This is a genomic window from Pseudomonas sp. ArH3a, assembly GCF_022648765.1.
In the GTDB taxonomy this organism is placed as follows: domain Bacteria; phylum Pseudomonadota; class Gammaproteobacteria; order Pseudomonadales; family Pseudomonadaceae; genus Aquipseudomonas.
The window spans coordinates 5,375,223-5,487,935 of the sequence record NZ_CP080330.1 but is presented as its reverse complement, the minus strand read 5'-3'; the positions used below and the strand labels follow the sequence as shown (position 1 = coordinate 5,487,935).

The window sequence follows — 112,713 nt, the reverse complement described above, 5'->3', positions numbered from 1 at the left end:
TCTGCGACCTCACTACCGAAGAAATCGCCCGCGCCTTTCTCGTCACACCCACCACCATCGCCCAGCGCATCGTGCGCGCGAAGGGCAAGATCCGTGAGGCAAACATTCCTTATCAAGTGCCGTCCCTCGACGCGCTGCCCGAGCGCTTAGAGAGTGTGTTGCGCGTGGTTTACCTGGTGTTCAACGAGGGCTATTCGGCGTCCATGGGCGCGGACCTTACCCGTGAGGATTTGACTCGCGAAGCGATTCGGCTAGGGCGCCTGCTGATGGAGTTGCTGCCGGAGCCGGAAGTCATGGGCCTGCTGGCGTTGATGCTGCTCCACGAGTCGCGCCGATCCGCACGCACCTCGGCCAGCGGCGAGTTGGTGCTGCTGGATGAACAGGACCGTAAGTTGTGGGACGCGTCCTTGATTGCTGAAGGCTGCGCGCTGGTGGAACAGGCGTTGAGAACACGGCGTTTTGGACCGTATTGCCTGCAGGCGGCGATTGCGGCGGTGCATGCCGAAGCGCCGAGCGCCGGGAAGACGGACTGGCTGCAGATTGTCGGGCTTTATGATGTGTTGCTCAGGGAAGTGCCGTCGCCAGTGATCGAGTTAAACCGCGCCGTGGCGGTGGCGATGCGTGATGGGCCGTTAGCGGGGTTGCAGGTAGTGGAAGGTATTTTGCAGCGAGGTGAGTTGCAGGATTACCACCTGGCTCACTCGGCGCGCGGGGAGTTTTGTCGGCAGTTGGGGCGTATCGAAGAGGCCAGGGCGGCCTACGAAAAAGCCCTGTCACTCACGCAGCAAGCCCCCGAAAAACGCTTCATAGAGCGCCGCCTGGCCGAACTCAAATCCCCCAAACCGTGAAGATCAACTGTGGGAGCTGGCTTGCCTGCGATAGCGGTGCGTCAGTTAGCAGAGATGCAAGCTGAACCACCGCCATCGCAGGCAAGCCTGCTCCCACAGGTTTGTGTCTCTATTGCCAAATTGGCAGAAAGGGCGTGTTTATCACTCCAACATCTGCCCCAACATCCAACTCCCCGCTGGCCCCGGCGGGTGCTGGCGTGACCACAGCGCATCCACCGCCACCGAGCGTGGCCAGCTGCGTACGTTGAGTTCAACCAGCTCGGCATTGCCAAAGCGCTCCACCAACCAGCGCGGCAGCGCCGCCCAGCCGAAACCGAGTTGGGCCATCTCCATCAGCATCAGAAAACTCGGCGCCGACCACACGCGGCCGGTGGGGCGCGTTTCATTCGGGCTGATGATGCTCGCCAGACGTAATTCGCGGTGCTGCTGCAAGGTGGGCTGGTCGATGTGTTGCAGGCTGGCCAATGGATGCGTGGGGGCCACGAACAGGGCCATCTCCGCGCGTTCCGCCACGGGCGCGCGGGTCAGGTCGGGCGGATACACCTCCTGGGCTTCAATCAAGGCAATCTGCGTCCGGCCACTTTGCACCAAGGCGATCAGGTCTTCGCACTCGGCGATCAACCACTCCAGTTCCAGGTCCGGGTAGCGTTGTTCAAAGGCTTTGAGCACGAGTTCGAAACGTTCAGATTGGTAAGTATCGGACATGGCGATACTCAGCTTGGGTTCCAACCCTTGGGCCAACTGGTTCGCCGCCAACTCCAGTCGGCTGCTGGCTTCCAGCACCTGTTCGGCGCGTTGCAGCAATACGTGGCCAGCCGGGGTGAGCGTCGGCTTGCGGCTGCTGCGGTCAAACAGCACCACATCCAAGTCAATCTCAAGGCTGGCCACCGCCGCGCTGACGGTGGACTGGCTCTTGCCCAGCTTGCGCGCCGCTGCGGAAAACGAGCCCTGTGTGGCCGCCTGGACAAATGCCTGCAGCACTTCGTTAGAGGCCATGAGTATCGCCCTTGTCGATGGTTATTGGTTATGAAGTATCGATCAAGGGGGTAATGATGGCAACCATCGTCACTCACGGAGCTGTGTTATGAACCCTACCAAGTCGATTACTGAACGTGTTTGCCAGGCCATTGGTTTTGAGGTGCTGGCGTTGTTGATCTGCACCCCGTTGCTGGCGTGGATCATGGATAAGCCCGCCCTGGAAATGGGCATGGTCGCCCTGGCGATCAGCCTGATGGCGTTGACCTGGAACGTGATCTTCAACGGCTTGTTCGACCGCCTGAAGGCGCGCTGGAAACTGGCCAACAATGGCTGGACCCGAGTGCTGCACGCGCTGATGTTCGAAAGCGGCCTGATTCTGGTGTGCGTACCGTTGATCGCGGCGTGGCTGAATATCAGCCTGATGCAGGCGTTCATCCTCGACATCGGCGTGCTGCTGTTCTTCCTGCCGTACACCTATGTGTATCACTGGGGCTACGACGTGCTGCGGGACAAGTTCGTACAACGTCGCCTGGTCAGCCAAGCTTGAGGGACGCGACAAAATCCAGAAACGCCCGCACCTTGGCGGCGGGCAAAACTGCCGCTGTCGACCACGGCGGCTAACACTCCCATGCCGCCGGCCACACCGGGATCAACACTCATCGGTGATTGCCTGTCAGTAGTCTGTAGGCATTGATGCCAGCGCAGAATGCCTACAGAAACATGCCGCCCGAGGCTTCGATGCGCTGCCCGGTGATCCAGTGACTGCCATCGGCCAGCAAGGTCGAAATCGCCCCGCCAATATCGTCCGGCAGGCCGGCACGGCCCAAGGCGGTGTTGTGTGCGACCATCGCATTCACATCCGGGTTGTCGCGCACCGCGCCGCCGCTGAAGTCGGTGGCAATCGCGCCGGGTGCCAGTGTGTTTACGGTAATCCCGCGCGGGCCCAGCTCTTTGGCCTGGTAGCGCGACAGCACTTCTACTGCGCCTTTCATCGAGGCATACGCCGAATAGCCCGGCAGGCTGAACCGCGCCAGGCCGCTGGAAATATTGATGATGCGCCCGCCATCGCTGATCAACGGCAGCAGCTTCTGGGTCAGGAAAAACGGCGCCTTGAAGTGGATGGCCACCAGGCGGTCGAACTGTTCTTCGGTGGTGTCGGCAAAGCTGGCGTGGGTACCGATACCGGCGTTGTTGATCAGAAAGTTGAAGTGATCCTGTGCGAAAACACCCTTGAGCAGCGTGGCGACTTGGCCGACGAAAGCATTGAAGCTGCCGCTCTGACTGACATCCAGTTGCAGCATGGTGGCGCGGCCACCCAAGGCTTCAACCTGTTCCACCACCGCTTGGGCTTCGCCCGCAGCGCTGTGGTAAGTGCCGATGATGTCGACGCCTTGTGCGGCCAGGTGCAGCGCGGCGCTTTTGCCCAGGCCGCGGCTGGCGCCAGTGATCAGTGCGATTTTACGGGTCATGGTGCAGTCCTCGGCGTTGATGTGGGACTGAGTGTATTTGTCCGGCTGTTACGTGATAAACAGGGTGATATCGGAATCACTGGCCGGATAAGGCGAACAATCCCATGAACAAGCTGGAGCTGTTGCGCACCTTCGTGCGGGTCACTGAACTGTCGAGTTTCACCCAGGCGGGCGAGAGCCTGGGCCTGCCGCGCTCCACCGTGTCCGAGCATGTGCAGGCGCTGGAAGAACTGCTCGGCGCGCGCCTGCTGCAACGCACCACGCGCAAGGTGCAAGCCACTCAGGACGGGCGCGTGCTGTATGAGCGCAGCAAGGATGTGCTCGCGCACATGGAGGAACTTGAAGGCTTGTTTCGCCAGGATGAAGCGCAACTCAGCGGGCGCATTCGCGTGGACATGCCCAACGTGATGGCGCGGGACTTGATCCTGCCGCGCCTGCCCGAATTTATGCATGCACACCCGTTGATCGAGCTGGAAATCAGCACCACCGACCGCCAGGTCGACCTGCTTGCCGAAGGGTTCGACTGCGTGTTGCGCGTCGGCGCGCAGCCCGACCAGTCGGTGGTGGCGCGGTTGCTGTGCAGCATGCCGATGATCAACTGTGTCAGCGCCGAATACGTTCAGCGGTATGGCATGCCCGAGACCTTGGCCGACCTGGCGCATCACCAATTGGTGCACTACGTGCGGCCATTGGGTTCACGTTCAGCGGGGTTCGAATACCAGCAGGGCAACAAGGTGCACCGCGTGCCGATGGCCGGGCGCGTCACGGTCAACAGCACCGATGCCTACAAGTCGGCGTGCCTGGGTGGCTTCGGCATCACTCAAGTGCCGGTCCTGGGGATTCGCGATTTGCTCGACAGTGGTGTGCTGGTGTCCGTGTTGCCCGACTACCCCGCGCCGGCGTTGGACGTGTCGTTGCTCTATGCCGGGCAACGGCATCTGCCACAACGGGTGCGAGTGTTTATGGCGTGGCTGGCCGCCACGTTGCAATCCCAGCTCTAACGCCGCGCCGACAACTGCTGCGGCGCCAGGAACGCGTCGTGGAAGTAATCCCGAAACGCCTGCATCGCCGGGGTAAATGCACGCTCGCGGTGCCAGGCCAGGCCCACGCTCATGGGCGTTACCGGGTCGGTCACGGTCAGGGTTTCGATGCGCTTGCCTTCCAGTGACCAGGGCCGATGCACCAGGTCTGACAGAATCGCTACGCCGCTGCCATTGGCGACCATGCTGCGCACCGCCTCCACTGAGCTGGTGCGCAGCCGCACCTCTGGCGTTTGCCCGGCCTGTTCCCAGTAACGCATGGCGCTGTGTTCGGCTTCATCGACGGTGAGCAGGATGTAGGGTTCCTGCGCCACATCGGCCAGGCTCACCGCGCCGCGTTCGCACAACGGGTGATGGCTGGGCAGCCACAGGCGCCGCTCCGAATTGAACAGGATTTCTGAGACGATATCCGCGTGAGTGAGGTTGGCGGTGAGCACCACGGCCATGTCGAACTGGCCGTCGAGCAGGCCCTGTTCGATGGCCTGGCGCTCCTGTTCGAAGACCTCGATGGTCACGTCCGGATGCCAGTGTTCCATGCGCTGTAGGTGATGAGGCAGGAAGTAGCCGAGCACCGTGTAACTGGCCGCCACCCGCAGCACGCCGCTGGCGCGGTAGTCCGGCAGCGGGCTGTTCAGCGCGTCGTCCACGCTGCGCACAATCACATAGGCACGGTTGAGAAAATGCCGCCCGGCGTCGGTCAGGTTCATGCCTTGGGCCGAGCGCACGAACAACTGCACGCCGAGCATCGCTTCCAGCTCCTTGATTGCCGTGGTCACCGCCGACTGGGAGATGTTCAGGTGAATCGCCGCCTGGGAAATCTGGCCGATCTCGGCGGTGGCGACGAAGTAGCGGACTTGGCGCAGGGTCAATGACATTCAACACTCCGATAACAGATCGTTCCCACGCTCTGCGTGGAAATGCAGCCCAGGGACGTTCTGCGTCCCAATGCGTGACGCAGAGCGTCACAAGAGGCATTCCCACGCGGAGCATAGGAACAATCTGTGTGTATCTGATTTTCAGAAGATGGCCCATCTGATAATAGATCTTCCCAAGGGGTCAAGCGTCAGCCTACTTTCAGCCATCACCCTTTGGCGGAGCAGCCCCAATGCAGGCAGTGGATTTCAATTCAGACATGGGCGAAGGCTTCGGCCCTTGGACCATCGGCGATGGCGTCGACGCGGAACTGATGGCCTACATCAGCTCAGCCAACATCGCTACCGGCTTCCACGCCGGCGACCCCGGCACCATGCGCCGCACCGTCGCGCGTGCCAAGCAACTGGGCGTGGCTATCGGCGCGCATCCGGGCTTTCGCGACCTGGTGGGTTTTGGCCGTCGGCATATCAACGCTCCGGCCCAGGAACTGGTGGACGACATGCTCTACCAGCTCGGCGCCCTGCGCGAAATCGCCCGCGCTCAAGGCGTGGCCCTGCAACACATCAAACCCCACGGCGCGCTCTACATGCACCTGGCCCGTGACGAAGAAGCCGCGCGATTGCTGGTGCAAAATCTGCAACTCATCGAGCCGACGCTGTTGCTGTATTGCATGCCCAACTCGGTGATCTGGCGCGTTGCCAAAGAACTCGGGCAACCGGTGGTGCGCGAGTTTTACGCCGACCGTGAGTACGACCTGAGCGGCTCCATCGTGTTTACCCGCACTGTGCGCGCGCTGGACCCGGCAACGGTTGCGGCACGTGTCCTGCGTGCTTGTCAGACGGGGTTGGTGCGAACCGTGGAAGGCGAAGACCTGATGATCGAATTCGATTCCATCTGCCTGCACAGTGACACCCCCGGCGCCCTGGAACTGGTGGAAGCCACTCGCGAAGCCTTGGACCAGGCGGGCATTGAAGTCAGAGCTCTTCAATAAGAGAGCTCTCCAATAAGATTGAAACAGCCCTTTTTGCCTGCCTTTCTACAATGATTCCAAGAGGAACAGACATGGCTCAAACGACCCCCATCCGCTATAGCTTCGGCGCTGATGAACACCTGTTTGCCGAGGTCAGCGACAGCATGTCCCTGGAGGCTTTTTTCAAAGGCATGGCCGTGACCCGCGCCGTGGAGCGACTGGCGCTGGACGGTGTGCTGGACGTGTGCCTGGCCAATGCATCGTTCCAGATCCGCTTCGACCCCGACCGCATCGCGCCGCATGTGCTGCTCGACGCCGTGCAAAGCGCCGAAGCCCAGGCCGTTGCCGAACGCACCTTGCACACGCGCATCATCGAAATCCCGGTGCTCTACAACGACCCCTGGACCCATGAAACGCTGATGCGTTTTCGCGACCGCCATCAAGACCCCAGCGCCACTGACTTGGAGTACGCCGCGCGCATCAACGGTTTGGCCGATGTGGACGCGTTTATCGCCGCTCACAGTGGTGCGCCGTGGTTTGTGTCGATGGTCGGTTTTGTCGCGGGCCTGCCGTTCATGTTCCAGATGGTCGAGCGCGAGCGGCAATTGCAGGTGCCCAAGTACCTGCGCCCGCGCACCGACACGCCCAAACTGACCCTCGGCCATGGCGGCTGTTTTGGTTGTATCTACTCGGTACGCGGCGCCGGTGGTTACCAGATGTTCGGCGTGACCCCTGCGCCGATCTACGACCCGGCGCAGCAGTTGGCGTACCTCAAGGAGCACATGGTGTTCTTCCGCCCCGGCGACATTGTGCAGTTCAAACCCATGGACCGTGACGCCTATGACCTGGCGGTTGCCGAGGTGGACGCCGGGCGTTTCGACCTGCGCATCCGCCCGGTGGAATTTTCCCTCGATGCCTTTCTCGCCGACCCCATCGGCTATCCGAAAACCCTGCAGGAGGCGCTGGCATGATCAAGGTGCTCAAACCCGGCCTCGCCACGTCCGTGCAGGACCTTGGCCGTGAAGGCTATTACCACCTGGGCATTCCGCCATCGGGTGCGCTGGACCAATACGCATTGAGCGCGGCCAACCATCTGGTGGGCAATCCGCTCGGCGCGGCGGGTTTGGAATGCACGTTGATTGGCCCCGAGTTGCAGTTTCAGCAGGACGCGTTGGTGGCACTCAGCGGTGCACTGATGTCGCCGCGCCTGGACGGCGAAGTGGTGCACCAAGACACCGCCTTCCAAGTGCGCGCCGGGCAGGTGTTGCGCTTTGAGTTTCCCAAGGCGGGCGCGCGCACGTACCTGGCGGTGGCGGGTGGCATTGATGTGCCGCTGGTGCTCGGCAGCCGCTCGACCTACACCCTTGGCGCACTCGGCGGGTTTCAGGGGCGGCGCTTGCAGGAAGGCGATGAACTGCCGATTGGCGAGGCCAGCGGGCAGGCGTGCGCAGGCAATAGTTTGCCGATGGCGTTGCGTCGCTCAGTCGGCGGCGACGTGACGTTGCGCGTGGTACCGGGGCTATATTACGACCGGCTGACGGATGGCGCGAAAACCAGCTTTTTTGCCGAGCCGTGGACGGTGGGATCGGAGGCGGACCGTATCGGCTATCGCTTCAAGGGCGGCAGTGCGTTGAGCTTTCAGCCACGCGAGCAACCGTTTGGCGCGGGGTCGGATCCGTCGAACATCGTCGACAGTTGCTACCCGATTGGCTCGATTCAGGTGCCGGCGGGGTTGGAGCCGATTGTGTTGCACAGGGATGCGGTGTCGGGCGGCGGTTACGCGATGATTGGCACGGTGATCAGTGCGGACCTGGATTTGATCGGGCAGATGCAGCCGAATCAAAGGGCGGGGTTTGTGGCGGTCAGCCTGGAGGAGGCGTTGGAGGCGCGGCGGGTGTACAAGAAGCGGCTGAAGGCCATGGCTGGCCTCTTTACTTCCTGACACACCCTAAAACCCCTGTGGGAGCAGGCAAGCCAGCTCCCACAGTTTGATCTGTGTTGTGTCAGAACAGTTTGGTGAACAGCCAGTACAAACTGCCCGACAACAGAATCGCCGCCGGCAACGTCAGCACCCAGGCCATCAGCAGATTGCGGATGGTCTTCATCTGCAACCCACCGCCATTCGCCACCATGGTCCCGGCCACACCCGACGACAGCACATGGGTGGTCGACACCGGTAACCCGAACATATCCGCTGCGCCAATCGTCAGCATCGCCACCGTCTCGGCCGAGGCGCCTTGGGCATACGTCAGGTGTGTCTTGCCAATCTTCTCGCCCACCGTCACCACGATGCGCTTCCAGCCGACCATGGTGCCCAGCCCGAGGGCGATGGCCACGGCGATCTTCACCCACAGTGGAATAAAGCGGGTGGAATTGTCGATCTGTTGCTTGAACAATTGCAGCTTGCCTTGGGTGTCGGCATCGAAGTTGCCGACCTTGCCCTTGTCCATCAGGCGAATGGTTTCGCTGCTCAGGTACATGTCGTTACGCACGTTGCCGACCGCTTCGGCGGGGACTTTGGCCAGGGAGCCGTAGCCTTTGACTTCATCACCGATCTGGCCGGCGAGGGCGGCGAGGGCTGGCACCAGTTCCGGGGTGGCTTCCTTGGTGCGCACGTAGGTCGAAAGAATCGGCCGCGGGTCGCCGGGCAAGGCTTGCGGCGCGCTTTTCATCAACGCCACCTGGGTCACTTCAGCCACCGCCGCGAACTGCAAGGACTGCTCGGCGGGCATGGTGCGGTTCAGTGCGTAGGCCATCGGCAGGGTGCCGACCAGGATCAGCATGATCAGGCCCATGCCTTTCTGGCCATCGTTGGAGCCGTGGGCGAACGACACGCCGGTGCAGGTGACGATCAACATGCCGCGAATCCACCAAGGCGGCGGGGTATCGCCCTTCGGTGCTTTGTACAGCGAGCGGTTTTTCACAAAGGCGCGCAGGGCCAGCAACAGCAAGGCGGCAAAGGCAAAGCCGATCAGCGGCGAGAGCAGCAAGGCATACCCAATCTTGATCGCCTGGCTCCAATCCACGCCGCTGGTGCCGTCACGCCCATGCATCAAGGCATTCGCCACGCCCACGCCGATGATCGAGCCGATCAGGGTGTGCGACGACGAGGCCGGCAAGCCCAGCCACCAGGTGCCGAGGTTCCAGAGGATCGCCGCGATCAGCAGGGCAAAGATCATCGCAAAACCGGCTGAGGAACCCACCTGCAAAATCAGCTCGACTGGCAGCAAGGCAATGATGCCGAACGCTACTGCACCGCTGGACAGCAGCACGCCGAGGAAGTTGAAAAAGCCCGACCACACCACCGCAAAATGCGGCGGCAGCGAGTTGGTGTAGATCACCGTTGCCACTGCGTTGGCGGTGTCGTGGAAGCCGTTGACGAACTCGAAACCCAGGGCGATCAACAGCGCCACGCCGAGCAGCAGGAACGGCGTCCAGGTGGTCACCACCGTGCCCAGTTCGTGCATGTCGTGCATCAGGCTGTAGGCGGTGAACAACAGGCCCATGGCAAGTACGGCGAAGAAAATGATCACCGTCACCAGGCCGGGTTTCTTGTCCAGCTGGGGTTTGGGGTCTGCGTATGAGGCGGTGGTGGAGGCAGTCAGGGAAGGGGTGGCCATGCCGGAGCATCCAGTGTGAGGAGGATGTTGTTGATGATCATTGCAGAATGTTACAGAGATGCTGCGGTAAGTCAGTGTTTAGGGAATTGGGTGTGCCACTGGTCTACAAACCCCCGCAAAACTAATGTCAGAGTGCAATCAATGTGGGAGCGGGCTTGCCTGCGATGGCCACGGGTATCTACGCAACTTTTTGTGTTGCGCTAAGTTTTTGGCGGGGTTTTTAGGTAGATGTGAGTACATATCCGTTGCTGCGGTAACGGCTGCTTAGGGTTCCGCTCTTACAGCGGCTCACTTTTGGAAAGACCCAAAAGTAAGCAAAAGGTCTTCGCCCCACCACTCGGTGCCTCGCCTAGGCTCGGCATGCCCTTGTAAGATGATTTTCATCTGCTTCAGACCGTTATGCCCTCGGATTTCGAGATCGTGAGTGAGCGTGGGTCGAAGCAGATTCCTTCCTAAACTAGTCCGAACGGTTGCCAGGGCGCGAAGCCCGATTCTGCAAGGTTGGACGTGAGGAAAACACCATGGACCATGACTCTGCGTTTGTCGGAATTGATGTTTCCAAAAACAAGCTCGACTCATTTGTCAGCACCACTGGCCAAGTCGAACAGTTTTTCAATACTCAAGAAGATATCCAGCGTTTAGCTAAACATCTCAAGGCTCAGGAGCCGGTTTTGGTGGTGTTGGAAGCAACTGGGGGATATGAGCGGCTTGCGGCTGCGGAGCTTTGCGCTGCGGGACTGCCAGTCGTTGTCGTCAACCCCCGCCAGGTGCGTGATTTCGCCAAAGCTACCGGTCGGTTGGCTAAAACCGATGCTCTGGATGCCCAGGTGATTGCGGAGTTTGCCCAGGCGGTCAAACCCGAGATTCGAGAGATGCCAGATGAACACACTCGTGAGCTGGCAGATCTACTCACTCGACGCCGCCAACTCATCGACATGATCGTGGCGGAGGAGTCTCGGTTGAAGCAGGCGGTATTCAAGGCACTTCGAAGAGACATCAAGGCACATATCACCTGGCTTCAAAAGCGGCTTAAAAGCACAGACGATGACTTGCACGAAGCCATCAAGGCTTCCCCGGTCTGGAAGGCCAATTATGATTTGCTACGCGAGGTCGCTGGTGTTGGCAACGTGCTCGCACTTTCGCTGCTGGCGATGGTTCCGGAGCTGGGCAAGGTTAATCGCAAACAAGTGGCTGCCTTGGTTGGTGTGGCGCCTTTTAACTGCGATAGCGGCCTCTACAAAGGGCGTAGACGGATATGGGGTGGTCGAGCTGAGGTTCGAAGTGTGCTTTACATGGCCGTCTTGTCCTCGAAGAGCCATAACCCGGTGATCGAGAGGTTCTACAACCATCTGCTTGCTGCAGGAAAGACGAAGAAAGTAGCGCTGGTTGCATGCATGAGAAAGCTGCTGACGATCTTGAATGCGATGGTGCGCGATCAAAAGCATTTCGCTGAAATGGCTTGAATTTCGACACGGTTGCTTCGGCTTGAATCCGTGGGCCGCCGCGATGGGCCATCCTTGGCCCAGCGCGGCTAACCCGGCGTCCTGCCGGGTTACCCACGGATTCAAGCCTGCGTTCGGCCATCGTGGTTTAACGGGGCGCCTAAGATCAAGATCAAAAGCAAGAGCACGGCGGCCTAGTAGCCGACCTGAGTGGTAGAAGCAAAAGCAGGGCAGAAGCACAGCAAAAGCAAGGCAGTGCACTCTCTGCCAGATGTACTGAGATCCCAATGTGGGAGCGGGCTTGCTCGCGAAGGCGGTGAGTCAGTTACACATGAGCTGGCTGACCCACCGCCTTCGCGAGCAAGCCCGCTCCCACAGTTTTGACCGAGTCGGCTGCCAGCCCCGCAGTGCTCTGCTTTTCTGTGGGAGCTGGCTTGCCTGCGATGGCATCAACTCGGTGTACTTGATAGACCGAGGTGTCTGCATCGCAGGCAAGCCAGCTCCCACATTAGATTGAGTTCAGTTTCAAGTATCAGGTCGGCTGTCAGGCCGCCTTGGCTTCGCTTTTGATCTAACCACTCAGGTCGGCTACTAGGCCGCCGTGCTCTTGCTTTTGATCTTGATCTTGATCTTAGGCGCCCCGTTAAACCACGCTGGCCGAACGCAGGCTTTGGAGCGGGGGTAAACCGGCAGGACGCCGGTTTAGCCGCGATGGGCCAAGGATGGCCCATGGCGGCGGCCCCCGGTCCAAAGCCGGAGTGAGGGCACACCGAGCCTAGGCGAGGTGCCGAGTGGTGGGGCAAGAGCCCTTTTGGTTACTTTTGGGGCTCTTTTCCAAAAGTGACCCGCCGTAAGGGCGGAACCCATAGCAGCCGTTACCCAAATAACGGATATGTACCCAGCGCCCCCCACGACAACCAAAGAACTCAACCCATAAAAAAATGTGTAGATACCTATGCTGCGATAGCATCACCGCGGCGTCTCTGAAAGACCGAGGTGCCTGCATCGCGGGCAAGCTCGGCGGCTCCCACACAAGCCAGCTCCCACAGTTTGATTGCATTCCAAGGTCAGTAATCTTTGCGTTTGCGAAACGCCCAGCGCCCGGCAATCAAGGTAAACGTCGCCACCAACGCCACCAGAATCCAAAACCCCTCCGGGTCAGTCGAGAGCGGCACACCCCCCACGTTCATGCCGAAAAAACCGGCAATGATATTGATCGGCAATGCCAGTACCGTCACCACCGTGAGGGTGAACAGCGTGCGGTTGCTTTGCTCGTTGAGGTTGGCGGCGATCTCTTCCTGCAACAACTTGATGCGCTCACCCAGGGCCGTCAGGTCGTTGATGATCAGCGCAAACTCCTCGGTGGATTTGCGCAACTCCTTCACGTCTTCTTTTTGCAGCCACTGCGGCGGGCGATTGAGCAGGCGCAGCAACGAGCCCGGTTCGAGCGCCAGCAGGCGTTGCAGACGCACCAGCACTCGGCGCGCGGCACCCAGTTCGGCGCGGTTGGTGGACAGGCGCGAAGACAGCAACTGGTCTTCGATATGGTCGACGCTGAGGCTGGTCTTACGCACGATCTGCGTCAGCACTTCGCCTTGGTCGCGCAACAAATGCACCAGCAGTTCCAGTGGCGAGCGAAAGCGTTCACCGGCCTTCACCGACGAGCGCAATTTGTCCACCGAGTGCAACGGTTGCAGGCGCGCACTCACCAGCAAGCGGCTGCGGGCGCACACCCACAGCGTGGAAATATCCGAGGAGACCATGCTGCTGAAGTTGAACACCACGTCGTTGACCACCGCCAGCAAGGCCGAGTCGACGTGTTCGATACGCGTGGAGCGTGAGCCTTCGTGCAGCGCTTCAAAAAACTCATCCGGCAACGACAGGTGCGTCTGCATCCAGCGCTCGCACGCGGCGTGAGCCAGGTTCAGGTGCAGCCAAAGGAATTCTTCCGGGTCTTGTGGTGCCTGCAAAGCCGCCAGCGCGGTGGCTGAATCAATCTGCTCGCCTTTTTCTCCAGGGCGAAAACGGAAACCGTAAAGCAGGCCAAACAGATCGGGATCCTGGTGGCCGTGGTCGATGCTGTGGTTCATGGAGGCTCGCAGAGAAAGCGCCTGTAGGACGTTTCACAGGTTCGCGTGGGCGAATCATTGCAAGGTAATTTGACAATTTTGTGACGGGTTATGATGTATTTCCTGGAGATGACATTTTATTGACCGTCGGTCTGGAATCCTTAAAGAAGCCTCTAGCACGGCCGACTCCAAGCACAAGGCCCGCTGCGAATGGGCTGAGCCTTGATGACAGGGATGTTATGGCGTGCTTGCACCTTTTTCCTTGTTTTGAGGCTTTCCCCATGAACATTTTGCGTACTTCCTTGAGAGCACAAATTTTGTCGCTGCTCGGTGGCAGTCTGCTTGCGATCTTGTTGATCGCCCTGGCCTGTTTCAACTTCCTCTCTAACGGCGTGCAAAGTTATCGCAGTTTGATCGAAGGGCCCTTGCTCACGTCTCAACTGATTGATGAAGCCAACCTGCAATTCAAGGTACAAGTGCAGGAGTGGAAAAACGTCCTGCTACGCGGCAAACAGCCCCAGGACATGGAGAAATACTGGGGCCAGTTCCAGGACCGGCAACGCGATGTGCAGGGCATCCTCACTCGGCTGGTCACCCAGACCCAGGACGACCCAAGCCTGAGCCGGCGCATTGATAGCCTGCGCCAGGAACACCTGCAGTTGGGTATGGCTTACCAAAAGGGGCGCGATGCCTACGTAGCGGCGGGTGGCGACCCGACTGTCGGCGACACCGCCGTCAAAGGTGTGGACCGCGCCACCAGCGACCAGATGAGCGCGCTGGTCAGTGACTTGCGCGCGCAGGGCAGCCAGCAATCCCAAGCCATCAGCGCCTATGCCGAGCGCACGGTCATGGTGGGGTTGGCAATCATGTTGCTGTCGGGTGTGTTGATCGGCCTGTTCAGCTTGTGGCTGATCAACCGCAACCTGATCCTGCCGATTCGTGGCTTGATCGACTACGTGACGCAACTGAGTCACGGCCGGTTTGCCGAACGCGTCGCCAGTCGCCGCCAGGATGAACTGGGCCACTTGGCGGCCGCCGCCAATACCTTGCGTGACTTCCTCGCCGAAACCTTCAGCCGCTTGCAGCGCAGCGCCACCGAACTGGTCAGCGCCAGCGGCGAGTTGAGTTCGATTGCCGGGCAGATGGCAAACGGCACCCACGAACAATTCAACCGCACCGACCAAGTGGCCACGGCCATGACCGAGATGTCCGCCACTGCCCAAGAAGTTGCCCGCCACGCCGCCAGTGCCTCGCGCGCCGCCGACGAGGCGGATCATTCGGCCCGCGAAGGCGGGGAAGTGATGAAGGTCACCATCGCCACCATCGGCCAGATGCGCAATGAAATCCTCAACACCGGCACCATCATCCGCCGCCTGGAAACCGACAGCGTGCGCATCGGCAAGGTGCTCGAGGTGATCCGTGGGATCGCCGAACAGACCAACCTGCTCGCGCTCAACGCCGCGATTGAAGCGGCGCGGGCGGGTGAGGCGGGCCGTGGTTTTGCGGTGGTGGCCGATGAAGTGCGCAGCCTGGCGCAACGCACGGCGGCGTCGATCATCGAGATCAACCAGATTATTCACGCGGTGCAAACCGGTGCGGTGGATGCGGCCGAGGCGATTGTCAGCGGCCAGTCCTGCAGTGATGACAGCGTGGAAAAAGTTTCCCAGGCCGGTGCCATGCTTAATCACATCACCCAGGCCGTGGAGGCGATCCGTGACATGAATCGCCAGATCGCCACGGCCGCGGAAGAGCAGACCTCGGTGGCCGAGGATATCTCGCGCAATATTACCCAGATCACCACGGTGGCCACGGCGAACATGGACAACGTGCAGCGCACTGAAGCGGCGAGCCAGAACCTGCGTGGTTTGTCGGCTGAGCTGAATGAAGTGACGGCGCGTTTGGGCGCCTGATCAGCCTATCGGCAGGCTGAAGCTGAACACGGTGCCGTGCTGCTCATCAGTGGACACGCTCAGTTCACCCCCGTGAGCCTGGGCGATCTGCTTGACGATATACAACCCCAGGCCAAGGCCGGCCTGGGGCGTGTTGGTCACCGGGCGTGAGTAGGGTTGGAATAACCGGGGCAAGGCTTGTTCGCTGATCTGCCCGGTGTTTTTCACCGTCAGTTTGAGGTGGCCGTGCTCAATCAGCGCCGTGACTTCCACCGGGCCATCCTTGCTGCCGTGGTGGACAGCGTTGGCCACCAGATTGGACAGCAACTGTGCCAGTCGATCGCGATCGCCTTTTACCCCTTGAAGGTTGCCGATCTGGGCATGAATCACGCGCTGCGGGTGCACGCTTTGCACCTCCGACACCACATGCAGCAACGCATCCTGCAGGCCCTGGCAATCGCTGATATTCAGCGGAATGCCGTTACCCATGCGCCCGCGGGCGAAATCCAAGACATCCTCGACCAGTTGCGAAGCGCGCTGACCGCTGGCAAGGATATGCCGCACGAGCGGGTCGGTCGCCGGGTTGGGGTATTTGCGCAGCAACCGCTCGGCACCGAAGTTGATGGCGAACAGTGGGTTGCGCAAGTCATGCCCAAGCACCGCAATGAACTGCTCGCGCAGCTCGGCCGTGCCGCGCTCTTCCTGCAATTGCGCCTGGGTGGTTTGCAGGGCTTCTTCGGCTTCGATCTGCAAGGACAGCACCCGGGAAAACGACTCCATGGTCGACTGGATCGTGCTGCTGCGCAGCTCTGCGGGGTTAGGGTCTAGGGCGCAGATGGTGCCAAACAAGCGCCCGTCGGTGCGGAACACCGGCACCGAGATGTAGCTTTCAAACTGGTACATACGCGGGGTGTGATGGTCGTGGTAGAGCGGGTCTTCACTGGCCTTGTCGATCACGACCGACACGTGGGAGCCGCGAACTTCGTGGCAGATCGTGGTGGTCAGGTCCAGCTCGCCACCGACATCGAGGCCGAACTCCAGTTGGTCGAACACGGCGCAGGCGGTCCAAGTGTCCTCGGTCACCCGGGCCACGGCGGCAAAGCGCAGGCCGGTCATGTCGCTGATGACTTTGAGCATCGCGGGTACGGCACTGATGCGGCCAATGGTGGCGATGTCGACGGCTTTCTGCGCCATGCAGCGATCTCGTTACGCAAGGAGGTGAGCGGAGCGCCCAGGCCAATGAGTGGGATTCTAGCGACCTTGCGCGTTGTAAGTGTAATTTCATTAACTAGCTGGGTACTTTTCCAGCGCTTGGTTTCGAGCAGGCATAAAAAAACCGCGCCACTTAAACAGTGGCGCGGTTTTTTTGGCGCTGGAACTCAGGTGTCTTGCTTGTTTTCCAGCACGGCGCCGGTCTTGGCGTCGAGCTTCACTTCAAAGCGTTTGCCAGCGGTGTCGGTGACGTCAACTTCGTAAACCAGTACACCGTTTTTGTGGTCCAGCTCGGTGTCGGTGATGGTGGCGCCGGGGTGCGTGGCGACGGCTTTGGTGTTGAGTTGCTCAAAAGGCATCACGGCGCCGGACTTGAGCAGGCCTTCAATGTGATCCGGACGAACATCCGCCTGGGCCAGGCCGGCGGTCAGGGTCAGGGCGGTAGCGGCGAACAGAGCAGTCAGGGTTTTCATGGTGTGTCCTTCTTCGGTGAGCTGTTTAAGTGGGCTCAGGTTAACCAGCGCAACTTAACTCACCCTTAATTATTTCAACTAGTTGCGCCATTTGTTCAATCCGCTGTGCCTGGCGGCTTTCATGCTGGGGGCTCACTTAAAGGGAGACTCGGATGAAACGTTTAGTGGCTTGGCTTTACGCGCCTGTATTCCTGCTGGGATTTGTGGGATGGGGGCTGTGGCAACCCGATGCGCTGGTGTGGGTGTTTGCGACAGCGCTGGCCGTGTCATTTTTGACCGAACATTGGCTGCCCTATGAGCCGCAATGGAATCGCAGCCTCGGCGACCGACGCCGCGATACGTTCCACGCGCTGGTCAACGAAAGCCTGAACGCCCTGGGCCTGTTGATACTGCCGTGGCTCACCGGCCTGCTGGCGTTCGAAGGCATTTGGCCGAGTGGCTGGCCGATGTGGGCGCAATTGCTGCTGGCCATCGTCCTTGCCGATGCCGGCATCACCCTGATGCATTACGCCAGCCACCGGGTTGCGCCACTCTGGCGTTTGCATGCGGTGCACCACAGCGTGCAGCGGCTCTATGGTTTTAATGGGCTGATGAAGCATCCCTTGCATCAGATACTGGAGGCCACGGCAGGCTTGCTGCCGCTGATCCTCTTGGGGATTTCGGTGGAGGTTGCGCAGCTACTGGCGTTGGCCATCGCGATTCAACTGTTGTTGCAGCACGCCAACGTCGACATGCGCCTGGGGCCGTTGCGCTGGGTGTTCGCCTGGGCGCCGGTGCATCGGTTCCATCACATGAAGTATGGCCGGGCTGGGGATGTGAACTTCGGGCTGTTCTTCAACCTGTGGGACTGGCTGCTGGGCACGGCGTTTTACCGCGAGGCCTATCGCATGGGCCCAGGCGACCTGGGGATTGGCAGCAGGCCGGATTTCCCGCTGGCGTATGCGGCGCAGTTGCGCGAGCCGTTTATGCCGGTGCGCGATAGCCAAGAACCGCCGTTGCCGGACGCACTACGCTAACAGGCGCACGTCCAACTGGCGCAGCGACGCGCCCGCCGTCACGCCAAACATCTGCTTCATGGTCCGCGAAAAATGCGCGGAGTCGGCGAAGCCCGCAGTGTGCGCGGCCTCGGTCAAGCTGCTGCCGGCCAGCGCCAGGCGCAGGGCTGCGCGCACTCTTCGCCACAGCACCAGGCGGCGCACGGGCAAGCCCAATTGGTGAGTGAACAGGCGTTCCAATTGGCTCAATGACAGGTGTGCGGCGTGTGCCAGTGCCTGGGCAGAAACCTTGCCGCTAAGGTGTTGATCCAGGGCTGACAGTGCCCGCTCCACGCGCGGGTCGATGAGGGGGCGTCGGGGTAATTGGCGCAGGTGCACGTCCAGCGTTTCGAGGCACGGTTGCGCATCGATCAACAGGCGTTCCAAGGCTTGGGCCGCAAAGCGGGCAGGCTCGGCATACAGCATCAACACCTCACCCTCGCTCGCGAGAATGGCGTGGCTGTGTCGCGAAGGGATAAACAGGCGATGGGCCGTGCTGACACGGCCATCAAGGCTGACCGTGACCGGCTTGCCGGGGCAGAACAACAACTGATGGGCATAGTGCGCGTGGGGCGCGGTGCGCCCCAGCTCGCCGAGGATCAGGCCGTAATCACGCCCCAACCACAGGCGACCTGACCATTCGGGTTTCACTCAGTAGCCGTTGTCCTTGAGCAGGTCCTGCACACTCGACGACGGCCAGCGCTTGTAGAACTTCAGCAGCTCGGCGGCGCGGTTGGTGAAGATGCCATCGACGCCGGCTTTCATCACTTTCTCGAAGTCCACCGGCTCATCGACGGTATAGACGTGCACCAGCAGGCCTTTGTCGTGGGTCAGCTTGTTCATCTCAGGCTTCACCAGGTCGGTGTAGCTCTGGTCGCCATGGTTGGTCAGCTCGGCCGATGGGCCAGTGCCGATGGCGCCGAGGCTCTTGGCTTCGTCGACCCATTTTTCGAACTCGGCGGCGTCTTTCGGCTCTTGCTTGGCGTAGTAGGCGGCCTTGGTCGGCTCGCCGGACTCGGCGAAGGTCTGCGCGGACTTCGGTTCGATGCTGCCTGGGCCGACCCACAACAGCAGAATTTTCGGGGTGTTGGGCATTTCTTTTTGCAGCTCTCTCAAGCTGTCTTTCTCAAACGTTTGCAGCACGACGCGGCCCTTGCCCTGGCCAACGCCGGTGTTGCTCTTGCCCAGCTTGGAACCGGCGGAGCTCAACCAGCCTTTGTCCAGCAGCTTGTTTTTCAGGTCGGCTTCGATGCCCGGAAACTGCTTGGGCTCTTTAGTCTCGATGTACAGGCCGGGTTTGTGCTGCGGGTTGCCTTCGGCGATCTTGATGATTTCGTCCAGGCTCTGGATTTTCAGGCCGACGAAAGCAGGGCGCGCGCGGTCTGGGTAGGCAGTGTTGAACCAGCTGCCGGCGTCCAGGGTGCGCAATTCAGCCCAGGTGAATTCGTTGGCCGGGGCGTCTTTGCGCTCCGGGAACTTGGTGGCAACGTCGGTGGTGCGCTGCAGGTTGTTGTCGTGCAGGGCGAACAGCACGCCGTCCTTGCTGCGCTGCAGGTCCATTTCCAGGTAGTCGGCACCCAGGTCGCGTGCGAGCTTGTAGGAAGCGGCGGTGGATTCGGGGGCGTCGTAGGACGCGCCGCGGTGGGCGATGACGGCCGGGTACGGAATGCCTTCGTTTGTCGACAATTCAGCCGGGCTGATCGGGTCGCCAGCCTGCGCTTGGCCAAGGCCGAGCATCAGCGCGAGCAGCAGGGCGCTCTTGGAAAACGTGACAGGCATAAGCGAAGTCCTTTCGTGGAGGTAACTTTGAGAAGGCATCCTTTTTAACAATTGATTGCGAAAGGCGCTATCACCAAACCGACATTAACGTGCGCGCGGGCCATTTTTCTGGGTTTTTTTGTGCTGCATTGCAGTATTCTTGGCCGAATTGCCCCGTTAGAGGGCAGTGATTTCTGCCACGCGTGTAAACCATCTTTCCAGTCCCTGTGGGACTTTTCAGTGAGGTTTACCATGCGCATCACGTCCGAGCTTATCTGCCAGGCCGCCGACCAACTCCACGGGTTTGTCGGCCTGAACCGCAAAACTGGCCAGTACATCGTACGTTTCAGCGAAGATTCCTTCGGCATGGACGTGGCCGATGACGGCATCATCCCCACCGCCGAATTTGTCTGGCTGCCGGCCGCCGACCACGCGATGACCTTATCGCGCGAACGCCTGCAATTGCTGCTGGACCAGAACATCGACGATCGCATCAACATCACCGAGCCGTTGCGCGTGTATATGCGCCGAGTGGAGATCCCGCAGATCAGTGCGCTGCGCAGTTTGGTCAGCTAAGCGAATGTCGTTTTTGCAGACAATAAAGATCAAAGGTGGGAGCTGGCTCCCACAGGGGTAAGCATTTCAGTTTTGGAAGGCGTACGCCCGCTCCACCTTGCACACGCGCGTGTGGAACGCCGAGTACCAGCTGGCGCGACCTTGCTCGCGCACCTCGCGATGCTCGGCCTGCTGTTTCCAGGCCAGTATCGCGGCCTCGCTCTGCCAATAGGACACGGTGATCCCCAAGCCGTCTTCGCGGGCCGATTCCACCCCAAGAAACCCCGGTTGTTCGCGCGCAAGCTCCAGCATGCGCGCGGCGGCCTGGCCGTAGCCTTGATCGCCCTCGGTGCGCAGTGAGCTGAAAATAACCGCGTAGTAGGGCGGGGCGGGTGTGTTGGCGATCATCGTGCCAGCGCCTGGCAGGCCTGGAGCAGGGCAGTCGCCAACGGCGGGGTAGTGCCTTTGAGCGCGGCGCGTTCAGGCTGGAACAGGGTGGCGACGAAAAACGGGTGGTCCAGCAGCTCCATGGCGCGCAGATCACCCGCCGAATCGTGGCCGCTGGCAATCAAGTCGCCTTCAAGCAGTGCGTTGGCGAACTCGGGGTTGATGCCGTAGCGGCAGCGGTAACCTTCATGGATATCCAGGCTGGCGTAGGCCTCGGCGATGCGGGTGTACGGCACCAGGCGCACGGTATCGGTCGCCTCCACCAATGCGCAGTTGAGTGGCGTGATCACCGCGCGTTTGGCCTGTGGGGCCAGTTCGCCGTGTTCGGCATCCGCCCAGCCCAGCACGTTGCGAGCATATTCCAGCACCGCGTGTTGAAAACCACCGCAGGTGCCGAGGAAAGGGCGCTTGTGCTCGCGGGCAAAACGGATCGCCCGCAGTGCGCCGTCGGTGTCGCGGTAGGGGCTGGCGGGCACGCACCAGAAGCCATCGAAGCGGTGCAGTTGGGTGTTGGGTGTGAGCGAATCTGTGTCGAGCCATTGCACGTGGACGTTCAGGCCCAGGGCTTCGGCCGCCTGTTGCAGCGCCACGGGAATGGCTTGGTGCGCAATCACGTCAGGGTTGTAGTCGCCGATCAGGGCGAGGTGCAGGGTGCTGGCTTTCATCGTGTAGGCCCCATGGCTTGTTGTGTCTTGGTACGCACTATAGATTGGCGCTCACGCAATAAAAATTGGCGTTTGCCCACATGCTCAATGCAGCCACGCACTATCAAATTGACTACCCAGACTTGTCGCTGATCCTCGCCTTGGTGCGCGGCGGCACCCTGGCGCGGGCGGCGGCGTTATTGCGGGTGGATGTATCCACGGTGTTCCGTGCGGTGCGGCGGCTGGAGGCGGCCCTGGGCCAGACCCTGTTTGAAAAAAGCCGCGCCGGTTACCTGCCCACCAGCTTAGCCAGTCACCTGGCGCAGCAGGCCGAAAACGCCGAACAGGCCCTGGAAGCGGCGCGCATTGGCGTGGAGCAGGGCGGTGAAGTGATCAGCGGCACCGTGCGCCTGACCTGCACCGACTCAGTATTGCAAGGCTTGCTGCTGCCGGCGTTGGCGCAGTTCATGCCCGAGTACCCGGCGTTGACCCTGGAGTTGAGCACCTCGAATGATTTCGCCAACCTCAGCCGCCGCGATGCGGACATCGCTCTGCGCCTGACCAAGACGCCGCCGGAGCACCTTGTGGGGCGTTGCCTGGGCACGGTGGCCTATCAGGTGTGCGCCAGTGCCGGTTTTGTGCGCCAGCATGCAGGCCGCGAGTTGGCCGACCTGCCCTGGATCGCGCCGGACGACTTCCTGCCCGATCACCCCACGGTCGCCTGGCGCCGCGAGCACTTGCCGGGCGTGCGCCCCAGTTATCGCTGCAACAGCATGTTGTCGGTCACCGAACTGGTGCGTGCGGGGTTGGGCGTGGCGGCGTTACCGGATTTTCTCTTGGGCGATGGCTTGCAACCGTTGGGGCCTGCGTTGGCCGGGCGGGATAGCGCACTGTGGCTGCTGACGCGCCCGGACTGCCGGGCGCTGCGTTCGGTGGTCACGTTGTTTGATGAGCTGGGGCGGCATGTGCGGTTGCCCAGTGGCTAGCTGTGGCGAGCGGCTTACTGTGGCAAGCCCGCTCGCCACAAGAAGCCCGTTCGCACGGGAAACTTTCAGGTTTTGCGCACAAACTGATCATGCATTTCGCAGGTCAGGCTTTCGATGCGTTCGGTCAGTTGCTTGGTCATTTCCGTCAGGCGGGTGTTTTGCTCCAGCAGTTCCAGCAGCTGTTTGGTGGTCTGCGCCGCTTGGGCTTGGCGCTCGGTGTTTGCAATGGCGATATCTTCGCGGTGCTGGGCATCGGCGTCGGACTGGGCTTTGTCGCGGGCGGCCTGGCGTGTCTGGGCCAGCAGGATCAGCGGCGCGGCATACGCTGCTTGCAGGCTGAAGGCGAGGTTGAGCAGGATGAACGGGTACACGTCGAAGTGGGTGATGCCGGTGATATTCAGCACTATCCACACCAACACGATCACAGTTTGCGCGCCGAGGAAGGTCGGCGTCCCGAAGAACCGTGCGAACGCCTCAGCCTTGAGGGCAAAAGTGTCGTTGCCGAAGGTCGACATCAGGTGCGCGTGGCTTCGGTGGAAACGCAGGTGATCGACGGGGGCGGCGTCTGGCTTGTCTGGGGTCATGGCGGGCTCGAATCCTTAGCGTAAGACTAGTCAGCACTATAGACCGAGCCCCCGGGCCAAACACATGAAGATCGGGTCAGTTGGTGCCCCGCTCATTGGCAAACGCGCTCACCGCCTGTACGGCCTCGCCAGTGCCTTCGCGAATCTGCAGGATCACCGTCCCGGCCTGGTTGGCCAGCTCCACACCCTGTGCGGCACGGTCGCGAGTGCCTTCCATGCTGTCGATGGCCTGACGGGTTTCCTCTTGGATCATCGCGATCATGCTGGAGATTTCCGCCGTCGAGCCGCTGGTGCGTGCCGCCAGTTGGCGCACTTCATCAGCGACCACGGCAAAGCCGCGACCTTGCTCGCCAGCGCGCGCCGCTTCGATAGCGGCGTTGAGGGCCAGCAGGTTGGTCTGGTCGGCGATGCCGCGGATGGTGTTGACGATGGCGGTGATCTGCTGCGAACGCTCGCCCAGCTTGGCGATCAGTTGTGAAGAGCCGTCAATGTCAGCGGCAATTTCGCGCATGCCGCTGGCGGTTTGCTGGATCACATTGGCGCCTTTTTCGGCGATGTCCCGGGTGTTCAAGGAGATGTGATAAGCCTGGGCGGCGCTGGCGGCATCGGCGGTGTGTTGCTGCACCTTGGCGGTAATGTCGGAGGCGAACTTCACCACTTTGCACAGGCGCCCACTGGCGTCGTACACCGGGTTGTAGTTGGCTTCGAGCCAGACCGTCTGGCCGTTTTTGTCGATGCGTTCGAACTGGCCGCTGAACAGTTCGCCCTGGTTCAAGCGTTTCCAGAAATCGTCGTATGTCGCGCTGTTGGCCAGCTCCGGCTTGCAGAACAGGCGGTGATGCTTGCCCTGGATCTGCGTCAGGCTGTAGCCCATGCGCTGCAGGAAATTGTCGTTGGCGGTGATGATGGTGCCGTCGAGATTGAACTCGATCACCGCCATGGCGCGGTCGATGGCGCCCAGCTTGGCATTGGCTTCGCTTTCGGCCTGCAGGCGTGGGGTGACGTCCATGGCGTACTTCACCACCTTGATGACCTGGCCTGTGTCATCGCGCACCGGGTTATAGCTGGCTTCCAGCCACACCGACTGGCCATCGCCGGCCACCCGTTCAAAGGTGCCTGACTGGAATTGGCCATTGCGCAATTGCGTCCACAACTGGTTGTACTCGGCGCTGCGGCTGAAGGCGGGCGTGCAGAACATCCGGTGAGGCTGGCCCACGATCTGTTCGGCGCGGTAGCTCATGGTTTTGAGGAAGTTGTCATTGGCGCGCAACACCGTGCCTTGCAGGTCGAATTCGATCACTGCCATGGAGCGCTCGATGGCCTCCAGCAGGCTGGCGTGTTGGGCGTTGGTGTGTTGCAGGGTACTGATGGTTTTTTTATGGGCGTTGAATAGCATGTTCGAAGGCTCGGGGAACCACGCGTCTGAGGTATCCATGAATATGCGCCTGCCCCCGTAGGGCACCAGGCCTTACGGTTGACTTGCTCATTGTCAGCTTCCTTGTGCTGACAGAGTGGGGTGGAACAACGGGGTCAGAGTGATCGGTCGGTCAAGAAGTTCGCCGCCGGAACGGGCATTTTCAGGGGAAGCGACCAATGGAGGCATTATGCTATTGCGGCAGGCTGGCGTAAGAGAATTCAGACGAGATGTTGTAGGACGACTTAGGCGGAATGGGCCATTACATAGTCGCTGACATTCACTCGGTTGCGACCGGTGTCCTTGGCCGCGTACAGCGCGCGATCCGCGGCGTTGAGCCACATCGCGGCATCGCTGAAGGTGGGCTGGAAGTCCGCCAGGCCAATGCTCAGGCTCACGCGCAGCTCGGGTATCTGCGGGTTGCGGTAGTTACTGAATGTTTCGCGCATGTGCTCCATGACCTTCGCGGCTGCTTGCAAAGGCATTTGCGGAAGAATCACACAGAATTCATCGCCACCGTAACGACCGGCCAAGTCGTTTTCTCGCAGGACTTTGCGCAGTTCCAGGCTCAGTTGCCTCAGTACGGCATCCCCCACGATATGGCCGTGGGCGTCATTGATCTGCTTGAAGTGGTCGATATCAATCAGGGCAATGGTGGCGTGGCTTTGTTGCAGTTGGCATTTGTGGAATTTCAAGTGCAGCAGGTCTTTCCAGGAGCCGTGGTTGAGCAACCCGGTCAAGCTGTCCGTGCGGCTCAGGGCGCTCAGGGCGCGTTTGTGTTCGGACAGTTTGATTGCCAACTGATAGCAGACCATACCGATGGCCATCGGATAGAGTGTCAACATCGGCAGGCAGGTGTAGACCTGGGTGAGGCTGACGTTGGGGTTGAACTTGATCCCGAACAGCCCCCACGCCAACCCGATGCCGGCGGCCTGTGCCAGCAGCCCGCGCAGGAACAAACGCTTGCCGCCCGCAGCGACGTTATTCATGGTCATCATTGACAGGATGGTCACCGTCGTCAGCGGCGTGAGCTGGATAGCCGCGGCCCAGAAACCGCCGAACAGTGAGTCGTAGAGCAGGTTGCGTTGTTCGGCCTGGAAGGGAAACTGCGAACGCGTTGAAAGCTGGTAGGCCACGTGGGCCCAGATATAACCGTTAAATAGCAGAAACGCCCAGACCCAGCCGGGCATTGCCAGAGGGTAAAGCGCGCCAGCGACACTGATACAACCGATGCCCAGGCCGATGATCCTTGGCTTGTAGATACGCCTGGCAAATGAAAGCCCTTTGCCTCGTCTGTTTTCCATAATGTTCCAGGTCAGCTCTTTTTTGCAGATACGACAGCATGCGTCAGCGGTTGGAACCGTTGATCGGATAATAGTTGTGAATATTGTCAGTTATTCGCGTAGCAATAATCAGTGTCCTTCCAGGCCATTTGCGCAGCACTGCGTGCAAATCGGCTAAAAACGACCTGGAATGTCGCGCCTGCAACAGGCTTTTACTGCGGGCAGGGCGCGCTGACTTCGTAGCCGGCCAGGAACAGGTCGATAGCCGATTCGATAACGCTGGCCTGACTGGCGTCGTCAAGGACCGGCTGGCCCAGGGTGATCTGGGGCCAGAAGGCGAAGGCCTTGAGCAGGCTTTGTATCTGGTGGGCTGCGAAGGCCGCGTCGGTGCAGCGCAGCCGCCCATCGTCCTGGGCGGCGCGTACCCATTGGGTGAAACCTTCTTCGCGCTTGCTCAGGCGGTTGACCATATCTTGCGCGCGCTCCGGCGAATGGATGGTGGCGGCAATCGCGACGCGGGCCAGGTCGAGGAAGTTGGCGTCTGCCATCATCTTCATCTTCGCTTGCAGCAAGCCGCGCAATTGCTCGCGCAGGGGGCGGTCACTGGTGTAGCTCACGTCCAGTTGTGCAACGCTGCTGGCCCACAATTGGTGGAGGATTTCGGCAAACAACTCTTCCTTGCTGGGGAAGTGGTTGTACACCGTGCGTTTGGAAACGCCGGCGGTGGCCGCAATTTTGTCCATGCTGGTGACCTCGAACCCGTTAACCCGAAACTCGGCGATGGCCGCAGCCACGATGGCTTCGCGTTTACGGTCGGTGAGGCGCAGGGGAGCAGTCATGGAGGGCGTTCGACTCTAAAAGGAAAATTACACTCGGTAGTTTACTTGCTCCGGGATTTGTTGCAATCTAGAAACTACACTGTGCAGTGTAATTATAGAGCGGAATGTAGGAGTCACTCAGTTATGGCCACGATTTCAAGCCGACTCGACCCAGCGCCAACGGCACTCAAGCCTGCCGAACAGGAGCAAGGGCACTTCAGCAACGACGCCCCGGTGCAACACGGTGGCTTTGGCAAAACGTTGCGGATTTTCTGGAACATGCTTTTCAACAAGCCACGCAGCACGCGGCCGGTAGGCAAGATTCCGGTGCAACCACTGACGCGCGAGCAACTGCTGGCCGCCCCTGACCACAGCGTGTTTCGCCTGGGGCATTCCACTGTGCTGCTGAAAATGCGCGGTAAATTCTGGGTCACCGACCCGGTGTTTGCCGAGCGCGCCTCGCCTTTCAGTTGGGCCGGGCCCAAGCGCTTTCATCAGCCGCCTATCAGCCTTGAAGACTTGCCGCCGCTGGAGGCGGTGATTCTTTCCCACAACCATTACGACCATCTCGACCACAAGGCTGTCGTCCAACTGGCCGACAAAACCCGATACTTTCTCGCCCCGCTGGGCGTGGGCGACATCCTGGTGAAGTGGGGTGTGGACGCCAGCAAAGTGCGGCAACTGGATTGGTGGGAAGGCACCGAGGTGGACGGCATTCGCTTTGTCGCCACGCCGGCCCAGCATTTTTCCGGGCGTGGCCTGTTTGATAGCAACCAGACCCTGTGGTGTTCCTGGGTGATGATCGACGGCGCGCGGCGGATCTTTTTCAGTGGCGACACGGGCTATTTCGACGGCTTCAAACGTATCGGTGAACACTACGGCCCGTTCGATCTGACGCTGATGGAAACAGGTGCTTACAACGTCGACTGGCCTCATGTGCATATGCAGCCGGAACAAACCCTGCAAGCGCATATCGACCTGAAAGGGCGTTGGCTGCTACCGATTCACAACGGCACCTTCGACTTGGCGTTCCACGCCTGGCACGAACCCTTCGACCGGATCATGGCCCTGGCCTGGGAGCGCAACGTGTCGATTACCACCCCGGCGATGGGGCAGGCGTTCAGTTTGAACCAGCCTGAACGCGGGCATGCGTGGTGGCTGGACGTGGAAACTCAGGGTGTAAAAGAGCACGCTGCGGGGTAAGGCCAAACGTTCTGGAAAAAGGGTTTTTCAGGGTGTTTCAGCTCTGCGACAAACGTCAGATGGGAGTGCGATGATCCCGGGCAGACTATTCTCGGGGGTGTAGGTTTTGATGGATAACTATTGTAGGGTGCATTGGTGCATGAGGTTGCCTTGCCCGATAGGGCATTCATTGCCCTTGACCGAGGAACCGGTCGGTTCGCCGCTCGCATCAACCCATTCTCAAACGGATAAGCCAAACTCGGGCGGTATTGTCTTCGGCGCCGGGCACCGTGATGGCGTCGCGCTAATTCCCGGCTATAACACCTTGGCTCCGCATCTGAGGTCGCTGCGAGATCCTTCGTTATCACTCATTGCCTTAAGTGGTATCGATCCCACAGGGCCGGTGATGGAAGAAGTCCCCTTTGTGCTGAATAACACCACCTTCACCGCCTCCGAGCTGCTTTCGGGTTGGCGTATTGGGTTCGCTTACCGTTACGTGCTTGATGAGCCCATGGAACACAGCGCGGCGCTGCGTGGAGCCTTCGACATCCTGCGCCAGGCCGGGGCGCAGTTGGTGCCGGTGAACGCACGACGTAAGGATCACACCCTCCAATTCACTCTGCAACGTAATGAAATCGACGAACTTGTTTCCGGGCATCGTCTTGATGCGTTGATGTCTGAAGATCAAAGTGTCGCGTTTCATGACGCTTGCGTAAGCGGATATCCCTCGTTCAGCGTGCCTTTGGCCGGTGGGACGAAGCTCTGGTTTTATGGCGCTCAGTGGTCGCGTGATGCGTTACCCACGTTGCTGCGTGCGTATCGACAGCTCAGCGCTAACGTGTGAGGGGGCGAGGATCAACTACGTGGCGTGCTAACCCCTCTTACGCTGTAAGTGGCTAGGGTTCTAACGTCTGGAAGGGGCTGGGGTTCTTAGAGTGGTCAACGGTCAACCTTGATCCTTGATGACTTCTGAACCCTGGAGAGGCCTTATGGTTGGCGTTGCTTATGGCATGTACTCGATCACCCGACAGGGTGCGCAATCGCTCGCAGTGGACCCGCCACCCGCCGATAAGTGCTGCCGTCGAAATCTTCGACAATTTCCAATACCGCGTTACCACCAAATCCGTTCAATGCCTTGGTTTGTGAGTGCCTGCCACCTTCTTTAGCGAGGTGCAGTGCAAAACCAAACACGTCCTGAACAGAACCGGGCATCAACTGAAGATCTTTTTTACTGCCGCCCACCCATAGGAGTGGCTTCCATGGACTCATGAGACGACATACCTAAATAGGGATAAGCGTGAGTGCGAGTAAATAATTTACTCTGCCGCCTCATAAGCCACAGGCGCTGATGGTTTGAGTGACGCTCCGCGCACACTCATCCCCCACCCCGGCGCAAACCCCGGGAAAAACACCAGCCCTTCAGCCTCCAGCCGAAAGGCCAATGCCAGGCGAGTGTCATCATCCACATCACCCTGACTTTCAAAGCGTTGTACCGCTTCCACCGTCAACCCGGCTTGTCGGGCCAGTTCTTCGCGGCTCCAACCGAGCATCGCGCGGGCCTGCACGCTGTGTTTGGTGGTGAATTGATGCAGGACGATCTGCTGTTCTACGAAAGAGCTCATTGCCAGAGAGGACATGGGGTTTCTCCAGGTTCGACGGGGGAGGGCAAACTATACTGTGTTTTTGTACAGTTGTTTTGACCGCTCATCAACTGGATTTTTCATCATGACTACCCCTGCGGCCTCCATGATGAGCTCAGGAGGTTGCAGCGCTCATGTATCAATAGGAAAATCCGGGTGCGATTGGGCGTACCAGAGGAAGGCGCGATGTCCATTTTTGAAAGCGATTGGAAGAAATTCAAAGGTTAAGGGCGTTGGCCCTCGACCGCTTTGCCAGGGCGTATTGGCCGACGCCAAGACCATCAGCATGCACGGTGCTCTGCCCGCTCATGCTCGCTAAGGAATGTTGTACGGCGTGATTTACGACCGCAACAGGGACATGGCCGATATGTTTGACCATTACAGTCGCTCGTGGGCCTGTTCGTGTCTGGCGTTGATGGTGCGTCAAGACCTTCTGACCGATGCCGAGCTGGCGATGCTCAGCGAAGAAACGCCTTCAGGCCATCATCCAGCCCTATGAGCTTGAGTGGGTTGAAGAGCGACCACCCCTCGATTAATGGGCACACTCAATGCTGACTAATTTATACAGGAGCACAGAGTGCTGACATTCAATTGCTCGCAGGCCGCCTGCGACTTCTTCAGCCGCATTCACAAAGGGAAAAAAATAACCCCAGTTGAAAAGCCGCCGATTCCAAGTGCCGAGGATGAAGGGCTACACGCAGACCCTAACCAGTGGCTGGTCCACGCCGCGACTGTTAAGCGTAAGCATGTGCTGGTGGCGATCCACTTGAAAACGCGCTACAGCATGCTGTTCTTCGATATGAAGAAGGCCGACCACGCGGGCTTTGTGCATGCATTTACCCATCGCTGGATCGATGGCGTCATGGAACTGGCCTTGAAGTGTGATGTGCTGGATATGATCGAACCACAGGCGTATGACCGGCTATTGAGCGACTTGGGGAACACCTATCGCCTGGTCCAGCGCGGCGACCGCAGCAGTCAAGGGCAAATCAACGAAATCCTGCGTATTTTCAAATGGGATGCCGAAGACTTCGACTTTGTGACGCAACCCTGGAGCACCCGCCGGTATGACGCGACCATTAACCGGACGCCCAGAACCATTACAGGATTAAAGGGTTATGGCTGGCCCGAGGAAGAAATGCTGATTTTCTGGTTGATGGCAGTGGGTGGTGTGGACGCGGCGATGGCTCAACAGGCACGTGAAAAATATCGGCAAAGCCAGCGGTCACGCTCTATCCCCTAATGCCCTTGCAGCCCCGGCGCCTCCCGAATGATCAGGTGGTCCAGGTTTTCGATATTCGCGCTGAACACCCCGAAGGTCTGCTCGGGGTTTTTCTTGCTCGGCACCTGTTGCAACGCTGGCGTCACACCATAGAAGAAGCAATACAACGCCCGTTCACTGTCCACCGCCGCCTTGATCTGTTCCAGGAACGCCTTGCGCTTGCGGTAGTTCTCGATGAGTTTTTTGCTCAGGTAGACGTTGACCGAATAGGGTTTCTTGTCGAGCCACACCTTCTTTTCGAAGTCGATGCGAAAGCTGCTGGTGTAGTCCTTGATCGCTTTGATCTTGCCCCAGTAGATCAGGCCTTTGTTGTCTTGCAGGTATTCGACCTTCTTGAAAAACGTCCAGTAGGTCGCGGTGTGCTCGCCGATCTTCAACGGCATGGCCTTGAGCTTGTCTTTGTCGTCGATATTCGACACGTAACATTCCACCGGGTGGGCGAACACGCTGGTTTTGTCCGGGGTGGTGTCGCTGGCGCTGTGGGATGTGGCGGTGCGGGGCGAAGGCGCTTTCGTTGGATCCTGCGGGACGTGTCCCTCGGTGCCCGCGAGTGGTGTTTTGCGTGGGTACTGACGCCGCGTCAGTACAAATTCTGATGGGAAATTGTCCTCGCGCTCGTCGTCACTTTCACCGGGCGCGCTCTTGTGCGTACTGGCATAGCGGCAGCCATCAATGTGTTGGGTGCTGGCCTTGTTCTTGAAGTGCGGCGTGCGCTGGTAGTTGACGTTTTTCGCGTTGAAGGTGCTCAACGCATTGCCCGCATCGAACGCTGCGCGGCATTCGTCGTTGGGGCACAGGAAACTGTCCTTGTCGGAGTCGAAAGGGCTGGTTTCGTCGAAATTCAGATCTCGTACGTCGTAGATCGACAGTTTTTCGTCGAGACTCAGGCTGTAGGCCGTGTCGAATTTCATGGGGCTCGGATCCGTGAGATGAGTTGCTGGATATTACGCAAATATCCTTTATTACGGAGATCAAAAATGTGGGAGCTGGCTTGCCTGCGATAGCGGAGTATCAAGTCAGGTATAGGCAAGCTGACCCACCGCAATCGCAGGCAAGCCTGATGTGCTGCGTCAATACCAAGTGGTCAACCACCGGTACGCGATCCACCGCGACAAGGCCAACTTCGTCACCTACGACAGCCAGTCCGCCTCGGCCTCACAAGTGGAAGCCGTCGCCATCCTGATCCTCACCGGCCGCTTCCAACACTACGCCGCGCCACTGGTAAGGGAAGGGCGCCTGCGCGCACTGTGCCCGGAACAGGTTCACCTGAGCACCGCATTCAACCTGATCCTGCGCCACAACGCGCCAAGAAGCGCGATGCTAAAAGCCTTCGCCACAGCCCTGGGCGTAGACCTCAAAGCCCCGATCTAAACCCCCGCCGAACACTGATCAATGAGCCTACAAAGCTCAAATAATGAGATGGCTACCCCCGCCGCCCCCTGTGAACGCCCACTAAGCTTTCACAGGGGGATCTATCGGAGACCGCAGCCATGAGCAAAGTAGACATCACCGCCGTTGACCTTGGTAAGCACAGCTATCACGCTCACGAACAAGATGAGCGTGGCCATGTACTGCTGCGCAAAAAGTTTAATCGAGCAGGATTGCTCCAGCATTTAGCTTCCATCGAGCCTTGTACTGTTGTGATGGAAGCCTGCGGCGGCGCCCACTTCATGGCGCAACAAGTCGCCATGCTGGGACACACCCCCAAACTTATTGCTCCTCATCTCGTGCGCCCTTACGTAAAAAGCAATAAAAACGACTTCGCTGATGCCGAAGCGATTTGTGAGGCAGCTAGTCGCCCAACGATGCGTTTCGTACCAGTAAAAACCCAAGCTCAGCAAGCGTTGGCCATGCTCAACTCGGTCCGCGACTCGCTTATCAAGGAACGCACAGCCGCCGTTAATCGAATTCATGCAGGGCTTTTGGAGGTGGGTGTCAGCTTGGCACCGGGCTTTAAATCAGTCAAAGAGGTGCCCGCGTTACTCGAAACAGCCTCATTTCATGGGCTGATCAAAAAGCTGCTGCAAGGGCTGTATGACCACTACGTCTACCTGGATCGTCAGGTTAAGGTTCTCGACAAAGAAGTTGAGAGCCAAGTCGCTGAAGATGATCTGGCTTCTCGTTTGATGACAATTCCCTGCGTTGGCCCGATCACCTCCAGCGTCTTGGCTGCGGAGTTGGGCGATGGCAAGCAGTTCAAATGTGGTCGAGGCTATTCAGCCTCGATAGGACTTGTGCCAAAGCAGCATTCTACTGGCGGTAAAACCGTACTTTTGGGCATCAGCAAGCGCGGAGATCGAAACCAGCGACGCTTGTTTGTTCAATGTGCCCGTATCTACTTGATGCACTTGGATAAGCAAAAAGGGAGTTTGGCCGATTGGGTTCGCAAGCTGCTGGCAGGCCATCGGCACTCCAATTTAGTGGTCTGCGCGCTAGCCAACAAGCTGGCAAGAATCGCTTGGTCGATCGCGGCAAACCACACTGAATTTGATGCAGGGCCAAGCGCGATGAACGCTTGACCCTGCTGTCACCCAAGCACCACCCACCTGGTTTTGCGATGCTGGATAACAGATGACGTGAACGGCCAACCGGCCTGACGACAACCCTGAGCTCCCACACGGCTGAAAGGCCGTCCAAATAATTAGGGTCGTTGGGCATCAATTCTCATCGAGGCGCGGGGCCAATACCCCACTCAGACGCCGAATAGATGAAAGCAAGCCATACACGCCATCAAAGACAGTATTGCAGAAAAGGGGGTAACCATAGATGTGGGAGCTCTCGAGCCCCAGCGAGGCAGCGAAGGGATCGACTCGGTCTACCTGCCGACCCCATCCATCTGCATCGACCCCCATCACCTCATGCGAGTGCGCTACCCAGCCCTGCACCGATCAAAATGTGGGAGCTCTCGAGCCCCAGCGAGGCAGCGATGGGGTCGCCTCGGTTTACCTGCCCACTCCATCCATCTGCATCGACCCCCAAGCACCTCATGCGAGTGCGCCACCCAGCCCTGCACCGATCAAAATGTGGGAGCTCTCGAGCCCCAGCGAGGCAGCGATGGGATCGCCTCGGTCCACCCGCCGCCCCCATCCACCTGCATCACCGCTGCAACCGAGCCCGCTTCTTTTTCGCATGAAAATGCCGAAAATGCGCATCCTGTGCTGCCGCCAACAACTCCCGATCCCCACGAGTATCGCCCCAAGCCCGCAGCCGATACTCGCCCAAATCCCCATACACCGCCTCAAGCCGCAGCACCTTATTCTCACAGCGGCAATTATTCCCCGTGAGCTTGCCCGTCAACACCCCGTCGACCACCTCAAGCTCAGTGCCAATCAACTTGATCCCCAACCGATTCGCAAACGGCTGCAGTACCAACGCAGGCGACGCCGAACACAAGGTCACCACCGCCCCGGACTTCACCTCATCCGCCACCGACTGCAACCCGGTGGGGCGCATCAACTTGCTCCAATAGCGCTGGCAATACGCCTCAGCCTGCTGCTGCACCCACGCCTTCTCCACCCCAGTCATAAAGGTGCGGATCAACTGCGCCTTCAACTCATCCCGGCTGATCTGCCGCAGCAAAAAGCACAGCCCAGGCACCGCCAGCTTGACCATCCGGCCATAAAACTCGCCGGGGCCAAAGGCAAACTTGAGGAACGGCACGAAACTATCGTGATGGGTCAGGGTGCCGTCGAAGTCAAAGACGGAGAGTACTTTGGCGTCTACTGGGCCGGCTTCGAGCATGTCTGGGTTCACGGGTTGGCCTCGGTCCTATCTAATATTTTTTAAGCGTGCATCAGGTGTGACAGCAGGATTTTACTCCTGTATCAATCGACTGATTTTCGAGTACAGCCCAGCGGTGAATTCATCCCGGTCGCTCGACCGGTGACAACGCTGATGGCAATTGGGGCACAAGGCTACAGCATTGGTGGTGCGATCCGAACCCTTCTGGGCGAGGTGCTTGACGTGATGTACTTCAAGAAATGGCTGGCCATCAATTCCAGCGAACGGCGCTGGGAAGTCGCAACCTTCGCAGACCCCATTCGCAAATTGTCGAACCAGCTTTCGCACATGCTCTGCGCGTGCGTAAGAAATACTGAAAGTAAACAACTGCCGCGGATTCAGAATGCCTTGTGGCTCGATTACAAGAAAAGGCTTCGAAAAGGTGTGGCGCTTGCCAGACAGTGGCTTGTCGGCGGTTGCTACGCCAAGCTCAGCGCACAAGCCAGGTTTTGCTGCTAGCACCTTGCGAATACGTTCACTCACTCCGGCGCCGATGTTTTTCGCAGGCATATAGCCAGTGATACGTTGTAAGCCCAACTGTTCAAATACCGCAGAGATATTCTGCATGCGGTATTCAATTGACGAAGCGCTCCGCAGGTTGAGTGGCCCCTCTCGCAGTAACCGGTTCTCGACTGATTTTTTGAAGGCTTGTCCGCTTCGTTCAAGCGCCCACATTTTCAAATAGCCGTCGACGGAAGCTTCAAGCTCTTCATCGCTCCATCCGAGATTACTTTTTTGCGTATCCATACAGCCGCCGAGGGTAGAAAACCCTCGGACGATACTGAGTAGCCATTATGGCGTCTACGAAATTTCCTACGAATCGGTCAGATTTGGCTGTCGTCGAATTTAGTGAAATCGCTGCTTCATTCGGAAAGGTTGAATGAGCTTGCGCCACCACAGAGTCTTTGTTGATTCTCCCCGATAGGACCGATTCACTAACAAATACGGCATATCCCGAAGTCGTATCCAACCTTCATCCTGCCAATGCAGCAGGTTCAACGACATCTCAGGCCAATCCAACATGCTCAACAACGGTCGCTCCATCGTCCGAGGCTGACGCTCGTCCCGCAACGTCGGAACTACTTCATGAGTCAGCCAGCTACGCAGTAGGCGATTCCCCGGTGTGTAGTGATAAACCAGCAATGCGTAAGCCCCGGATTCACTGATCATCAGCATTTCTTGCGGCTGACCGTGAAACAGTAGTTTTAGAGTTCTTCGCTGGTCTTCATCGAGCTTGCGCGTCGTTCGCTCATCTAGATACCAGCCCATCAAGCGCCCAAGGTCGCGCGCGCAGAACCAGGGTTGGTTTTCTAAAAGGAGGGTGTGAAGTTGAAGGTTTTGGCGGGTGAAAACGACGGCAACAAAGGGCTCAGCCGTGGCAACCTTCTTGGCTGTCGGCAAGTCGAGCAGATATTGGCTAGGCATTTCCTATGATCTCTACGTGATTGTCGCGAGGGCAGGAGCCCAACGTAGAGAGCGGATTTAAGAAACTCCAACTGGCTAAGCCTCAGCGCAGCATTATTCCGCCTTTAGGTCTGGCAGTGTTCTGCTGTGTGAGTGAGACGTTGCTTCCACATTGGGCGTTTCTTAGGCACCGAAGCCCAGAGTAGAGCCGTTGGCTTATAAAAACAATGACGACAGTTTCTTGTTTTACTGTCGGAGATTTCTACAATAGGAAAAGTGTGCGAGTATGTAAAGGCTTTTTGCTAGCAGTGGTTTTATATTGAAGTGTAGCGGTGTGATTGTAATGCATCGATAAATTGCTGTTTTAAATGGAAAATGGAGATTTCAGGGATGTCTAGCACTTCTTTGGTAGTTGATAATATTTATGAGGATGCGAAAGATTTTCTGATTATAGGTATGACTGGGCGTACCGGGTCTGGGTGTACTACAGCGGCAAAGATACTCTGTGAAGATCGGCTCGACATACCTAGTGAGGGATATGAAGGGTTGACCCGTAACGAGTTCAAAAAACATAAGATAATAAAAAAATATATTGATGGTGGGAGTTGGGCGCCATTTTATAGAATTGAAGCCAGTAGTCTTATTACATATCATCTACTTTTGTTGTCGGATTGTGGGTTTTGCGACTACATAAACCGATTTTCTTTCACTACTCCACTGTCAGATGTTGAAGTAGCTAGTTTTTCTTCTACATTGAATGAGGTTCGAACTAGAGTTTTGGGTGTTGATGAGGCGCGTGACTCTACGGAAGATAAAGATGTGAAGGCTAACTTTGAACTCTACTTCGTAGAAATGCCGAAGGTAACCAAGCTTTTTATGGGGTTTTTAGGGAGGGCAAGATTTACACAGGTTTATCAACAAGCTGGTGATAACGTTCGCTCTTCAGGAGCGGCAAATAGCGCTGATTTCGTAGCGGCCGAGATTTTTAATTTTCCAAAACATTTGAATGTTTTGATTAAGTTGGCTCATAAGAAAGCACGCTTAGATAAAGTGCCTTGCCGGATCGTTATAGATGCAATCAGAAATCCCTATGAGGCATTTTTTCTTAAGCGACGATATGCAAATTTTTATTTGGTATTCAATCAATACGTCAAATTTAGAAAGATTGAATAGCCTTAGAGGATATAGAAAGCTATCTGATCACGAAATAAAAATTCTGGATGATAAGGAATATCCCGAGAAAATTTCAGGCATGAAAAAGTTTGTTGCGCAGAACGTACAGGAGTGTATTGAGCTTTCTGATATACATATTTATAACTCGAAAAGTAGTGAGTTTACTCATAATGATTTGGTCAGTCAGTTAGCTTGGTATGTCACCTTGATGATGCATCCAGGTTTAGTCATGCCAACCTCAATCGAAAGTTGCATGCAGATCGCATACACGGCAAAGCAGAGTTCAGGATGCATTTCTCGGCAGGTTGGGGCAGTTGTTACTGATGAGAGTTATAGTGTTAAGGCAATTGGTTGGAATAATACACCGCAGGGACAAACTCCTTGCATGTTGAGAAGCGCTGAAGATCTTCTGGAGGGGAGAAATAAGACTGATTATAGTGAGTATGAGTTGAAGTCTCCCGTTTTTAGAGAGGCTGTCTCTGCAAAATACGCTCAGTTGATTGCGACAAATAAAGAGTCTAATAGGAATTTTTCTTTCTGCTTCAAAAGCGTTCAAAATGAAATAGAGGGCGAGAAAAATCAAGTTCATACCCGAGCGCTGCATGCTGAAGAAAATGCTTTTATGCAGATAGCGAAGCATGGAGGGCAGAAGTTGTCTGGTGGTGTGCTGTTCACCACGGCAAGCCCTTGTGAACTCTGTGCAAAAAAAGCGTATCAGTTAGGTTTGAAGAAGATAGTTTATATAGATCCGTATCCAGGTATCGCAACGCAGCATATTTTGTCGTCGGGACAAAATAAGCCTGAGTTGGAGCTTTTTAAAGGTGCTGTTGGAAGGGCATTTTATCAGCTGTATCAGCCATTGATGCCTTATAAAGATGAGCTGGAGTTGGCTTTTGATATACCCAGCTATCATAATGCAGATAAGCCGTCTAAGGCGGTATTAAAGGAAAAAAATATTGAGTTGGAGCGTATGAATAAACTATTAGTGGCGGAGTTGGAGGCCCTAAGGTTGGCCGCCGCTGAGGCTAAGGCGTAGTTATTGAATGATGATGTTTGTGGTTAATAAAAACCCTGAGCTAGCTCAGGGTTTTTATTAACTATTAACTTTCTTAGTCCCAGCTCAACGCCCCACCAGTCTGATACTCAATAACCCGAGTCTCAAAGAAATTCTTCTCTTTCTTCAAGTCCATAATCTCGCTCATCCAAGGGAACGGATTCGTCGTCCCTGGGTATTCTTCTTTCAAGCCGATCTGCGACAGACGACGGTTGGCGATGAACTTGAGGTAGTCCTCCATCATTGCCGCATTCATGCCGAGAACACCGCGCGGCATGGTATCGCGCGCATATTCAATCTCCAGCTGAGTCCCTTGCAGGATCATCTGGGTCGCTTCTTCCTTCATTTCAGCATCCCACAAATGTGGGTTTTCGATTTTGATCTGGTTGATCACATCGATACCGAAGTTCAGGTGCATCGACTCGTCGCGCAGGATGTACTGGAACTGCTCGGCCACGCCGGTCATTTTGTTGCGACGGCCCATGGACAGGATCTGGGTGAAGCCACAGTAGAAGAAGATGCCTTCCAGGACGCAGTAGTAAGCGACCAAGTTGCGCAGCAGCTCTTTATCAGTCTCAACGGTGCCGGTTTCGAACTTCGGATCGGAGATCGAACGGGTGTACTTCAGGCCCCAGGCGGCTTTTTTAGCCACCGATGGGATCTCGTGGTACATGTTGAAGATCTCGCCTTCATCCATGGCCAGCGATTCGATGCAGTACTGGTAGGCGTGGGTGTGGATCGCTTCTTCGAAGGCCTGACGCAGGATGTACTGGCGGCACTCCGGGTTGGTGATCAGGCGGTACACGGCCAGCACCAGGTTGTTCGCGACCAACGAATCCGCAGTGGAGAAGAAGCCGAGGTTGCGCATGACGATGCGGCGTTCGTCGTCGGTCAGGCCTTCGGGGTTTTTCCACAGGGCGATGTCGGCGGTCATGTTGACCTCTTGCGGCATCCAGTGGTTGGCGCAGCCGTCGAGGTACTTCTGCCAGGCCCAGTCGTACTTGAAGGGCACGAGTTGGTTGAGGTCGGCGCGGCAGTTGATCATGCGCTTTTCGTCAACGGCGACGCGGGCGGCGGAGCCTTCGAGCTCAGCGAGGCCTTCGGCGACGTCGAGTTTGTCCAGGGCGGCCTTGGCGCGCACGATGGCGGCGGAGTCACTGGCGGTGACGGCGCGGGCTTCGATGGCGGCGGCAGCGCCGGCACCGTCGAGGCGGTCCATGTTGGCTTCGGTGGCGTGGCCGGCGTTGGCGCCTTTGGCAACTACTTCGCCGTCTTCTTCTTTGTCGAATTCGTCCCAGCTCAGCATGACGTGTCGTCTCCTGCGTGAGGGCTCAAAGGTGCCCGTGTGAAACCGGATGGTTGGGTGTTCACACGGCCCTCGGGCCGCGGTGGATCTTAAGGAATCGTTTGTTGCAACAGCTAGCGCAGGCATTAAACGGAATAGGGTAACGGGTGCTCTGCGTGAGGCTTGAGGGGCGGAGCGACAGGTGCATGCTCCAGCGGGGGCCTCAGGTCTGGCTCTTCATCCCCGTGTAAAGGGATATTGCAGGCCCGATTTACCCGCGCATTATAAGGAAAAATTTGTCTTTGTGTTGCGGCGGATGGTCACGATGGAGGGCCAAAATGCCGTGGTTTTCGGCCAAGGCGTGTGTTTGCAAGGCTTTGCCAGGGTAGGAATTTTTTGACGGGCGGTGGGATAGTTTTTGTGGGACTGGAGGAGGCGGGGATGTGGAGGGCTTTGGGAGGTGTGTAAGGCCGAAATCGCCATCGCAGGCAAGCCAGCTACCACATTTGTTTGGTGGTGGGCTCTGGATCGGCTCTTTGCCGCAAGAACGATTTCTTGCGGCGAATAAGATCTGGGTTTAACTCCACGGCGGGAAGTTGTTATCCGTTAGAGCAACCATTGCCCATCACTTGGTAATTAAGAATATGGCGCTGGCCGTGTGAGTCTTCATATTCCATCTTCACCGGTACAACTTGGCAGACTTCTGGAACAGCGCTCATGGATAATACTTTGGCCACATCCAAGTGTGTGCTGTAGGTGTAATCTTCAACAATCGGGGCGTTCTGGCCGGCCAGCTCGGTCGGGGCCTCATCGGCCAGGGCGGCGGTGGCGCACAAGCTGCTGAGGGCCATAACTACGAGAGCTTTCATTACTGTATTTACCTTCTTCAGGGCGAAAGGGGTCACGGGGCCCTTATGAGGCCGCGTGTGTAACTTAAGAGTTGGGAAGTTCGGATTAACGTTGCCTTCGTGGGGGCTGTTACGGTGTTAATCACATTGCCTTGGTTGGCGGAGTTGATTCTAGGCTCGCGGGTTATATTCATATACCCGTGCTTTTGATAAAGACTATTGGCGGTTTTTGTAACAATCCTGTGGTAAAGGTTTTTTCACCCAGCGTGAAAGCCACGCAGGGCGCGGGCCAGAGCCGCATACGGGCATAGCAGGGCAATGTGTAGGGGCTTGTTACTACCATCGTCGAATGGTTCTATGGGGCAGCCCCGGCTACAACAGGGGCCATACAACAACAACTATGTCACCGAGGTAAGAAAGATGAGTGCGGCTTCCCTGTACCCCGTTCGCCCCGAAGTAGCAGCCAACACGCTGACCGACGAGGCGACCTACAAGGCCATGTACCAGCAGTCGGTGGTCAACCCCGATGGTTTCTGGCGTGAGCAAGCCAAGCGCCTTGACTGGGTCAAGCCTTTCACCGCGGTCAAGCAGACCTCTTTCGACGACCACCATGTCGACATCAAATGGTTCGCCGATGGCACCCTGAACGTTTCCTACAACTGCCTGGACCGTCACCTCGCCGAGCGTGGCGATCAGGCGGCGATTATCTGGGAAGGCGATGACCCTTCCGAAAGCCGCACCATCACCTACCGCGAACTGCATGAAGAAGTCTGCAAGTTCGCCAACGCCCTGCGCGGCCAGGATGTGCACCGCGGCGACGTGGTGACTATCTATATGCCGATGATCCCCGAAGCCGTGGTCGCCATGTTGGCGTGTACCCGCATCGGTGCGATTCACTCCGTGGTGTTTGGCGGCTTTTCGCCGGAAGCCCTGGCCGGTCGCATCATCGACTGTAAGTCGAAGGTGGTAATCACCGCTGACGAAGGCATCCGCGCGGGTAAGAAAATTCCGCTGAAAGCCAACGTCGACGACGCGCTGACCAACCCGGAAACCAGCAGCATCCAGAAAGTCATCGTGTGCAAGCGCACCAATGGCAACATCAAGTGGAACCAGCACCGCGACATCTGGTACGAAGACCTGATGAAAGTGGCGGGCACCGTGTGTGCACCCAAAGAGATGGGCGCCGAAGAGGCGCTGTTCATCCTGTATACCTCCGGCTCAACCGGCAAGCCTAAAGGTGTGCAGCACACCACCGGCGGCTACCTGCTCTACGCAGCCCTGACCCACGAGCGTGTGTTCGACTACCGCCCGGGCGAAATCTACTGGTGCACCGCCGACGTCGGCTGGGTCACCGGCCACACCTATATTGTCTACGGCCCACTGGCCAATGGCGCGACCACGCTGCTGTTCGAAGGCGTGCCGAACTACCCGGACATCACCCGTGTCGGCAAGATCGTCGACAAGCACAAGGTCAATATCCTCTACACCGCGCCCACTGCGATCCGCGCGATGATGGCTTCGGGCACCGCTGCTTGCGAAGGCGTGGATGGCAGCAGCTTGCGCTTGCTCGGTTCTGTCGGTGAGCCGATTAACCCGGAAGCGTGGGACTGGTACTACAAGAACGTCGGCCAATCCCGTTGCCCGATCGTCGACACCTGGTGGCAGACCGAAACCGGCGCCACCCTGATGAGCCCGCTGCCGGGTGCTCATGCACTCAAGCCGGGTTCGGCGGCGCGGCCATTCTTCGGTGTGGTGCCGGCGTTGGTGGACAACCTCGGTAACATCATCGAGGGCGCTGCCGAAGGCAACTTGGTGATCCTCGATTCGTGGCCAGGCCAGGCGCGTACGCTGTACGGCGACCATGACCGTTTCGTCGATACCTACTTCAAGACCTTCCGTGGCATGTATTTCACCGGTGACGGTGCTCGTCGCGATGAAGATGGTTACTGGTGGATCACCGGCCGTGTGGATGACGTGCTTAACGTGTCCGGCCACCGCATGGGCACCGCCGAGATTGAAAGCGCCATGGTTGCCCACCCGAAAGTCGCCGAAGCGGCGGTGGTGGGTGTGCCGCATGACATCAAGGGCCAGGGCATCTATGTGTATGTCACGCTCAAAAATGGCGAAGAGCCGAATGAAGCGCTGCGCCTGGAGCTGAAAAACTGGGTGCGCAAAGAGATCGGGCCGATTGCTTCGCCGGATGTGATCCAGTGGGCGCCGGGCTTGCCGAAGACGCGTTCGGGGAAAATCATGCGCCGTATCTTGCGCAAGATCGCTACGGCTGAGTATGACGGGTTGGGGGATATCTCCACGCTGGCGGACCCAGGTGTGGTGGCGCATTTGATTGAGACGCACAAGACCATGAACGTCGCGTAAGGCGAGGTTGATGGGACAGGGCCCCATTCGGCGTGAGCTGGATGGGGCTTTTTTGTGGGATTCAGAATACGAAGCGGGCTAGCGTGGGAGCTGGCTTGCCTGCGATAAGGGTGGGGCAGGCAACAATGGGCTAGCTGACAGCCCGCTATCGCAGGCAAGCCAGCTCCCACAGTTGGAATGTATTTGCAGGCTGGCTGAAGCCGTGGTCTGACAGGCCCGCATAACCCTCAAGCCAATAAATATCGACTTACCTGGTTGGATATTTCTGAATGTTACCGAGCACACTAAATGTGTAACCCCACGCCCAAACATGAGGCAAAGTGCTACGCCCATGCCCCGAAAACCCACGGTTTAGACACCCTCAGAAATAAGATTAAACGCCAGACTTGCCGTGCTAGAAGGGTTTGCGAATAATAGGCCCGCAATTTGCAGCATCAATAGGTTTAATGTCTTTTGTCTCTGCATAAAAAGCAGCGGCTGTCAATGTGCTGGAACCGCTTTCTCGGTGCTTCTGTAAATTGTTGTCGCATTGAGGAAATATCGGCTTCCGGCCTGTCGTTAGAATGCCGATCACTCGCTCGTCGTCTCCTGTATCAATTCGGGGTAGGACGCAGCACCGCTATTCGGTTTCACTTAAGTCGCATCGTGGGCCACGGCTCATTCTGCTTTTTGCCCTACCGATGGAGTCCCAAGATGAAGAAACTTGTGCTGTTGGGCGCCCTGGCGCTGTCCGTGTTGTCCATGCAGGCCTTCGCTGATGAAAAGCCCCTGAAGATTGGTATCGAAGCGGCTTACCCTCCGTTTGCCTCGAAGGCGCCGGATGGCAGCATCGTCGGTTTTGACTACGACATCGGCAACGCCTTGTGCGCAGAGATGAAGGTCAAGTGCGTCTGGGTTGAGCAAGAGTTCGACGGCCTGATCCCTGCGCTTAAAGTGCGCAAGATCGATGCGATCCTGTCGTCCATGTCCATCACTGACGACCGCAAGAAGTCCGTGGACTTCACTTCCCGCTACTACCTGTCCCCAGCGCGCCTGGTGATGAAGGAAGGCACCACCGTCAGCGACAGCCTGGATGAACTCAAAGGCAAGAAGATCGGTGTGCAGCGCGGTTCGATCCACGATCGTTTCGCCAAGGAAGTTCTGGCCCCTAAAGGCGCCACCGTGGTTCCTTACAGCTCGCAGAACGAAATTTACCTGGATGTGGAAGCCGGTCGCCTCGACGGCACCGTGGCTGACGCTACCTTGCTGCAAGACGGTTTCCTGAAGACCGACGCAGGCAAAGGCTACGCGTTTGTGGGCCCACAGTTCACCGACGTCAAATACTTCGGTGAAGGCATCGGTATCGCGGTACGTAAAGGCGACAAGGCCGACCTGGACAAGATCAACGCTGCTATTGCTGCGATCCGTGCCAACGGCGAATACAAGAAAATCCAGGACAAATACTTCGACTTCGATATTTACGGCGCTGACCTTAAGTAACTCGTCCTAGCTGTCTGTCCAGAATGGCGCAAGCAACAGAATTCCTGCGGTTTGCGCCATTTTTTCATCCCCCTTTTCGAGGACCTGAATCATGTTGAAAGGCTACGGGGCCGTCATCCTCGATGGCGCATGGTTGACGCTTCAGCTCGCCTTGTCGTCCATGGCCTTGGCGATCGTTCTGGGTCTGATCGGGGTCGCGTTACGCCTGTCGCCGGTGCGTTGGTTGGCCTGGCTGGGTGACTTGTACTCCACGGTGATCCGCGGGATCCCTGACTTGGTGCTGATCCTGCTGATTTTCTACGGCGGTCAGGACTTGCTGAACCGCGTCGCGCCGCTGCTTGGCTATGACGACTATATTGACTTGAACCCCTTGGCCGCCGGTATCGGCACCCTGGGTTTCATCTTTGGCGCCTACCTCTCGGAAACCTTCCGTGGCGCCTTCATGGCCATTCCCAAGGGCCAGGCCGAGGCCGGCCTTGCGTATGGCATGAGCAGTTTTCAGGTGTTCTTCCGGGTGATGGTGCCGCAGATGATTCGGCTGGCGATCCCTGGGTTTACCAACAACTGGCTGGTACTCACCAAGGCCACCGCGCTGATTTCAGTGGTGGGCCTGCAAGACATGATGTTCAAGGCCAAGCAGGCGGCAGATGCCACCCGCGAGCCTTTTACCTTCTTCCTCGCAGTGGCGGCGATGTACCTGGTGATCACCAGCGTGTCGTTGCTGGCCCTGCGCTATCTTGAGAAGCGCTACTCCGTAGGCGTAAGGGCGGCTGATCTATGATCTTCGACTACAACGTCATCTGGGACGCCATGCCGCTGTACCTCGGCGGCTTGGCAACCACCCTGAAATTGCTCGCCATTTCGCTGTTCTTCGGCCTGCTCGCCGCCTTGCCTCTGGGCTTGATGCGTGTGTCCAAGCAGCCGATCGTCAACGGCTCGGCCTGGCTCTACACCTATGTGATTCGCGGCACGCCGATGCTGGTGCAGCTGTTTTTGATCTACTACGGCCTGGCCCAATTCGAAGCCGTGCGCGAAAGCATCCTCTGGCCGCTGCTGTCCAGCGCCACGTTCTGCGCGTGCCTGGCCTTTGCGATCAACACCAGCGCCTACACCGCCGAGATCATTGCCGGTAGCCTCAAGGCCACCCCTAATGGCGAGATCGAAGCGGCCAAGGCCATGGGCATGTCGCGCTACAAGCTGTACCGCCGCATCCTGCTGCCGTCGGCCCTGCGCCGCGCGCTGCCGCAGTACAGCAACGAAGTGATCATGATGTTGCAGACCACCAGTCTGGCGTCCATCGTCACCTTGATCGACATCACCGGTGCCGCGCGCACGGTGAACGCCCAGTTCTACCTGCCGTTCGAAGCCTATATCACGGCCGGTGTGTTCTACCTGTGCCTGACCTTTATCCTGGTACGCCTGTTCAAGTTGGCCGAGCGCCGCTGGCTGAGCTACCTGGCGCCACGGAAGCACTGATATGGAACGTATCGATCACCGGTTGCCCTGGGGCCACCTGGGCTGCGAGCGCCAGCTGAGCGTGTTTCGTTTCGGCAAGGGCGAGCGCAAGGCCTACATCCAGGCCAGCCTGCACGCCGACGAGTTGCCCGGCATGCGCGCGGCCTGGGAGCTGAAAAAACGCCTGAGTGAACTGGAACAGCAAGGCGCCCTCAACGGGGTGATCGAGCTGGTGCCGGTGGCCAACCCAATGGGCTTGGGCCAGCTGTTGCAAGGCAGCCACCAGGGGCGTTTCGAGGTCGGCAGCGGCAAGAATTTCAACCGTGATTTCGTTGAGCTAAGCGAGCCGGTTGCCGCGCTGCTCCAAGGCAAGCTGGGCGATGATCCGCATGCGAATGTGCGCATGATCCGCCAGGCGATGAGCGATGCGCTCAGTGCATTGCCCGAGCCGAGCAGCCAGTTGCAAGGCATGCAGCGCGTTCTGCTGAGCCACGCCTGCAGCGCCGATATCGTTCTGGACCTGCATTGCGACGCCGAAGCCGCGCTGCATATGTACGCGCTGCCCCAGCATTGGCCGCAGTGGCGCTCGCTGTCGGCGCATTTGAATGTGAAAGTCGGCCTGCTGGCCGAAGACTCCGGCGGCAGCTCGTTTGATGAGGCGTGCTCGCTGCCGTGGTTGCGTCTGTCTCGGGCGTTCCCCGAGGCGCAGATTCCGCTGGCGTGCCTGGCGACGACCCTGGAACTGGGTGGCCAGGCCGACACCGGCCGCGATGAGGCGATCTTCCACGCTGAAGGCATCTTGGCGTTCCTGGCCGAGCAAGGCTTGATCAAAGGTGAATGGCCCGCGCCGCAGCACGAACCTTGCGAAGGCTTGCCCTTTGAAGGCACCGAATTGTTGTTCGCCCCCCATGCCGGCGTAATCAGTTACCTGCGTAAAGCCGGTGACTGGGTGGAGGCGGGCGAGCCGATTTTTGAAGTGATTGACCCTCTGGAAGACCGCGTGAGCATCATCCGCGCGGGCACCTCGGGGGTGTTGTTTGCCGTTGAACGGCTACGTTATGCCCAAGCGGGTTTCTGGCTGGCCAAGGTGGCGGGGCGCGAAGCGCTGCGTCACGGGCGCTTGCTCAACGACTGACCACCTGTTTTTGTGAGAACCGACCGCATGTACAAACTTGAAGTCCAAGACCTGCATAAACGCTATGGCAGTCATGAAGTGCTCAAAGGTGTGTCCCTGGCCGCCGCGGCCGGTGATGTGATCAGCATCATCGGTTCCAGTGGTTCGGGCAAAAGTACCTTTTTGCGCTGCATCAACCTGCTCGAGCAACCCCACGCCGGCAAGATTTTGCTCAACAACGAAGAGCTGAAACTGGTGGCCAACAAGGACGGCGCCATGAAGGCCGCCGACCCCAAGCAACTGCAACGCATGCGTTCGCGCCTGTCGATGGTGTTCCAGCATTTCAACCTGTGGTCGCACATGACTGCGTTGGAAAACGTGATGGAAGCGCCGGTGCACGTGTTGGGCATGTCGAAGAAAGACGCGCGAGAGAAGGCCGAGCACTACTTGGCCAAAGTCGGCGTGGGCCATCGTAAGGATGCGTTCCCCGGCCACATGTCCGGCGGCGAGCAGCAGCGCGTGGCGATTGCCCGTGCGCTTGCGATGGAGCCTGAGGTAATGCTGTTCGACGAACCGACCTCGGCGCTCGACCCGGAGCTGGTTGGCGAAGTGCTCAAGGTCATGCAGGACCTGGCCCAGGAAGGCCGCACCATGGTGGTGGTGACCCACGAAATGGGCTTTGCTCGTGAAGTGTCCAACCAACTGGTGTTCTTGCACAAAGGCATCGTCGAAGAACGTGGCAACCCGCGCGAAGTGCTGGTGAACCCGCAATCGGAGCGGTTGCAGCAGTTTCTGTCCGGCAGCCTGAAATAATCAAGACTGCTTTTGTGCACCGAGTTAGTGCATGCTTGGCAGCTCGGAAGTTGACTTCGGTCCCTGTGGGAGCTGGCTTGCCTGCGATAGCGGTGTATCAGTAACCGATGTGCCAACTGCCCCACCGCCATCGCAGGCAAGCCAGCTCGCACATTTTGATCTTCATTAGCTTTAGAGATTTGTGTTGGTTTCCGGGCTAGCATTGGCCTTTGTCTTCATTACCGTTCTTCGCTTCGGATAGCATTCCATGACCGCCCACAAAATTGGTTTCCTGATTTGGCCCAGCACAAAAGCCCTGACGCTTGCGCTGGCTGAGGAGGCCTTGCGCGTTGCTCAGCGGGTGCATCCGGACGTGGTCTACGAGTTGTCGTTTCTGCTCGCAGAGCCTGCCATTGAAGGCGCCTGGCAATTGCCGGGCGAGCCGTGGGCCGGCAAGCTTGAAGGCTTCCAGAAACTCTTCCTGCTCGCGGACGAACCGCCCACCGTCATCGCCTCCCAGCTAAGCACTGCGCTCAAGCAGCTTGTGCGGGCAGGTTGCGTGATCGGCGGCTTGTCGGCCGGGGTGTATCCGCTGGCTCAGTTGGGCTTGCTCGACGGCTACCGCGCCGCCGTGCACTGGCGCTGGCAGGATGACTTTGCCGAGCGTTTCCCCAAGGTTATCGCCACCAGCCATCTGTTCGACTGGGACCGTGATCGCCTGACCGCCTGTGGCGGCATGTCGGTACTTGACCTGTTGCTGGCGGTATTGGCCCGTGACCACGGTGCTGAGCTGGCCGGCGCGGTGTCCGAAGAGCTGGTGGTGGAGCGCATCCGCGAAGGCGGCGAACGCCAGCGTATCCCGCTGCAAAATCGCCTGGGTTCCAGCCATCCAAAGCTGACCCAGGCGGTTCTGTTGATGGAAGCCAACATCGAAGAGCCGCTGACCACCGACGAAATCGCCCAGCACGTGTGCGTGTCGCGACGACAGCTTGAACGGATCTTCAAGCAATACCTCAACCGCGTTCCCAGCCAGTATTACCTGGAACTGCGCCTGAACAAGGCGCGCCAGATGCTCATGCAAACCAGCAAGTCGATCATCCAGATCGGCCTGTCGTGTGGCTTCTCTTCGGGGCCGCACTTCTCCAGCGCCTACCGCAACTTCTTCGGCGCCACCCCACGTGAAGACCGCAACCAGCGACGCAGCAGCAGCCCCTTCGAGCTGTCGTCAGTGCCTTCCGAGCGCGGCTGATTACTCCTCCATCGGCGTCGGGCCCACGAACACCAAGGGCACGCCTTGATCATCCACTGTGGCGGCCTCTACCTGAAAATCGATGCCGGTGCGCAGGTAGTGTTGCCTCAGATACTGCAGGCTTTGCGGTGACAGCGGGTTGCCGCTGAAATCGCTGTCCTCGCCATAGGCCGCTGTCGATTCCAGCAGGTCGGCCGGAATGTCGCTGATCAAATTGTCGCTCAGGTCCACCGTTTCCAGTTCCTGAAGACTGAACAGGCCGTGAGGTACCGCGCTGATCCCGCTATTGCGTAGATGAAGCGCCTTCAATTCATGCAGTTTGCTGACGTCAGGTGCCATGCCCAGTGGGTTATTGCTCAGGCTGATGTACTCAAGCTGGGTCATGTCGCTGAGCATATTGATGTCTGGCGCGGTCAACGTGACCCGGCTGTCTTCAAGGTTCAGGATGGACAGCCTCGGCAGGTGCGCGAGTGTTTGCGGCAGCTTGCCGAGCATGCATTGGTTGAGGGTCAGTGTTTCCAGGTGAGGGAAGCATCTGAGCGTGCCATCAACCCCGTTGGTGACGCCGCTGCCGTTGATTTCGAGGTTGGTGACATGCTCGAACCTTGCGCTCAGTTCAGGCAGCGGGCCCAGGGTCGATGTTTCAATGGCCACTGAATGGGTGAATTCACTGTCCAGGCTTTCTTGGTCCTCCTCACTTTCGCGACGCCAAGCGTCTTCAAGCAAGGTCTTGAAGTTCTGGCGTGCCAGTTGCTCCAGCGCGGCAGTCTGTTCGTCAAGCGGGATGCCTAGGGTGGGATGGCGCGCGGGGATGTTCAGGGCCCATTGCTGAAGGTCGGTGCCCAGTTGCGCGTATTCGGCTTCAAGGCGCGTGAGTGTCGGGGCGACGGCGTCCATGTCGCCGGGCATACGAAAGATGAACCGGTCCGCTTCAGTCTCCAGAAAGGTCGGGTACAGGTTCATGACCCTGGCACGCTCCGCGCTGGGCGCCTGGGCGGCGAAAAACGCGCCCTGGTTTTGGCAGTAGGCCTTGACCCGCTGCAGGGTGGTCCGAGTGAGTGGGTTACCGGACAGGTCGAACTTTTGGGCGGTCTCGGGCGTCACGCTGAACAGGCTCTGGGGTAGCTCGGCGATTTGGTTGTCGCTCAGCAAGATGGCCTGCAACTGCGGGTGATCCAATACGCCATTGGGCAGGCGGTCGATGTCGGTGGACGACAGGTCCAACAGGCTCAGGTTGGGCATGGCCTGCACATCGGGTACCAGGCCCAGCGGATTGTTGTGCAGGTCCAGCGCGTGCAGGCCGGTCATGGCGTTCAATCGGGCCTGGCTTTGCCCGGTGAGGGTAATGTTGCAGTCGCTCAGGATCAGGCTGTTCAGATCGGGCCGCGTGCTGATGTAGGGCGGCAAGTCTTCCAGCGCAATCGAGCGCAGTTCCAAGTGGCGAAGCCAGGGAAAACGCTGCAAAAACCCTTCGATTCCTTGCAGGTGGGGGCCGCCGATCACGGACAACAGTGACACATGCTTCAAGGTTGAGCCGGGGTCCGGCAGGTCGGTTAAGCCCGGGGCATTGAGCCTCAGGGTATAACCATTGGGCGAGCCATCCGTAAAGTACTGGTCGCGCGGGGTTTCCTGACGCCAGCACTCTTCCAGTTGTGCGGCTATCAGGTGGCGGGTCCTTTGCTCGTAATCCCGTCGCTGAGGCGTCATTGCAAGCTGGGTTTCGGGGTCGATAGCGGGGATGGCTTGCTGCCAGGTTTGCAGGTTTTGGCGCAATACCTGGCGCTCCGCGCGTAGGAGGGCGAGCTCATTGCTGGCGCCGCCTGGTTGCGCTTGCATGTGTTCGAGTGCGTTCTGTATTTGCGCATCGTCAAGCGTGGGAAACAGATCGCGTACCTGCGCAAGCAGCGGCGGCGGTCCATCACCGTGCTCAGCCAGGGCCGGGTAGCCCTCCATGCCGCCCAGCAGCTTCATGATGCCCGGGTCGTAAGTCGGTTTGCGAAGGGGGGCTGCACTGAGCAGTTCGCGCAATTGATTGCGTGCCAGGGCGTGTTCTCGAATACGCCGGCGCAGGCGTACGCCTTGATCAATGCCCAGTTGAAGGGTTTGGCGTTGCGCCTCGGGCAGTGCGCCGAGGATCGCCGAGTAAAGATCGGTGGGCTTGGTGAGTGCGCCGTTGTCGTCAGGCCATGTGTATTCGCCGGTTTCGCTGCGTACCAACGTGCGCACGATCGGCGCCTGGGCAGTGCCGACCTGATCGCGCAGCAGGCCGTTGGCCGAATAGTCCCTGACCTGAAGGCGCACCTGCGCAGGCCATCCCGGCAGTTGGGGCAGCGAATGCAGGGCCAGGCGCTCGGTGTCCCAGGTGGCCGCGCCAAAGTGCAAGCCTTCGTAGGCGCGGCAAACGCGTACTTCGGCCCACGCATCGCGTGCCGACTGGTTCAGGCGTTGGGGCGTGCGTTGGTTGTCCAGTTCTGCCAGCTCCTCGGCTGTGGCGTGGTCCAGCAGTTTTTCCGCGACGCTGGCCGGCAGCCCAGGGGCGGCATCCATCAGGCGCTGTGCCCTTGGATTACGGGTGGCTTGCAGGGGCGCGTAGTGTGATTCGAACAACGACATGCGCTTTTCTTGGGCAATCGCCGCAAGTTTTTTTCGCAAGTGGGTGGCGCGTGTGTCCAGGCTCAGGCGCGAATCACCCACGTCTGCGCCAAACGCTTGAGCGGCATCTTGCGGGGGCAGTTGGGTGAGTATCGCCTTGAGCAGATCGCCATTGTTCAAATGGCTTTCGAGGATCCGGATGGCGGGCAGTTGGTTGTCGCCAAACGTCCAGGCGGTTTGCCCTTGGGCGTCGATAAATTGCAAGCTGCGGGTTTGCGGCCAATAGCCCTGGCCGGTCAATAACTGCAGGTTGGCCTGTGGGTCGACCTTGCCGTACACCTGCGGGTCATCGCTGTTGAGCTGGTCGATCTGGGTTTGAAGCGCGCGGTCGACGCGCAAGCGGTCCAGGGTATCAATCAGCAGGGCCGGGGGATTTTCACTGTTGACGTGCATCTTGCGTAGCGCCGCTTCGTCGACACCGCTGATGTTCAGCGCCAACGTCTGGTCAGCCTCGCTGATGCCTTCCACGCTGTGCCCCAAGCGCCGCAAAAGGGTTTGTCGGCCCCATTGCAGCGGTTGTTCCAGCTCCGTGTGCCAGGCGCCATGGCCGTTGTGACGCACGAGCGGGCGGTAGGCGTGAGGGCGCGAAGGATGCGCGATGCGCTGGGTGTTGGACGCCGGGTCTGTTTCCACGTTGTAGACCTTGTTGTCCAGCTTCAGCAGGTTTGCGCGCGGGTGTTGGAACAGCCCCGATGGGTCGCGGTAGCTGCCCTGCGGCACGCTGATCGGTTGTTCGTAAGCGCTGAGGTCGGGTTTCCAGTAGAGGGTGCGGCCGTTGGCAAGTTTTACCGGCTTGAAGCGGTCGATGAAGTCGATGACGCTCTGGGGCAGGACCTTGCGAAACTCGGCGATGGCAATCGTACCGCCCACGGCGAAACCACCCAGTTGCACCAAGGCGTCGACCGCCCCCAGCAGGTGCCCGACGGCCTCACTGTGCACGCCTTCGCTCCAGTCGATGATCCCTTCGAACACCTCATCCAGCAATTGGTAGGCCATATAGCCGAGCATCAATTCGCCGGCAAACGGCACGAAGGGCGCAATGATCAAGGCAGCGGCTTGCAGGATTGAGGAGGCGACGTTGACGAATGAATCCCAGAGTACCCAACGGGCATTGCGGTCCACGGTTGCCGTGGCGACGGCGGTGGTGCGGCCGTCGTTGAGGATCTGATTGAGTGTGCGCTGGTATTGATGTCGCTCCAGCCCGCCGCTGCGGGGTGTGGCGACAAAGCGCACGCGTGGGTTGTCTGTGGGCGCTTCATACCAGGTCGGCAAGCTGCTGCCGTGTACATGGGGGTGCCAGGTGACTTTGGCCAGCAGTTGGCCCAGGTTGGCGAAAAAATGCCCGCGTTGGTCATGGGCGACAAACCGGCTGAAAAACCGTTGGTAGCCTTCATCGCGCAACTGGCGCACCAGCTCTTTTTGCATCGCCTGGGAGGAGGCATATTCCTTGATCGGGTGCTTGGGGTCGCCGGGCACATAGGCGACCACCCGCGCCGCCGAACGGCTGGTCTCAAGGTCAGGCGCAAACACGATGATGCCGGGCAGGTCGGCGCCCATCAGGCTCAGGTCGTGATAGCGCAGTGCCTGGCCGTCGAGGCGCATGCCGGCCAGGCCGTCGAGCAGGCCTTGGATCAAGCGAAAATAGTCCAGCTGGATGTCGCCGGTGATCAAGGCCCAGTGCAGTGCGGCTTGCAGCTCGGCCTTGTGGCTGTTCTCAACCTTCAGGCGCAAGGCGGCTTCGGCGACCGGTTCGTTCAAGCCCAGTTGCTCTCGCAGGTAGCTCGCATACAGCGCGCCGATGTCGAGGTCGCGGCACAGCTGGGTAAAGGCGTGGATCGACAGCCCCTTTTTGATGGCTGGCAAGGTGTCGAAGTGGCCCCTGGCGTCGGGGCGGGTGATGAAGGTCGACACCGCTTCATAGGCGTCTGCCTGGGTTTCCTTGGCTTCAAAGTTGTGCAGCACGGCCTCCAGCAGTGACACGGTCCAGGTGCGCGCGGCTCCCGAGTGGATCGGCAGACCAGGCAGTGTTTGCGGGACATAGAGGCGCAAGAAGGTATTTTTGACGTCCAGGTCCAGGCCGAACTGCGTCTTGAGGGCCAGGGTGAGGATCGGTTCGGCAAAGTCTTGGGCATTGAGCACGTTGGCCAGGGCGTGTTCGACGGTGTTTTGGGCGCTCCAGTGGGCGGTGGCCAAGCGCTTGAGTTCGCCCAGGTTGTCGGGGCTGGCGCTGCGCACCGATTGAGGCAGGCGCACAACACTGTTGCCCAAGGCTTGGCGGCGGCGCAGGGAGGTTTCGCCGAGCCAGCGCGGTAGCGCGTTTTTCAGCGGGGCGTAGTGGTTGTCGGGCTGGTTCGGGGGCGCGGCTTGCAGCGTTTGTTCAGTAGCGTCGGGCATGGTGCCAATCCTTGAGCGTGATGAAAGGGCTCCAGTTAATCGGCGCACGACCCTTTCGGGGCGCTACAGGTTTATCGCAATCGACAGGGGTTGATCTGATCCCGGCGCGTTGTGCCGAAACATCCGCCGCTGGTTTACACTGCGCCATTGCGACGCAATATGTCGCATTGCCGTAAACCCGCGTAAAACCGGGGTTGGCGCTATAAGAAGTTGTCGCTTGGCGACAAGGTGGCGCTGAAAACTGTCCTTACAATCCCTGCATCGCCCGCCAGTTCCAGGCAGGCGTTCCTCTTCAGGAGACTCCGATGTCCGTTGAGCAAGCCCCGGTGCAACGTGCCGATTTCGACCAGGTCATGGTTCCCAACTATGCACCTGCCGCCTTTATCCCCGTGCGTGGCGCAGGTTCGCGCGTCTGGGACCAGGCCGGCCGCGAGCTGATCGACTTTGCCGGCGGCATCGCGGTTAACGTATTGGGCCACGCGCACCCGGCGCTGGTCGGTGCGCTGACCGAGCAGGCCAACAAGCTGTGGCACGTTTCCAACGTCTTCACCAATGAGCCGGCCCTGCGCCTGGCACATAAGCTGATCGACGCCACCTTTGCCGAGCGCGTGTTCTTCTGCAACTCCGGCGCCGAAGCCAACGAGGCCGCGTTCAAGCTGGCTCGTCGTGTGGCGTTCGACCGTTTCGGTACTGAGAAGTACGAGATCATCGCCGCGCTGAACAGTTTCCACGGCCGTACCCTGTTCACCGTCAACGTCGGTGGCCAGTCGAAGTACTCCGACGGTTTCGGGCCTAAAATCACCGGCATTACGCACGTTCCTTACAACGACCTGGACGCGCTGAAAGCCGCCGTGTCGGACAAGACCTGCGCCGTGGTGCTGGAACCGATTCAGGGCGAAGGCGGCGTGTTGCCGGCCGAGCTGGCTTACCTGCAAGGTGCCCGCGAGCTGTGCGACGCCAACAACGCGCTGCTGGTGTTCGACGAAGTGCAAACCGGCATGGGCCGCAGCGGCCACCTGTTCGCTTACCAGCACTACGGCGTGGTGCCGGACATACTCACCAGCGCCAAGAGCCTGGGCGGCGGTTTCCCGATTGCCGCCATGCTCACCCGTGAAGACCTGGCCAAGCACTTGGTGGTCGGCACCCACGGCACCACCTACGGCGGTAACCCGCTGGCGTGCGCGGTGGCAGAAGCGGTGATCGACGTGATCAATACCCCAGAAGTGCTGGCCGGCGTGAATGCCAAGCACGACCTGTTCAAGGCGCGCCTGGAACAGATCGGCGAGAAGTACGGCATCTTCACCCAAGTGCGCGGCATGGGCCTGCTGATTGGTTGCGTGCTCAGCGATGCGTTCAAAGGCAAGGCCAAGGACGTGTTCAACGCGGCCGAGAAAGAAAACCTGATGATCCTGCAAGCCGGCCCCGACGTGGTGCGTTTCGCCCCGAGCCTGGTGGTGGAAGAGGCGGACATCCAGGAAGGCCTGGACCGTTTTGAACGTGCTGTGAAGACGTTGACGCAAGCCTGATTGACCGTTCGGCGCCTGAGTGATCGGGCGTCGAGCAAAAATTCTATATGCCGGACCGAATCAAATGTGGGCGCCAATTTCTGTGGAAGCTGGCTTGCCTGCGATGCAGACAACTCGGTGCATTTGTTAAACCGAGTTGATGCTATCGCAGGCAAGCCAGCGCCCACAAAAGACTCCCCACATTGGATCTGTGTGAGCCCAGATCCTGTGTCCGGCATTTTTCCCTCTGTGAGTTTTTCGAGTTAAGGAGTGACACCATGCTGGTGATGCGCCCCGCGCAAATGGCTGATCTGGGCGAGGTACAGCGTCTGGCTGCGGACAGCCCGATTGGTGTCACCTCCTTGCCGGATGATGTGGAACGCCTAAGCGACAAGATCGCCGCCAGCGAAGCGTCCTTCGCGGCCGAGGTCAGTTTCAACGGTGAAGAAAGTTATTTCTTCGTGCTCGAAGACACCTCAACCGGCAAGCTCGTCGGCTGCTCGGCCATTGTGGCCTCGGCCGGTTACTCGGAGCCGTTCTACAGCTTTCGTAACGAAACCTTCGTGCACGCCTCCCGCGAGCTGAAGATCCACAACAAGATCCACGTGCTTTCCCAGTGCCACGACCTCACCGGCAACAGCCTGCTCACCAGCTTCTATGTGGAGCCTGCGCTGGTCGGTTCGCCGTGGTCGGAACTCAACTCCCGTGGCCGCCTGTTGTTCGTCGCCAGCCACCCCGAGCGCTTTGCCGACTCGGTGGTGACCGAGATTGTCGGCTACAGCGACGAGAACGGTGATTCGCCGTTCTGGGACGCCATCGGCCGCAATTTCTTCGACCTCAACTACGCCGCCGCCGAACGGCTGTGCGGGCTGAAAAGCCGCACGTTCCTCGCCGAACTGATGCCGCATTACCCGATCTACGTGCCGCTGCTGCCGGACGAAGCCCAGGAAGCCATGGGCCAGGTACACCCGCGTGCGCAGATCACCTTCGACATCCTGATGCGTGAAGGTTTTGAAACTGATCATTACATCGACATCTTCGACGGCGGCCCAACGCTGCATGCACGGGTCTCGGGCATTCGCTCGATTGCCCAGAGCCGCGTGGTGCCGGTGAAGATCGGCGAGATGGTCAAGGGTGCCGGCCGTCAGTACCTGGTAAGCAATGCGCAGTTGCAGGATTACCGCGCGGTGATGCTGGACCTGGACTACGCACCCGGCAAACCGGTGACGTTGGACCTGGAAACGGCCGAAGCCCTGGGTGTTGGCGAAGGTGCCAGTGTGCGCCTGGTTGCTGTTTAAAAAAGAGTTTCGCGGGTGGCTGCAAAGCGGCCCGTTTGAGGAGATAGCATGATCGTTCGTCCCGTACGCAGCAGCGATTTACCGGCCCTGATTGATCTGGCGCGCAGCACCGGCACCGGCCTCACCACCTTGCCGGCCAACGAAGAGCGCCTGACCCACCGAGTGGGCTGGGCCGAGAAAACCTTTCGCGGCGAAGCCGGGCGCGGCGATGCCGACTACCTGTTCGTGCTGGAGAACGACGAAGGCAGTGTGGTGGGTATTTCTGCCATTGCCGGTGCCGTCGGCCTGCGCGAGCCTTGGTACAACTTTCGGGTCGGGCTGACCGTCAGCGCCTCCCAGGAGCTGAATATCTACCGCGAGATTCCGACGCTGTTTTTGGCCAACGACCTCACCGGTAATTCCGAGCTGTGCTCGCTGTTCCTGCACGCCGATTACCGCAACGGCCTCAATGGCCGCATGCTGGCCAAGGCGCGCATGTTGTTTATCGCGGAATTCCCGCAGCTGTTCGGCAACAAGATCATTGCCGAGATGCGCGGCGTGTCCAACGAGGCCGGGCGTTCGCCGTTCTGGGAAAGCCTGGGCCGGCACTTCTTCAAGATGGAATTCAGCCAGGCCGACTACCTCACCGGTGTGGGCAACAAGGCCTTTATCGCCGAGCTGATGCCCAAGTTTCCGCTGTACAGCTGCTTCCTGTCTGAAGACGCGCGCAATGTGATCGGCAAGGTGCACCCGGATACCGAGCCGGCGCTGAGCATGCTCAAGAGCGAAGGGTTCAGCTATCAAGGCTATGTCGATATTTTCGATGCTGGCCCGGCGGTGGAGTGTGAGACCAGTAAAATCCGTGCGGTGCGCGACAGCCAGTCGCTGGTGTTGGCCATCGGCACGCCGGGGGACGACGCCACGCCGTTCCTGATTCATAACCGCAAGCGCGAGGAGTGCCGCATCACGGCCGCTCCGGCCCGGCTGGCGGCAGGCACCTTGGTGGTCGATCAGCAGACCGCCAAACGCCTGCAACTGGTGGTGGGTGATCAAGTGCGTGCTGTTGCGTTGTCTGCTGCTCGGGAGTCGAAATAATGAATTCGCTGTATATCGCAGGTAGCTGGCTGGCTGGCCAGGGTGAACTGTTTGAATCGCGCAACCCCGTCACCCAGCACGTGCTGTGGGCCGGCAATGGCGCCACTGCCGAACAGGTCGAGTCGGCGGTGCAGGCCGCGCGCCAAGCGTTCCCCGGCTGGGCCCGGCGCCCGCTGGAAGAGCGCATCAGCGTGTTGGAAACCTTCGCCGCCACGCTGAAAAGCCGCGCCGATGAAATCGCCCGCTGCATCGGTGAAGAAACCGGCAAGCCGCAGTGGGAGTCGGCCACCGAAGTCACCAGCATGGCCAACAAGATCGCGATCTCGGTGCAAAGCTACCGCGAACGTACCGGCGAGAAGAGCGGCCCGCTGGGCGACGCCACTGCCGTGTTGCGCCACAAGCCCCACGGTGTGGTGGCGGTGTTCGGCCCTTACAACTTCCCGGGCCACTTGCCGAACGGGCATATTGTCCCGGCATTGCTGGCGGGCAATACCGTGCTGTTCAAGCCGAGCGAGCTGACCCCTAAAGTCGCCGAGCTGACCGTGCAGTGCTGGATCGAAGCCGGTTTGCCGGCGGGCGTGTTGAACCTGCTGCAAGGCGCGCGCGAAACCGGTATTGCCCTGGCGGCCAACCCAGGTATCGACGGGTTGTTCTTCACTGGTTCCAGCCGCACCGGCAATCACTTGCACCAGCAATTCTCCGGGCGCCCGGACAAGATCCTCGCGCTGGAAATGGGCGGCAACAACCCACTGGTGGTCGACGAAGTGGCCGACGTGGATGCGGCGGTCTACACCATCATCCAGTCAGCGTTCATTTCTGCCGGCCAGCGTTGCACCTGTGCGCGTCGCTTGCTGGTGCCGGAAGGCGCCTGGGGCGATGCGTTGCTGGCGCGCCTGGTGGCGGTGAGCGCGACGATTGCAGTCGGTGCGTTCGACCAGCAGCCGGCGCCGTTCATGGGCTCGGTGATTTCCCTCGGTGCGGCGAAAGCCTTGATGGACGCCCAGCAATTGATGTTGGCCAATGGCGCCGTGGCGCTGCTGGAAATGACCCAGCCCCAGGATCAGGCCGCGTTGCTGACCCCAGGCATTATCGATGTGACCGGCGTGACCGAGCGCGAAGATGAAGAGCTGTTCGGCCCGCTGTTGCAGGTGATCCGCTACGCTGATTTTGCCGCGGCCATCGCTGAGGCCAACAACACCCAGTACGGTTTGGCCGCGGGTTTGTTGTCCGATTCCGAATCGCGCTACCAGCAGTTCTGGCTGGAAAGCCGCGCCGGCATCGTCAACTGGAACAAACAGCTGACCGGCGCCGCCAGTACTGCGCCGTTCGGTGGGGTAGGGGCCTCGGGCAACCACCGCGCGAGTGCTTATTACGCGGCGGATTATTGCGCGTACCCGGTGGCCTCGCTTGAGACCCCGAGCTTGGTGGTCCCCGCAACGCTGACCCCAGGTATAACGCTGAAGTGAAGGTGACACTGATCTAATGTGGGCGCTGGCGTGCCTACGATGGCATCACCTCGGTCCAGCTGAAAGACCGAGTCGTCTGCATCGCAGGCACGCCAGCTCCCGCACTTGATCGGGTTACAGATAGAGATCTGCACTAGATGCCTATAAAAACAGATGTTCGTGGAGCCTCGCCGATGAAATCCTATGAAGTCAATTTTGACGGTCTAGTGGGGCCGACCCATAACTACGGCGGTTTGTCCTACGGCAACGTCGCGTCCCAGAGCAACAGCCAGCAGTCTTCGAACCCGAAGGAAGCGGCGTTGCAGGGCCTGCAAAAAATGAAAGCGCTGATGGACATGGGCTTTGTGCAAGGCGTGCTGGCACCGCAGGAACGTCCTGACGTAGCCGCCCTGCGCAACCTCGGCTTCAGCGGCAGCGATGCCCAAGTCATCCAGCAAGCCGCCAAGCAAGCCATGCCGCTGCTGGTCGCCAGCTGCTCGGCGTCGAGCATGTGGGTGGCCAACGCCGCCACGGTCAGCCCGAGCGCCGACACGGCGGATGGTCGCGTGCATTTCACTGCCGCCAACCTCAACTGCAAATACCACCGCAGCATCGAGCACCCGACCACCAGCCGCGTGCTGGGGGCGATGTTTGCCAATGGCAAACACTTCGCCCACCACGCCGCATTGCCGGCGGTGGCGCAGTTCGGCGACGAAGGCGCGGCCAACCACACGCGTTTCTGCCGTGACTATGGCGAGGCGGGCGTCGAGTTCTTCGTGTTCGGCCGCAGTGCGTTCGACACCCGTTACCCGGCGCCGCAGAAATACCCGGCGCGCCAGACCCTTGAAGCCTCCCAAGCCGTCGCGCGCTTGCACGGCTTGAAGGACGACGGCGTGGTCTACGCCCAGCAGAACCCATCAGTGATCGATGCCGGTGTGTTCCACAACGACGTGATTGCGGTGGGCAACGGCGAGGTGCTGTTCTATCACGAGGACGCCTTCCTCAACACCGAGCAGATGCTCGCTGAGTTGCACGGCAAGTTGGGCAAGCTGGGCGGCAACTTCCAGTCGGTGTGCGTGCCGCGCGCCCAGGTCAGCGTCGAGGACGCAGTGCGTTCCTACTTGTTCAACAGCCAGTTGCTGACCCGCGCCGACGGCTCGATGCTGCTGATCGTGCCGGAAGAATGCCGTGCCAACGAGCGCGTCTGGCAGTACCTGCAAGGCCTGACAGCGTCCGGCGGGCTGATCCGCGAAGTAAAGGTGTTCGACCTCAAGCAAAGCATGCAGAACGGCGGTGGCCCGGCGTGCCTGCGCTTGCGCGTAGCGTTGAACGAAACGGAACTGGCGGCGGTGAATCCAGGCGTTATCATGACGGCGCCGTTGTACGACACGCTGACCCAATGGGTCGACAAGCACTACCGCGACAGCCTGCGCGAAAGCGACCTGGCTGACCCGCAATTGCTGCTTGAGTGCCGGACGGCACTGGATGAACTGACGCAAATCCTTAAACTGGGCTCGGTTTATCCTTTCCAGATCAATTAATTCCGCACGGCTGAGAACTATTTATGACCACCGACACCCTGAAACTGATCCTTGAAGACACCGACGGCACCCAGCTGGAAACCTCCTGCACCCGCGTCGCCGTGGTCTGGCAGGGCAAAGAGATCTGGATCCAGCACGACGGCCGCGGCCAACTGCTGATCGGTGTAGACGTGGAAGAAGGCGACGCCGAGTACGCCAACCTGCTGATGCGCCCACTGGCCACCAACCTGATGAGCCTGCAGCTGGAAATGGAACCGGCTGATGTCGAAGGTGATGACGACGATCACGTCCACGGCCCTGGCTGCAACCACTAAGGAAGCTGCTTATGCTCGCCCTCGGCAAACTGCTTGAACTGACCCTCGCCGGTCGCGAACCGGCGCAAAAAATTCAACTGACTGTCGACGGCGTGCAGATGCGCTGGCTCAGCGAGGGCGCGCTCGAAGTGCGCCCGCCTGAAGCGAAGGACAACGGCGGCGACCTGCTGCTGTCGTCCGGCATCCATGGCAACGAAACGGCGCCGATCGAACTGCTCGATCGCCTGTTGCATGGCATCGCCCGTGGGGAGATTAAACCCCGCTCCCGTATTCTGTTCCTGTTCGGCAACCCCGAGGCCATGCGCCGCGGCGAGCGTTACCTCGAATTGGACGTCAACCGGCTGTTCAACGGCCGCCATGAACAAAACATCGGCCCGGAGGCCATGCGCGCCGCCGAGCTTGAGCAACTGGCCCGCACCTTCTTCAGCCTGCCTGGCCGTTCGCGCCTGCATTACGACCTGCACACCGCCATTCGCGGCTCGAAGATCGAGCAGTTCGCCCTGTACCCGTGGAAGGAAGGCCGCCAGCACTCACGCCACGAACTGGCGCGCCTGTGCGCCGCCGGCATGCAAGCGGTGCTGTTGCAGAATAAGACCTCGATCACCTTCACCGCGTTTACCTACGAACAACTGGAGGCCGAAGCCTTCACGTTGGAATTGGGCAAGGCGCGGCCGTTCGGGCATAACCAGGGCGTGGATGTTTCCCGCCTGGAGGCGCGCCTCAAGCACATCATCGAAGGCTCTGAGCCTGCGACCGAGAGCCTGGATGGCCTGCAGCTGTTTGCCGTGTCGCGTGAAGTGATCAAGCACAGTGATGCGTTCTTGCTGCACCTGCCGGCGGATGTGGAAAACTTTTCGCCATTGGCCAAGGGCTATCTGCTGGCTGAAGACGTGGCCAAGACGCGTTGGGTGATCGAAGAGGAGGGCGCGCGCATCATCTTTCCCAACCCTAAGGTGAAGAATGGTTTGCGTGCTGGGATATTGATTGTGCCGACCACGGATGCTGGCCTGGCATAAATCTCAAGGCTTGATCGGATCCAACTGTGGGGGCGGGCTTGTGTAAGAGCTGGCTTGCCTGCGATAGCATCACCGCGGTGTGACTGACACACCGAGGTGACTGCATCGCGGGCAAGCCCGACTCCCACACAAGCCCCTCCCACATTTTTTTTGCGGTGTTGCTTAAACCGCTACAGCGCGCGGTTCACTGCGACGGATAGCGCGGACCTTGTGCAGCGTATCGGCGCAGGTGCGTGCAGCTTCCTGGCCCTTGTGCACAAAGTGCTCGTAGAAGAACGTGGTGTGCTCGCTGCCGGCGTGGAAGTGATGCGGGGTCAGGGACACCGAGAACACCGGCACTTCGGTTTCCAACTGCACCTGCATCAGGCCGCTGACCACCGATTGGGCGACGAATTCGTGGCGGTAGATGCCGCCGTCCACCACCAGCGCGGCGGCAACGATACCGGCGTAACGGCCGGTCTTAGCCAGCAGCTTGGCGTGCAGGGGCAGTTCAAAGGCGCCGCCGACTTCGAAGAAGTCGATGTCCGATTCCTGGTAGCCCTGGGCGATCATTTCGGCGAGGAAGCCTTTACGCGATTGGTCGACAATATCCTTGTGCCAGCAGGCCTGGATAAACGCGACACGCTCGCCGTGATGGTTTTTGCTTTTGCTGTCGATTGCGGTGGGTTGCATGTTCTGACTCCTGTTTAAGAAAAAAACAGGGCGTTATGAATCGAATGGGATTTAAGGGTACGAAGCGCTGCGTCATGCAAGCATGAACCCGGCGCGCGGCCCTTAGGTGCCAATCCCGTTCTCTCTTCATCCGGACTATGACCGTCGGCCCCGGGATCACACCGGGTCTGCTGACCTTGTCGCCGTCCTGCGTGAGCAGTTCGAGGCGCCAAGCGCTCGCGGGCTATGCACATTGCGTGCAATTACCGCCGGTGGGGAATTGCACCCCGCCCTGAGAACGTTGCCGCCAGAACCCTGGTGGCGGAGAGTTTTTAACATGGTTTTTCAAAAACTGCACGATTGCCGCATCGATAACCTATATCGGTTTGTTTGGTTGGTATTCGATTGAAGTAACGTGGGGCTTGATATTGCGTGGCTTTGCCCGCAGTAATCATCCATAAAAGGAACTTATTTAACCCATTAGAGGCTTGTTTCATGTCTGTGATCGACCTGCGTAGCGACACCGTGACCCAACCCACCTCCGGCATGCGTGACGCGATGGCCAGTGCCGCCAGCGGCGACGACGTCTACGGCGAAGACCCGAGCGTCAACCACCTGGAGGCCGAACTGGCCAAGCGCTTGGGGTTCGAGGCGGCGTTGTTCGTGCCCACCGGCACCATGAGCAACCTGTTGGCGTTGATGGCTCACTGTGAGCGCGGCGAGGAGTACATCGTCGGGCAGCAGGCTCATACCTACAAATACGAAGGCGGTGGCGCGGCGGTGCTGGGCTCGATCCAGCCGCAGCCGCTGGAAGTACAGGCTGACGGCTCGCTGGATCTGGACCACGTGCTGGCAGCGATCAAACCCGACGATTTCCACTTCGCCCGCACCCGTCTGCTGGCGTTGGAAAACACCATGCAGGGCAAAGTGTTGCCGCTGGAATACTTGGCGAAGGCGCGTGCGTTTACCCGTGAGCATGGCCTGTCTTTGCACTTGGATGGCGCGCGAATCTACAACGCGGCGGTCAAGCTTGGGGTGGATGCGCGGGAAATCGCCCAGCATTTCGACTCGGTGTCGGTGTGCCTGTCCAAAGGCCTGGGTGCGCCGATCGGCTCAGTGTTGTGCGGCTCGGCGGCGTTGATCGCCAAGGCGCGTCGCCTGCGCAAGATGGTCGGTGGCGGTATGCGCCAGGCCGGCTCCCTGGCGGCGGCGGGGCTGTATGCGTTGGATCACCAGGTGCAGCGCCTGGCCGATGACCACGCCAATGCGCAGTGGCTGGGCGATGCGTTGCGCAAAGCCGGCTTTGAGGTGGAACCGGTCCAGACCAACATGGTGTATGTGCAGGTCGGTGATCGGGCGCAGGCCTTGAAGGCATTTGCTGCTGAGCGCGGCATCAAGCTGAGCGCCGCGCCGCGTCTGCGCATGGTCACGCATCTGGATGTCAGCCGGGCGCAGATTGAGCACGTCGTGCAGGCATTTGTCGATTTTTCGCAGAAATGACCGTGCCCGCCGTCTAATTGAGCGCTTCTATCGTATAAACACGCTGTACCACCGGCAAAGGGCCGATATAATGCGGCCCTTTGCCGTCGCTCCGTCTGATGATGTTGCGCACTGGCCTTTGGCCGCAGCCTCCGTGGAAGAACCTAATGAAAAGCGCAGAAATCCGTGAAGCCTTCCTTCGCTTCTTCGAAGAGCAAGGCCACACCCGTGTAGCCTCCAGCTCCTTGATCCCAGGCAATGACCCAACCCTGCTGTTCACTAACGCGGGGATGAACCAGTTCAAGGACTGCTTCCTGGGCCAGGAAAAGCGCGCGTATACCCGCGCGACCAGCAGCCAGAAGTGCGTACGCGCCGGGGGCAAGAACAGCGACCTGGAAAACGTCGGCTACACCGCTCGCCACCACACTTTTTTCGAGATGCTGGGTAACTTCAGCTTCGGCGACTATTTCAAGAAAGATGCGATTACGTTCGCCTGGACCTTCCTGACTGGCGTGCTGAAGCTGCCGAAAGAAAAGCTCTGGGTCACCGTCTACGCGACGGACGACGAAGCGTATGACATCTGGACCAAAGAAATCGGCGTTCCAGCTGAGCGCATGATTCGCATCGGCGACAACAAGGGCGCCCCTTACGCCTCCGATAACTTCTGGACCATGGGCGATACCGGCCCGTGCGGCCCGTGCACCGAGATTTTCTACGATCACGGCGCCGACATCTGGGGCGGCCCACCGGGCTCGCCGGAAGAAGATGGCGACCGTTACATCGAAATCTGGAACAACGTGTTCATGCAATTCAACCGCACCGCCGATGGCGTGTTGCATCCGCTGCCGGCACCGTCGGTTGACACCGGCATGGGCCTGGAGCGGATCAGTGCGGTGATGCAGCACGTTCACTCCAACTACGAAATCGACCTGTTCACCAACCTGTTGAGCGCGTCTGCCGCAGCCATTGGTTGCGCCAACGAAGGCCAGTCTTCGCTCAAGGTGGTGTCGGACCATATCCGTTCCTGTGGCTTCCTGATCGCCGACGGCGTACTGCCGTCGAACGAAGGCCGTGGCTATGTGTTGCGCCGTATCATTCGTCGCGCCTGCCGTCACGGTAACAAGCTGGGCGCTACCGGTAGCTTCTTCTACAAAATCGTTGCCGCGCTGGTGGCCGAGATGGGCGATGCCTTTCCGGAACTCAAGCAGCAGCAGGCCAACATCGAGCGTGTGCTCAAGGCTGAAGAAGAGCAGTTCTCCAAGACCCTGGAGCACGGCTTGAAGATTCTCGAGCAGGACCTGGCTGAGCTCAAAGGCACTGTGGTGCCGGGCGACGTGGTGTTCAAGCTGTATGACACCTACGGTTTCCCGATGGACCTGACCGCCGACATCGCCCGTGAGCGCGAGCTGACCGTCGATGAGGCGGGTTTTGAGCGTGAGATGGAAGCCCAGCGTGTACGCGCGCGTTCCGCCAGCTCCTTTGGTCTGGACTACAACACCCTGGTCAAAGTTGATGTGCCGACCGCGTTCACCGGTTATCAGGCCACGGCAGGCTCGGCCAAGATCGTGGCTATCTATAAAGATGGCAAGTCGGTTGACGTGTTGAGCGAAGGCGAAGAGGCGGTGGTGGTGCTTGACCAGACGCCGTTCTACGCCGAGTCCGGTGGCCAGGTGGGTGATTGCGGCTTCCTGAGCTCGACGTCCGGTCGTTTTGAAGTGCGCGACACCACCAAGACCGGCGGTGCGTTCCTGCACCACGGTGTGTTGGTGTTGGGTAACCTGACGGTCGGCGCGCCAGTCGACACGCAGGTTGATGCCGACGTGCGGCATGCAACTGCTTTGAACCATTCTGCCACTCACTTGCTGCACGCCGCGTTGCGTCAGGTGTTGGGTGAGCACGTGCAGCAGAAGGGTTCGTTGGTCGATAGCCAGCGCCTGCGCTTTGACTTCAGCCACTTTGAAGCGATCAAGCCTGAACAGATCAAGGCGCTGGAAGAGATCGTCAACGCTGAAATCCGCAAGAACACCCCGGTGGAAACCGAAGAAACCGATATCGAAACCGCCAAGAACAAAGGCGCCATGGCGCTGTTTGGCGAGAAGTACGGCGACGAAGTGCGTGTACTGAGCATGGGCGGCAGCTTCTCGGTGGAGCTGTGTGGCGGTATCCATGCCAACCGTACCGGCGACATCGGCCTGCTGAAAATCATCAGCGAAGGCGGTGTGGCCTCCGGCGTACGTCGTATTGAAGCGGTTACTGGTGCTGCGGCCCTGGCCTACCTCAATGCGGGCGAAGAACAACTCAAGGAAGCGGCCGGCCTGGTCAAGGGCAGTCGCGACAACCTGATCGACAAGCTGTCCGCCGTACTGGAACGCAACCGCGCGCTGGAGAAACAGCTGGAGCAGTTGCAGGCCAAGGCAGCCAGCGCGGCGGGCGACGATCTGTCGGCCTCGGCGCTGGACGTCAAGGGCGTGAAAGTCCTGGCCGTACGCCTGGACGGTCAGGACGGCAAGGCGCTGTTGGCCTTGGTCGATCAGTTGAAGAACAAGCTCGGCCGCGCAGTGATCCTGCTCGGCGGTGTCCATGAGGAAAAGGTCGTTCTGGTTGCCGGTGTAACCAAAGACCTGACTGGCCAACTCAAGGCCGGTGATTTAATGAAGCAAGCCGCTGCGGCAGTGGGCGGGAAGGGCGGTGGTCGTCCGGACATGGCGCAAGGCGGTGGTGTAGACGCCGGCAGCCTGGACGCGGCCCTGGCCCTGACCGTGCCGTTTGTCGAAGCCGGTATTTAAGGCGCTATGGCTGAGCCCGTGGTCTAGTCATGGGCTCGTTCGGTTGCTGGAATATTTGTTTATTGGGCGCCCCTTTACGGGCTGAGGCGGCTTAGAAATGGCTTTGATCGTACAGAAATTTGGAGGCACCTCGGTCGGCTCTGTCGAAAGAATCGAGCAGGTCGCCGACAAGGTTAAGAAATTCCGCGACGCCGGCGACGACTTGGTGGTGGTGCTGTCAGCCATGAGCGGGGAGACCAATCGCCTGATCGATCTGGCCAAGGCTATCAGCGGTGATCAACAGCCGCTGCCGCGTGAGTTGGATGTGATCGTGTCCACTGGCGAGCAGGTGACTATCGCCTTGCTGGCTATGGCGCTGAATAAGCGCGGTGTGCCGGCAGTGTCCTACACTGGCAGTCAGGTGCGCATCCTCACCGATAGCGCACATACCAAGGCGCGCATCCTGCAGATTGATGATCAGAAAATTCGTACTGATCTCAAGGCTGGGCGCGTGGTAGTTGTAGCAGGCTTCCAGGGTGTGGACGAACACGGCAACATCACTACCCTTGGGCGTGGTGGTTCGGACACCACCGGTGTGGCGCTGGCAGCGGCCCTCAAGGCGGATGAATGCCAGATCTATACCGATGTGGACGGCGTGTACACCACCGATCCGCGTGTGGTGTCCGTGGCTCAGCGCCTGGACAAGATCACCTTTGAAGAGATGCTGGAAATGGCCAGCCTCGGTTCCAAGGTGTTGCAGATCCGCGCGGTGGAGTTCGCCGGCAAGTACAACGTTCCGCTGCGCGTATTGCACAGCTTCAAAGAGGGTCCGGGCACCCTCATTACTATTGATGAAGAGGAATCCATGGAACAGCCGATCATTTCCGGCATCGCTTTCAATCGCGATGAAGCCAAGCTGACGATCCGTGGCGTGCCGGATACCCCGGGCGTGGCCTTCAAGATCCTCGGCCCTATCAGCGGTGCGAACATTGAAGTCGACATGATCGTGCAGAACGTTTCGCACGATAACACCACCGATTTCACCTTCACCGTGCACCGTAACGAGTACGATGCGGCGGAACGGATCCTGCAGAACACCGCGAGCGAGATCGGCGCCCGTGAAGTGGTCGGCGATACCAAGATTACCAAGGTGTCGATCGTGGGTGTGGGCATGCGTTCCCATGCCGGCGTTGCCAGCCGCATGTTCGAGGCGCTGGCCAAGGAAAGCATCAACATCCAGATGATCTCCACGTCGGAAATCAAAGTCTCGGTGGTGATCGAAGAGAAGTACCTGGAACTGGCTGTACGCTCGCTGCATACCGCTTTTGAGCTGGATGCTCCGGCCCGACCGGGCGAGTGATGCGATGCCAGGAAGGCGCGGCTTACCGCGCCTTTCATTTTTTTGCCGGGCGCATGTTCTTTTTGGTGCGCTCGACAATACTTAGGCGAGTAGGGCTGTGACCTTTGGGTTGCAGTTCGAAGGCCTTTTTTTTGCAGACTGTTGTTCCTGAACTGAAATGCGTGAGGAGAAAGGTATGCTGATTCTGACTCGTCGTTGCGCAGAAAGCCTGATTATCGGTGATGGCGAAATCACCGTGACCGTGCTCGGCGTCAAAGGCAATCAAGTACGTATAGGGGTTAACGCTCCGAAAGAGGTAGCGGTCCACCGCGAGGAAATCTACCTGCGGATCAAGAAAGAGAAGGACGAAGAACCAAGCCTTTAATTTTTATCGTTTTTTATGTTTGCAAACGGGGATGAACGTGGTTAATATACGCCCCGTGTTGCGGAGAGCTGGCCGAGTGGCCGAAGGCGCTCCCCTGCTAAGGGAGTACACCTCAAAAGGGTGTCGGGGGTTCGAATCCCCCGTTCTCCGCCATTATTTGCTTAGTACGTTGCAATCTGGTTTTTTCGGTAAGTTGTTGAAATTGCTCGAAAAAATAGCTTTACATAGAGATTGAACGGCCTATAATGCGCGGCAACAAATGCACTCGTAGCTCAGCTGGATAGAGTACTCGGCTACGAACCGAGCGGTCACAGGTTCGAATCCTGTCGAGTGCACCATTTAAGAGTCAGTTGCAGCGATGCAGGTGACTCGGCTTCAACCAGTTGTGATCTGGTCTAAAAACACAATATGCACTCGTAGCTCAGCTGGATAGAGTACTCGGCTACGAACCGAGCGGTCACAGGTTCGAATCCTGTCGAGTGCACCATACAAACAAAAAGCCCGCCTAGTGCGGGCTTTTTGCCGTCTGGGGTTTGTGTAGGGTTTCATCTTTTTCTCCAGCGCCATGTGTTTTCCTTTCAGCCTGCGTCGTCGCAGTTCTATATGCAGCCGATGTTCAGCTTTGGCTCGCAAGCGCTTGTTCTTTCCAGTTTTTTAACGTTTAAAACGGACGCAAGGTGTATCATTGCGCCCGTCAGCCCCGCCGGGGCTTGTGGAATACCTCCATGGACTTACCCAGTAGTTACTCAGTACCCCGTTTTTCCAATCATGAATTGACTGATTGATCCTTCCGGCGTGCCCCGCTGCTGGGAGTGGAGTTCGCCTATGACCGAAGTAGAAGTAAAGAAAACACAAGACAGCCTGCAGGATCGTTTGGCTCAAGTTATCGAGCTGCTGCAGCGCCAGCGCGTGGTCGAAGACCTCACGCACCGCCAGGAAGGTCCGCATCACGACCGCGTCGAAAACCTGGTGCACCGGCAAAACCTCGTCGAGTTGCAGCGCAAGCTCGACGACCTGCACTCCGCCGACGTCGCCTATATCCTCGAAGCCTTGCCGCTGAATGATCGACTGACCCTTTGGCAGTTGGTCAAGGCTGACCGCGATGGCGACATCCTGCTCGAAGTATCCGACTCGGTCCGTGAAACCCTGATCGCCGACATGGACGATCACGAGCTCCTCGCTGCGGCCAGGGAAATGGACGCCGACGAGTTGGCCGACTTGGCCCCCGAGCTGCCCCGTGATGTTGTCCATGAGCTGATGGAGGCTCTCGACAGCCAGCAGCGTGAGCGTGTGCGTTCAGCGCTGTCGTACGATGAGGATCAGGTCGGCGCGTTGATGGACTTCGAGATGGTCACCATCCGCGAAGACGTCAGCTTGGAAGTGGTATTGCGTTACCTGCGCCGCCTCAAAGAATTGCCCGGTCACACCGACAAGCTGTTCGTGGTCGACTACGAAGGCATTCTCAAGGGCGTGTTGCCGATCAAGCGTTTGCTGGTGAATGATCCTGACAAGAAAGTTGCGGATCTGATGGCCAGCGATACCGTGAGTTTTCACCCGGATGAAGACGCCTATGAGGCGGCGCAGGCGTTTGAGCGTTATGACTTGATCTCGGCGCCGGTGGTCGACAAGAACGGCAAGCTGATCGGCCGTTTGACCATCGATGAAATGGTCGACTTGATCCGTGAAGAGAGTGAAACCGAAGTCCTCAACATGGCGGGTCTGCGTGAAGAGGAAGATATTTTTGCGTCGGTCTGGCGTTCCCTGCATAACCGCTGGGCGTGGCTTGCGATCAACCTGATCACCGCCTTCATAGCTTCACGTGTGATCGGGCTGTTTGAAGGCTCCATCGAGAAGCTGGTGGCCCTCGCAGCGCTGATGCCGATTGTGGCCGGTATCGGCGGCAACTCCGGTAATCAAACCATCACCATGATCGTGCGCGCGATGGCGCTGGATCAGGTGAGTACCGCTAATTCCTCGCGCCTGCTGCGCAAAGAGTTGGCCGTGGGCCTTATCAACGGCCTGGTGTGGGGTGGTGTGATCGGTGTGGTCGCCTATTTGCTCTATGGCAGTTGGTCACTGGGCGTCGTGATGACGGCCGCCATGACCCTCAACCTGCTATTGGCGGCGCTGATGGGGGTGCTGATCCCCATGACCCTGGCGCGCCTTGGGCGCGACCCGGCGATGGGCGCCAGTGTGATGATCACCGCCATGACCGACAGTGGTGGCTTCTTCATCTTCCTGGGCTTGGCGACGATCTTCCTGCTCTGATCCCTTCCCGCGGGAGCAAATCTGCTCCCGCTTTGCTTCTTCTGCTCAAATCCCAGGCAAAAAAAAGCCAGCACAGGGCTGGCTTCGGCTTTCAGTTGCAGATCAATTGGCTTCTGCGGCCGCCTCAACGTCGTGCGCAATAAGCGAGACGAGAGCATTTTGCTGGCGGTGGGAGAGCTGACGAAAACGCTGCAGCAGTTCGCGTTCGTGCAGTGACAGCTCTGGGCTGTCCAGGCGCATGCTCAACTCTTCTCCCAGCGCACCTTCCTGAATGAGGCTTTGTTCGAGGCGCGCGATGATTTCGGAGTTCATGCTGCGGTGATGATTGCGAGCCACCTCGGCAATGCGTTCCCGCATTCCGTCTGGCAGACGTACGACGAACTTGTCAGCCGTACGGCTGGAATAAATTGCCTGTTTCAATGGGCGCATATATTTAACCGGTTAGTTCAGGGGAGCGGTTTTTGGAATTGGCCGCAAGATGAGTGTTAAGACAAGGCTCACGACCAAAGTTCAACCCGAATTGCAAAGAGGCCGCATCATGCCTCAGATTTGACATTTCCTTGGCGTCAATTCTGTGACAAATATTGAACCGCCTAAAGGCTTTATGCCAGCACTCATTTGCATTTTTGCGGACTGGTTTGAAAACTTTTCAACGAGTGATTCCGCGACGGAACTTCTCGTAAGTCCAGGCCACGACAGGGTTTGAGGCCGCACATCCTATAGCAATATGGCCTTTTGCCCTCGCATTTAAGACTAGTGGCAATTTGCCGATTTGCTAGGGCGTTGCGACATAAGGTAGGAAGGGGTGACGCGAGGAGGTTCTTAGCGCAGCACAGGATCGAACTTGATACGGCGCCCAACGATCAGCGTCAGAACCAGCAAACCAGCGAAGACGCCGGCGGCTATGAGGGCTGTTGTTTGGCCGTCTTGAGAGGGTGTGCTCAGGCCAAATAGGCCGGCTGCCAGGGTCAGGCACAGGAATAACCAGGCGGGTTTCGTCATAAAGGTTTCCTCAGAAAACCCAGTGTTCAGAGACGGGGGCTGCCTGAGTGTCTTGGGCCACACGAATTGGCGACTGCACAGTGGGGTTCATCACCGCCAATTGCGGACGCTGTTGCAGGTGGTGAGGCACCGGCTGGCTGATTTGCGCGACGTCATCTTGGGTTGCTTGAAAATGGAACATGACCAGTGCAGCCAGGGCCACAGCGTTGAGGCTTAACAGTAGGGCGCTGTTCATGTTCTTGTTCTCCGCAGTGGCTGGGCCGAATGGTTTTGTAGGATAAGTACTGCAGGTCCCGTGCCAATCTTTTATATCAATAAAAACAATAAGTTAGGTGTTATTTTTAGTCATGCTACGTTGCAATTTGCAATGCGGCTATTTTGCAGGAGTGCAATTTGCACGATAGCGCCAAGTGCCCGGGTTTACTCGGCGAAACTGTAATCCCCACGACAAGGATCGGCCTACACTCAAAAAGCCAACGGACGACATGACAAAACCGACCTCGGCCGTTAACATGCACGCCGTCCGTCGCTGCGCTTCTTGCCCGATGGCTGTCATTTGTCCCAGTAGCTCAATTGGATAGAGCATCCCCCTCCTAAGGGGAAGGTTGGCCGTTCGAACCGGCCCTGGGACACCAGATTCAACGCTGAAAAGCCCCGTACAGATTGCTCTGGCGGGGCTTTTTTGTGGGTGCTCGTCAAACACCGGTCGAACCTTGCCGGCGATCGGTGTTCACAGCAGGTGCGCGATGTATTTATCGCCATCTTTGTACCTTGCACGCGGCCAGGCAACGTCTGAGCTATTAAGCAAAATATTCCCCGGATACCGATTTATCGCCTGTCCGGACCCGGCAACCCCGGACTATCATGCCGGTAGCCCTGTCACCCACTGCAAGGAGCCGCTCGGAACGCCGATGCGCCAAATCTGGAAATCTTTTCGAGCCCTTTATTTCGCCTCCTTGATGATGCTGATCGGCTCCGGCCTGCTCAGTACTTACCTGGCCCTGCGCCTCGCTGCCGACCATGTCGACAGCCTGTGGGTGGGTGCGCTGATGGCGGCCAACTACTTTGGCCTGGTGCTGGGCGGCAAGATCGGGCACCGCCTGATCGCCCGGGTCGGGCATATTCGCGCGTATGCCACCTGTGCCGGGATTGTCGGTGCGGCGGTGTTGGGCCATGGCCTGATCAACTGGCTGCCGGCCTGGATCGTGCTGCGGATGATCGTGGGCCTGGGGATGATGTGCCAGTACATGGTCATCGAAAGCTGGCTCAATGAGCAGGCGGACGCCAAGCAGCGTGGCGTGGTGTTCAGTGGCTATATGATCGCGTCCTATCTCGGCCTGGTACTGGGCCAGTTGATCCTAGTGATGCACCCCGAGCTCGGTCTCGAGTTGCTGATGCTGGTCGCCCTGTGTTTTGCGCTGTGCCTGGTGCCGGTAGCCATGACCCGGCGGATTCACCCGGCGCCCCTGCATCCTGCGCCGATGGAGCCGCGCTTCTTTATCAAACGTGTGCCGCAGTCACTGAGCACGGTGTTGGGCGCAGGGTTGATCGTCGGTTCGTTCTACGGTTTGGCGCCGCTCTATGCCTCGCAGCAAGGCCTGACCACCGAGCAAGTCGGTCTGTTTATGGGTAGCTGCATTTTTGCTGGGCTGTTGGTGCAGTGGCCGTTGGGTTGGTTATCGGACCGCTATGATCGAGCCTTGCTGATTCGTTGCTTTGCCTTGTGCCTGGCGGTGGCTGCATTGCCGTTGGCGGTGTTGACCAAAGTGCCTTTGGAAGTGCTGTTTGTGGCCGGGTTCCTGTGTTCCCTGGTGCAGTTCTGCCTGTATCCGCTGGCGGTGGCGTTTTCCAATGACCATGTTGAAGGCGATCGTCGGGTCTCGCTGACCGCCATGTTGCTGGTGACCTACGGCATCGGCGCAAGTATTGGGCCGCTGTTGGCTGGTGTGGTCATGAAGCTATTCGGCAGCCACATGCTGTATGCGTTTTTCAGCCTGTGTGCGTTGATCCTGGTGTGGCGTATCCGGCCGAAGGCGGTGACCAACCTGCATCAGGTGGACGATGCGCCGCTGCACCACGTGGCGATGCCCGACAGCATGTCCAGCTCGCCGCTGGTGGCGTGCCTGGACCCGCGAGTAGACGAAGCCGTGGTACAGGAGCAAATGCAGACCGTTGTCCCGGACCCAGAGCCTGAAGCTGATCCGCAACAACCGGCGGATGAGCCGGCTTTTGAAGGTCCGCCGGAGCCTCTGGGACCGGACGAGCATCCTCATGACTTGAGCAGGGCACGCCCCTGAAAGCAAAAACGGGCAGATCCCATCAGGATCTGCCCGTTTTTTTTGCCGCGACCTTTAAGGCTTAAAGGTCGTCGTCTTTGTCAAAGCGCCGCGCTTCACGCTGCAACTGGTACACAAACCGCTCCACCTGCCGTTGCACCAGGCCGCTCATGTTGTGGAAGCGCACACCGGCGAATGTGGTGTTGATCTTGTCTTCGAGGTGCAAGTAGCGCAGCTCGACGGAGGTGGTCATGCTGCCGAAGGGCAGGGCGGCGATAAAGCGATCGTAGACCTGGCCCAGTTGCAGGCGCTCGGAAATATCGCCCTCAAAGCGCAATTTGCAGCCGGTGGCGGAGATATCCAGCAACTTGCCGCTGATCGGCGCCTTGAGTTTCTCGCCACCCAGCTCGATGTTGACCAATTGCGCCAGCTTCAAGGCGGCGCGAAAAGCATTGCGACGCTGATGGTAGACCACTTCGTCGGGCATGCTGCCGGTGTAGATGCGATGGCCGTCTTTTTCGCTGATCGTCAGCGTGCCATTGCTTTCCCAGGCGACGCGTACGCCGTCATGAAAGCCTTCGATGCGGAACGGTTCGCCATTCTCAAGATAGCGTTCACCGTCGCGGGGGATCATTTCGTCCAGGGCCAGCGTCTTGCTGTCCCGGTCAACGTCCACCAAGTAGCTTTGGAAGCGCTGGCTGCGTTCGTGGAAAGTGATGATCAGCGGATCATGGCTTTCTTGCAGCATGCGCAACGTGCTGGCGATTTCCAGAGGCGTGGTGAGCACCTTGGGTGGCTGCGGGGCATCTTCCGCATTAAGGGCGTTGAACACGGTTCTTCCATCTCCAGACAAAATACGACTACACGCAAGAACCGGCATTTTGCCAGCATGTAGCGCGCCTTGGATAGGGCGCGCTGTAAACCAGTGTCAGGCCTGGCTGCGGGTGCTTGGCTTGACCAGGCGCGAGGTTGAGCCTTGGGCGTTGTAAAGGGCCGGAGGCTCTCCGCCGTGAAGTATGCGCAACTGGTTGGCGGTCGTGGCTTGCTGCAGCTGGATCGACTGACCGTTGAGCAGGTTGGCGTCCTGACACTCGGTGAGCAATTGGTTGAGTGCGGTGCTCTGCGCCAGCAACTGATCGCCGACTGAGGAGTGGCTAGCCAGTTGTGCGAGGCCGTCGTGATCAGCCGGTAGGCCGAGGCTGATGAGAATCTCGCTGCGCTTTTTGCCATGCTGCTCCAGCAGCACAATCAGCGACTGCTTGCGCGCCAGAATTTCTTCCAGCAAGCGCATGTCCCGGCCATAGAGTGCCAGGGATTCTTCTTTCAGCAGCTCGAGCAAATGTTGCGTCGGCGCCAGATCATCAATGATCAGTTCAAGCAAATGTTCGTCGTGGTGCATGGCTGGCCTTGGGTTTTAAGCGTCCAAAAGCCCTGCGCAGGCCTTTGCCTAGCGCTCGGCTTCGAAGTTAAGCAGCTTGCTGGCTACACGGTTGCTGTCGACTTTATAGCTGCCATCGGCGATTGCCTGTTTCAACTCGGCCACGCGGGCTTTATTGACAACCGGTTGGTCGCGCAGCGAGTCAGTGACCTTCTGCAACTGTTGAGCCTCATTGCTCAGGTGTACCGATTCCCCGCTTTGGCTGGCGCTGGCCTGTTCGGTCTTGGCGGCGGGCGCTGGCTGGGCCTTGGCTTCTACGCTGTCCTTGGCACCGCTGGTGCGCGTATTGCCGGGCAATGCCGGGGTGTTATTCAAACGACTGAAATCGATGACCATGATAAAAAAACCTCTGGGTATTTGGACGCTTGCCATGTTTTCGGCCATACCCGAACAAACTTTAGGCTCGAATGACAATAAACCTGTACAGGTCGACATCCAACGCACAGTGTAGGAAAACCTGACGCTTGATACCAGTGATCTATAAAGCTACCTCGACTTGGCCCGGCGCGGTAACTTGAGCCTTGATCACGCGATTGGAGTTGAGGTTCTTGACTCGTATCTGTTCGCTCATCCCTCCGTTGGACAGCGCTTCGCCTGGCATCTTTACCATCAGCCCGCCACTGCTGGCCGAAATCACCACTTGGTCACCCTTGCGAATCACTTCAGCCTGTTCCAGGTGGACGAGCGTTATCACCTGGTCGGTGACCATTGGTCGGGTAAGTTTTTGCCCGACGGCTTGGTCCACAGAGGTGAGGTAGCCCTGGCTGATCAGGCTTATGTCCCGTTCGCGCAGCGCAACGTCTTCAAAACCGATGATACCGGTGCGTTTGAGCGGGCGTGTGACGACCACTACATCGCGGAACAGCTTGACCTGGGCCGGTACGAATACGGTCCAGGGCGAAGCGCCGTCGCAACGCACTTTTACCGTCACGCGGCCGATGGGCTGGGCGGGGCTTTCCAGGGTGGCTGTCAATTCCTTGTCGCACATTGGCATGCGTAGGCGCGGGTCCAATTGGCTGACCTGGATTTCATAACGGCCAGGCGTCTGAGTGGTCGCCAAATAATCTTCTACAGTGAACTCAAGAAAGCCTTGAGTGACGCCGATAAGGAGATCAGGCAAGGTGACATTATCTGCACGGGCCGCCGTGCCCGAGCTCAAGGCGAGCAACGCCATCGTGACGCAGAGCAATCTGCGGTACCGTGGCAGGCGTCGGGAAACTGTCGTTTTAAAGTTCATAAATCAATAAATAGCAAAGCTCGTGCCGTTTTGTGTTGGGTACGCTTCGTACCTCTAGGTTTTAGCGTAGGAGTCTGGGCATGGCAGGAGTAATGGATTCAGTAAACCAGCGCACACAGCTGGTAGGGCAGAATCGCCTGGAGTTGTTGCTGTTCCGCCTCGATGGCAAGCAGCTGTATGGCATTAATGTGTTTAAAGTGCGGGAGGTGCTGCAGTGCCCCAAACTGACGATCATGCCCAAGTCCAGTCCGGTGGTATGTGGCGTGGCCAACATCCGTGGTGCGACCATCCCCATTCTTGATCTGGCCTTGGCCACCGGTTCTGCAGGTTTGCAGGACCGCCAGAGCCCGTTCGTGATCATTACCGAATACAACACCAAGACCCAGGGTTTCCTGGTGCGCTCGGTGGAACGCATCGTCAACATGAACTGGGAGGAGATCCATCCGCCGCCCAAGGGCACCGGCCGCGATCACTACCTCACGGCGGTGACGCGGGTCGATAACCAGTTGGTCGAAATCATCGACGTGGAGAAAATCCTCGCCGAAGTGGCGCCGACCTCGGAATCCATTTCGGTGGGTGTCGTCGACGCTGAGACGGCGCACAAGGCGATCTCGTTGCGCGTGCTGACCGTGGACGACTCCTCGGTCGCGCGCAAGCAGGTGAGCCGTTGCCTGCAAACCGTGGGTGTGGAAGTGGTGGCCCTCAACGATGGTCGCCAGGCCTTGGATTACCTGCGTAAGCTGGTGGATGAAGGCAAGAAGCCGGAAGAAGAATTCTTGATGATGATCTCCGACATCGAGATGCCGGAAATGGATGGCTACACGCTCACGGCCGAGATTCGCAACGATCCACGCATGCAAAAGTTGCATATCATCCTGCATACTTCGTTGTCGGGTGTATTCAATCAGGCGATGGTCAAGAAGGTCGGTGCTGATGACTTTCTGGCCAAATTCCGCCCTGATGACCTGGCATCCCGGGTAGTCGACCGGATCAAGGCAGCAGATCATGGCTAAGGGGCTTTTTCCCTGGCGGTCTTACGATTTTAGAGGCGGTATCAGTGTCTACGGGTAATTTGGATTTCGAACAGTTCCGGGTCTTCCTGGAAAAAGCCTGTGGCATATTGCTTGGTGAAAACAAGCAGTACCTGGTATCCAGTCGTCTCAACAAACTGATGGAGCAGCAGGGCATCAAGTCCCTGGGTGAGTTGGTGCAGCGCATCCAGGGCCAGCCGCGCAGCGGGCTAAAGGAAATGGTGGTGGATGCCATGACCACCAACGAAACCCTGTGGTTTCGCGACACCTACCCCTTCGAAGTGCTCAAGAACAAAGTGCTGCCGGAAGCCATCAAGGCCAGCCCGGGCCAGCGCCTGCGCATTTGGTCGGCCGCCTGTTCCTCAGGGCAGGAACCGTACTCGATCTCGATGTCCATCGACGAGTTCGAGCGCACCAACATGGGCCAACTGAAGGCTGGGGCGCAAATTGTCGCCACTGACTTGTCAGGCTCCATGCTCACCAACTGCAAGACCGGCGAGTACGACAGCCTGGCCCTGGGCCGTGGTTTGTCACCGGAACGCCTGCAACGTTTCTTCGACCCGAAAGGGGCCGGGCGTTGGGCGGTCAAGGCGCCGATCAAGAGCCGAGTGGAGTTTCGCTCGTTCAACCTGCTCGATAGCTATGCCAGTCTGGGCAAGTTCGACATGGTGTTTTGCCGCAACGTACTGATTTACTTCTCGGCTGAAGTGAAGAAAGACATCCTGTTGCGTATCCACGGTACGCTCAAGCGCGGTGGTTACCTGTTCCTCGGTGCATCCGAAGCACTGAATGGTCTGCCGGATCATTACCAAATGGTGCAGTGCAGTCCCGGTATCATTTACCAAGCCAAGTGATCGGCGCTGGAGCATAAAAAACGGGAGGCCCGCAAAGGCCTCCCGTTTTTTATGCGCTCAAAGTGTTGACGACACCTGGTCGTCGTCACTCAGGGCCTGAGCGTCATTCGGATATTTCCCAGGGAAAGACGATGAACACCGCTGGGAACCGCCTCATTGAAAATACCTAGCCGCCCGGCTGTGTCGGAGGCGGAGGCGGTGAAGGTTGCTCGCCCGGTTTGCGGCGAGGCTTGGGTAATGTTCTGGACATTGACGGTGCTTATCCGCAGACCGTTCATCGTCATATATAGGCTCGAACCATCGGAGGTTGGGCCGCCTCCAATCACATCAAAGCTGAAATCATACGTGCGCCCTGCAGTCACCTGCACGGGACGGGTAATGATATGGGAACGGGTTGCCTGGCTGTTGGGCACGTCAACGACCACGCTTGAATTGAGAACGTGCAGCAACCCGCCGGCGTAAGGCCCCTGGGGTACCCAGCCCTGGAAAGTGCCATTGCTGAAATCCCATATTGTGGTTGGAGTTGGCACGATGATGGGGAGTGAGTTGATACGCACTCTGGCGGTCGGCGCGGGGGTAATTAGCTGTCCGCGTCTTATCTGCAGCAGCAAACTTACAACCGTGCCCGTGCTGGCTTCAACAAAGGTTTTAGGTATCAGAATCTCGCGCCGGGGGGCGTTTTGGGCAACTGCAAAGCTTTGGTTGTACTCGCCGCCGAGGACGCTGCTGCTCAATGTCAGATAGATCATGTCGCCGGCTTGGACGGGGAAATCGAGCGTCAACTTGGCGCTGTCGCCGAGAATAAGCAGGGTGTTCAGATTCGGGATGGGGACCACTGAATCTTGTTCGTTAAATTTTGGAGGCGGAATGTTCAACATTTTTAACCTCTGCCAGGCACGGTGGGACGTCTGCTAATAAGGCATTCGAGGCGACGTACAGCGCAACTGTCAGAAATGACAGTGCAGACAAGTGGTCACTCAACAACCTCGACGTTCGCCTCTCACCGTTGCCGCCGCCAGTAAAGCGGCAACCGCCATTGCCGCTTTACTGGCGCCACGCGGAAGACCGTTGCCGCTTTTCTGGCATTGCCGCTGGCAAACATCCCGCAACCCCTTGAATTACGGGCCTTAAGGGAATTGGCATGCGCCTTGCTATAACCCAGATACGAAAAGCAGGTCAGCCTAAAGGTTTCCGCCATGAGCATCAGCTTCGATAAAGCGCTCGGTATCCACGAACAAGCCCTGGGCTTCCGCGCCCAGCGTGCTGAAGTCCTGGCCAACAACATTGCCAACGCCGATACCCCGAACTACAAAGCTCGGGACTTGGACTTCTCCGCCGTGCTCGCCGCACAGCAGGACAAGAACAAGAACGGCACCTTCGCCTTGAATATGACCAATAGCCGTCATATCGAAGCGCAAGGCCTGAGCAGTGGCGACGAGTCGCTGCTGTATCGCACGCCGATGCAGCCATCGATCGACCAGAACACCGTCGACGCCCAGCTGGAGCAATCGGCCTACGCCGAGAACTCGGTGAACTTCCAGGCCAGCTTCACCCTGCTCAACAGTAAATTCAAAGGGCTGATGTCAGCCCTGCGTGGAGAGTAAGCCATGTCTTTAGCCAGTGTTTTCAATATTGCCGGCAGTGGCATGAGCGCGCAGACCACGCGCCTGAACACCGTCGCCAGTAACATCGCCAACGCCGAGACCGTGTCTTCGAGCATTGACCAGACCTACCGCGCCCGTCACCCGGTGTTTGCCACCATGTTCCAGGGTGGCCAGAGCGGCGGTAGCGATTCACTGTTCCAGAACCAGGATGCGGCGGGCCAAGGCGTGCAGGTGCTTGGTGTGGTCGAAGACCAGAGCAACCTGGAAGCCCGTTATGAGCCTAACCATCCCGCCGCGAACGAAAAGGGTTATGTCTACTACCCCAACGTCAACGTGGTCGAGGAAATGGCCGACATGATTTCCGCCAGCCGCTCGTTCCAGACCAACGCGGAAATGATGAACACCGCCAAAACCATGATGCAGAAGGTCCTGACCCTGGGTCAGTGATAAGGGGCGCCAAATAATGGCCATCGTTGATACCACTAACAACACGGCAGTCCAGAACCTTTTTAACGCCAAGGTCAAGACTGCGACGGACAACAGCGGTGTCGGTGCTGCTTCCAAGGCCGCGACGGGTAACCAGTCGCTCGGCAAGGACGCATTCCTGCAACTGCTGGTGACCCAGCTCAAAAACCAGAACCCGCTGTCGCCTCAGGACAACGGTGCGTTCGTGGCGCAACTGGCACAGTTCAGCAGCCTGGAAGGCATCAACACCCTGAACGACTCGGTGAATGCGATCTCCAGCAACTTCAGTTCGTCGCAAGCGCTGCAAGCGTCGTCGCTGGTAGGGCGCTCGATCATCACCCAGACCGACAAGGCCATGGTTGATACCAGCAAGAGCATGACCGGCTCAGTGGCGGTGACGGCGGCGACGGGCAACGTCTCCGTGAAGATCACCGACAAGGACGGCAACGTGGTACGCACCCTCGACATGGGTGCGCAGAGTGCCGGCGATGCCAGCTTTATCTGGGATGGCAAGAACGACAAAGGTGAGGTCGCGCCTGCTGGCACTTACACCTTCAATGCCACCACCAAGAGCGACAAGGGCGACTCGGTTGCCCTCGCTACTTCGCTGCCAGCCACGGTAACCAGCGTGACTTTGAGCAAGACCGGCGGCGAAATGCTGCTCAACCTTGCTGGCGGCATGGGCAGCGTCAAGCTGTCGCAAATTCAGACTATCGGTACATAGAGCCGGCTAAATACGGCAGAGGGAGAGAAACATGTCTTTTAATATCGGCCTTAGCGGCCTCTATGCGGCCAACAAACAACTGGACGTGACCGGCAACAACATCGCCAACGTTGCGACCACTGGCTTCAAGTCGTCCCGTGCGGAATTCGCGGATATCTACGCGGCCTCCAAGCTGGGCACCGGCCAGAACAGCATCGGCAATGGTGTGAACCTGGCGGCGGTGTCTCAGCAGTTCACCCAGGGCGACGTTAACGGCAGTGGCGGTATTCTGGACATGGCGATCCAGGGTGGCGGCTTCTTCGTACAGAAGGGCAGCGACGGTTCGCTGGAATACACCCGCAGTGGTGCTTTCCGTGCTGACAAAGACGGCTATATCACCAACAACACCGGCACCTCGCGTCTGCAGGGTTATGCCGCGGATGAGAATGGCAAGATCACTAAGGGCGGCCTGGTCGACCTGCAACTGAACCTGTCGAACCTGCCACCGAAGGCCTCCACCAAGGTGGACTCCAGCAGTAACCTGAACTCCTCGTCGCCGGTGATCGATCAGACCAAGAACCCGTTTGATCCAACCAAGTCCGAGACCTTCACCACGCAATACAGCACCACATTGTACGATTCCCAGGGCAACGCACACCCGATGGTGCAGTACCTGGTGAAAACCGATGCCAACCAGTGGCAGGCCTACACCTTGATCGATGGCCGCAATCCTGATGGTTCGGCCCCTACCGGTACTGGTGCTGGCGTGACGGCGCCTGTGCCGTCGACCTTGAGCTTCGATGGTGCCGGTAATCTCAAGAGCATCGTGACCGGGGGGGTTGCCGGTAACACCTTGACCATCAAGGATTGGGTACCTGGCACGGTGACCGATGGCGTATGGAAGGCTAACGATGCGACGGCGAACAAAGACGGCATCGCCATTAACATGGGCACCGTCACCCAGTACAACTCGGCCAGCTACCGTAACCCACCGGTTACCGATGGCTACGCCACCGGCCAGATCACCGGCCTGAAGATCGATGGCAGCGGTGTGCTGTTCGCCACCTTCAGTAACCAGCAGAGCAAGGCTATCGGCCAGATCTCCCTGGCCAGCTTTAACAACGAGCAGGGCTTGCAGCCAGCCGGCGGCACTACCTGGAGAGAGACTTTCGCGTCGGGCCAGCCGGGTTACGATTCCCCGCAATCCGGTACCCTGGGTTCGATCGTGGCCAACTCCCTGGAGAACTCCAACGTCAACCTGACCAGCGAGCTGGTGGACCTGATCAAGGCCCAGAGCAACTACCAGGCGAACGCCAAGACCATCTCCACCCAGAGCACCATCATGCAGACCATCATTCAGATGACCTGATATCGTCGCTCAAGTACCAGCGCACACAAAAAAGGCCCCTCGATCGAGGGGCCTTTTTTGTGTGCGCTACTTAGTCATTTACTGCTTGTTTCATCTTGCCCCGATGCGGGAACGCGTAACGCCAATTTCGCCACGTATGAGCCAACGGACGAACGTCGTCCAGCGACTATAGGGGTAAGTAAATGGCGGGCTATGCACTGTGGGAGGGAAGCGCGCGTGGAGCGCGTGGTTTCGACGCGACTGTCTATGGCGGCACGTATGGGCGGCAAAGTCCGGCGTATGGGGCCAACGATGACAAGGCTGCCAAAACGGAGTCGGTCAGGCAACTGCTCAGTGAATTGATGGATGCCGAAAAAACATCCAAGAGCCAGACGGCTCAAGACCTTCGCAACAAGTTGAATGATAAGCGCGAAGAGCTGGGTGACGAAAAATTCAAAGAGATCATGAAAGAGCTGATGGAAAAGGCTGACGTTTCTTGGTTGGAGTATATGCGCCGCCTGATGAAGTTGTGGTTTCCAGAAATGGATGATGCATCTCCAACACCATCACCGCCTTCCCCCGCGCCATCGCCTGGCGGAGGTGGCGGAGGCGGCGGCGGTGGCAGGGCCAGTCCAAACAATTTTGGTCCCAGCCAGCCCATGAGTAACCTGCCGGTTACCGAAGGCTCCAAGCACTTCAACTACAAGCCTGATCAAAGTAATCCAGGGAAAAAACCAGACAATATCTGGAGTGGGTTCAGCCAGGGGCCGGACGGTAACTGCGTCACCGTTTCAGCGATAAAGGGCGCAATGATGAAGTTTGGTCAGAAGCCCACTGACGTTTTCAAGGAGGTGAAAGAGACGGCCAATGGTTATCAGGTGAAAATGCGTGACGGCTTCGAACTCAATTTATCCAAGGACGAATTGAAGCAAGCGGCCAGGTATGCGCAGTTCAAGGGCGATAATCCGCAGATGTTGACTGATGCCAACTTCATGTTTGCGGCGAGTGCCAAGCGCGCGCAGATGGAAGGCAATGGCCTGGACGACAACCCGAATGAATCGAAAAAGAGCTTTGCCCATGCGATGCAAAGCCTGAATAACGGCGAAATGCCCCACGAAGCGTTGGATCGCCTGGGGTTGAAAGGGCTTTACCGGCAGTCTTCGAGCAGTGAGCTGGCGAGCGGTAAGCTCGGTGTCGTGGCCTATGATCGCCACTCGATGGCGGTCATCGATGGGCGAGTGGAGTTGTGGGGAAGACGAGGTGGCGCGCCGAAGCAGGGTATTGCGTACGCGTTCCTCTAGGGGCGAGAAACGAAAAAGCCCGATAAACCCCATGCAATCAGGGTCTATCGGGCTTTTTCAATCCAGGGCGTTCAAGCCCTGGATTGGCTCAGCTTATTGGCAAGCTTCGCAATCCGGCTCATCAATCGCGCAGGCCTTTGGCACAGGTGCCGGGCCGGCTGGCGCTGCGAGTACCGAATCATCACCGTGGTTGCCGCTGGACACTGCGTTCAGCTTACCGGTGTTGATGGTCGACTTCTCGGTGCTGGTCGCGGCCAGGGCACGGAGGTAGTAAGTGGTTTTCAGGCCACGGTACCACGCCATGCGGTAGGTCACGTCGAGCTTCTTGCCCGAAGCGCCGGCGATGTACAGGTTCAGCGACTGAGCCTGGTCGATCCACTTCTGACGACGGCTGGCGGCGTCAACGATCCACTTGGTGTCCACTTCGAAGGCAGTTGCGTAGAGCTCTTTGAGTTCTTGCGGGATGCGCTCGATCTGTTGCACCGAACCGTCGTAGTACTTCAGGTCGTTGATCATGACCGAGTCCCACAGGCCGCGGGCTTTCAGGTCGCGAACCAGGTACGGGTTGATCACGGTGAATTCGCCCGACAGGTTCGATTTCACATACAGGTTCTGGTAGGTCGGTTCGATCGACTGCGATACGCCGGTAATGTTGGCGATGGTCGCGGTCGGTGCGATGGCCATGATGTTGGAGTTACGAATGCCTTTCTGCACACGGGCACGTACCGGCGCCCAGTCCAGGGATTCGTTCAGGTCAACGTCGATGTACTTCTGGCCACGTTGCTCGATCAGGATCTGTTGCGAATCCAGCGGCAGGATGCCTTTGGACCACAGTGAACCCTGGAACGTCTCGTAGGCACCGCGCTCGTCGGCCAGGTCGCAGGAAGCCTGGATCGCGTAGTAGCTGACCGCTTCCATGGACTTGTCGGCGAACTCGACCGCAGCATCCGAACCGTAAGGAATGTGCTGCAGGTACAAAGCGTCCTGGAAGCCCATGATGCCCAAGCCAACCGGACGGTGCTTGAAGTTGGAGTTCTGCGCCTGTGGTACCGAGTAGTAGTTGATGTCGATAACGTTATCGAGCATGCGAACGGCGGTGTTCACGGTGCGTGCAAGCTTCACGGTGTCCAACTTGCCGTTGACGATGTGGTTCGGCAGGTTGATCGAGCCCAGGTTGCAAACGGCGATCTCGTCCTTGTTGGTGTTCAAGGTGATCTCGGTGCACAGGTTCGAGCTGTGGACCACGCCGACGTGCTGCTGCGGGCTACGCAGGTTGCACGGGTCTTTGAAGGTCAACCATGGGTGGCCGGTTTCGAACAGCATGGACAGCATTTTGCGCCACAGGTCTTTGGCCTGGATGGTCTTGAACAGCTTGATCTTGCCCGGGTACTGGGACAGCGCTTCGTAGTACTCGTAACGCTCTTCGAAGGCCTTGCCGGTCAGGTCGTGCAGGTCTGGCACTTCGGATGGCGAGAACAGGGTCCACGGGCCGTCATCGAAGACGCGCTTCATGAACAGGTCAGGGATCCAGTTGGCGGTGTTCATGTCGTGGGTACGACGACGATCATCACCGGTGTTCTTGCGCAGCTCGATGAACTCTTCAATGTCCATGTGCCAGGTTTCCAGGTAGGCACACACAGCGCCTTTACGCTTGCCACCCTGGTTAACCGCAACGGCGGTGTCGTTGACGACTTTCAGGAACGGTACAACGCCCTGGGACTTGCCGTTGGTGCCCTTGATGTACGAACCCAGTGCACGCACCGGGGTCCAGTCGTTACCCAGGCCGCCGGCGAATTTGGACAACATGGCGTTGTCGTGGATCGCGTGGTAGATGCCCGACAGGTCATCCGGCACGGTGGTCAGGTAGCAGCTCGACAGCTGTGGACGCAGGGTGCCGGCGTTGAACAGGGTCGGGGTCGACGACATGTAGTCGAAGGACGACAACAGGTTGTAGAACTCGATGGCGCGGTCTTCTTTGTTCTTCTCTTCGATCGCCAGGCCCATGGCCACACGCATGAAGAACACTTGCGGCAGTTCGAAGCGGATACCGTCCTTGTGGATGAAGTAACGGTCGTACAGGGTTTGCAGGCCCAGGTAGGTGAACTGCTGGTCGCGCTCGTGGTTGATCGCTTTACCGAGTTTTTCCAGGTCGAAAGTGGCCAGGATCGGGTTCAGCAATTCGAATTCGATACCCTTGGCGATGTAGGCAGGCAGGGCCTTGGCGTACAGGTCGGCCATTTCGTGGTGAGTGGCGCTGTCGGCCACGCCCAGGAAGCCCAGGCCTTCGGCACGCAGGGTGTCCATCAGCAGGCGCGCGGTCACGAACGAGTAGTTCGGCTCACGTTCAACCAGGGTACGGGCGGTCATCACCAGGGCGGTGTTGACGTCGGTCAGGGCCACGCCGTCGTACAGGTTCTTCAGGGTTTCGCGCTGAATCAGGTCACCGTCAACTTCTTCCAGGCCTTCGCAGGCCTCGGTGATGATGGTGTTCAGGCGGCCCAGGTCCAGCGGTGCAAATGTACCGTCAGCCAGGGTGATGCGGATCGACGGGTGAGCTTGTACGGCAGCTTTTTCGGCCGGGGAGCGCACGGCGCGTTCTTTGGAACGGGCGTCACGGTAGATCACGTAGTCGCGGGCTACTTTCTGCTCGCCGGCACGCATCAGGGCCAGTTCAACCTGGTCCTGGATTTCTTCGATGTGGATGGTGCCGCCCGATGGCATGCGACGCTTGAAGGTTGCGCTGACTTGTTCAGTCAGGCGGGCAACGGTGTCGTGGATGCGCGACGAGGCAGCAGCGGTGCCGCCTTCAACTGCAAGAAACGCTTTGGTGATGGCGACGGTGATTTTGTCATCGGTGTAAGGAACGACAGTGCCGTTACGCTTGATCACGCGCAGTTGGCCCGGTGCGGTGGCGGACAGATCCAGGTTCGAATCAGCGGCCTGCGGCACGGAGCCTTGCGGGTTCTCGCGAGTTGTGTCGGTTTGCATGGGGGGTTGTCTCCACATTCTATATTTATTTGGGCACCATCACGGTGCCCACCGTTCCGTCCTGAAGCACTTACAGCAGGCCTGGGCCTGGCATAACAACTTCGGGACAGGAGGAAGGGAGCTCATCGCGCCGCTTCCATGCCGAAGTCTTCGGTTCGGGCCTTGAAGCACCCTTCGCCGTATTCCTGGTGGGTGACAGTTGCTCGCTTCGAACACTGCAACACCCGTACCGCTTTCTGCCGTTGAGGCTGGAAAACGGCTGCCATCCGCGTGCGCGGTTTGGGCTTTGAAAAAATGTTTTGGTTCAACCAAACGGGAGCAAGAAAGCACTTGAGTTTCTTGTCTGATCTGTGTTTGGTTTTTCGCTTAAAACCCTACATGTAGGGTTTTTTTAGCGCCGAGCTACAAGATAATGCGTTTTCAGGGGCTTAGCAACGCACTACCTGTGGATAACGCTGTGGGTAAAATGTGTATGAAACGTGGAACGCCCGTGTAGGCCGCAGTACTGCTGGATTGCGCCGTTTGTCACCGAATATTCCAAGGTAAAAACAGTCGATTGGAATTTTGAGGGCGCGAACCCTACCACAAAAAAACCTGATCACCGAATGGATTTCCCGGCTTGTGCTGGAGGGTTGGCCCATGGCTACAATCGGACTACTGACAGGCGTTGTTATGCCCTCAAAACATTACAAATAAGGTGCGGCGGGTGAGCGAGTTGGCCAACCAATCCCTTTATAACAATGAGGATCACCCGTGGAGCAAGAAGCCTGGCAAATATTGATTGTCGAGGACGACGAGCGATTGGCCGAGTTGACCCGTGATTATCTGGAGAGCAACGGCCTGCGGGTGTCGGTGGAGGGCGACGGCGCCCTGGCGGCGGCGCGCATCATTGCGGAGCAGCCTGATCTGGTGATCCTCGACCTGATGCTGCCCGGCGAAGACGGCCTGAGCATTTGCCGCTCAGTACGCGAACGCTATGACGGCGTGATCCTGATGCTGACCGCGCGCACCGACGACATGGACCAGGTGCTGGGCCTGGACATGGGCGCCGACGACTACGTGTGCAAACCCGTGCGCCCGCGCTTGTTGCTGGCGCGTATCCAGGCCCTGCTGCGGCGCAGCGAGCCGGCGTTGCCCGTCGCCGTGGAAAACCAGCGCCGCCTGCAATTCGGCCCGCTGGTGGTGGACAACGCCCTGCGCGAAGCCTGGCTGCACGAGGGTGGCATCGAGCTGACCAGTGCCGAGTTCGACCTGTTGTGGCTGCTGGTGGCGAACGCCGGGCGCATCCTGTCCCGCGAGGAAATCTTCATTGCGCTGCGTGGCATCGGCTACGACGGCCAGGACCGCTCCATTGATGTGCGCATCTCACGCATTCGCCCAAAAATTGGCGACGACCCGATCCACCCGCGCCTGATCAAGACCATTCGCAGCAAAGGCTACTTGTTCGTCCCCGAAGCCGCTGCCGACATGCCGCTGTGAACTCGATCTTCCTGCGCATCTACGGCGGCATGTGCGCGGCGCTGATCCTGGTCGCGCTGCTCGGCGTGCTGGCCTTGCACCTGCTCAATGAGGTGCGCAGTGGCCAGTACCGTGAGCGCTTGGCCCACGGCACCTTTGCGCTGATGGGCGACAACCTGCAACCCATGAGCCCCATCGAACGCCAGCGCGCGCTGGCAGTGTGGGAGCGCTTACTGGGTATCCCGCTGGAGTTGCGCACACTGGCTGATGCCAAGTTGGACCTGAGCCAACGCAACCGCCTGCAACGCGGCCAGGTGCTGGTGGAGCAGACCGGGCCGCATGCGGCGCGCGTGTTGCGCCTGGTCAGCGAACCGGAGCAGTTGGTACTCACGGGCGAAGTGCAGCAGATCAGCGAACAGCTGGCCCGCGCGACGATTTACCTGCTGGCTGACGAACTGGTGCGCTTCCCGGTCGCCGAGCAGCCGCAAACGCTGGCCGACATTAAGCAGGCCAAGGGCTTTGGTTTTGACATGCACCTGATCACCCTGGATCAGGCCGACATGGACGATGACCAGCGCCGCCGGGTTGCGGAAGGCGACACGGTGATGGCCTTGGGCAAGGGCGGCGATTCGATCCGCGTGTTTGCCGGCATGGTCGGCACGCCGTGGGTGCTGGAAATCGGCCCGCTTTACCAAATGAACCCTTACCCGCCGCAGTGGTTGATCCTGATTGCCTTGATCAGCCTGACCCTGATCGGCTTGATCGTGTATTTATTGGTGCGCCAGCTCGAGCGGCGCCTCAAGGGCCTGGAAGCGGCGGCTACGCGCATTGCCAAAGGCAACCTGGAGGTGCGCGTACCGGCGCGCGGCGCCGACTCGGTGGGGCGCCTGGCCGCTGCTTTTAATGGCATGGCCGAGCACCTGCAGCAATTGCTGGCGATCCAGCGTGAACTGGTGCGCGCGGTGTCCCACGAACTGCGCACCCCAGTGGCGCGCCTGCGCTTTGGCCTGGAGATGATCGGCGACGCCGCCACCCCCGAGGCGCGGCGCAAATACATGGACGGCATGGACAGCGACATTCAAGACCTGGATGGCCTGGTTGACGAAATGCTTACTTACGCACGCCTGGAGCAAGGCGCGCCGGAGCTGAGTTTCCAACGGGTCGACCTCAACGCGCTGCTCGATCAGGTGATCGGCGAATTGTCACCACTGCGCCCGCAGGTCACGGTGACTCGCGGCGTTTGTTTGTCTTCCGCGCATTGGGATGACGCCTGGGTCGACGCCGAGCCGCGCTACCTGCATCGCGCCCTGCAAAACCTGGTGAGCAATGCGATGCGCCATGCTCAGGGCCACGTGTTGATCAGTTATCAGGTGGGCCAGGTGCGTTGCCGCATCGACGTGGAAGACGACGGCCCCGGCGTGCCGGAAAGCGCCTGGGAGCGGATCTTCACGCCGTTCCTGCGCCTGGACGACAGCCGCACCCGCGCCTCGGGCGGGCATGGCCTGGGCTTGTCGATTGTGCGGCGGATTATCTATTGGCACGGCGGGCGGGCGTTGATCAGCAAGAGCAACAACCTGGGTGGGGCGTGCTTTAGCCTGAGTTGGCCCAGGGATCAGGAGAAACCCTGACACCGCTATCGCAGGCAAGCCAGCTCCCACAGTTTGAAAGTGTGAACCCAATCAAATGCGGCAGCCGGGCTTGCCCGCGATGGCGGTAAATCAGGCGCCGATAGCCACCAGGCTCAACAACTGCTCCCCATCCACCACAAACTGCCCCTCTAATTCGGTGCCATGGCACCACTGCGCCGACAGGTCGGTCAGCAACCGCAACCGCACATGCCCAGCCACCGACCACTCCAACACCTCGGCATGCTCAAAGTAAAAACGCTTCTGCACAATCGGGTAGAGCGCCTTGAACAGGCTTTCCTTGACCGAAAACGTCAGCGTCACCAACAAGGCGAGCTGCTCGCGCGGCACGCTTGCCATGCGCTGCATTTCCTCAGCCGTAAGAATTTCCCCGGCCAGGCGTTCCGCCCGTTCCAGTGTCAGCACATTCTCCAAGTCTATTCCCAGCCCACGCCATTGCGTCTTGTGCCCGACAATCGCCGCCGCATGCCCGGTGCTATGGGTGATGGAGCCGCTGATGTGCCCAGGCCATACCGGCGCACGGTCTTCGCCGATGGCCGGCACGCAGTCCAAGTGGTCGAGTTGTTGCAATGCCGCACGGGCGCACAGGCGGCCAGCGAGGAACTCGGCCTGGCGCTTGGCCACCGAACGCTGGATGCTGGCCGGCGGCGGCACCGCGCAGCGCTGGAAATCACCGGCCTCTAATAAAGCTGGATCGAATCGGGTGCTCAGAAACACCGTGCCCGGTAACGGGACGGGCAGCGGCCAATGGGCATCGAGTGGGGTGCAGCAAGCAGGTAGGGGCGTCATGCGCGGTATTTTGCGTCAGTTGGCGCGCCAGTGGATAGCCCGTAACGGTTCAGGCCAGGTTCAGAGCCTGTTCAGGGGGAGTTCAGGGGCGCTTGCGTAGTCTGGCTTCAACAGCCAAAACGCGTAGAGGTAAGCACCATGACTGCGATCAAACAGCTGATGTTGGCGTTAACCATGCTCAGTGCCACTGCCGGGGTCCAGGCTTCGGACAGCGCTTTTGCAGGCTTTGGTGGCGAGAAAACCAAGAAGTCCAGCAACCTGATCCAGCGTGTCAGCTTCGAAGACGCGGGCAGCCAGGCCGCACCGTGGGGCCAGTCCCTGGGGCTGACCAGTCCGCAGCCAGGCTACCGCACCGGCTACGAACACCTGACGAGCCAATACAATGGCATTAAACTGCGCCCGCAAGACTTGCAGGGCCGCTATGATATCCCCCTGTCGGACAGTTGAATTGCCTTGGAGAGCCTTATGAAATTGCTGGTCGTGGAAGATGAGGCGCTGTTGCGTCATCACCTGTTCACCCGCCTGACCGACAGCGGGCACGTGGTCGAGGCCGTGGCCAATGCCGAGGAAGCCCTGTACCAGACCGGGCAGTTCAACCATGACTTGGCCATCATCGACCTGGGCCTGCCCGGCATGGGCGGCCTGGACCTGATCCGCCAACTGCGCAGCCAGGCCAAGACCTTTCCGATCCTGATCCTCACCGCGCGCGGCAACTGGCAGGACAAGGTCGAAGGCTTGGCGGCCGGCGCCGATGACTACGTGGTCAAGCCGTTCCAGTTCGAAGAGCTGGAAGCGCGCATGAACGCTTTGCTGCGCCGCTCCAGCGGGTTCACCCAGTCGACCATCGTCGCCGGGCCCTTGCTGCTGGACCTCAATCGTAAGCAGGCGTCCCTGGATGAGCAGCCTTTGGCGCTGACCGCCTATGAGTATCGGATTCTCGAATACCTGATGCGTCACCATCAGCAAGTTGTCGCCAAGGACCGTTTGATGGAACAGCTCTACCCCGATGACGACGAGCGTGATCCGAATGTGATCGAAGTGCTGGTCGGGCGCCTGCGCCGCAAGCTGGAAGGCCCGGCCGGGTTCAAGCCGATCGACACCGTGCGCGGCCTGGGTTACCTGTTTAATGAGCGCTGCCGTTGATACGCTCGTTACGTGTGCGCTTGATGCTGGCGGCCACCACCCTGGCCGTGCTGTTTATGCTGGGCTTATTGCCCGCGATGCAAGGTGCGTTCAGCCTGGCGCTGCAGGATTCCATCGAGCAGCGCCTGGCCTCGGACGTTACCACGCTGATTTCCGCCGCGCGGGTCGACAACAACCGCCTGCTGATGCCGGCGCAGTTGCCGGATGAACGCTTCAACCTCACCGACAGTCGCCTGCTCGGCTATATCTACGACCGTGAAGGCCATCTGGTCTGGCGTTCGCGGGCGACCCAGGAAGAAAACATCAACTACAAGCCGCGCTATGACGGGCGCGGGAATGAGTTTGCGCGGATCCGCGAGGCCAATGGCCAGGAGTTTTTCGTGTATGACGTCGAGGTCAGGCTGCTGGGCGGCAAGAGCGCGGCGTTCAGTATCGTCGCCCTGCAACCGGTACGCGAATACCAGCTGACCCTTGAAGGCCTGCAAGAAAACCTCTACCTGGGTTTCGGCGCCGCCTTGCTGGTGTTGCTGACGCTGCTGTGGCTGGGCCTGACCTGGGGCCTGCAGGCCCTGCGGCGCCTGAGCCAGGAACTTGACCAGATTGAAGGCGGCACCCGCGAAAGCCTGACCGAAGAGCACCCGCGCGAACTGCTGCGCCTCACCGGTTCTCTGAACCGTTTGCTGCACAGCGAGCGTGAGCAGCGGGCGCGCTACCGCGACTCCCTCGACGACTTGGCCCACAGCCTGAAAACCCCGCTGGCGGTGTTGCAGGGCGTGAGCGAAGACATGGCCCAGCGCCCCGAAGAGCGCGGCCAGGCCTGGGTGTTGCAATCGCAGATCGAGCGCATGAGCCAGCAGATCGGCTATCAATTGCAGCGTGCCAGCCTGCGCAAAAGTGGCTTGGTGCGCCACCAGGTGCGCCTGGAGCCGGTGCTGCAAAGCCTGTGCGACACGTTGGACAAGGTCTACCGCGACAAGCGCGTGACGGTGACCTTCGATTTGCCGCCAGAGTGTGATTTGCCGATCGAGAAGGGCGCCTTGCTCGAGATGCTCGGCAACCTGCTGGAAAACGCTTACCGCCTGTGCCTGAGCGAAGTGCACATCAGCCTGACGGAAAACCTCGAAGGCACTGAGCTGTGCATTGAGGATGATGGCCCTGGCGTGCCGCCCGATCAGCGTGCACGGATTCTGCAAAGGGGCGAACGGCTTGACCGTCAGCACCCGGGGCAGGGCATTGGTTTGGCGGTGGTCAAGGACATCATCGAAAGCTACAGCGCGCGGCTGACCCTTGGGGATTCGCCACTGGGTGGCGCGGCGTTCAAGATTCACTTTCCGGCTGTTTGATCTTTATTGCCTGGGCGGGCCTCATCGCAGCATGGGTATCTACGCAACTTTTTGTGTTGGGCTAAGCTTTTGACGGGGTTTTTAGGTGGATATGAGTACATATCCGTTGCTGCGGTAACGGCTGCTTAGGGTTCCGCTCTTACAGCGGCTCACTTTTGGAAAGACCCAAAAGTAAGCAAAAGGTCTTTGCCCCACCACTCGGTGCCTCGCCTAGGCTCGGCATGCCCTCACTCCGGCTTGAATCCGTGGGCCGCCGCCATGGGCCATCCTTGGCCCATCGCGGCTAACCCGGCGTCCTGCCGGGTTACCCACGGATTCAAGCCTGCGTTCGGCCATCGTGGTTAACGGGGCGCCTAAGATCAAGATCAAAAGCAGATCAAAAGCAAGAGCACGGCGGCCTAGTAGCCGACCTGAGTGGTAGAAGCAAAAGCAAGGCAGAAGCAGAGCAGAAGCAGAGCAGAAGCAGAGCACCACCCTATCTAGCTGATGTAATGAGATCCCAATGTGGGAGCGGGCTTGCTCGCGAAGGCGGTGGGTCAGTTACACATGAGCTGACTGACCCACCGCCTTCGCGAGCAAGCCCGCTCCCACAGTTTTGACCGAGTTTAGCTGCCAGCACCGCAGTGCTCTGCTTTTCTGTGGGAGCTGGCTTGCCTGCGATGCAAGCACCTCGGTGTGTCAGGCATAACCAGCCGATGCCATTGAAGTGCGCCCCAGAAGTTGGACACTCGTCCAACTCCTGAGGCTTTTCATGAGCAAATACACGACGCAGTTCAAGCTTTCCGCCATTACCACTTTCCTTGAGCAGGGCCGAGGCTTTCGCCGCATAGCCGCTCAATTTCAAATGGATCCCACCTTGCTTCGTCGTTGGGTGGAGGCTTACCGATTACATGGCGAAGCCTGTCTAAGCAGAACCGGCGAACGCTACAGTCCCTTGTTCAAGTTTTCAGTGCTGCAACGCATGTGGCGCGACTCCTTATCCTTGCGCCGCGCAGCGGCGCTCTTCAACCTGGGTAACTCAAGCCAGGTGGGCAGATGGCAACAGCAGTATTACAGTGGCGGTATTGAAGCCCTGGAGTCAGGGAAAAAAGGATCGATTACCGCTATGCCCAAGCCGCCTTCTAAACCGCGTAAAACTACCACCCCACTCACCGACGCACAGCTTGCACACAAGGCATTACTCGATGAACTGCAGTATTTGCGCATGGAGAACGCCTACCTAAAAAAGCTTGGAGAGTTGGGCGAGGCGGTGATGAGGCGAGAGAGAGAAGCGAAGAAAAAGCCCGATTAGTCACTGAGCTCAAACAAGCTTTCCCCTTGAGTGATTTGCTCAAGCTGGTAGGTCTTGCGCGAAGTACGTACTACTACCAACTCAAGGCGATGGGCGTTGCGGACCGGTTTATCTCGATCAAAGCCTCTATCCAGACTATCCAAGACGAGAATGAGGGCCGCCTTGGTTACCGTCGGATGACTTTAGAGCTACGTAAGCAAACGCCGTTGATCAACGGTAAAACGGTACGACGGCTGATGGGAGAGTTAGGCCTGAAATGCACAGTGCGACCGAAAAAATACAAATCGTATAAAGGGCCAATGGGAGAGGTATCGCCCAATATCCTGGCTCGTCAGTTCGAAGCTGAGCAACCAAATCAGAAATGGGTGACCGATGTCACCGAGTTCAAAGTGGCCGGCAAAAAGCTGTATCTGTCCCCAGTACTGGACTTGTACAACGGAGAGATTGTGGCCTATAAGACCGCCGTCCGTCCCCAATACGCCTTGGTAGGCGACATGCTGGAGCTGGCCCTTGAGCGCTTGCCCGAAGGCGCCAAACCCATGCTGCACTCGGATCAGGGCTGGCACTATCGACACTCAAAGTATCGGGAAAAACTGGAAAAAGCTGGGTTGGAACAGAGTATGTCTCGCAAAGGGAACTGCTATGACAACGCCACAATGGAAAGCTTTTTCGGTACCCTGAAGTCGGAGTTTTACTATCGGGAAAGCTTCGACAGCGTTGCTCAGCTGCAGGCCGGGCTGGATAAGTACATCCATTACTACAACCATAAGCGAATCAAAACGAAGCTTGGCGGACTGAGCCCTGTGGCTTACAGAACCCGGTCCGCGGTAGCCTAACCATTAGCTGTCCAACTTTTGGGGCGCACTTCACCCGCCCAGGCAATTCACCTCTAACTCTCCTGCGCCCGATACGCCCCCGGCGTCAATCCAGTCCACTTCTTGAACGCCCGATGAAACGCCGACGGTTCGGAAAACCCCAGCTGTTCGGCAATCTCCTGCAATGACAAATCCGCCCGCCCCAAATGGTAGATGGCGATGTCCCGCCGCAACTCATCCTTGAGCGCCTGAAAGCTGGTGCCTTCTTCACGCAAATGCCGGCGCAGGGTTTGTGGGCTGATGTGCAGGTGCTGCGCGACGGCTTCCAGGTCCGGCCAGGGCGTGCGGTCGCGGCTCAGCAAGCGGCGCAGTTGGCTGCTCAGGCTGTCGCCTTCATCCGGCCGCGACAGCAGGTCGGCGGGCGAGCGCTCAAGAAAGTGCTTGAGGGTGCGTTCGTCCTGCAATAGCGGCAGGCTCAGGTAGCGCGCCGGAAACACCAGGCTGCTGTGCGGCGCGCCGAACACCTGAGGGCAGGGGAAGAGCAGGTCATATTCGCCAGCATGCGCCGGCATCGGGTAGCTGAAAGTGGCCTGGTGCAGCCGAATACGCTGGCCGATCAGCCAGCTGCCCAGGCGATGCCAGATCACCAGCAGGCATTCGCTGAGGAAATGATCCGGGTCCCACAGCTGCGAATCGTCCAGGCTCAGGCGGGCCATGTCGCCTTCTCTTGTCAGCTGCCAGCGCGGACCCTGTGGGAATAGGCTATAAAATAATAAGCCGCGTTCCAGAGCCTTCTCCAGGGTGCGGCAGTGAATCAGCGCGTGGCACATCATGGCGAAGGTGCCGCGTTTGCTTGGGCCTTCGGCAAACCCCAGGTATTCGTCGTCCAGCGCCAGCCAGAGCATTTGCAACAGCCGGGTAAATTGCTCGGGGGCGATGCGGGCGCGTGGCTCGGTCAACAGTTCCGGGGTGATACCGGCCTGCAACAGCAGGGGCGAGTAATCGTAGCCCGCCCGACGCGCCCCGCCGAGGGCGGCCCGCGCGTAGTGACTGGCGATGGTACGTTCACGCATGTGAGGGCCTCGTCCATGGAGTGGCGGATGGTAGCCACCCGAGGGCGGGGCGACAAGGCGGATATCCGCCAAATTGTAGGACGAGATCAGAGAGCGTGGCGGGTTTCCGCCAGCTTCTTGGTAGCCCTGACGGGGGCATTCAACCCCTCAGCCCTGATGTCTAAAGGCCTTCAGGGTTTTTAAGCAAAGTGGCACGGCGTTTGCGATAAAGATCACAGCGCAGGAATGTTCTTACAGACCTCGCAAACAACAAATCCCTCCAGTGCAGGAGGGTTCGCAATTCAAGTGTCGTGGGCAATGGCGGATCTTTGCCACACGGTGCGATTGAGGAACTTTGCAATGACGACTCGTCAGCCAATCTACAAATCCCTGTATTTCCAGGTGATCGTTGCAATCGTTATCGGTATTTTGCTCGGTCACTTCTACCCGCAGACCGGCGTGGCCCTCAAGCCACTGGGTGACGGGTTCATCAAACTGATCAAAATGGTCATCGCCCCGATCATCTTCTGCACCGTTGTCAGCGGCATCGCTGGCATGCAAAGCATGAAATCGGTCGGCAAAACCGGCGGCTACGCGCTGCTGTACTTCGAAGTTGTTTCCACCATCGCCCTGCTGATCGGCCTGGTCGTGGTCAACGTTGTGCAACCGGGCGCCGGCATGCACATCGACGTGGCTACCCTGGATGCCTCCAAAGTCGCTGCCTACGTGACTGCCGGTGCAGACCAGAGCGTGGTTGGCTTCATCCTCAACGTGATCCCGAACACCATCGTCGGCGCCTTCGCCAACGGTGACATCCTGCAAGTGCTGATGTTCTCGGTGATCTTCGGTTTCGCCCTGCACCGCCTGGGCGCCTATGGCAAGCCGGTCCTGGACTTCATCGATCGCTTCGCTCACGTGATGTTCAACATCATCAACATGATCATGAAGCTCGCGCCAATCGGTGCCCTGGGCGCCATGGCGTTCACCATCGGCGCCTACGGTGTAGGTTCCCTGGTGCAGCTCGGCCAGTTGATGATCTGCTTCTACATCACCTGCATCCTGTTCGTGGTCGTGGTGCTGGGCGCTATCTGCCGCGCACACGGTTTCAGCGTGTTGAAGCTGGTTCGCTACATCCGTGAAGAGCTGCTGATCGTTCTGGGTACTTCCTCCTCCGAATCCGCACTGCCACGCATGCTGATCAAGATGGAGCGTCTGGGCGCGAAGAAATCCGTAGTAGGCCTGGTGATCCCGACCGGCTACTCGTTCAACCTCGACGGTACTTCGATCTACCTGACCATGGCTGCCGTGTTCATCGCCCAGGCGACTGACACCCACATGGACATCACTCACCAGATCACCCTGCTGCTGGTGCTGCTGCTGTCCTCCAAAGGCGCTGCTGGCGTGACTGGTTCGGGCTTCATCGTACTGGCTGCTACCCTGTCGGCTGTCGGCCACCTGCCGGTTGCTGGCCTGGCGCTGATCCTGGGTATCGACCGCTTCATGTCTGAAGCCCGCGCACTGACCAACCTGGTGGGTAACGCCGTTGCCACCATCGTTGTGGCCAAGTGGGTCAAGGAACTGGACACTGACAAGCTGCACAGCGAGTTGGCATCCGGCGGTACTGGCATCTCCGACACCCGTCCGCAAGATGACCTGGGTGTGGCCGAAGGCCCTGCTCCTGCTGCTGTGAAGTAAGGGGCTGATGGCGTGAACTGACGCCGAAGTTACCCACAAACGCCCCGACTTGTTCGGGGCGTTTGCGTTTCTGCTGGGTCACTTTTTGCATGTTTTGATTTACATTCAGTGAGTAGTTCATCACGTTGCGATGAAGCCCGTCTCTACAAGGCGGCTGTTGGTTACGCTGATGAAACTCGCACCGTGCTGCCCGCTCTAAAACCCCTTAACCCGCCGCATGTTTGCGCAGTAATTGCTTGCAGGAGTCTTGATGGACAGTGTGGATCTGAATGTCTTGCGCAGCGTGCTCGACTGGCGCCGTGCCGGGCACCGCGTGGTGCTCTACAGCGTGGTCCAGACCTGGGGCAGCGCGCCGCGTCCGCCGGGGGCGATGTTGGCCTTGCGTGGCGATGGCGTGGTGATTGGGTCAGTGTCCGGTGGCTGCATCGAGGATGACTTGATCGCGCGCTTGCAGGATGGCCGCTTGCCTGAGGATGGGCCGCCGGTGCAGTTAGTGACCTATGGCGTTACCCGCGATGAGGCGGCGCGTTTTGGCTTGCCTTGCGGTGGCACTCTGCGCCTTACAGAGGAGCGGGTGGACGACTGGGGTTGGGTCGCGCAATTGCTGGAGCGTTGCGAAGCGCATGAAATCGTCGCCCGAGAGCTGGACCTGGTCACGGGCCGCGTGAGCTTGGTCGGTGCGAGCAAAACCGATGTCGTGACCTTCGACGGCGAACGCCTGCGGGCCATTTACGGGCCGCGTTGGCGACTACTGTTGATCGGCGCCGGGCAGCTGTCGCGCTACGTGGCTGAGATGGCGCGGCTGTTGGATTTCGAGGTGCTGATCTGTGACCCGCGCGAAGAGTTCGTCTATGGCTGGGAAGAGCAACACGGCCGCTTTGTGCCGGGCATGCCGGATGAGGCGGTCTTGAATATCCAGACGGATGAGCGCACGGCCATCGTCTGCCTGACCCACGACCCACGCCTGGATGACATGGCGCTGCTGACGGCGTTGAATTCCACCGCGTTCTACATCGGTGCCCTCGGTTCGCGGGTCAATACGCAAAAGCGCCGGGAAAACCTGACGGCGCTGGGTTTGTCGGCGGAGGCGATTGCACGTTTGCATGGGCCGATTGGTTTGCACATCGGCAGCCATACTCCGTCCGAGATTGCGTTGTCGTTGATGGCGGAAATCGTCGCCATCAAGAATGGCGTGGCACCGACGCAGAAAAAGCCGCTGCCGGTAGTGGCTGAATGACCGTTACCGCGATTGTGCTGGCGGCCGGGCAGGGCAGTCGTTTTCGTGCCGAAGCGGGGGCTGATAAGGATAAGTTGTTGGCCGACTGCGTAGGCTTGGATGGTGTGACGCGACCGGTGATCGAGCAGGTGCTATTGAATTTGCCTGAGCGTGTTGTAACGCGCTGGTTGGTGACCTCGCCGGACCGGCCCGAAGTGATTCGCCTGGCGCGGGCCTACGGTTGTGAGGTGTTGCTGCTGCACTCAGTTGGGATGGGCGATAGCATTGCGGCGGCGGTCGCAGCCAGTGGTGAGTCTGATGGCTGGTTGGTGGTGTTGGGGGATATGCCGTTTATCCAATCTTCTAGTATCGAAAGGGTGGTTGATGCGCTGGCAGCAGATGGCATCCGTGTGCCGGTGCTGGCGGGTGAATACGGGCATCCAGTGGCGTTTGGCCGGGCGCTTGGGCCATCCTTGATGGCGCTGAACGGGGATCGCGGCGCCAAGCCGTTATTTGCCTGTGCGACGGTGAGTGAGGTCCAGGTTAGCGATCCTGGCGTGCTTTGGGATGTGGACCTACCGCAGATGCTAAGTTTCCACGTGGACTGAATGTAGGAGCTGGCTTGTTGTGGCGAGCGCGCTTGCCCTAATGCCGTTCAGTTAAGCGCAGATCCCCTGTGGGAGCGGCGGTGCGACGATTCGACTTGCCCGCGAAAGCGGTGGGTCAGTCAACATCAATGTTTGCTGGGCCGACGTCATCGCGGGCAAGCCCGCTCCCACAGTTGAGTGCATTTCAAATCAATATAGCGGTGTGTTCAGCTCCATAAAAAAGCCCCGCCTGATCACTCAGGCGGGGCTTTTTAGTGGCTGATGGAATCAGACGAGGGGTTTAGGCTCGTGTTCTGCTTCCAAAGCCTTTGGGGCGTGCTCAACCACTGTTTCAGCAACCGGGGCTGGTGCCTCGATTACTTCGACAGCGGCCGGTGCTGCTGCGGCAGCTGCAGCGGCTGCCTCAGCTTCCTTGCGACGGCGACGCACTTCACGTGGGTCGTTCGGCGCGCGGCCGTTTTCGGTCAGGGCGCTGGCAGGTGCTGCTTCGACCACCGGGGCGGCGACTTCGGCAACCACTGGCGCTTCAACCACTGGCGCAGGCTCGGCAACCACAACCGGAGCGGCTTCAACCACTTCGGCAACCGGTGTAGGCGCTTCTTCTACCACGGGGGCAGAGGCTGGCGCTTCAACTGCAGCGGCTGGTTCGGCAGTCCACTGGAAGGCGGTCTGTTCTTCGCGAACTTCACGCACTGCCGGGGCGGCTTCTTCAACAACCGGCGCTTCAACCACGGGCTGAGGCTCAACCACCGGTGCAGGCTCGACAGCAGCCACTTCCACTTCTGGTTGGGTTTCGCGAACCGGTGCAACTTCCACTTCCGTAACCACTGGGGCTTCGATTGGGGTAGTTGCTTCAACAACCGGCGCTTCTACCAATGGGGTTTCAGCCACCGGTGCTTCTGGGGCTTCTACCGCAACAGTTTCTTCAACGGCAGCTGTGGCGCGTTCAGCTTGCTCGTGCGCCTGGGCTTCAGCCGGTGCGCTGATGACCGAGCTGGCAACGGCAGCCGTTACCGCCAGGCCGGCAGCCAATTCGGCGCCAGTTGGTTCGGTGGTGGCGGCTTCTGCGTTTTCGCCGGTCTCTTCCGAGCCTTCGATCACGTTACCGTTGGCATCACGTTGACGCTCGCGACGGTTGCTGCGACGACGCTGGCCACGGGAGCGGCGGCGTGGACGATCGCCTTCGGCGTTGTCCTGACCATCTTCCTGCAGTTGCTCTTCGCCGGTCAGCACTTCGTCTTCTTCGCTGGCAGCAGCTGCTTGCTCGGCGCGTGGTTGACGCTCTTCACGCGGTGGGCGCGGTTGGCGCTCTTCACGTGGGGCGCGTTCTTCACGCGGCTGGCGAGCCGGGCGTTCTTCACTGGCAGCTTCGCCAGCTACGGCAGGCGCTGCGTCCAGTGGCTCGCGCAGTTCACGTACACGTTCTTCACGCTCGCCACGTGGCTTGCGGTCTTCACGGGGTGCGCGTGGGGTGCGTGGTGCGCGCTCTTCACGCGGTGCACGTTCTTCGCGGGCTACGGTTGGGGTTTCTTCACGGGCTTCGCGAGGTGCGCGTTCTTCACGTGGTGCACGCTCTTCACGTGGTGCGCGTTCTTCACGCGGAGCACGTTCTTCGCGCGGCTTGCGCTCTTCGTCACGGCGACCGTTGCGGTTACGGCTTTGCTGACGGCCGTTGCGACGCTCTTCGTTGCGCGCCGGGCGCTCGGTGGCTGGTTTTTCAACCACAACCGGAGCCGCGGGCTCTTCTTTAGTTGCGAACAGGCTAACCAGAGACTTCACCAGGCCTTTGAACAGGCTTGGCTCAGGCAGGGCGGCCGGCGCGGCAACTTCAGCAGGCACCGGTGCGTTGGCGCGAGCTGGAGCCGTCTTCACCGCGGCTTCCTGGCGAACCAGAGTGCGGGTCGCGGCGGCTGGCTGGACTTCTTCGACTTCGGCAGCGGCAGCCGCGATTTCGTAGCTGGACTGGCCGCTGTGAGCTTCCGGGCTGTCATCACGCAGGCGCTGCACTTCGAAGTGCGGCGTCTCGAGGTGATCGTTCGGCAGGATGACGATACGGGCACGGGTGCGCAGTTCGATCTTGGTGATCGAGTTGCGTTTTTCGTTAAGCAGGAAGGCTGCAACCGGGATCGGCACTTGCGCGCGGACTTCGGCAGTGCGGTCTTTCAGGGCTTCTTCTTCGATCAGGCGCAGGATCGCCAGGGACAGCGATTCAACGTCACGGATGATGCCGGTGCCGTTGCAACGCGGGCAGACGATGCCGCTGCTCTCGCCCAAGGATGGGCGCAGGCGCTGACGGGACATTTCCAGCAGGCCGAAGCGCGAGATGCGGCCAACCTGTACGCGGGCACGGTCAGCTTCCAGGCATTCGCGGACTTTCTCTTCCACGGCGCGCTGGTTCTTGGCCGGGGTCATGTCGATGAAGTCGATCACGATCAGGCCGCCGATGTCACGCAGGCGCAGCTGGCGGGCGATTTCTTCAGCCGCTTCCAGGTTGGTCTGCAGGGCGGTTTCTTCGATGTCGCTGCCTTTGGTCGCACGCGCCGAGTTGATGTCGATGGACACCAGGGCTTCGGTCGGGTCGATCACAATGGAGCCGCCGGAAGGCAGTTCGACCACGCGCTGGAAGGCGGTCTCGATCTGGCTTTCGATCTGGAAACGGTTGAACAGCGGAACGCTGTCTTCGTACAGCTTGATCTTGCTGGCGTACTGCGGCATCACCTGGCGGATGAAGGTCAGCGCTTCGTCCTGGGCTTCAACGCTGTCGATCAGCACTTCGCCGATGTCCTGGCGCAGGTAATCGCGGATGGCGCGGATGATCACGTTGCTTTCCTGGTAGATCAGGAACGGCGCGGAACGATCCAGGGACGCTTCTTTAATAGCGGTCCACAGTTGCAGCAGGTAGTCGAGGTCCCACTGCATTTCTTCGCTGCTGCGGCCAAGGCCGGCAGTGCGAACGATCAGGCCCATGTCGGCTGGTGCGATCAAGCCGTTCAGCGCTTCACGCAGTTCGTTGCGCTCTTCGCCTTCGATGCGACGGGAGATGCCGCCGGCACGCGGGTTGTTCGGCATCAGGACCAGATAACGGCCAGCCAGGCTGATGAAGGTGGTCAGGGCGGCGCCCTTGTTGCCACGTTCTTCTTTTTCGACCTGAACGATAACTTCCTGGCCTTCGCTCAGGACGTCTTTGATGTTCACGCGGCCTTCAGGGGCTTTCTTGAAGTATTCGCGGGAGATTTCTTTGAGGGGCAGGAAGCCGTGGCGCTCGGAGCCGAAATCGACAAAGGCAGCCTCAAGGCTCGGTTCGATGCGAGTAATACGGCCTTTATAGATGTTGGCCTTCTTTTGCTCGCGTGCACCGGATTCGATGTCCAGGTCGTAGAGGCGTTGGCCATCTACCAGTGCAACACGCAACTCTTCGGGTTGAGTTGCGTTAATCAGCATTCTTTTCATGTTGTACCGTCGGTTTCCGGGCTGCCGGAAACGGCGTTCGGCACACACGACTTCTCACGGTCGGTGTCAGGTGCGTCAAGAGTGGTTGGCCACTCCAGTGTCCAGCAATAACGAGCCAATTGGGCCGGTATCGCGACGGACGCGTCCTGCTTGTTAGCGGTGGTGACAAAGGCACCACTTCAACAAAAGCTAAGGTCAGGAGGAGGAATCAACCGGCGACTGTGGACGAGATGAAGCGTCTAAATATAAGCCTAGTGCTACACGGTCCGACGGTTGTGCATCTCCACCCTACACGTATCCCTGATAATTCGGGTGCTGCCGCGCGCAGAATCCGCAGCGGGTTGGCATTTACCGTGTTCTCCAATGGGGAGTCCACGCTCATGGCTAAACAAGACTAGGTGTGGGCGACTGCGCTCTCACTCAGCTCTTAACAGGCGTTGTTTCCGAAGCATTCGCCATGGTCTGGCTCAAGACTGACTGCACTTTGTGAACTGGCCGTAAATATCGGCGCAGAACGCGAGTATTCACTCTGCTTTCTGCACTCGCTTCAGGCCTCATGTCACCTGCGCTTGTTACAATCTCGAGCCTTTCACGATGGCGAAAGCCCCGTAGGACGGCCTCGCGTCCTGATGAATTGCGATGGTCAGGGCCGGCAGTTTGCCGCAAGTCCTCTGTCCAGGCCGCTTTTGGCGGCGTTCGCGACTATAGCAGCAATGATTAAGTGCTTCAATTCCATAAAAAATTGTTATCATCGCCGCCATGACGACTACCGCCCCCCAGACCCCCAGCGTCCAGCTGCTCGAGGTCTCGCCGGAATATGCCGGCCAACGCATCGACAATTTTCTCCTGGCCAGGCTCAAAGGCGTGCCCAAGACCCTGATTTACCGCATCTTGCGTAAAGGCGAAGTGCGCGTGAACAAGGGCCGGATCAAGCCCGAGTACAAGCTGCAGGCGGGCGATATCGTTCGCGTGCCGCCGGTGCGCGTGCCTGAGCGTGACGAGCCCGTGCCGCTGGCCCAAGGCCTGTTGCAGCGCCTTGAAGCCTCGATTGTCTTTGAAGACAACAAGCTGATCGTGATCAACAAGCCGTGCGGCATTGCCGTTCACGGCGGCAGCGGCCTGACGTTCGGCGTGATCGAAGCCTTCCGCCAGTTGCGCCCGGATGCCAAGGAACTGGAGTTGGTCCACCGCCTGGACCGCGACACTTCCGGCCTGCTGATGATCGCCAAGAAGCGCAGCATGTTGCGTCACCTGCACACCGCCCTGCGTGGCGATGGTGTGGACAAACGCTACATGGCGCTGGTGCGTGGCAACTGGGCCAGTTCGATCAAGAGCGTTCGCGCGCCGTTGCAGAAGAGCAACCTGCGCTCCGGCGAACGCATGGTCGAAGTGGACGAGGAGGGCAAAGAAGCCCTGACCCTGTTCAAGGTGCTGCGCCGCTTCGGCGATTTCGCCACCCTGGTCGAGGCCAAGCCGGTGACCGGCCGCACCCACCAGATTCGCGTGCACACCTTGCACGCAGGCCACTGCATTGCTGGCGATACCAAATACGGTGACGAGGATTTCTCCAAGGAAATCCGCGACCTGGGCGGCAAGCGCCTGTTCCTGCATGCCTACATGCTGACGGTTCCACTGCCGGATGGCGGTGAGTTGAAACTGCAGGCGCCGGTCGATGAGATGTGGGCCAAGACCGTGGAGCGATTGAGTGTCGCACCTTGATTACAAGCTGCTGATCTTCGACTGGGACGGCACCCTGTGTGATTCCATTGGTCGGATCGTTGAATCAATGCATGTCGCCTCGACCCGGTCGGGCTTCGCGTTGTGCACTGATCTGGCGGTGAAAGGCATTATCGGCCTGGGCTTGCCTGAGGCGATACGTACCTTGTACCCCCAGATCAGCGACGCTGAACTGGTGACCTTTCGTGACCATTACGCTGACCACTACATTGCGCTGGAGGCCACGCCTTCGCCGTTATTCGACGGTGTAGTGCAGTCGCTGGAAGCGTTCCGCGCCGAGGGTTATCACCTGGCCGTGGCCACCGGTAAGGCCCGTCGCGGGCTGGACCGGGTGCTGAAGGCTCACGGTTATGAAGATTATTTCGACATCACCCGTGCAGCGGATGAAACCGCCAGCAAACCCCATCCTCTGATGCTGGAGCAGATCCTGGCGCACTGCGGCGTAGCGCCGCGCCAGGCCTTGATGGTGGGCGACGCCTCCTTTGACCTGATGATGGCGCGCAATGCCGGCATGGACAGTGTCGCGGTCAGCTACGGCGCCCAGGCTGCCGAGGCCTTGCAGCAGTACGAGCCGAGGCTGACGATTGATCATTTTTCTGAACTGCAGGCCTGGCTAAGCCGGGCCCAATAAGTCTTTGCTGGGGTTAATGGCATGAGTGACGAGTGGAAAGCGCCCGAAAAGGCCGAGAGCGGTGATGACAAAAGCTGGAAGCTGCTGGAGAAGACTCTCCTGGCCGGCGTCCAGGAGCAGCGTCGTTCGCGGCGTTGGGGGATTTTCTTCAAGCTGCTGACCTTTGTTTACCTGCTCGGCATGCTGGCGCTGTTCAGCCCGCTGATGGACATGGAAAAAAGCGCCACCCGTGGCAGCAACTACACCGCCTTGATCGAAGTGCGCGGGGTGATTGCCGACAAGGAGTCCGCCAGTGCCGACAATATCGTCAGCAGCCTGCGCGCCGCGTTTGAAGACCCCAAGGTCAAAGGCGTTATTCTGCGTATCAACAGCCCGGGTGGCAGCCCTGTGCAGTCGGGCTATGTGTATGACGAGATTCGCCGTCTGCGCGCATTGCATCCGGATACCAAGCTTTACGCGGTGATTTCCGACCTCGGCGCCTCAGGTGCCTATTACATCGCCAGCGCCGCTGACCAGATTTATGCCGATAAGGCCAGCCTGGTCGGCTCCATCGGTGTGACGGCGGCCGGTTACGGCTTTGTCGGCACCATGGAGAAGCTCGGTGTGGAGCGTCGCACCTACACCTCGGGCGAGCACAAGTCCTTCCTCGACCCGTTCCAGCCGCAAAAGGCTGATGAAACCCAGTTTTGGCAGGGCGTACTCGATACCACCCATCGTCAGTTCATCGCCAGCGTGAAGCAGGGGCGCGGCGATCGTCTGAAGGACAAAGACCATCCGGAGTTGTTCTCCGGTCTGGTGTGGTCGGGCGAGCAGGCGTTGCCGCTGGGTTTGATTGATGGCCTGGGCAGTGCCAGTTCGGTGGCGCGGGATGTGATTGGCGAGAAAGAATTGGTGGATTTCTCGGTTGAGGAGTCGCCGTTTGATCGCTTCTCCAAGAAGCTTGGCGCCAGCGTGGCGGAGAAATTGGCCCTGTACATGGGCTTCCAGGGCCCGACCTTGCGCTGAGATCCAGCAGGCGAAGAGTTTCAAGTGTGGGAGCGGGCTTGCCCGCGATAGCGGTTTGTCAGTTGGCATTTATAGCGGCTGGCCTACCGCTATCGCAGGTAAGCCAGCTCCCACATTTGGTTTTGTGGTGGGTTTAAGGGATCTGCACGCCTTCAGCCAGCAACATATCCACTAGGTGAATCAGTGGTAAGCCTATGAGGCTGGTGGCATCCGGCCCTTCAGTGCTCTGAAACAGGCTCACGCCCAGCCCTTCAGCCTTGAAGCTGCCGGCACAGTCATAAGGCTGCTCGGCGCGCAGGTAGCGCTCAATGCGCTCCACGTCCAATACGCGCATGTGTACGGTAAACGGCACGCAGTCGACCTGGCAGTGCCCGGTCTCGCTGTTAAGCAGTGCCAGGCCGGTGAGGAAGGTCACGCGCTTGCCGCTGGCTGCCAACAATTGTTCGCGGGCATTTTCGAAGGTGTGGGGCTTGCCGATGATCCGACCGTCGAGCGCGGCCACCTGGTCCGAGCCAATAATCAGATGCCTTGGATGGCTATGGGCAAGGGCGCGGGCTTTCTCTTCGGCCAGGCGTTTGACCAGCTCGATGGCGGACTCATTTTCGCGGTGGCTTTCGTCGATGTCCGGCGAGCTGCAGATGAACGGCAGGTGCAGGCGGCTCAGCAATTCCCGGCGGTAAACCGAGCTGGATGCGAGTAATAAAGGCAGCATGGGCGTCTCCTTAAGGCAGTTGGAGATTCTAGCGAGGCGACCCGCTGACGCACAGGGCTGAATTTCCTTTGACATGGCTGGGTGCATCCCTATAATGCTGCGCCTATGTTGAATGACCCGATTCCACCTCACGTTGACCCGCGCAAATTGGCAGATCGTGGCACTTCCCTTCAAGGTGAATTGCTGCTGGCCGATTTGGAGAGACTCTGCGACCCGCTTTCCGACACTGTCGGTACGGTGCAGGCCAAATTCGTTTTTGAACGAGATGAACGTAAGTCTGTGGTAATCCACAGTTTTATCGACACCGAAGTCAAAATGGTTTGCCAGCGTTGTCTTGAGCTGGTCACCCTGCCGATTCACAGTGAATGCAGTTACGCTGTGGTGAAGGAGGGTGCGAATACCCAGTCGTTGCCGAAAGGTTATGACGTGCTGGAACTGGGCGAAGATCCTTTGGATCTGCATGCACTGATCGAGGAAGAGCTTCTGCTCGCCTTGCCCATTGTGCCTGCTCATCATCCGGAAGAATGCCAGCAGCCGGAGGGTCTCGATGACGAGGCCGAGCCGAGCGAGGACGAGGTAACGCGGTCCAACCCGTTCAGTGTATTGGCGCAGTTAAAGCGTGACCCAAACGTTTAGGAGTTAATCAATTATGGCTGTTCAGCAGAACAAAAAATCCCGCTCTGCCCGTGACATGCGTCGTTCGCACGACGCCCTGACGGCGAGCACTCTGTCTGTAGAAAAAACCACTGGTGAAATTCACCTGCGTCACCACGTATCGCCAGAAGGCGTATACCGTGGCCGTAAAGTGATCGACAAGGGCGCTGACGAGTAATCACTTGTCTGCTCAAGTCATCGCGATTGACGCAATGGGCGGGGACTTCGGTCCCCGCAGCATTGTTCAGGCTTGCATTGCCAGCCTGGCTGCTACGCCCTCGCTGCACCTGACCCTCGTCGGTCAACTCTCCCTTCTTGAAGAACTGATTGCCAGCTATCCGGCGGTGGATCGCGCGCGCCTGACGATTACGCCGGCCAGCGAAACCATCAGTATGGACGACAAGCCGGCGACAGCCCTGCGTGGCAAGCCTGACTCTTCAATGCGGGTGGCCCTTGAGTTGCTGCGTGATGGCAAGGTGCAAGCCTGTGTCAGTGCGGGCAATACCGGGGCGTTGATGGCGTTGTCGCGGCATGTGCTCAAGACGTTGCCCGGTATTGATCGGCCGGCGATGGTCGCGGCGATTCCTACGCAGAAAGGCTACTGCCAACTGCTGGACCTGGGCGCGAACGTCGATTGCAGTGCCGAGCATTTGTTTCAGTTCGCCGTGATGGGCTCGGTGGCTGCCGAGGCGCTGGGCGTGAACCGACCGCGGGTGGCGTTGCTGAATATCGGCACTGAGGACATTAAGGGCAACCAGCAGGTCAAGCTCGCCGCCACCTTGTTGCAAGGTGCGCGGGGCTTGAACTACATCGGCTTTGTCGAAGGTGACGGCTTGTACCGGGGCGAAGCCGATGTGGTGGTGTGCGACGGGTTTGTCGGCAATATCCTGCTCAAGTCCAGCGAAGGCCTGGCGACCATGATTGCCACGCGTATCGAGGCCTTGTTCAAGCAGAACCTGGCCTCACGCCTGGTCGGCGCCCTGGCGCTGCCGTTGATGCGTCGCTTGCAGGCTGACCTGGCGCCGGCGCGGCACAACGGTGCGAGCTTTCTGGGGTTGCAGGGCATTGTCGTTAAGAGCCACGGTTCGGCGGGCGTGCAAGGCTTTCAAAGTGCGATTGCGCGGGCGTTGATCGAGATCCAGGAAAACCTGCCGCAACGCTTGCACGGCCGTCTTGAGGACTTGTTGCCTTAGGCGAATCGGCCCGGGAGTGCTTAAATGTGACCGGCCAGTTCAATTGACCATCCAATCTGTCAGTTTCGTACGCTCCCAACCTTGGATTCATCTCAAAATCGGGAGTGCGCATTTTTGACGACCAGATCATTAGGGGCTTGTTACATGTCTACATCCCTCGCATTCGTCTTTCCAGGGCAGGGTTCGCAGTCCCTCGGCATGTTGGCCGAGTTGGGCGCGCAACATCCGCTGATCCTGGAAACTTTCAAGGAAGCTTCCGATGCCCTGGGTTACGACCTATGGGCGCTGACCCAGCAGGGGCCGGAAGAGCAACTCAATCAAACCGATAAAACTCAGCCGGCCATCCTGACCGCTTCGATCGCCCTGTGGCGCTTGTGGCTGGCCGAAGGCGGCGCGCGCCCGGCTTACGTGGCCGGTCACAGCTTGGGCGAATACAGCGCCCTGGTGGCCGCAGGCAGCCTGACCTTGGGTGAAGCGGTCAAGCTGGTCGAGCGTCGTGGCCAACTGATGCAGGAAGCCGTGCCGGCCGGGCAGGGCGGCATGGCCGCTATCTTGGGCCTGGACGATGCTGTGGTGATCGAAGCCTGCGCCGAAGCGGCCCAAGGCGAAGTGGTCAGCGCGGTGAATTTCAACTCCCCTGGCCAGGTGGTGATCGCCGGTGCCAAGGCGGCGGTTGAACGTGCCATCGAAGGCTGCAAGGCCCGTGGCGCCAAGCGCGCCCTGCCATTGCCGGTCAGCGTGCCGTCCCACTGCGAGCTGATGCGCCCGGCCGCTGAGCGTTTTGCCGAGTCCATCGCCGCCATCAACTGGCAGGTGCCGCAGATCCCGCTGGTGCAGAACGTTAGCGCGGCCGTTGCCGCCGACCTCGACACCCTCAAGCGCGACCTGCTCGAGCAACTCTACAAGCCTGTGCGCTGGGTTGAGTCAGTGCAGACCCTGGCCGCCAATGGCGCTACCACGCTTGTCGAGTGTGGCCCGGGCAAAGTCCTGGCTGGCTTGAACAAGCGCTGCGCCGACGGCGTTTCGACTGCCAACCTCAATACCCCGGATGCCTTTGCTGCCGCTCGCGCGGCACTGGCCTGAATCCCTGATCCCCGAACTTAGGAGAAGCCTGCATGAGTCTGCAAGGTAAAGTTGCACTGGTTACCGGCGCCAGCCGTGGCATTGGCCAGGCGATCGCCCTGGAACTGGGCCGTCAGGGCGCCGTTGTTATCGGCACTGCCACGTCCGCCTCGGGTGCCGAGCGTATCGCCGCCACCTTGAAGGAAAACGGCGTTCAGGGCACCGGCCTTGAGCTGAACGTGACCAGCGATGAGTCGGTTGCCGCTGTCCTGGCTGAAATCACTGCACAGTTCGGCGCGCCGGCTATTCTGGTGAACAACGCCGGTATTACCCGCGACAACCTGATGATGCGCATGAAAGACGACGAGTGGTACGACGTGGTCGATACCAACTTGAACAGCCTGTTTCGCCTGTCCAAGGGTGTTTTGCGCGGCATGACCAAGGCGCGTTGGGGTCGAATTATCAATATTGGCTCCGTAGTGGGTGCCATGGGCAACGCAGGCCAAGTAAACTACGCGGCGGCTAAAGCCGGTCTGGAAGGTTTCAGCCGTGCATTGGCCCGTGAAGTCGGCTCGCGGTCGATTACGGTCAACTCGGTGGCCCCAGGGTTCATCGACACTGATATGACCCGCGAACTGCCCGAAGCACAGCGTGAAGCGCTGCTGACGCAGATTCCGCTGGGCCGTCTGGGCCAGGCTCAAGAGATCGCAAATGTGGTCACTTTCCTGGCATCCGACGGTGCGGCATACGTGACTGGGGCTACAATCCCGGTGAACGGCGGGATGTACATGAGTTAAATTGTGACGGATCGCTTCAAAAAAATGTCATACGAGCTGTCTAAAATCCGTTATAAAGCTGCAACTTAATTTATAGGCAGGTGGCGGACCGGGTACAGGGTGAAGCTTTCAGTTGAAAAGCTGAAATGGCTTTCTATACACTTACCCACTGGCCAGCTGCCTGAATTTGTCCATTAGGAGTTAAACAAGGTATGAGCACCATCGAAGAGCGCGTCAAGAAAATCGTTGCCGAGCAACTGGGCGTCAAAGAAGAAGAAGTGACCAACACTGCTTCCTTCGTAGAAGACCTGGGTGCCGATTCCCTTGACACCGTTGAGCTGGTGATGGCTCTGGAAGAGGAATTCGAGACCGAAATCCCGGACGAAGAAGCTGAAAAAATCACTACTGTTCAAGCTGCTATCGACTACGTTACGAACCACCAGGCGTAATAGTTTGTAGTCGTCGCTTGCTGTTAGGGAAAAACCGCACTGCTGTAACGGCGTGCGGTTTTTTCTTTAGCTCTGATGAGACTTTTGGTCTGATGAAGCGTGAGCGCTAGCGAAGTGTCGTCATCAAGAAAAAGGAGAGTGCTGTGTCGCGTAGACGCGTCGTAGTCACCGGTATGGGTATGTTGTCGCCACTGGGTACGGATGTGCCAAGCAGTTGGCAGGGCATTCTGGCTGGCCGCAGTGGTATCGGTCTGATCGAACACACGGACCTTTCTGCCTATTCCACCCGTTTTGGCGGCTCGGTAAAGGGCTTCAATGTCGAGGAATATCTCTCGATCAAAGAGTCCCGCAAACTCGACCTGTTCATTCAATACGGCCTGGCCGCCGGTTTTCAGGCGGTGCGTAATGCCGGCCTGGAAGTCACCGACGCCAACCGTGAGCGCATCGGTGTGGCCATGGGTTCGGGTATTGGCGGTTTGACCAATATCGAAGAAACCAGCCGCACGCTGCACGATTCCGGCCCCCGTCGAATTTCACCGTTCTTCGTCCCGGGCTCGATCATCAATATGATTTCCGGTTTCCTGTCCATCCACCTCGGTGCACAGGGGCCTAACTACGCCATTGCGACGGCGTGCACCACGGGTACGCACTGCATCGGCATGGCAGCACGCAACATCGCCTATGACGAAGCTGACGTGATGATCGCCGGTGGCGCCGAGATGGCCGCCTGCGGCCTGGGCATGGGCGGCTTCGGCGCGTCCCGTGCGCTGTCGACGCGCAACGACGAGCCGACCCGTGCCAGTCGTCCGTGGGACAAGGGCCGTGACGGCTTTGTACTGTCCGACGGCGCCGGTGCGCTGGTACTGGAAGAGTTGGAGCACGCCAAGGCGCGTGGTGCCACGATCTACGCGGAGCTGATCGGCTTTGGCATGAGCGGTGATGCCTACCACATGACCTCGCCACCGTCCGACGGTGCCGGTGCTGCGCGTTGCATCACCAACGCCTTGCGCGATGCGAAGGTCAACGCCGACCAGGTGCAGTACATCAACGCCCACGGCACCTCGACCATGACCGGCGACCTGGCGGAAGCCGAAGC

General features: G+C 59.1%; 101 protein-coding genes, 4 tRNA genes, 2 pseudogenes and 1 riboswitch (2 of these 108 running past the window's edge). Of the genes and pseudogenes, 69 read left to right on the top strand and 38 right to left on the bottom strand.

What is annotated here, in order from left to right:
* A protein-coding gene (locus K0P33_RS25175) for an RNA polymerase sigma factor (RefSeq protein WP_094952564.1) crosses the window boundary here: on the top strand, positions 1-848 show its 3' portion. 376 nt of this gene lie to the left of the window's left edge; the window shows 848 of its 1,224 coding nt (coding positions 377-1,224); its start codon lies beyond the left edge, outside the window; the stop codon is at positions 846-848.
* A 141-nt stretch (positions 849-989) separates the two neighbouring features.
* Here K0P33_RS25175 and K0P33_RS25170 read toward each other — a convergent pair whose 3' ends face one another.
* Positions 990-1,844 carry a LysR family transcriptional regulator gene (locus K0P33_RS25170; RefSeq protein ID WP_242152168.1) on the bottom strand — a complete coding sequence of 285 codons (855 nt, stop codon included), beginning with the start codon at positions 1,842-1,844 and terminating at the stop codon, positions 990-992.
* An 88-nt stretch (positions 1,845-1,932) separates the two neighbouring features.
* Here K0P33_RS25170 and K0P33_RS25165 point away from each other — a divergent pair, with 88 nt between their 5' ends.
* The gene (locus K0P33_RS25165) at positions 1,933-2,373 is read left to right on the top strand and encodes a multidrug/biocide efflux PACE transporter (RefSeq protein WP_094953678.1); all 441 of its coding nucleotides are present in this window, start codon (positions 1,933-1,935) and stop codon (positions 2,371-2,373) included.
* A 163-nt stretch (positions 2,374-2,536) separates the two neighbouring features.
* Here K0P33_RS25165 and K0P33_RS25160 read toward each other — a convergent pair whose 3' ends face one another.
* Complete coding sequence (locus K0P33_RS25160) at positions 2,537-3,295, bottom strand: SDR family oxidoreductase (RefSeq protein ID WP_094953679.1); 759 nt, start codon at positions 3,293-3,295, stop codon at positions 2,537-2,539.
* Positions 3,296-3,399: 104 nt separating this feature from the next.
* On the opposite strand from K0P33_RS25160, the gene K0P33_RS25155 reads away from it, so the two are divergent.
* Positions 3,400-4,296 (top strand): LysR family transcriptional regulator, encoded by an 897-nt coding sequence (locus tag K0P33_RS25155; protein ID WP_094953680.1) that lies wholly within the window; start codon positions 3,400-3,402, stop codon positions 4,294-4,296.
* Here the strand turns inward: K0P33_RS25155 and K0P33_RS25150 are convergent.
* Positions 4,293-5,210 (bottom strand): LysR family transcriptional regulator, encoded by a 918-nt coding sequence (locus K0P33_RS25150; RefSeq protein ID WP_242152165.1) that lies wholly within the window; start codon positions 5,208-5,210, stop codon positions 4,293-4,295. The genes K0P33_RS25155 and K0P33_RS25150 overlap by 4 nt on opposite strands.
* A gap of 230 nt (positions 5,211-5,440) precedes the next feature.
* On the opposite strand from K0P33_RS25150, the gene K0P33_RS25145 reads away from it, so the two are divergent.
* The 3 genes from K0P33_RS25145 (at position 5,441) to K0P33_RS25135 (ending at position 8,120) form a co-directional block, all read left to right on the top strand.
* The gene (locus K0P33_RS25145) at positions 5,441-6,199 is read left to right on the top strand and encodes a 5-oxoprolinase subunit PxpA (RefSeq protein ID WP_094953682.1); all 759 of its coding nucleotides are present in this window, start codon (positions 5,441-5,443) and stop codon (positions 6,197-6,199) included.
* A 71-nt stretch (positions 6,200-6,270) separates the two neighbouring features.
* On the top strand, positions 6,271-7,149 hold the full coding sequence (locus K0P33_RS25140) for an allophanate hydrolase subunit 1 (RefSeq protein ID WP_094953683.1): 879 nt from the start codon (positions 6,271-6,273) through the stop codon (positions 7,147-7,149).
* A complete protein-coding gene (locus K0P33_RS25135; protein ID WP_094953684.1) occupies positions 7,146-8,120 on the top strand; it encodes a biotin-dependent carboxyltransferase family protein in 975 nt (324 codons plus the stop codon). The genes K0P33_RS25140 and K0P33_RS25135 overlap by 4 nt, the downstream gene beginning before the upstream one ends.
* Before the next feature lie 61 nt (positions 8,121-8,181).
* Here the strand turns inward: K0P33_RS25135 and K0P33_RS25130 are convergent, their stop codons facing one another.
* Positions 8,182-9,798 carry an inorganic phosphate transporter gene (locus tag K0P33_RS25130; RefSeq protein WP_094953685.1) on the bottom strand — a complete coding sequence of 539 codons (1,617 nt, stop codon included), beginning with the start codon at positions 9,796-9,798 and terminating at the stop codon, positions 8,182-8,184.
* Positions 9,799-10,319: 521 nt separating this feature from the next.
* Between K0P33_RS25130 and K0P33_RS25125 the strand changes: the two genes are divergently transcribed.
* Complete coding sequence (locus K0P33_RS25125; protein ID WP_094953916.1) at positions 10,320-11,261, top strand: IS110 family transposase; 942 nt, start codon at positions 10,320-10,322, stop codon at positions 11,259-11,261.
* A 1,046-nt stretch (positions 11,262-12,307) separates the two neighbouring features.
* Here K0P33_RS25125 and K0P33_RS25120 read toward each other — a convergent pair.
* Positions 12,308-13,330: a transporter gene (locus K0P33_RS25120; RefSeq protein ID WP_094953032.1), complete on the bottom strand. Its 1,023-nt coding sequence runs from the start codon at positions 13,328-13,330 to the stop codon at positions 12,308-12,310.
* A 260-nt stretch (positions 13,331-13,590) separates the two neighbouring features.
* Here K0P33_RS25120 and K0P33_RS25115 point away from each other — a divergent pair, with 260 nt between their 5' ends.
* Positions 13,591-15,219, top strand: coding sequence for a methyl-accepting chemotaxis protein (locus K0P33_RS25115; RefSeq protein ID WP_242152163.1), 1,629 nt, complete (start codon positions 13,591-13,593; stop codon positions 15,217-15,219).
* Here K0P33_RS25115 and K0P33_RS25110 read toward each other — a convergent pair whose 3' ends face one another.
* Complete coding sequence (locus K0P33_RS25110; RefSeq protein ID WP_242152160.1) at positions 15,220-16,392, bottom strand: GAF domain-containing sensor histidine kinase; 1,173 nt, start codon at positions 16,390-16,392, stop codon at positions 15,220-15,222.
* 185 nt (positions 16,393-16,577) lie between these two features.
* Complete coding sequence (locus K0P33_RS25105; protein ID WP_094953035.1) at positions 16,578-16,883, bottom strand: PepSY domain-containing protein; 306 nt, start codon at positions 16,881-16,883, stop codon at positions 16,578-16,580.
* Between the two features lie 152 nt (positions 16,884-17,035).
* Here K0P33_RS25105 and K0P33_RS25100 point away from each other — a divergent pair, with 152 nt between their 5' ends.
* Positions 17,036-17,899 (top strand): sterol desaturase family protein, encoded by an 864-nt coding sequence (locus K0P33_RS25100; RefSeq protein WP_242152157.1) that lies wholly within the window; start codon positions 17,036-17,038, stop codon positions 17,897-17,899.
* Here K0P33_RS25100 and K0P33_RS25095 read toward each other — a convergent pair.
* Positions 17,891-18,568, bottom strand: coding sequence for an AraC family transcriptional regulator (locus K0P33_RS25095; RefSeq protein ID WP_242152154.1), 678 nt, complete (start codon positions 18,566-18,568; stop codon positions 17,891-17,893). The two genes, K0P33_RS25100 and K0P33_RS25095, sit on opposite strands and share 9 nt — an antisense overlap.
* Positions 18,569-19,696 carry a glycerophosphodiester phosphodiesterase gene (locus tag K0P33_RS25090; protein WP_094953037.1) on the bottom strand — a complete coding sequence of 376 codons (1,128 nt, stop codon included), beginning with the start codon at positions 19,694-19,696 and terminating at the stop codon, positions 18,569-18,571.
* A gap of 231 nt (positions 19,697-19,927) precedes the next feature.
* Here K0P33_RS25090 and K0P33_RS25085 point away from each other — a divergent pair, with 231 nt between their 5' ends.
* Entirely contained in the window at positions 19,928-20,251 is a 324-nt protein-coding gene (locus K0P33_RS25085) for a DUF2025 family protein (protein WP_094953038.1), read from the top strand.
* Between the two features lie 66 nt (positions 20,252-20,317).
* On the opposite strand, the gene K0P33_RS25080 is transcribed toward K0P33_RS25085, so the two are convergent.
* Positions 20,318-20,638, bottom strand: a complete 321-nt coding sequence (locus K0P33_RS25080; RefSeq protein WP_094953039.1) for an antibiotic biosynthesis monooxygenase — start codon at positions 20,636-20,638, stop codon at positions 20,318-20,320.
* Positions 20,635-21,342: a CTP synthase gene (locus K0P33_RS25075; RefSeq protein ID WP_094953040.1), complete on the bottom strand. Its 708-nt coding sequence runs from the start codon at positions 21,340-21,342 to the stop codon at positions 20,635-20,637. The genes K0P33_RS25080 and K0P33_RS25075 overlap by 4 nt, the downstream gene beginning before the upstream one ends.
* Before the next feature lie 80 nt (positions 21,343-21,422).
* Between K0P33_RS25075 and K0P33_RS25070 the strand changes: the two genes are divergently transcribed.
* Positions 21,423-22,307, top strand: coding sequence for a LysR family transcriptional regulator (locus tag K0P33_RS25070; RefSeq protein WP_094953041.1), 885 nt, complete (start codon positions 21,423-21,425; stop codon positions 22,305-22,307).
* A gap of 65 nt (positions 22,308-22,372) precedes the next feature.
* Here K0P33_RS25070 and K0P33_RS25065 read toward each other — a convergent pair whose 3' ends face one another.
* The 4 genes from K0P33_RS25065 to K0P33_RS25045 form a co-directional block, all read right to left on the bottom strand.
* Positions 22,373-22,891 carry a DUF1003 domain-containing protein gene (locus K0P33_RS25065; RefSeq protein ID WP_094953042.1) on the bottom strand — a complete coding sequence of 173 codons (519 nt, stop codon included), beginning with the start codon at positions 22,889-22,891 and terminating at the stop codon, positions 22,373-22,375.
* 76 nt (positions 22,892-22,967) lie between these two features.
* Positions 22,968-24,287 (bottom strand): PAS domain-containing methyl-accepting chemotaxis protein, encoded by a 1,320-nt coding sequence (locus K0P33_RS31395; RefSeq protein WP_094953043.1) that lies wholly within the window; start codon positions 24,285-24,287, stop codon positions 22,968-22,970.
* A gap of 263 nt (positions 24,288-24,550) precedes the next feature.
* Complete coding sequence (locus K0P33_RS25050) at positions 24,551-25,609, bottom strand: diguanylate cyclase (RefSeq protein WP_094953044.1); 1,059 nt, start codon at positions 25,607-25,609, stop codon at positions 24,551-24,553.
* Between the two features lie 191 nt (positions 25,610-25,800).
* On the bottom strand, positions 25,801-26,427 hold the full coding sequence (locus tag K0P33_RS25045) for a TetR/AcrR family transcriptional regulator (protein WP_094953045.1): 627 nt from the start codon (positions 26,425-26,427) through the stop codon (positions 25,801-25,803).
* A gap of 123 nt (positions 26,428-26,550) precedes the next feature.
* Between K0P33_RS25045 and K0P33_RS25040 the strand changes: the two genes are divergently transcribed.
* Positions 26,551-27,609, top strand: coding sequence for an MBL fold metallo-hydrolase (locus tag K0P33_RS25040; RefSeq protein WP_242152151.1), 1,059 nt, complete (start codon positions 26,551-26,553; stop codon positions 27,607-27,609).
* A gap of 175 nt (positions 27,610-27,784) precedes the next feature.
* The gene (locus tag K0P33_RS25035) at positions 27,785-28,432 is read left to right on the top strand and encodes a hypothetical protein (protein ID WP_242152148.1); all 648 of its coding nucleotides are present in this window, start codon (positions 27,785-27,787) and stop codon (positions 28,430-28,432) included.
* A gap of 176 nt (positions 28,433-28,608) precedes the next feature.
* Here the strand turns inward: K0P33_RS25035 and K0P33_RS25030 are convergent, their stop codons facing one another.
* Together K0P33_RS25030 and K0P33_RS25025 are read right to left on the bottom strand one after the other, a co-directional pair.
* Positions 28,609-28,857, bottom strand: coding sequence for a type II toxin-antitoxin system RelE/ParE family toxin (locus K0P33_RS25030; RefSeq protein WP_242152145.1), 249 nt, complete (start codon positions 28,855-28,857; stop codon positions 28,609-28,611).
* 47 nt (positions 28,858-28,904) lie between these two features.
* Positions 28,905-29,225 carry a helix-turn-helix transcriptional regulator gene (locus tag K0P33_RS25025; RefSeq protein ID WP_242152142.1) on the bottom strand — a complete coding sequence of 107 codons (321 nt, stop codon included), beginning with the start codon at positions 29,223-29,225 and terminating at the stop codon, positions 28,905-28,907.
* A gap of 337 nt (positions 29,226-29,562) precedes the next feature.
* On the opposite strand from K0P33_RS25025, the gene K0P33_RS31450 reads away from it, so the two are divergent.
* Positions 29,563-29,727 (top strand): hypothetical protein, encoded by a 165-nt coding sequence (locus tag K0P33_RS31450; RefSeq protein ID WP_347341845.1) that lies wholly within the window; start codon positions 29,563-29,565, stop codon positions 29,725-29,727.
* A gap of 78 nt (positions 29,728-29,805) precedes the next feature.
* The gene (locus K0P33_RS25015) at positions 29,806-30,471 is read left to right on the top strand and encodes a hypothetical protein (RefSeq protein WP_242152139.1); all 666 of its coding nucleotides are present in this window, start codon (positions 29,806-29,808) and stop codon (positions 30,469-30,471) included.
* Here K0P33_RS25015 and K0P33_RS25010 read toward each other — a convergent pair.
* Entirely contained in the window at positions 30,468-31,421 is a 954-nt protein-coding gene (locus K0P33_RS25010; RefSeq protein WP_242152136.1) for a hypothetical protein, read from the bottom strand. The two genes, K0P33_RS25015 and K0P33_RS25010, sit on opposite strands and share 4 nt — an antisense overlap.
* Positions 31,422-31,566: 145 nt before the next feature.
* On the opposite strand from K0P33_RS25010, the pseudogene K0P33_RS25005 reads away from it, so the two are divergent.
* Both K0P33_RS25005 and K0P33_RS25000 read left to right on the top strand, forming a co-directional pair.
* Positions 31,567-31,881: pseudogene (locus K0P33_RS25005) on the top strand (LysR family transcriptional regulator); the annotation flags it as partial.
* 119 nt (positions 31,882-32,000) lie between these two features.
* A complete protein-coding gene (locus K0P33_RS25000) occupies positions 32,001-33,029 on the top strand; it encodes an IS110 family transposase (protein ID WP_242152133.1) in 1,029 nt (342 codons plus the stop codon).
* A gap of 577 nt (positions 33,030-33,606) precedes the next feature.
* Here K0P33_RS25000 and K0P33_RS24995 read toward each other — a convergent pair.
* The 3 genes from K0P33_RS24995 to K0P33_RS24985 all read right to left on the bottom strand — a co-directional run bounded on the left by K0P33_RS24995 (position 33,607) and on the right by K0P33_RS24985 (position 35,715).
* Positions 33,607-34,251 (bottom strand): HAD-IB family hydrolase, encoded by a 645-nt coding sequence (locus K0P33_RS24995; protein ID WP_242156116.1) that lies wholly within the window; start codon positions 34,249-34,251, stop codon positions 33,607-33,609.
* Between the two features lie 72 nt (positions 34,252-34,323).
* Entirely contained in the window at positions 34,324-35,037 is a 714-nt protein-coding gene (locus K0P33_RS24990) for an HNH endonuclease signature motif containing protein (RefSeq protein WP_242152129.1), read from the bottom strand.
* Positions 35,038-35,136: 99 nt separating this feature from the next.
* A complete protein-coding gene (locus K0P33_RS24985) occupies positions 35,137-35,715 on the bottom strand; it encodes a Bro-N domain-containing protein (protein ID WP_094950483.1) in 579 nt (192 codons plus the stop codon).
* Between the two features lie 369 nt (positions 35,716-36,084).
* Here K0P33_RS24985 and K0P33_RS24980 point away from each other — a divergent pair, with 369 nt between their 5' ends.
* Positions 36,085-36,867: a hypothetical protein gene (locus tag K0P33_RS24980; RefSeq protein WP_242152126.1), complete on the top strand. Its 783-nt coding sequence runs from the start codon at positions 36,085-36,087 to the stop codon at positions 36,865-36,867.
* On the top strand, positions 36,767-37,903 hold the full coding sequence (locus K0P33_RS24975; RefSeq protein WP_242152122.1) for a deaminase: 1,137 nt from the start codon (positions 36,767-36,769) through the stop codon (positions 37,901-37,903). The genes K0P33_RS24980 and K0P33_RS24975 overlap by 101 nt, the downstream gene beginning before the upstream one ends.
* 73 nt (positions 37,904-37,976) lie before the next feature.
* On the opposite strand, the gene K0P33_RS24970 is transcribed toward K0P33_RS24975, so the two are convergent.
* Complete coding sequence (locus K0P33_RS24970; RefSeq protein ID WP_242152119.1) at positions 37,977-39,227, bottom strand: ribonucleotide-diphosphate reductase subunit beta; 1,251 nt, start codon at positions 39,225-39,227, stop codon at positions 37,977-37,979.
* Between the two features lie 578 nt (positions 39,228-39,805).
* Complete coding sequence (locus tag K0P33_RS24965) at positions 39,806-40,075, bottom strand: DUF2790 domain-containing protein (protein WP_094950485.1); 270 nt, start codon at positions 40,073-40,075, stop codon at positions 39,806-39,808.
* Positions 40,076-40,474: 399 nt separating this feature from the next.
* On the opposite strand from K0P33_RS24965, the gene acs reads away from it, so the two are divergent.
* From acs to argR, 7 genes are all read left to right on the top strand, one after another.
* Positions 40,475-42,430 carry an acetate--CoA ligase gene (gene acs, locus K0P33_RS24960; RefSeq protein WP_056861684.1) on the top strand — a complete coding sequence of 652 codons (1,956 nt, stop codon included), beginning with the start codon at positions 40,475-40,477 and terminating at the stop codon, positions 42,428-42,430.
* A 693-nt stretch (positions 42,431-43,123) separates the two neighbouring features.
* Positions 43,124-43,909, top strand: a complete 786-nt coding sequence (locus tag K0P33_RS24955; RefSeq protein ID WP_094950486.1) for an ABC transporter substrate-binding protein — start codon at positions 43,124-43,126, stop codon at positions 43,907-43,909.
* Positions 43,910-44,000: 91 nt separating this feature from the next.
* A complete protein-coding gene (locus tag K0P33_RS24950) occupies positions 44,001-44,690 on the top strand; it encodes an ABC transporter permease (RefSeq protein ID WP_053257623.1) in 690 nt (229 codons plus the stop codon).
* Positions 44,687-45,385: an ABC transporter permease gene (locus K0P33_RS24945; RefSeq protein WP_242152114.1), complete on the top strand. Its 699-nt coding sequence runs from the start codon at positions 44,687-44,689 to the stop codon at positions 45,383-45,385. The genes K0P33_RS24950 and K0P33_RS24945 overlap by 4 nt, the downstream gene beginning before the upstream one ends.
* Position 45,386: 1 nt before the next feature.
* Positions 45,387-46,499, top strand: coding sequence for a succinylglutamate desuccinylase/aspartoacylase family protein (locus K0P33_RS24940; protein WP_094950489.1), 1,113 nt, complete (start codon positions 45,387-45,389; stop codon positions 46,497-46,499).
* Between the two features lie 27 nt (positions 46,500-46,526).
* Positions 46,527-47,291 carry an ATP-binding cassette domain-containing protein gene (locus K0P33_RS24935; protein ID WP_003214336.1) on the top strand — a complete coding sequence of 255 codons (765 nt, stop codon included), beginning with the start codon at positions 46,527-46,529 and terminating at the stop codon, positions 47,289-47,291.
* Positions 47,292-47,538: 247 nt separating this feature from the next.
* Positions 47,539-48,519 (top strand): transcriptional regulator ArgR, encoded by a 981-nt coding sequence (argR, locus tag K0P33_RS24930; protein ID WP_094950490.1) that lies wholly within the window; start codon positions 47,539-47,541, stop codon positions 48,517-48,519.
* Here the strand turns inward: argR and K0P33_RS24925 are convergent, their stop codons facing one another.
* Positions 48,520-53,565, bottom strand: coding sequence for a DUF6543 domain-containing protein (locus K0P33_RS24925; protein ID WP_242152110.1), 5,046 nt, complete (start codon positions 53,563-53,565; stop codon positions 48,520-48,522). It abuts the gene before it with no gap.
* A gap of 305 nt (positions 53,566-53,870) precedes the next feature.
* Between K0P33_RS24925 and K0P33_RS24920 the strand changes: the two genes are divergently transcribed.
* From K0P33_RS24920 to astE, 7 genes are all read left to right on the top strand, one after another.
* Positions 53,871-55,091 carry an aspartate aminotransferase family protein gene (locus K0P33_RS24920; RefSeq protein WP_094950492.1) on the top strand — a complete coding sequence of 407 codons (1,221 nt, stop codon included), beginning with the start codon at positions 53,871-53,873 and terminating at the stop codon, positions 55,089-55,091.
* 257 nt (positions 55,092-55,348) lie between these two features.
* Positions 55,349-56,368 carry an arginine/ornithine succinyltransferase subunit alpha gene (gene aruF, locus K0P33_RS24915; protein WP_242152108.1) on the top strand — a complete coding sequence of 340 codons (1,020 nt, stop codon included), beginning with the start codon at positions 55,349-55,351 and terminating at the stop codon, positions 56,366-56,368.
* A 48-nt stretch (positions 56,369-56,416) separates the two neighbouring features.
* Positions 56,417-57,442 carry an arginine N-succinyltransferase gene (astA, locus tag K0P33_RS24910; protein ID WP_242152105.1) on the top strand — a complete coding sequence of 342 codons (1,026 nt, stop codon included), beginning with the start codon at positions 56,417-56,419 and terminating at the stop codon, positions 57,440-57,442.
* Positions 57,439-58,908 (top strand): succinylglutamate-semialdehyde dehydrogenase, encoded by a 1,470-nt coding sequence (gene astD / locus K0P33_RS24905; protein ID WP_242156115.1) that lies wholly within the window; start codon positions 57,439-57,441, stop codon positions 58,906-58,908. The genes astA and astD overlap by 4 nt, the downstream gene beginning before the upstream one ends.
* A gap of 173 nt (positions 58,909-59,081) precedes the next feature.
* Complete coding sequence (gene astB / locus K0P33_RS24900) at positions 59,082-60,428, top strand: N-succinylarginine dihydrolase (RefSeq protein ID WP_094950498.1); 1,347 nt, start codon at positions 59,082-59,084, stop codon at positions 60,426-60,428.
* Positions 60,429-60,451: 23 nt separating this feature from the next.
* Complete coding sequence (locus tag K0P33_RS24895) at positions 60,452-60,742, top strand: hypothetical protein (RefSeq protein WP_003214319.1); 291 nt, start codon at positions 60,452-60,454, stop codon at positions 60,740-60,742.
* An 11-nt stretch (positions 60,743-60,753) separates the two neighbouring features.
* Entirely contained in the window at positions 60,754-61,758 is a 1,005-nt protein-coding gene (astE, locus tag K0P33_RS24890; RefSeq protein ID WP_242152102.1) for a succinylglutamate desuccinylase, read from the top strand.
* 162 nt (positions 61,759-61,920) lie between these two features.
* On the opposite strand, the gene K0P33_RS24885 is transcribed toward astE, so the two are convergent.
* On the bottom strand, positions 61,921-62,430 hold the full coding sequence (locus K0P33_RS24885; RefSeq protein ID WP_032879834.1) for a 6,7-dimethyl-8-ribityllumazine synthase: 510 nt from the start codon (positions 62,428-62,430) through the stop codon (positions 61,921-61,923).
* A 113-nt stretch (positions 62,431-62,543) separates the two neighbouring features.
* Positions 62,544-62,713, bottom strand: a riboswitch (FMN riboswitch).
* A 191-nt stretch (positions 62,714-62,904) separates the two neighbouring features.
* Between K0P33_RS24885 and ltaE the strand changes: the two genes are divergently transcribed.
* The 8 genes from ltaE to mgtE all read left to right on the top strand — a co-directional run bounded on the left by ltaE (position 62,905) and on the right by mgtE (position 70,645).
* Entirely contained in the window at positions 62,905-63,909 is a 1,005-nt protein-coding gene (gene ltaE, locus K0P33_RS24880; protein WP_242152099.1) for a low-specificity L-threonine aldolase, read from the top strand.
* Positions 63,910-64,055: 146 nt separating this feature from the next.
* Entirely contained in the window at positions 64,056-66,674 is a 2,619-nt protein-coding gene (gene alaS / locus K0P33_RS24875) for an alanine--tRNA ligase (RefSeq protein WP_242152097.1), read from the top strand.
* A gap of 97 nt (positions 66,675-66,771) precedes the next feature.
* On the top strand, positions 66,772-68,013 hold the full coding sequence (locus K0P33_RS24870; RefSeq protein WP_094950502.1) for an aspartate kinase: 1,242 nt from the start codon (positions 66,772-66,774) through the stop codon (positions 68,011-68,013).
* 175 nt (positions 68,014-68,188) lie between these two features.
* Positions 68,189-68,377 (top strand): carbon storage regulator CsrA, encoded by a 189-nt coding sequence (csrA, locus tag K0P33_RS24865; RefSeq protein WP_003175645.1) that lies wholly within the window; start codon positions 68,189-68,191, stop codon positions 68,375-68,377.
* Positions 68,378-68,439: 62 nt separating this feature from the next.
* Positions 68,440-68,530 (top strand) — tRNA-Ser (locus K0P33_RS24860).
* A 108-nt stretch (positions 68,531-68,638) separates the two neighbouring features.
* Positions 68,639-68,715: transfer RNA gene (locus tag K0P33_RS24855), tRNA-Arg, on the top strand.
* Between the two features lie 72 nt (positions 68,716-68,787).
* Positions 68,788-68,864, top strand: a tRNA-Arg gene (locus K0P33_RS24850).
* A gap of 338 nt (positions 68,865-69,202) precedes the next feature.
* Positions 69,203-70,645 carry a magnesium transporter gene (mgtE, locus tag K0P33_RS24845; RefSeq protein WP_094950503.1) on the top strand — a complete coding sequence of 481 codons (1,443 nt, stop codon included), beginning with the start codon at positions 69,203-69,205 and terminating at the stop codon, positions 70,643-70,645.
* 102 nt (positions 70,646-70,747) lie between these two features.
* Here the strand turns inward: mgtE and K0P33_RS24840 are convergent, their stop codons facing one another.
* From K0P33_RS24840 to K0P33_RS24830, 3 genes are all read right to left on the bottom strand, one after another.
* Positions 70,748-71,074: an Arc family DNA-binding protein gene (locus tag K0P33_RS24840; RefSeq protein WP_003193592.1), complete on the bottom strand. Its 327-nt coding sequence runs from the start codon at positions 71,072-71,074 to the stop codon at positions 70,748-70,750.
* A gap of 393 nt (positions 71,075-71,467) precedes the next feature.
* Positions 71,468-71,647: a PA3371 family protein gene (locus tag K0P33_RS24835; RefSeq protein WP_094950504.1), complete on the bottom strand. Its 180-nt coding sequence runs from the start codon at positions 71,645-71,647 to the stop codon at positions 71,468-71,470.
* Positions 71,648-71,657: 10 nt separating this feature from the next.
* A complete protein-coding gene (locus K0P33_RS24830; protein ID WP_094950505.1) occupies positions 71,658-71,882 on the bottom strand; it encodes a hypothetical protein in 225 nt (74 codons plus the stop codon).
* 323 nt (positions 71,883-72,205) lie between these two features.
* Here K0P33_RS24830 and K0P33_RS24825 point away from each other — a divergent pair.
* Both K0P33_RS24825 and K0P33_RS24820 read left to right on the top strand, forming a co-directional pair.
* Positions 72,206-72,282 (top strand) — tRNA-Arg (locus K0P33_RS24825).
* 276 nt (positions 72,283-72,558) lie between these two features.
* Entirely contained in the window at positions 72,559-73,944 is a 1,386-nt protein-coding gene (locus tag K0P33_RS24820) for an MFS transporter (protein WP_094950513.1), read from the top strand.
* Positions 73,945-74,005: 61 nt separating this feature from the next.
* Here K0P33_RS24820 and K0P33_RS24815 read toward each other — a convergent pair whose 3' ends face one another.
* From K0P33_RS24815 to flgA, 4 genes are all read right to left on the bottom strand, one after another.
* Positions 74,006-74,755 carry a flagellar brake protein gene (locus K0P33_RS24815; RefSeq protein WP_094950514.1) on the bottom strand — a complete coding sequence of 250 codons (750 nt, stop codon included), beginning with the start codon at positions 74,753-74,755 and terminating at the stop codon, positions 74,006-74,008.
* Positions 74,756-74,851: 96 nt separating this feature from the next.
* Positions 74,852-75,322 carry a flagellar protein FlgN gene (locus tag K0P33_RS24810; protein WP_094950515.1) on the bottom strand — a complete coding sequence of 157 codons (471 nt, stop codon included), beginning with the start codon at positions 75,320-75,322 and terminating at the stop codon, positions 74,852-74,854.
* Positions 75,323-75,370: 48 nt separating this feature from the next.
* Positions 75,371-75,697 carry a flagellar biosynthesis anti-sigma factor FlgM gene (flgM, locus tag K0P33_RS24805; RefSeq protein ID WP_094950516.1) on the bottom strand — a complete coding sequence of 109 codons (327 nt, stop codon included), beginning with the start codon at positions 75,695-75,697 and terminating at the stop codon, positions 75,371-75,373.
* Positions 75,698-75,839: 142 nt separating this feature from the next.
* Positions 75,840-76,598: a flagellar basal body P-ring formation chaperone FlgA gene (gene flgA / locus K0P33_RS24800; protein ID WP_094950517.1), complete on the bottom strand. Its 759-nt coding sequence runs from the start codon at positions 76,596-76,598 to the stop codon at positions 75,840-75,842.
* Between the two features lie 80 nt (positions 76,599-76,678).
* On the opposite strand from flgA, the gene K0P33_RS24795 reads away from it, so the two are divergent.
* A complete protein-coding gene (locus K0P33_RS24795) occupies positions 76,679-77,611 on the top strand; it encodes a chemotaxis protein CheV (protein ID WP_094950518.1) in 933 nt (310 codons plus the stop codon).
* A 44-nt stretch (positions 77,612-77,655) separates the two neighbouring features.
* Positions 77,656-78,483, top strand: a complete 828-nt coding sequence (gene cheR / locus K0P33_RS24790) for a protein-glutamate O-methyltransferase CheR (RefSeq protein ID WP_094950519.1) — start codon at positions 77,656-77,658, stop codon at positions 78,481-78,483.
* A gap of 89 nt (positions 78,484-78,572) precedes the next feature.
* Here the strand turns inward: cheR and K0P33_RS24785 are convergent, their stop codons facing one another.
* The gene (locus tag K0P33_RS24785; RefSeq protein WP_094950520.1) at positions 78,573-79,361 is read right to left on the bottom strand and encodes a hypothetical protein; all 789 of its coding nucleotides are present in this window, start codon (positions 79,359-79,361) and stop codon (positions 78,573-78,575) included.
* Between the two features lie 318 nt (positions 79,362-79,679).
* Between K0P33_RS24785 and flgB the strand changes: the two genes are divergently transcribed.
* The 5 genes from flgB to K0P33_RS24760 all read left to right on the top strand — a co-directional run bounded on the left by flgB (position 79,680) and on the right by K0P33_RS24760 (position 83,904).
* A complete protein-coding gene (gene flgB / locus K0P33_RS24780) occupies positions 79,680-80,087 on the top strand; it encodes a flagellar basal body rod protein FlgB (RefSeq protein ID WP_016973699.1) in 408 nt (135 codons plus the stop codon).
* A 3-nt stretch (positions 80,088-80,090) separates the two neighbouring features.
* The gene (gene flgC, locus K0P33_RS24775; RefSeq protein WP_016973698.1) at positions 80,091-80,534 is read left to right on the top strand and encodes a flagellar basal body rod protein FlgC; all 444 of its coding nucleotides are present in this window, start codon (positions 80,091-80,093) and stop codon (positions 80,532-80,534) included.
* Between the two features lie 16 nt (positions 80,535-80,550).
* Complete coding sequence (gene flgD / locus K0P33_RS24770; RefSeq protein WP_094950521.1) at positions 80,551-81,276, top strand: flagellar hook assembly protein FlgD; 726 nt, start codon at positions 80,551-80,553, stop codon at positions 81,274-81,276.
* A 31-nt stretch (positions 81,277-81,307) separates the two neighbouring features.
* Positions 81,308-82,624 (top strand): flagellar hook protein FlgE, encoded by a 1,317-nt coding sequence (gene flgE, locus K0P33_RS24765; RefSeq protein ID WP_094950522.1) that lies wholly within the window; start codon positions 81,308-81,310, stop codon positions 82,622-82,624.
* Positions 82,625-82,965: 341 nt separating this feature from the next.
* Positions 82,966-83,904, top strand: a complete 939-nt coding sequence (locus K0P33_RS24760; RefSeq protein ID WP_242156113.1) for a hypothetical protein — start codon at positions 82,966-82,968, stop codon at positions 83,902-83,904.
* 93 nt (positions 83,905-83,997) lie between these two features.
* On the opposite strand, the gene K0P33_RS24755 is transcribed toward K0P33_RS24760, so the two are convergent.
* Complete coding sequence (locus tag K0P33_RS24755; RefSeq protein WP_242152094.1) at positions 83,998-86,892, bottom strand: ribonucleoside-diphosphate reductase subunit alpha; 2,895 nt, start codon at positions 86,890-86,892, stop codon at positions 83,998-84,000.
* 753 nt (positions 86,893-87,645) lie between these two features.
* On the opposite strand from K0P33_RS24755, the gene K0P33_RS24750 reads away from it, so the two are divergent.
* Together K0P33_RS24750 and K0P33_RS24745 are read left to right on the top strand one after the other, a co-directional pair.
* The gene (locus K0P33_RS24750; RefSeq protein WP_094950525.1) at positions 87,646-88,371 is read left to right on the top strand and encodes a response regulator; all 726 of its coding nucleotides are present in this window, start codon (positions 87,646-87,648) and stop codon (positions 88,369-88,371) included.
* A complete protein-coding gene (locus K0P33_RS24745) occupies positions 88,368-89,978 on the top strand; it encodes an ATP-binding protein (RefSeq protein ID WP_242152091.1) in 1,611 nt (536 codons plus the stop codon). Before K0P33_RS24750 ends, K0P33_RS24745 begins: the two co-directional genes overlap by 4 nt.
* Positions 89,979-90,068: 90 nt before the next feature.
* Here K0P33_RS24745 and K0P33_RS24740 read toward each other — a convergent pair whose 3' ends face one another.
* The gene (locus K0P33_RS24740; protein WP_094950527.1) at positions 90,069-90,785 is read right to left on the bottom strand and encodes a 4'-phosphopantetheinyl transferase superfamily protein; all 717 of its coding nucleotides are present in this window, start codon (positions 90,783-90,785) and stop codon (positions 90,069-90,071) included.
* A gap of 138 nt (positions 90,786-90,923) precedes the next feature.
* On the opposite strand from K0P33_RS24740, the gene K0P33_RS24735 reads away from it, so the two are divergent.
* The 4 genes and pseudogenes from K0P33_RS24735 (at position 90,924) to K0P33_RS24720 (ending at position 95,398) form a co-directional block, all read left to right on the top strand.
* On the top strand, positions 90,924-91,232 hold the full coding sequence (locus K0P33_RS24735) for a hypothetical protein (RefSeq protein ID WP_094950528.1): 309 nt from the start codon (positions 90,924-90,926) through the stop codon (positions 91,230-91,232).
* Between the two features lie 18 nt (positions 91,233-91,250).
* On the top strand, positions 91,251-91,928 hold the full coding sequence (locus K0P33_RS24730) for a response regulator (RefSeq protein WP_017138377.1): 678 nt from the start codon (positions 91,251-91,253) through the stop codon (positions 91,926-91,928).
* Positions 91,925-93,271, top strand: coding sequence for an ATP-binding protein (locus K0P33_RS24725; RefSeq protein WP_094950529.1), 1,347 nt, complete (start codon positions 91,925-91,927; stop codon positions 93,269-93,271). The genes K0P33_RS24730 and K0P33_RS24725 overlap by 4 nt, the downstream gene beginning before the upstream one ends.
* A gap of 751 nt (positions 93,272-94,022) precedes the next feature.
* Positions 94,023-95,398, top strand: a pseudogene (locus K0P33_RS24720) (IS3 family transposase).
* Positions 95,399-95,451: 53 nt separating this feature from the next.
* On the opposite strand, the gene K0P33_RS24715 reads toward K0P33_RS24720, so the two are convergent.
* Positions 95,452-96,450: an AraC family transcriptional regulator gene (locus tag K0P33_RS24715; protein WP_242152089.1), complete on the bottom strand. Its 999-nt coding sequence runs from the start codon at positions 96,448-96,450 to the stop codon at positions 95,452-95,454.
* Positions 96,451-96,789: 339 nt separating this feature from the next.
* Here K0P33_RS24715 and K0P33_RS24710 point away from each other — a divergent pair, with 339 nt between their 5' ends.
* The 3 genes from K0P33_RS24710 (at position 96,790) to K0P33_RS24700 (ending at position 99,948) form a co-directional block, all read left to right on the top strand.
* Positions 96,790-98,124, top strand: a complete 1,335-nt coding sequence (locus K0P33_RS24710; RefSeq protein ID WP_242152085.1) for a dicarboxylate/amino acid:cation symporter — start codon at positions 96,790-96,792, stop codon at positions 98,122-98,124.
* Positions 98,125-98,374: 250 nt separating this feature from the next.
* Positions 98,375-99,361 (top strand): XdhC family protein, encoded by a 987-nt coding sequence (locus tag K0P33_RS24705; protein ID WP_242152082.1) that lies wholly within the window; start codon positions 98,375-98,377, stop codon positions 99,359-99,361.
* Positions 99,358-99,948, top strand: coding sequence for a nucleotidyltransferase family protein (locus K0P33_RS24700; protein WP_242152079.1), 591 nt, complete (start codon positions 99,358-99,360; stop codon positions 99,946-99,948). Before K0P33_RS24705 ends, K0P33_RS24700 begins: the two co-directional genes overlap by 4 nt.
* A gap of 267 nt (positions 99,949-100,215) precedes the next feature.
* Here K0P33_RS24700 and rne read toward each other — a convergent pair whose 3' ends face one another.
* On the bottom strand, positions 100,216-103,389 hold the full coding sequence (gene rne, locus K0P33_RS24695; protein ID WP_242156112.1) for a ribonuclease E: 3,174 nt from the start codon (positions 103,387-103,389) through the stop codon (positions 100,216-100,218).
* 768 nt (positions 103,390-104,157) lie between these two features.
* Here rne and rluC point away from each other — a divergent pair.
* The 3 genes from rluC to K0P33_RS24680 are packed head-to-tail and all read left to right on the top strand — an operon-like array spanning position 104,158 to position 106,771.
* A complete protein-coding gene (gene rluC / locus K0P33_RS24690) occupies positions 104,158-105,117 on the top strand; it encodes a 23S rRNA pseudouridine(955/2504/2580) synthase RluC (RefSeq protein WP_032886795.1) in 960 nt (319 codons plus the stop codon).
* Positions 105,104-105,766 (top strand): HAD-IA family hydrolase, encoded by a 663-nt coding sequence (locus tag K0P33_RS24685; protein WP_094952761.1) that lies wholly within the window; start codon positions 105,104-105,106, stop codon positions 105,764-105,766. The genes rluC and K0P33_RS24685 overlap by 14 nt, the downstream gene beginning before the upstream one ends.
* 21 nt (positions 105,767-105,787) lie before the next feature.
* Positions 105,788-106,771, top strand: coding sequence for a S49 family peptidase (locus K0P33_RS24680; RefSeq protein ID WP_094952762.1), 984 nt, complete (start codon positions 105,788-105,790; stop codon positions 106,769-106,771).
* Between the two features lie 133 nt (positions 106,772-106,904).
* Here K0P33_RS24680 and K0P33_RS24675 read toward each other — a convergent pair whose 3' ends face one another.
* Positions 106,905-107,483 carry a nucleoside triphosphate pyrophosphatase gene (locus K0P33_RS24675; protein ID WP_242152075.1) on the bottom strand — a complete coding sequence of 193 codons (579 nt, stop codon included), beginning with the start codon at positions 107,481-107,483 and terminating at the stop codon, positions 106,905-106,907.
* A 105-nt stretch (positions 107,484-107,588) separates the two neighbouring features.
* On the opposite strand from K0P33_RS24675, the gene K0P33_RS24670 reads away from it, so the two are divergent.
* The 7 genes from K0P33_RS24670 to fabF all read left to right on the top strand — a co-directional run.
* A complete protein-coding gene (locus K0P33_RS24670) occupies positions 107,589-108,119 on the top strand; it encodes a YceD family protein (protein ID WP_032886799.1) in 531 nt (176 codons plus the stop codon).
* Positions 108,120-108,132: 13 nt separating this feature from the next.
* Positions 108,133-108,315: a 50S ribosomal protein L32 gene (rpmF, locus tag K0P33_RS24665; RefSeq protein ID WP_008152339.1), complete on the top strand. Its 183-nt coding sequence runs from the start codon at positions 108,133-108,135 to the stop codon at positions 108,313-108,315.
* A 4-nt stretch (positions 108,316-108,319) separates the two neighbouring features.
* Entirely contained in the window at positions 108,320-109,330 is a 1,011-nt protein-coding gene (plsX, locus tag K0P33_RS24660) for a phosphate acyltransferase PlsX (protein WP_242152072.1), read from the top strand.
* Positions 109,331-109,474: 144 nt separating this feature from the next.
* Entirely contained in the window at positions 109,475-110,413 is a 939-nt protein-coding gene (fabD, locus tag K0P33_RS24655) for an ACP S-malonyltransferase (RefSeq protein ID WP_094952765.1), read from the top strand.
* A 32-nt stretch (positions 110,414-110,445) separates the two neighbouring features.
* Positions 110,446-111,189, top strand: a complete 744-nt coding sequence (fabG, locus tag K0P33_RS24650; RefSeq protein WP_015885432.1) for a 3-oxoacyl-ACP reductase FabG — start codon at positions 110,446-110,448, stop codon at positions 111,187-111,189.
* A gap of 191 nt (positions 111,190-111,380) precedes the next feature.
* A complete protein-coding gene (gene acpP, locus K0P33_RS24645) occupies positions 111,381-111,617 on the top strand; it encodes an acyl carrier protein (protein ID WP_094468504.1) in 237 nt (78 codons plus the stop codon).
* A gap of 143 nt (positions 111,618-111,760) precedes the next feature.
* Positions 111,761-112,713, top strand: partial view of a beta-ketoacyl-ACP synthase II gene (gene fabF, locus K0P33_RS24640; protein WP_094952766.1) — the 5' portion only. It continues 292 nt past the right edge of the window; 953 of the gene's 1,245 nt are visible here — the first part of the coding sequence; its start codon is at positions 111,761-111,763; its stop codon lies off the right edge, out of view.

Coding starts and splice junctions, on each gene's coding strand:
- rne (WP_242156112.1), bottom strand. CDS start 103,389: ATGCTGATTAACGCAACTCAACCCGAAGAGTTGCGTGTTGCACTGGTA.
- K0P33_RS25115 (WP_242152163.1), top strand. CDS start 13,591: ATGAACATTTTGCGTACTTCCTTGAGAGCACAAATTTTGTCGCTGCTC.
- K0P33_RS25160 (WP_094953679.1), bottom strand. CDS start 3,295: ATGACCCGTAAAATCGCACTGATCACTGGCGCCAGCCGCGGCCTGGGC.
- K0P33_RS25140 (WP_094953683.1), top strand. CDS start 6,271: ATGGCTCAAACGACCCCCATCCGCTATAGCTTCGGCGCTGATGAACAC.
- K0P33_RS25085 (WP_094953038.1), top strand. CDS start 19,928: ATGCGCATCACGTCCGAGCTTATCTGCCAGGCCGCCGACCAACTCCAC.
- rluC (WP_032886795.1), top strand. CDS start 104,158: ATGACGACTACCGCCCCCCAGACCCCCAGCGTCCAGCTGCTCGAGGTC.
- K0P33_RS25125 (WP_094953916.1), top strand. CDS start 10,320: ATGGACCATGACTCTGCGTTTGTCGGAATTGATGTTTCCAAAAACAAG.
- K0P33_RS24675 (WP_242152075.1), bottom strand. CDS start 107,483: ATGCTGCCTTTATTACTCGCATCCAGCTCGGTTTACCGCCGGGAATTG.
- flgE (WP_094950522.1), top strand. CDS start 81,308: ATGTCTTTTAATATCGGCCTTAGCGGCCTCTATGCGGCCAACAAACAA.
- K0P33_RS24785 (WP_094950520.1), bottom strand. CDS start 79,361: ATGTTGAACATTCCGCCTCCAAAATTTAACGAACAAGATTCAGTGGTC.
- fabD (WP_094952765.1), top strand. CDS start 109,475: ATGTCTACATCCCTCGCATTCGTCTTTCCAGGGCAGGGTTCGCAGTCC.
- K0P33_RS25040 (WP_242152151.1), top strand. CDS start 26,551: ATGGCCACGATTTCAAGCCGACTCGACCCAGCGCCAACGGCACTCAAG.
- K0P33_RS25075 (WP_094953040.1), bottom strand. CDS start 21,342: ATGAAAGCCAGCACCCTGCACCTCGCCCTGATCGGCGACTACAACCCT.
- K0P33_RS24885 (WP_032879834.1), bottom strand. CDS start 62,430: ATGCAACCCACCGCAATCGACAGCAAAAGCAAAAACCATCACGGCGAG.
- K0P33_RS24735 (WP_094950528.1), top strand. CDS start 90,924: ATGACTGCGATCAAACAGCTGATGTTGGCGTTAACCATGCTCAGTGCC.
- K0P33_RS25110 (WP_242152160.1), bottom strand. CDS start 16,392: ATGGCGCAGAAAGCCGTCGACATCGCCACCATTGGCCGCATCAGTGCC.
- K0P33_RS25130 (WP_094953685.1), bottom strand. CDS start 9,798: ATGGCCACCCCTTCCCTGACTGCCTCCACCACCGCCTCATACGCAGAC.
- K0P33_RS24830 (WP_094950505.1), bottom strand. CDS start 71,882: ATGAACAGCGCCCTACTGTTAAGCCTCAACGCTGTGGCCCTGGCTGCA.
- flgC (WP_016973698.1), top strand. CDS start 80,091: ATGTCTTTAGCCAGTGTTTTCAATATTGCCGGCAGTGGCATGAGCGCG.
- K0P33_RS31395 (WP_094953043.1), bottom strand. CDS start 24,287: ATGCTATTCAACGCCCATAAAAAAACCATCAGTACCCTGCAACACACC.
- rpmF (WP_008152339.1), top strand. CDS start 108,133: ATGGCTGTTCAGCAGAACAAAAAATCCCGCTCTGCCCGTGACATGCGT.
- acs (WP_056861684.1), top strand. CDS start 40,475: ATGAGTGCGGCTTCCCTGTACCCCGTTCGCCCCGAAGTAGCAGCCAAC.
- K0P33_RS24985 (WP_094950483.1), bottom strand. CDS start 35,715: ATGCCTAGCCAATATCTGCTCGACTTGCCGACAGCCAAGAAGGTTGCC.
- K0P33_RS24965 (WP_094950485.1), bottom strand. CDS start 40,075: ATGAAAGCTCTCGTAGTTATGGCCCTCAGCAGCTTGTGCGCCACCGCC.
- K0P33_RS24835 (WP_094950504.1), bottom strand. CDS start 71,647: ATGACGAAACCCGCCTGGTTATTCCTGTGCCTGACCCTGGCAGCCGGC.
- K0P33_RS24925 (WP_242152110.1), bottom strand. CDS start 53,565: ATGCCCGACGCTACTGAACAAACGCTGCAAGCCGCGCCCCCGAACCAG.
- K0P33_RS24940 (WP_094950489.1), top strand. CDS start 45,387: ATGGAACGTATCGATCACCGGTTGCCCTGGGGCCACCTGGGCTGCGAG.
- K0P33_RS25080 (WP_094953039.1), bottom strand. CDS start 20,638: ATGATCGCCAACACACCCGCCCCGCCCTACTACGCGGTTATTTTCAGC.
- flgD (WP_094950521.1), top strand. CDS start 80,551: ATGGCCATCGTTGATACCACTAACAACACGGCAGTCCAGAACCTTTTT.
- K0P33_RS25065 (WP_094953042.1), bottom strand. CDS start 22,891: ATGACCCCAGACAAGCCAGACGCCGCCCCCGTCGATCACCTGCGTTTC.
- mgtE (WP_094950503.1), top strand. CDS start 69,203: ATGACCGAAGTAGAAGTAAAGAAAACACAAGACAGCCTGCAGGATCGT.
- K0P33_RS25100 (WP_242152157.1), top strand. CDS start 17,036: ATGAAACGTTTAGTGGCTTGGCTTTACGCGCCTGTATTCCTGCTGGGA.
- K0P33_RS24950 (WP_053257623.1), top strand. CDS start 44,001: ATGTTGAAAGGCTACGGGGCCGTCATCCTCGATGGCGCATGGTTGACG.
- K0P33_RS25025 (WP_242152142.1), bottom strand. CDS start 29,225: ATGTCCTCTCTGGCAATGAGCTCTTTCGTAGAACAGCAGATCGTCCTG.
- alaS (WP_242152097.1), top strand. CDS start 64,056: ATGAAAAGCGCAGAAATCCGTGAAGCCTTCCTTCGCTTCTTCGAAGAG.
- K0P33_RS25120 (WP_094953032.1), bottom strand. CDS start 13,330: ATGAACCACAGCATCGACCACGGCCACCAGGATCCCGATCTGTTTGGC.
- aruF (WP_242152108.1), top strand. CDS start 55,349: ATGCTGGTGATGCGCCCCGCGCAAATGGCTGATCTGGGCGAGGTACAG.
- K0P33_RS24700 (WP_242152079.1), top strand. CDS start 99,358: ATGACCGTTACCGCGATTGTGCTGGCGGCCGGGCAGGGCAGTCGTTTT.
- K0P33_RS24670 (WP_032886799.1), top strand. CDS start 107,589: ATGTTGAATGACCCGATTCCACCTCACGTTGACCCGCGCAAATTGGCA.
- K0P33_RS25145 (WP_094953682.1), top strand. CDS start 5,441: ATGCAGGCAGTGGATTTCAATTCAGACATGGGCGAAGGCTTCGGCCCT.
- K0P33_RS25105 (WP_094953035.1), bottom strand. CDS start 16,883: ATGAAAACCCTGACTGCTCTGTTCGCCGCTACCGCCCTGACCCTGACC.
- K0P33_RS25090 (WP_094953037.1), bottom strand. CDS start 19,696: ATGCCTGTCACGTTTTCCAAGAGCGCCCTGCTGCTCGCGCTGATGCTC.
- K0P33_RS25050 (WP_094953044.1), bottom strand. CDS start 25,609: ATGGAAAACAGACGAGGCAAAGGGCTTTCATTTGCCAGGCGTATCTAC.
- K0P33_RS24740 (WP_094950527.1), bottom strand. CDS start 90,785: ATGACGCCCCTACCTGCTTGCTGCACCCCACTCGATGCCCATTGGCCG.
- acpP (WP_094468504.1), top strand. CDS start 111,381: ATGAGCACCATCGAAGAGCGCGTCAAGAAAATCGTTGCCGAGCAACTG.
- K0P33_RS24990 (WP_242152129.1), bottom strand. CDS start 35,037: ATGGATACGCAAAAAAGTAATCTCGGATGGAGCGATGAAGAGCTTGAA.
- K0P33_RS24810 (WP_094950515.1), bottom strand. CDS start 75,322: ATGCACCACGACGAACATTTGCTTGAACTGATCATTGATGATCTGGCG.
- K0P33_RS24755 (WP_242152094.1), bottom strand. CDS start 86,892: ATGCAAACCGACACAACTCGCGAGAACCCGCAAGGCTCCGTGCCGCAG.
- csrA (WP_003175645.1), top strand. CDS start 68,189: ATGCTGATTCTGACTCGTCGTTGCGCAGAAAGCCTGATTATCGGTGAT.
- K0P33_RS24760 (WP_242156113.1), top strand. CDS start 82,966: ATGGATGCCGAAAAAACATCCAAGAGCCAGACGGCTCAAGACCTTCGC.
- K0P33_RS25070 (WP_094953041.1), top strand. CDS start 21,423: ATGCTCAATGCAGCCACGCACTATCAAATTGACTACCCAGACTTGTCG.
- flgM (WP_094950516.1), bottom strand. CDS start 75,697: ATGGTCATCGATTTCAGTCGTTTGAATAACACCCCGGCATTGCCCGGC.
- K0P33_RS25155 (WP_094953680.1), top strand. CDS start 3,400: ATGAACAAGCTGGAGCTGTTGCGCACCTTCGTGCGGGTCACTGAACTG.
- K0P33_RS24870 (WP_094950502.1), top strand. CDS start 66,772: ATGGCTTTGATCGTACAGAAATTTGGAGGCACCTCGGTCGGCTCTGTC.
- K0P33_RS25030 (WP_242152145.1), bottom strand. CDS start 28,857: ATGAGTCCATGGAAGCCACTCCTATGGGTGGGCGGCAGTAAAAAAGAT.
- flgA (WP_094950517.1), bottom strand. CDS start 76,598: ATGAACTTTAAAACGACAGTTTCCCGACGCCTGCCACGGTACCGCAGA.
- K0P33_RS24840 (WP_003193592.1), bottom strand. CDS start 71,074: ATGCGCCCATTGAAACAGGCAATTTATTCCAGCCGTACGGCTGACAAG.
- K0P33_RS24705 (WP_242152082.1), top strand. CDS start 98,375: ATGGACAGTGTGGATCTGAATGTCTTGCGCAGCGTGCTCGACTGGCGC.
- K0P33_RS25165 (WP_094953678.1), top strand. CDS start 1,933: ATGAACCCTACCAAGTCGATTACTGAACGTGTTTGCCAGGCCATTGGT.
- K0P33_RS24955 (WP_094950486.1), top strand. CDS start 43,124: ATGAAGAAACTTGTGCTGTTGGGCGCCCTGGCGCTGTCCGTGTTGTCC.
- K0P33_RS25045 (WP_094953045.1), bottom strand. CDS start 26,427: ATGACTGCTCCCCTGCGCCTCACCGACCGTAAACGCGAAGCCATCGTG.
- K0P33_RS24995 (WP_242156116.1), bottom strand. CDS start 34,251: ATGCTCGAAGCCGGCCCAGTAGACGCCAAAGTACTCTCCGTCTTTGAC.
- astA (WP_242152105.1), top strand. CDS start 56,417: ATGATCGTTCGTCCCGTACGCAGCAGCGATTTACCGGCCCTGATTGAT.
- ltaE (WP_242152099.1), top strand. CDS start 62,905: ATGTCTGTGATCGACCTGCGTAGCGACACCGTGACCCAACCCACCTCC.
- K0P33_RS25170 (WP_242152168.1), bottom strand. CDS start 1,844: ATGGCCTCTAACGAAGTGCTGCAGGCATTTGTCCAGGCGGCCACACAG.
- K0P33_RS24730 (WP_017138377.1), top strand. CDS start 91,251: ATGAAATTGCTGGTCGTGGAAGATGAGGCGCTGTTGCGTCATCACCTG.
- K0P33_RS25000 (WP_242152133.1), top strand. CDS start 32,001: ATGAGCAAAGTAGACATCACCGCCGTTGACCTTGGTAAGCACAGCTAT.
- K0P33_RS25150 (WP_242152165.1), bottom strand. CDS start 5,210: ATGTCATTGACCCTGCGCCAAGTCCGCTACTTCGTCGCCACCGCCGAG.
- K0P33_RS24795 (WP_094950518.1), top strand. CDS start 76,679: ATGGCAGGAGTAATGGATTCAGTAAACCAGCGCACACAGCTGGTAGGG.
- K0P33_RS24680 (WP_094952762.1), top strand. CDS start 105,788: ATGAGTGACGAGTGGAAAGCGCCCGAAAAGGCCGAGAGCGGTGATGAC.
- K0P33_RS24945 (WP_242152114.1), top strand. CDS start 44,687: ATGATCTTCGACTACAACGTCATCTGGGACGCCATGCCGCTGTACCTC.
- argR (WP_094950490.1), top strand. CDS start 47,539: ATGACCGCCCACAAAATTGGTTTCCTGATTTGGCCCAGCACAAAAGCC.
- K0P33_RS24710 (WP_242152085.1), top strand. CDS start 96,790: ATGACGACTCGTCAGCCAATCTACAAATCCCTGTATTTCCAGGTGATC.
- K0P33_RS24920 (WP_094950492.1), top strand. CDS start 53,871: ATGTCCGTTGAGCAAGCCCCGGTGCAACGTGCCGATTTCGACCAGGTC.
- astE (WP_242152102.1), top strand. CDS start 60,754: ATGCTCGCCCTCGGCAAACTGCTTGAACTGACCCTCGCCGGTCGCGAA.
- flgB (WP_016973699.1), top strand. CDS start 79,680: ATGAGCATCAGCTTCGATAAAGCGCTCGGTATCCACGAACAAGCCCTG.
- astB (WP_094950498.1), top strand. CDS start 59,082: ATGAAATCCTATGAAGTCAATTTTGACGGTCTAGTGGGGCCGACCCAT.
- fabG (WP_015885432.1), top strand. CDS start 110,446: ATGAGTCTGCAAGGTAAAGTTGCACTGGTTACCGGCGCCAGCCGTGGC.
- K0P33_RS24935 (WP_003214336.1), top strand. CDS start 46,527: ATGTACAAACTTGAAGTCCAAGACCTGCATAAACGCTATGGCAGTCAT.
- K0P33_RS25135 (WP_094953684.1), top strand. CDS start 7,146: ATGATCAAGGTGCTCAAACCCGGCCTCGCCACGTCCGTGCAGGACCTT.
- K0P33_RS24975 (WP_242152122.1), top strand. CDS start 36,767: ATGCAATCAGAAATCCCTATGAGGCATTTTTTCTTAAGCGACGATATG.
- K0P33_RS24980 (WP_242152126.1), top strand. CDS start 36,085: ATGTCTAGCACTTCTTTGGTAGTTGATAATATTTATGAGGATGCGAAA.
- K0P33_RS24895 (WP_003214319.1), top strand. CDS start 60,452: ATGACCACCGACACCCTGAAACTGATCCTTGAAGACACCGACGGCACC.
- K0P33_RS24715 (WP_242152089.1), bottom strand. CDS start 96,450: ATGCGTGAACGTACCATCGCCAGTCACTACGCGCGGGCCGCCCTCGGC.
- K0P33_RS24970 (WP_242152119.1), bottom strand. CDS start 39,227: ATGCTGAGCTGGGACGAATTCGACAAAGAAGAAGACGGCGAAGTAGTT.
- K0P33_RS25010 (WP_242152136.1), bottom strand. CDS start 31,421: ATGAAATTCGACACGGCCTACAGCCTGAGTCTCGACGAAAAACTGTCG.
- K0P33_RS24820 (WP_094950513.1), top strand. CDS start 72,559: ATGCGCCAAATCTGGAAATCTTTTCGAGCCCTTTATTTCGCCTCCTTG.